This window comes from Streptomyces flavofungini (genome assembly GCF_014650815.1).
GTDB lineage: Bacteria > Actinomycetota > Actinomycetes > Streptomycetales > Streptomycetaceae > Streptomyces > Streptomyces flavofungini.
The window spans coordinates 802,150-917,492 of record NZ_BMVR01000001.1; the positions used below are offsets into that span (position 1 = coordinate 802,150).

General features: G+C 72.6%; 82 protein-coding genes and 1 other RNA gene (2 of these 83 only partly in view). 31 read left to right on the forward strand and 52 right to left on the reverse strand.

Features of this window, described 5'->3' with window-relative positions; all coding sequences use genetic code 11:
- From IE274_RS03415 to IE274_RS03435, 5 genes are all read right to left on the reverse strand, one after another.
- Positions 1–1,123, reverse strand: partial view of a (2Fe-2S)-binding protein gene (locus IE274_RS03415; RefSeq protein WP_190113984.1) — the 5' portion only. Its footprint begins 1,169 nt before the window's first position; only the first 1,123 of its 2,292 coding nucleotides appear in the window; it begins with the start codon at positions 1,121–1,123; its stop codon lies beyond the left edge, outside the window.
- The gene (locus tag IE274_RS03420; RefSeq protein ID WP_190113985.1) at positions 1,120–2,022 is read right to left on the reverse strand and encodes an FAD binding domain-containing protein; all 903 of its coding nucleotides are present in this window, start codon (positions 2,020–2,022) and stop codon (positions 1,120–1,122) included. The genes IE274_RS03415 and IE274_RS03420 overlap by 4 nt, the downstream gene beginning before the upstream one ends.
- 298 nt (positions 2,023–2,320) lie before the next feature.
- Complete coding sequence (locus IE274_RS03425) at positions 2,321–3,946, reverse strand: beta-N-acetylhexosaminidase (protein WP_190113986.1); 1,626 nt, start codon at positions 3,944–3,946, stop codon at positions 2,321–2,323.
- Between the two features lie 120 nt (positions 3,947–4,066).
- Entirely contained in the window at positions 4,067–4,363 is a 297-nt protein-coding gene (locus IE274_RS03430) for a DUF3039 domain-containing protein (RefSeq protein WP_033263869.1), read from the reverse strand.
- Positions 4,350–5,567, reverse strand: coding sequence for an MFS transporter (locus IE274_RS03435; RefSeq protein ID WP_190113987.1), 1,218 nt, complete (start codon positions 5,565–5,567; stop codon positions 4,350–4,352). The genes IE274_RS03430 and IE274_RS03435 overlap by 14 nt, the downstream gene beginning before the upstream one ends.
- Before the next feature lie 127 nt (positions 5,568–5,694).
- Between IE274_RS03435 and IE274_RS03440 the strand changes: the two genes are divergently transcribed.
- The gene (locus IE274_RS03440) at positions 5,695–6,567 is read left to right on the forward strand and encodes a LysR family transcriptional regulator (RefSeq protein WP_190113988.1); all 873 of its coding nucleotides are present in this window, start codon (positions 5,695–5,697) and stop codon (positions 6,565–6,567) included.
- Positions 6,568–6,706: 139 nt separating this feature from the next.
- Here the strand turns inward: IE274_RS03440 and IE274_RS03445 are convergent, their stop codons facing one another.
- Positions 6,707–7,267 (reverse strand): YqgE/AlgH family protein, encoded by a 561-nt coding sequence (locus IE274_RS03445; protein WP_190113989.1) that lies wholly within the window; start codon positions 7,265–7,267, stop codon positions 6,707–6,709.
- 254 nt (positions 7,268–7,521) lie between these two features.
- Here IE274_RS03445 and murA point away from each other — a divergent pair, with 254 nt between their 5' ends.
- The gene (murA, locus tag IE274_RS03450) at positions 7,522–8,871 is read left to right on the forward strand and encodes a UDP-N-acetylglucosamine 1-carboxyvinyltransferase (protein ID WP_190113990.1); all 1,350 of its coding nucleotides are present in this window, start codon (positions 7,522–7,524) and stop codon (positions 8,869–8,871) included.
- 62 nt (positions 8,872–8,933) lie between these two features.
- On the opposite strand, the gene IE274_RS03455 is transcribed toward murA, so the two are convergent.
- The 6 genes from IE274_RS03455 to IE274_RS03480 all read right to left on the reverse strand — a co-directional run bounded on the left by IE274_RS03455 (position 8,934) and on the right by IE274_RS03480 (position 16,236).
- On the reverse strand, positions 8,934–9,215 hold the full coding sequence (locus IE274_RS03455; RefSeq protein ID WP_016645140.1) for an HU family DNA-binding protein: 282 nt from the start codon (positions 9,213–9,215) through the stop codon (positions 8,934–8,936).
- Positions 9,216–9,611: 396 nt separating this feature from the next.
- On the reverse strand, positions 9,612–11,042 hold the full coding sequence (locus IE274_RS03460) for an NAD-dependent malic enzyme (protein WP_190113991.1): 1,431 nt from the start codon (positions 11,040–11,042) through the stop codon (positions 9,612–9,614).
- Between the two features lie 369 nt (positions 11,043–11,411).
- Complete coding sequence (locus IE274_RS03465) at positions 11,412–13,895, reverse strand: HelD family protein (RefSeq protein WP_190113992.1); 2,484 nt, start codon at positions 13,893–13,895, stop codon at positions 11,412–11,414.
- Positions 13,896–14,008: 113 nt separating this feature from the next.
- Positions 14,009–14,857 carry an anti-sigma factor family protein gene (locus IE274_RS03470; RefSeq protein ID WP_229909118.1) on the reverse strand — a complete coding sequence of 283 codons (849 nt, stop codon included), beginning with the start codon at positions 14,855–14,857 and terminating at the stop codon, positions 14,009–14,011.
- Entirely contained in the window at positions 14,854–15,432 is a 579-nt protein-coding gene (locus tag IE274_RS03475) for a sigma-70 family RNA polymerase sigma factor (protein WP_190113993.1), read from the reverse strand. The genes IE274_RS03470 and IE274_RS03475 overlap by 4 nt, the downstream gene beginning before the upstream one ends.
- A 189-nt stretch (positions 15,433–15,621) precedes the next feature.
- Entirely contained in the window at positions 15,622–16,236 is a 615-nt protein-coding gene (locus IE274_RS03480) for a CGNR zinc finger domain-containing protein (protein ID WP_190113994.1), read from the reverse strand.
- A 388-nt stretch (positions 16,237–16,624) separates the two neighbouring features.
- Between IE274_RS03480 and IE274_RS03485 the strand changes: the two genes are divergently transcribed.
- Entirely contained in the window at positions 16,625–17,128 is a 504-nt protein-coding gene (locus tag IE274_RS03485) for an anthrone oxygenase family protein (protein WP_190114136.1), read from the forward strand.
- On the opposite strand, the gene IE274_RS03490 is transcribed toward IE274_RS03485, so the two are convergent.
- From IE274_RS03490 to IE274_RS40295, 3 genes are all read right to left on the reverse strand, one after another.
- The gene (locus IE274_RS03490) at positions 17,080–18,222 is read right to left on the reverse strand and encodes a uroporphyrinogen-III synthase (protein ID WP_190113995.1); all 1,143 of its coding nucleotides are present in this window, start codon (positions 18,220–18,222) and stop codon (positions 17,080–17,082) included. The genes IE274_RS03485 and IE274_RS03490 overlap by 49 nt on opposite strands.
- A 151-nt stretch (positions 18,223–18,373) precedes the next feature.
- Entirely contained in the window at positions 18,374–19,747 is a 1,374-nt protein-coding gene (locus IE274_RS03495) for a nitrate/nitrite transporter (protein ID WP_190113996.1), read from the reverse strand.
- Positions 19,748–19,946: 199 nt separating this feature from the next.
- Positions 19,947–20,882: a hypothetical protein gene (locus IE274_RS40295; protein WP_190113997.1), complete on the reverse strand. Its 936-nt coding sequence runs from the start codon at positions 20,880–20,882 to the stop codon at positions 19,947–19,949.
- A gap of 383 nt (positions 20,883–21,265) precedes the next feature.
- On the opposite strand from IE274_RS40295, the gene IE274_RS03505 reads away from it, so the two are divergent.
- Positions 21,266–22,090: a hypothetical protein gene (locus tag IE274_RS03505; protein ID WP_190113998.1), complete on the forward strand. Its 825-nt coding sequence runs from the start codon at positions 21,266–21,268 to the stop codon at positions 22,088–22,090.
- An 86-nt stretch (positions 22,091–22,176) separates the two neighbouring features.
- Here IE274_RS03505 and IE274_RS03510 read toward each other — a convergent pair whose 3' ends face one another.
- Complete coding sequence (locus tag IE274_RS03510) at positions 22,177–23,610, reverse strand: PE-PGRS family protein (RefSeq protein WP_190113999.1); 1,434 nt, start codon at positions 23,608–23,610, stop codon at positions 22,177–22,179.
- Positions 23,611–23,669: 59 nt separating this feature from the next.
- Entirely contained in the window at positions 23,670–24,161 is a 492-nt protein-coding gene (locus IE274_RS03515; protein WP_190114000.1) for a hypothetical protein, read from the reverse strand.
- 571 nt (positions 24,162–24,732) lie between these two features.
- On the opposite strand from IE274_RS03515, the gene IE274_RS03520 reads away from it, so the two are divergent.
- The gene (locus IE274_RS03520) at positions 24,733–25,353 is read left to right on the forward strand and encodes a DUF1707 SHOCT-like domain-containing protein (RefSeq protein ID WP_190114001.1); all 621 of its coding nucleotides are present in this window, start codon (positions 24,733–24,735) and stop codon (positions 25,351–25,353) included.
- A gap of 320 nt (positions 25,354–25,673) precedes the next feature.
- Here IE274_RS03520 and IE274_RS03525 read toward each other — a convergent pair whose 3' ends face one another.
- The 4 genes from IE274_RS03525 to IE274_RS03540 form a co-directional block, all read right to left on the reverse strand.
- On the reverse strand, positions 25,674–26,717 hold the full coding sequence (locus IE274_RS03525; RefSeq protein ID WP_229909123.1) for a hypothetical protein: 1,044 nt from the start codon (positions 26,715–26,717) through the stop codon (positions 25,674–25,676).
- Positions 26,708–27,370, reverse strand: a complete 663-nt coding sequence (locus IE274_RS03530; RefSeq protein ID WP_190114002.1) for a hypothetical protein — start codon at positions 27,368–27,370, stop codon at positions 26,708–26,710. Before IE274_RS03530 ends, IE274_RS03525 begins: the two co-directional genes overlap by 10 nt.
- Before the next feature lie 145 nt (positions 27,371–27,515).
- Positions 27,516–29,666, reverse strand: coding sequence for a bifunctional polysaccharide deacetylase/glycosyltransferase family 2 protein (locus IE274_RS03535; protein WP_190114003.1), 2,151 nt, complete (start codon positions 29,664–29,666; stop codon positions 27,516–27,518).
- Positions 29,667–31,014: 1,348 nt separating this feature from the next.
- The gene (locus tag IE274_RS03540; RefSeq protein WP_229909125.1) at positions 31,015–32,112 is read right to left on the reverse strand and encodes a LysR family transcriptional regulator; all 1,098 of its coding nucleotides are present in this window, start codon (positions 32,110–32,112) and stop codon (positions 31,015–31,017) included.
- An 83-nt stretch (positions 32,113–32,195) separates the two neighbouring features.
- Between IE274_RS03540 and IE274_RS03545 the strand changes: the two genes are divergently transcribed.
- Positions 32,196–33,578, forward strand: a complete 1,383-nt coding sequence (locus IE274_RS03545) for an MFS transporter (RefSeq protein ID WP_190114004.1) — start codon at positions 32,196–32,198, stop codon at positions 33,576–33,578.
- Here the strand turns inward: IE274_RS03545 and dacB are convergent.
- The 6 genes from dacB to ftsE all read right to left on the reverse strand — a co-directional run bounded on the left by dacB (position 33,502) and on the right by ftsE (position 39,279).
- A complete protein-coding gene (dacB, locus tag IE274_RS03550; RefSeq protein ID WP_229909127.1) occupies positions 33,502–35,094 on the reverse strand; it encodes a D-alanyl-D-alanine carboxypeptidase/D-alanyl-D-alanine endopeptidase in 1,593 nt (530 codons plus the stop codon). The two genes, IE274_RS03545 and dacB, sit on opposite strands and share 77 nt — an antisense overlap.
- 119 nt (positions 35,095–35,213) lie before the next feature.
- Positions 35,214–35,584, reverse strand: a transfer-messenger RNA (tmRNA) gene (gene ssrA / locus IE274_RS03555).
- A gap of 149 nt (positions 35,585–35,733) precedes the next feature.
- Entirely contained in the window at positions 35,734–36,255 is a 522-nt protein-coding gene (gene smpB, locus IE274_RS03560; RefSeq protein WP_190114005.1) for an SsrA-binding protein SmpB, read from the reverse strand.
- An 18-nt stretch (positions 36,256–36,273) separates the two neighbouring features.
- Complete coding sequence (locus IE274_RS03565; RefSeq protein WP_190114006.1) at positions 36,274–37,473, reverse strand: S41 family peptidase; 1,200 nt, start codon at positions 37,471–37,473, stop codon at positions 36,274–36,276.
- Positions 37,474–37,573: 100 nt separating this feature from the next.
- Complete coding sequence (ftsX, locus tag IE274_RS03570; RefSeq protein WP_190114007.1) at positions 37,574–38,491, reverse strand: permease-like cell division protein FtsX; 918 nt, start codon at positions 38,489–38,491, stop codon at positions 37,574–37,576.
- A 98-nt stretch (positions 38,492–38,589) separates the two neighbouring features.
- Positions 38,590–39,279 (reverse strand): cell division ATP-binding protein FtsE, encoded by a 690-nt coding sequence (gene ftsE / locus IE274_RS03575; RefSeq protein ID WP_016644946.1) that lies wholly within the window; start codon positions 39,277–39,279, stop codon positions 38,590–38,592.
- 285 nt (positions 39,280–39,564) lie between these two features.
- On the opposite strand from ftsE, the gene IE274_RS03580 reads away from it, so the two are divergent.
- On the forward strand, positions 39,565–39,756 hold the full coding sequence (locus IE274_RS03580; protein ID WP_190114008.1) for a hypothetical protein: 192 nt from the start codon (positions 39,565–39,567) through the stop codon (positions 39,754–39,756).
- 150 nt (positions 39,757–39,906) lie between these two features.
- Here the strand turns inward: IE274_RS03580 and IE274_RS03585 are convergent, their stop codons facing one another.
- The 4 genes from IE274_RS03585 to IE274_RS03600 form a co-directional block, all read right to left on the reverse strand.
- Positions 39,907–40,581 (reverse strand): hypothetical protein, encoded by a 675-nt coding sequence (locus tag IE274_RS03585; RefSeq protein ID WP_190114009.1) that lies wholly within the window; start codon positions 40,579–40,581, stop codon positions 39,907–39,909.
- Positions 40,582–40,907: 326 nt separating this feature from the next.
- Positions 40,908–42,014: a peptide chain release factor 2 gene (gene prfB, locus IE274_RS03590; protein ID WP_190114010.1), complete on the reverse strand. Its 1,107-nt coding sequence runs from the start codon at positions 42,012–42,014 to the stop codon at positions 40,908–40,910.
- Between the two features lie 55 nt (positions 42,015–42,069).
- The gene (locus tag IE274_RS03595) at positions 42,070–43,308 is read right to left on the reverse strand and encodes a serine/threonine-protein kinase (RefSeq protein WP_190114011.1); all 1,239 of its coding nucleotides are present in this window, start codon (positions 43,306–43,308) and stop codon (positions 42,070–42,072) included.
- 138 nt (positions 43,309–43,446) lie between these two features.
- Complete coding sequence (locus IE274_RS03600) at positions 43,447–45,057, reverse strand: serine/threonine-protein kinase (RefSeq protein ID WP_190114012.1); 1,611 nt, start codon at positions 45,055–45,057, stop codon at positions 43,447–43,449.
- Between the two features lie 654 nt (positions 45,058–45,711).
- On the opposite strand from IE274_RS03600, the gene IE274_RS03605 reads away from it, so the two are divergent.
- From IE274_RS03605 to IE274_RS03635, 7 genes are all read left to right on the forward strand, one after another.
- Positions 45,712–49,725: an FHA domain-containing protein gene (locus tag IE274_RS03605; RefSeq protein WP_190114013.1), complete on the forward strand. Its 4,014-nt coding sequence runs from the start codon at positions 45,712–45,714 to the stop codon at positions 49,723–49,725.
- 721 nt (positions 49,726–50,446) lie between these two features.
- Complete coding sequence (locus IE274_RS03610) at positions 50,447–51,859, forward strand: ABC transporter substrate-binding protein (protein WP_229909128.1); 1,413 nt, start codon at positions 50,447–50,449, stop codon at positions 51,857–51,859.
- 7 nt (positions 51,860–51,866) lie between these two features.
- The gene (locus IE274_RS03615; RefSeq protein ID WP_229909129.1) at positions 51,867–53,249 is read left to right on the forward strand and encodes a carbohydrate ABC transporter permease; all 1,383 of its coding nucleotides are present in this window, start codon (positions 51,867–51,869) and stop codon (positions 53,247–53,249) included.
- Entirely contained in the window at positions 53,246–54,151 is a 906-nt protein-coding gene (locus tag IE274_RS03620) for a carbohydrate ABC transporter permease (RefSeq protein WP_190114014.1), read from the forward strand. The genes IE274_RS03615 and IE274_RS03620 overlap by 4 nt, the downstream gene beginning before the upstream one ends.
- A 270-nt stretch (positions 54,152–54,421) precedes the next feature.
- Positions 54,422–55,393 (forward strand): class I SAM-dependent methyltransferase, encoded by a 972-nt coding sequence (locus tag IE274_RS03625; protein WP_190114015.1) that lies wholly within the window; start codon positions 54,422–54,424, stop codon positions 55,391–55,393.
- 254 nt (positions 55,394–55,647) lie between these two features.
- Positions 55,648–56,712, forward strand: coding sequence for a hypothetical protein (locus IE274_RS03630; RefSeq protein ID WP_190114016.1), 1,065 nt, complete (start codon positions 55,648–55,650; stop codon positions 56,710–56,712).
- Positions 56,709–59,645, forward strand: coding sequence for a stealth family protein (locus IE274_RS03635; protein ID WP_190114017.1), 2,937 nt, complete (start codon positions 56,709–56,711; stop codon positions 59,643–59,645). Before IE274_RS03630 ends, IE274_RS03635 begins: the two co-directional genes overlap by 4 nt.
- A 43-nt stretch (positions 59,646–59,688) precedes the next feature.
- Here IE274_RS03635 and IE274_RS03640 read toward each other — a convergent pair whose 3' ends face one another.
- Positions 59,689–61,791, reverse strand: coding sequence for a bifunctional glycosyltransferase/CDP-glycerol:glycerophosphate glycerophosphotransferase (locus tag IE274_RS03640; protein ID WP_190114018.1), 2,103 nt, complete (start codon positions 61,789–61,791; stop codon positions 59,689–59,691).
- Between the two features lie 179 nt (positions 61,792–61,970).
- Between IE274_RS03640 and IE274_RS03645 the strand changes: the two genes are divergently transcribed.
- The 7 genes from IE274_RS03645 (at position 61,971) to IE274_RS03675 (ending at position 74,594) form a co-directional block, all read left to right on the forward strand.
- Positions 61,971–65,504: a bifunctional glycosyltransferase/CDP-glycerol:glycerophosphate glycerophosphotransferase gene (locus tag IE274_RS03645; RefSeq protein ID WP_190114019.1), complete on the forward strand. Its 3,534-nt coding sequence runs from the start codon at positions 61,971–61,973 to the stop codon at positions 65,502–65,504.
- Complete coding sequence (locus tag IE274_RS03650) at positions 65,501–67,216, forward strand: hypothetical protein (protein WP_229909130.1); 1,716 nt, start codon at positions 65,501–65,503, stop codon at positions 67,214–67,216. Before IE274_RS03645 ends, IE274_RS03650 begins: the two co-directional genes overlap by 4 nt.
- 44 nt (positions 67,217–67,260) lie before the next feature.
- Positions 67,261–68,889 carry a glycosyltransferase family 2 protein gene (locus IE274_RS03655; RefSeq protein ID WP_190114142.1) on the forward strand — a complete coding sequence of 543 codons (1,629 nt, stop codon included), beginning with the start codon at positions 67,261–67,263 and terminating at the stop codon, positions 68,887–68,889.
- A gap of 90 nt (positions 68,890–68,979) precedes the next feature.
- Positions 68,980–69,966 carry a UDP-glucose 4-epimerase GalE gene (galE, locus tag IE274_RS03660; RefSeq protein ID WP_190114020.1) on the forward strand — a complete coding sequence of 329 codons (987 nt, stop codon included), beginning with the start codon at positions 68,980–68,982 and terminating at the stop codon, positions 69,964–69,966.
- Between the two features lie 123 nt (positions 69,967–70,089).
- Entirely contained in the window at positions 70,090–70,986 is an 897-nt protein-coding gene (locus tag IE274_RS03665) for an NAD(P)-dependent oxidoreductase (protein WP_190114021.1), read from the forward strand.
- Between the two features lie 114 nt (positions 70,987–71,100).
- A complete protein-coding gene (locus IE274_RS03670) occupies positions 71,101–71,922 on the forward strand; it encodes an ABC transporter ATP-binding protein (protein WP_190114143.1) in 822 nt (273 codons plus the stop codon).
- Complete coding sequence (locus IE274_RS03675) at positions 71,919–74,594, forward strand: ABC transporter permease (protein WP_229909132.1); 2,676 nt, start codon at positions 71,919–71,921, stop codon at positions 74,592–74,594. The genes IE274_RS03670 and IE274_RS03675 overlap by 4 nt, the downstream gene beginning before the upstream one ends.
- Before the next feature lie 105 nt (positions 74,595–74,699).
- Here the strand turns inward: IE274_RS03675 and IE274_RS03680 are convergent, their stop codons facing one another.
- Both IE274_RS03680 and IE274_RS03685 read right to left on the reverse strand, forming a co-directional pair.
- Positions 74,700–75,344 (reverse strand): response regulator transcription factor, encoded by a 645-nt coding sequence (locus tag IE274_RS03680; protein ID WP_190114022.1) that lies wholly within the window; start codon positions 75,342–75,344, stop codon positions 74,700–74,702.
- Positions 75,332–76,531 (reverse strand): sensor histidine kinase, encoded by a 1,200-nt coding sequence (locus IE274_RS03685; protein ID WP_190114023.1) that lies wholly within the window; start codon positions 76,529–76,531, stop codon positions 75,332–75,334. The genes IE274_RS03680 and IE274_RS03685 overlap by 13 nt, the downstream gene beginning before the upstream one ends.
- 204 nt (positions 76,532–76,735) lie before the next feature.
- Here IE274_RS03685 and IE274_RS03690 point away from each other — a divergent pair, with 204 nt between their 5' ends.
- Positions 76,736–76,900, forward strand: a complete 165-nt coding sequence (locus IE274_RS03690) for a hypothetical protein (RefSeq protein WP_190114024.1) — start codon at positions 76,736–76,738, stop codon at positions 76,898–76,900.
- Between the two features lie 39 nt (positions 76,901–76,939).
- Here the strand turns inward: IE274_RS03690 and IE274_RS03695 are convergent, their stop codons facing one another.
- Positions 76,940–77,569 carry a TetR/AcrR family transcriptional regulator gene (locus IE274_RS03695; RefSeq protein WP_190114025.1) on the reverse strand — a complete coding sequence of 210 codons (630 nt, stop codon included), beginning with the start codon at positions 77,567–77,569 and terminating at the stop codon, positions 76,940–76,942.
- A gap of 242 nt (positions 77,570–77,811) precedes the next feature.
- Here IE274_RS03695 and IE274_RS03700 point away from each other — a divergent pair, with 242 nt between their 5' ends.
- Together IE274_RS03700 and IE274_RS03705 are read left to right on the forward strand one after the other, a co-directional pair.
- Positions 77,812–78,711, forward strand: a complete 900-nt coding sequence (locus IE274_RS03700; protein ID WP_190114145.1) for an ABC transporter permease — start codon at positions 77,812–77,814, stop codon at positions 78,709–78,711.
- Positions 78,704–79,528, forward strand: a complete 825-nt coding sequence (locus tag IE274_RS03705; protein WP_229909133.1) for an ABC transporter ATP-binding protein — start codon at positions 78,704–78,706, stop codon at positions 79,526–79,528. Before IE274_RS03700 ends, IE274_RS03705 begins: the two co-directional genes overlap by 8 nt.
- A gap of 36 nt (positions 79,529–79,564) precedes the next feature.
- Here the strand turns inward: IE274_RS03705 and IE274_RS03710 are convergent, their stop codons facing one another.
- Positions 79,565–79,789, reverse strand: a complete 225-nt coding sequence (locus tag IE274_RS03710; protein WP_190114026.1) for a hypothetical protein — start codon at positions 79,787–79,789, stop codon at positions 79,565–79,567.
- Between the two features lie 251 nt (positions 79,790–80,040).
- Here IE274_RS03710 and IE274_RS03715 point away from each other — a divergent pair, with 251 nt between their 5' ends.
- Together IE274_RS03715 and IE274_RS03720 are read left to right on the forward strand one after the other, a co-directional pair.
- Entirely contained in the window at positions 80,041–82,320 is a 2,280-nt protein-coding gene (locus tag IE274_RS03715; RefSeq protein ID WP_190114147.1) for a CDP-glycerol glycerophosphotransferase family protein, read from the forward strand.
- A complete protein-coding gene (locus tag IE274_RS03720; RefSeq protein ID WP_190114027.1) occupies positions 82,317–84,008 on the forward strand; it encodes a glycosyltransferase family 2 protein in 1,692 nt (563 codons plus the stop codon). Before IE274_RS03715 ends, IE274_RS03720 begins: the two co-directional genes overlap by 4 nt.
- A 256-nt stretch (positions 84,009–84,264) precedes the next feature.
- Here IE274_RS03720 and IE274_RS03725 read toward each other — a convergent pair whose 3' ends face one another.
- The 6 genes from IE274_RS03725 to IE274_RS03750 form a co-directional block, all read right to left on the reverse strand.
- Complete coding sequence (locus tag IE274_RS03725) at positions 84,265–85,458, reverse strand: helix-turn-helix domain-containing protein (RefSeq protein WP_190114028.1); 1,194 nt, start codon at positions 85,456–85,458, stop codon at positions 84,265–84,267.
- A gap of 365 nt (positions 85,459–85,823) precedes the next feature.
- Positions 85,824–87,350, reverse strand: coding sequence for a UDP-N-acetylmuramoyl-L-alanyl-D-glutamate--2,6-diaminopimelate ligase (locus tag IE274_RS03730; protein ID WP_190114029.1), 1,527 nt, complete (start codon positions 87,348–87,350; stop codon positions 85,824–85,826).
- 454 nt (positions 87,351–87,804) lie between these two features.
- A complete protein-coding gene (locus IE274_RS03735) occupies positions 87,805–89,337 on the reverse strand; it encodes a putative glycosyltransferase family protein (RefSeq protein ID WP_229909137.1) in 1,533 nt (510 codons plus the stop codon).
- A complete protein-coding gene (locus IE274_RS03740) occupies positions 89,318–89,821 on the reverse strand; it encodes a GtrA family protein (protein ID WP_190114030.1) in 504 nt (167 codons plus the stop codon). Before IE274_RS03740 ends, IE274_RS03735 begins: the two co-directional genes overlap by 20 nt.
- Complete coding sequence (locus IE274_RS03745; RefSeq protein WP_190114031.1) at positions 89,818–90,684, reverse strand: polyprenol monophosphomannose synthase; 867 nt, start codon at positions 90,682–90,684, stop codon at positions 89,818–89,820. Before IE274_RS03745 ends, IE274_RS03740 begins: the two co-directional genes overlap by 4 nt.
- Before the next feature lie 224 nt (positions 90,685–90,908).
- Complete coding sequence (locus IE274_RS03750; protein ID WP_190114032.1) at positions 90,909–95,978, reverse strand: NAD-glutamate dehydrogenase; 5,070 nt, start codon at positions 95,976–95,978, stop codon at positions 90,909–90,911.
- Between the two features lie 701 nt (positions 95,979–96,679).
- Here IE274_RS03750 and IE274_RS03755 point away from each other — a divergent pair.
- Positions 96,680–97,246 (forward strand): DJ-1/PfpI family protein, encoded by a 567-nt coding sequence (locus tag IE274_RS03755; RefSeq protein WP_190114033.1) that lies wholly within the window; start codon positions 96,680–96,682, stop codon positions 97,244–97,246.
- A gap of 188 nt (positions 97,247–97,434) precedes the next feature.
- Here IE274_RS03755 and IE274_RS03760 read toward each other — a convergent pair whose 3' ends face one another.
- Together IE274_RS03760 and IE274_RS03765 are read right to left on the reverse strand one after the other, a co-directional pair.
- Complete coding sequence (locus tag IE274_RS03760; RefSeq protein ID WP_190114034.1) at positions 97,435–98,103, reverse strand: HAD family hydrolase; 669 nt, start codon at positions 98,101–98,103, stop codon at positions 97,435–97,437.
- 104 nt (positions 98,104–98,207) lie between these two features.
- The gene (locus IE274_RS03765) at positions 98,208–98,723 is read right to left on the reverse strand and encodes a DUF6912 family protein (RefSeq protein WP_190114035.1); all 516 of its coding nucleotides are present in this window, start codon (positions 98,721–98,723) and stop codon (positions 98,208–98,210) included.
- A 346-nt stretch (positions 98,724–99,069) separates the two neighbouring features.
- On the opposite strand from IE274_RS03765, the gene IE274_RS39255 reads away from it, so the two are divergent.
- Positions 99,070–99,681 carry an Rv3235 family protein gene (locus tag IE274_RS39255; RefSeq protein ID WP_229909139.1) on the forward strand — a complete coding sequence of 204 codons (612 nt, stop codon included), beginning with the start codon at positions 99,070–99,072 and terminating at the stop codon, positions 99,679–99,681.
- Between the two features lie 124 nt (positions 99,682–99,805).
- On the opposite strand, the gene secA is transcribed toward IE274_RS39255, so the two are convergent.
- Positions 99,806–102,655, reverse strand: a complete 2,850-nt coding sequence (gene secA, locus IE274_RS03775; protein ID WP_190114036.1) for a preprotein translocase subunit SecA — start codon at positions 102,653–102,655, stop codon at positions 99,806–99,808.
- 280 nt (positions 102,656–102,935) lie between these two features.
- Here secA and IE274_RS03780 point away from each other — a divergent pair, with 280 nt between their 5' ends.
- Both IE274_RS03780 and IE274_RS03785 read left to right on the forward strand, forming a co-directional pair.
- The gene (locus IE274_RS03780) at positions 102,936–103,514 is read left to right on the forward strand and encodes a GNAT family N-acetyltransferase (RefSeq protein WP_190114037.1); all 579 of its coding nucleotides are present in this window, start codon (positions 102,936–102,938) and stop codon (positions 103,512–103,514) included.
- Between the two features lie 142 nt (positions 103,515–103,656).
- Positions 103,657–104,850 (forward strand): winged helix-turn-helix domain-containing protein, encoded by a 1,194-nt coding sequence (locus IE274_RS03785; protein ID WP_190114038.1) that lies wholly within the window; start codon positions 103,657–103,659, stop codon positions 104,848–104,850.
- A 42-nt stretch (positions 104,851–104,892) separates the two neighbouring features.
- Here the strand turns inward: IE274_RS03785 and IE274_RS03790 are convergent, their stop codons facing one another.
- The 7 genes from IE274_RS03790 to mtnA form a co-directional block, all read right to left on the reverse strand.
- Complete coding sequence (locus IE274_RS03790; protein ID WP_016645733.1) at positions 104,893–105,636, reverse strand: response regulator; 744 nt, start codon at positions 105,634–105,636, stop codon at positions 104,893–104,895.
- A gap of 198 nt (positions 105,637–105,834) precedes the next feature.
- Positions 105,835–106,524, reverse strand: a complete 690-nt coding sequence (gene hpf, locus IE274_RS03795; RefSeq protein WP_372447251.1) for a ribosome hibernation-promoting factor, HPF/YfiA family — start codon at positions 106,522–106,524, stop codon at positions 105,835–105,837.
- 315 nt (positions 106,525–106,839) lie between these two features.
- Positions 106,840–107,862 (reverse strand): ComF family protein, encoded by a 1,023-nt coding sequence (locus IE274_RS03800; protein WP_190114040.1) that lies wholly within the window; start codon positions 107,860–107,862, stop codon positions 106,840–106,842.
- A 380-nt stretch (positions 107,863–108,242) separates the two neighbouring features.
- Positions 108,243–110,108, reverse strand: a complete 1,866-nt coding sequence (locus IE274_RS03805) for an LpqB family beta-propeller domain-containing protein (protein ID WP_372447252.1) — start codon at positions 110,106–110,108, stop codon at positions 108,243–108,245.
- Entirely contained in the window at positions 110,098–112,521 is a 2,424-nt protein-coding gene (gene mtrB, locus IE274_RS03810; RefSeq protein ID WP_229909141.1) for an MtrAB system histidine kinase MtrB, read from the reverse strand. Before mtrB ends, IE274_RS03805 begins: the two co-directional genes overlap by 11 nt.
- Before the next feature lies 1 nt (position 112,522).
- Positions 112,523–113,212 (reverse strand): two-component system response regulator MtrA, encoded by a 690-nt coding sequence (gene mtrA, locus IE274_RS03815; protein ID WP_189176211.1) that lies wholly within the window; start codon positions 113,210–113,212, stop codon positions 112,523–112,525.
- Between the two features lie 335 nt (positions 113,213–113,547).
- On the reverse strand, positions 113,548–114,729 hold the full coding sequence (gene mtnA / locus IE274_RS03820) for an S-methyl-5-thioribose-1-phosphate isomerase (protein WP_190114042.1): 1,182 nt from the start codon (positions 114,727–114,729) through the stop codon (positions 113,548–113,550).
- Positions 114,730–114,896: 167 nt separating this feature from the next.
- Between mtnA and IE274_RS03825 the strand changes: the two genes are divergently transcribed.
- Positions 114,897–115,343, forward strand: partial view of a DUF7847 domain-containing protein gene (locus IE274_RS03825; RefSeq protein ID WP_190114043.1) — the 5' portion only. Its footprint extends 879 nt past the window's final position; 447 of the gene's 1,326 nt are visible here — the first part of the coding sequence; it begins with the start codon at positions 114,897–114,899; its stop codon lies beyond the right edge, outside the window.

The following is a 115,343-nucleotide window of genomic DNA, read 5'->3' on the forward strand; positions in this document are numbered from 1 at the left end:
CCGGTGCGAGGTGCGGGGCGTGCTCGGCGGGCGGGGCGTGCTCGGCGTCGGGGCCGAAGTCGCCCTCAGGGGCGGCCGGATCGAGCAAACCAGCCGGGATGACCGTTTCGCCCGACGCATCCGATGTATTCGATACGCCTGACACCTCTGGTGCAGCCGATGTGCCTGATGTGCCTGATGTGCCTGATGCGTCCGGCGCAACCGGAGCTTCCGGCACACCCGGTACGCCCGGTGCGTGGTCCGAAGGCCCGCCGGGCCCGAGGGAGCCGTCCGGGCGCTGCTTGACCACGAACAGCTTGGCGGTCCGCTCGAAGGGGGTCTCCTCGGCGGCACGGGCGGGCCGCACGGGCGCCGCCTCCGGGGCCATGGGCGGCCCGACCGGCGCCTGCTCCACGAAGGCCTGGGCGGCCGGGTACTGGGGCGCCTGCGGGGCGTGGGGCGCCTCGGGGGCGTGCGGGGCCTGGAGCGCCTCGGGGGCGAGCGGGGCGTGCGGCGGCTGAGGCGCTTCCGGGGCCTGCGTCGGCCACGACGTGGCCCACGGCGCGGGCGCACCGCCGGGCAGCGTCGCGGGCGGCGGTGCGCCCCCCCACTGCGCGGCGAGCGACGACGCCGAGTACTCCCCGGACTCCTCCGGCAGGTCGCCGTCCGCCACCGGGATGGACCACTGGCCGGTCACGTCGTGCGGGGCGGGCGCGTGCCCGTTCTGGGCACCCGGCTGCTCCGGGGGCGTGGCGGCGTCCGGGAACGTCCACTGGCCGGTGGCCCGCGGATCGTACGCGTCCGGGGCCGCGGGCGCGGCCGGGAACTGCTGGTCGGGGTGGGTGCCGACGTGCGTGCCGGGGTCGGGCCAGCTCACGGCCTGCGTCCCGGCGGCGGGCAGGACGCCGGTCACCTCGGGCGGCAGCACCCAGGCGCCGGTGGCGGCCGGGTCGGTCGCGTCGGGGGCCGTCGGCGTGACCGTTATCTGCGGCGGCACATAGCCGTGCCCGGGGGCGGCGAGCGGCGTGCTCACGGCGTCGGCCGCGCCCTCGGGGAGCTGCACGAACGCGGTGGCGTCCGCGTCGTACTCGCCCTGCGGGTGCGGCTGCCAGCCGCCCGCGCCATTCCTCTGGCCGTCGGTCACGACAGCGCCCTCCCCAGTGCTCGTCGGGCCAGCGCGGCGACGGTGCGCCGCAGATGCAGTACGGCGGGCGGCAGCGGCTGTGCGGTGCCGTCCTCGGCGGGCGGGTGGTCGGGGATGCACGCCGCGGCGACGTACTCGCCGAAGCCCGTCAGGGCCTCCGGCACCAGACCGCGCTCGCCGTCCCAGTCGATGAGTCCGGCCACCCACTGCTCGGCCTCCAGGGGCCGCAGCGGCATGGGCGCGATGGCGCCGACGGCGCATCGCACGCCTCTGCGCGCCGGGTCGAGCACCAGGGCGACCGACGCGGTCGCGCGGCCGGGGCCGGTGCGTCCGGTCGCCTTCAGGAAGACCTGCGGGGCGTGCAGCAGCGGCACCCGGACAAAGCCGATCAATTCGCCGGGCGCCAGCATCTCCATGCCCGCGAGCAGGTGCGAGACCGGGATCTCGCGGCGGGTGCCACCCGGGCCCGCGATGATCAACACGGCTTCCAGTGCGGCGAGTACGGGCAGCGAGTCACCGGCGGGCGCGGCCGACGCGATGTTGCCGCCGAGGGTGCCCGCGTTGCGGATCTGCGGCGGTCCGGCGGCGCGCGCGGCGGCGGCGAGCGCCGGGATGAGCGCCGCGAAGTCAGGGCGCCCCATCCGGGCGTGCGTCAGTCCGGCGCCGAGGAGCGCGTGCCCGTCCTGGTACTGCCAGCCGCGGATCTCGCTGATGCGGCCGAGGCCGACGAGGGCCGCGGGGCGGAGCTGGCCTGCGTTGACCGACGACATCAGGTCCGTGCCGCCCGCGACGGGCACGGCGGCGGGCACGGCGGCGAGCGCCGCGACGGCCTCGTCGAGCGTGACAGGCAGCGACACAGACTGCGCCCCCTGCGCCGCCCGCGGTGCGTGCGTGGTCAAAACCGGCTGCCCCTTCCCGATGGCCCGGCGGCTTGCGCGCCGTTCTCACCGTTACGCCTGTTCCGCCGTACGGTACGTGCTCACAACCCGGACGTGGCAACTCTGGCACATCTTCACCGGGCCCCGGCGCGGGGGTCCGCTAGGAGACGTTCGTCCGCAGACCTGGGGGATATGCCGTTTTCGCACTCCCTCGCCGGTCAGCGGGAATTGCCACCCTTCGGTGATCCTTGTACGGCTTTCCCCAGGTGGCCCACGGTCGCACCGCGGGCCACCAGGAGCACACGCTCAGGGCGTCACCTCACACGTTTGGGGGCGCCCCCTCGATCGGGCGTCCGAGCACTCCGGGACGTTTCTGCCAGGGCAACGGGCCGCCCGGCGGACGGTAGTCGACACCGAGGGCGTCAAGTCGGGCGTAGTGGGCGGTCATTCGCCGTTCGAAATCGGCGAAATCCCGCTCGGCGGGCGCGGGGAGCTCGCGCCAGGCGACCTCCGCGAGGGCCGCGAGCCGAGGGAAGACCTGGTAGTCCACGCGGCCGTGGTACTCCATCACCTCGGTCCACACATTGGCCTGCGTGCCGAGCACGTGCCGCGCCTCCTCCTCGGTCAGCTCGCCCGGCACCGGCTCGAAGCGGTAGACGTCCTCCAGGGTGCGGACGAAGCCGATCGGCACCGGCTCGTCGGCCCCGCCGTGCTGCCGGTGGTCCAGGTACACGTGCTGCTCCGGGCACATCACCACGTCGTGGCCCGCCTGCGCCGCGGCGATGCCGCCGCCGTACCCGCGCCAGGACGACACGGCCGCGCCCTCCGCGAGCCCGCCCTCCAGGATCTCGTCCCAGCCGATGAGCCGACGCCCGCGCGCGGACAGCCACTTGTCGAAGTGCCGGATGAACCAGCTCTGCAACTCGTCCTCGTTGCTGAGCCCCAGCTCCTCGATGCGCTCCTGGACGGCCGCCGAGTCCTTCCACTGCTCCTTGGGGCACTCGTCACCGCCGACGTGGATGAAGGTCGACGGGAACAGCTCAAGGACTTCCTCGAACACGCCCTCGTAGAAACGGAGGGTGGTGTCGCTCGGCGCGAGCACATTGGGCGTGACGCCCCACGAGTCCCACACCCCGAGCGCGGCCGTGTCGATGACATCGGTGTTGCCCAGCTCCGGATAGGCGGCGATGGCCGCCTGCGAATGGCCCGGAACGTCGATCTCCGGGACGACGGTGATGTGCAGGGAGCCGGCGTACGCGACGATTTCGCGGATGTCGTCCTGGGTGTAGAACCCGCCGTGCGGCTTCTCGTCCCACAACTCCGAGGCGCGGTGGCCCCACTTGGTGCGCGACCGCCAGGAGGCGACCTCGGTGAGCTTCGGGTAGCGCTTGATCTCGACGCGCCAGCCCTGGTCGTCCGTCAGATGGAAGTGGAAGACGTTCAGCTTGTGCGCGGCGAGCAGGTCCAGATACCGCAGCACGCCTTCCTTCGGCATGAAGTGCCGGGCCACGTCGAGCATCATGCCGCGCCAGCCGAAGCGGGGGGCGTCCTCGACGACGCCCGGCGGCACGGTGCGCTCCTGCCCGGGCCTGACGGCCGCCCGCCGGAAGGCGTCCGCCCCGAGCAGTTGACGGAACGTCTGCGCGCCCCAGAACACGCCCGCGGCGCTGCCGCCCCGGATCTCCACCCCGTCCGCCGCGACGGTCAGCCGGTACGCCTCGGCCGCCAGCTCCCCGTCGACGCGCAGCGAGACACTCCCCGGCGCACCTTCCGCCCCGGGCGCCAACGGCAATTGCAGCGCACCCCCCAGAGTGCTCCGCAACCACCGCTCCGTGCCCTCGGTTCCGGCCCCCGCCCAGAGCGTGGTCGCCCCGTCGAGAACGAATCCGCCACCACTGTGTCCCTCGGCGCGTGCGGGCGCCGGGATCAGTTGCTCAAAGGTCATGGCCAGAGGCTGCCACGCGATTGCACGCGACAAAAGGGCCGTTGCGGGGCATGCAACGACACAGAGAACGCCGGACGGGCCGCGTACGGACCGCCCGGCGTTCCCAGAAGGAGGCGCGGACTACTTCTTGCCGTCCTTGCCACCCTTGTCCTTGTCGCCGCCTGCGCCCATGGACTCGTAGATCTCCTTGCACATGGGACAGACGGGATACTTCTTCGGGTCGCGGCCGGGGACCCACACCTTGCCGCACAGCGCCACGACGGGCGTGCCGTCGAGCGCGCTCGCCATGATCTTGTCCTTCTGGACGTAGTGCGCGTAGCGCTCGTGGTCGCCGTCACCGTGCGACACCTGTGGCGTCGGCTCTACGAGGGTCCCCGTACCTGCCCCGCGCTCGGGCTCGGGCTCAAGAGTGCTCATAAGTGCCAAGGGTACTCACGCCGGGCGCGTCCTGGCAGCGGCTGCCGTCCGAGCCGTGCCGGTGCGGCCCCGTGCGCCGCGCACGCGCCGCCACGCCGTGCAGCGCGAGCCCAAGGGCGGCCACCCCGGCCGCCACCCACGGCAGCGCGTCCGCCCCGAGGCCGGCCGACAGGGCGAGGCCCGCGGCGCCGGAGCCGACGGCGCTGCCGAGGTAGAGCGCGGAGTTGTTCAGCGCGAGCGCCACCGTGCCGCGCTCGGCGGACAGCGCCAACAGCCGGTGCTGCTGAGGCACTTGCAGGGCCCAGCCGACCGCACCCCAGAGCACCAGCGCCGGGAAGGCCGCCGCCCCGAGCACCGGCAGCGCGAGCTCGGCCACCACCAGGGCCGCCATCAGTCCCGCGACCAGGGCGTACAGTCTCCCCCACCGGTCCACGAGCGGCCCCGCGAGCACACTGCCGAGCACCCCGCCGATCCCCCACGCCCAGAGGTACGGCGCCACGTCGCCCTCGCCGACACCGCCCGCGGCCGCCAGGACCGGCGCGAGGTACGTGTACAGGCCGAGGCTCGACACCGCGCCCAGGAAGGAGACGCCGACGACCGGCAGGACGGCCCGGTCGGCGAGCGCCCCGAGCCGCGCCCGCACCGGCACCGGCGGCGCGGACGGCACCTCCGGCAGCCCGCCGGCGAGCCCCACGAGGGCCGCCGCGCCGAGCCCGGTGACCAGCCACATGGTCGAACGCCACGAGGTGTGGTCGGCGAGCAGCACCCCGAGCGGCACCCCGAGGACCGTGCCGGAGCTCATGCCGCCCATGATCAGCGCGAGCGCCCGCCCGCGCCGCTCGGGCCCGGCGAGGGCCGCGGCGGCGGCCGTGGACAGGGCCGAGTAGACCCCGGCACCCGCCCCGGCCACGGCGCGCGCGAGGAGCAGCACGGCGAGGCCCGGCGCGAGCGCGGTCGCGGCGTTGCCGAGGGTGAAGACGGCGAGCGCGGCGATGATCAGCACGCGGGGGCGGACGCCCGCCAGGAGGCCCGCGACGAGCGGCGCGCTCACCGCGTACGCGAGTGTGAAGACCGTGACCATCTGTCCGGCGAGGGACACGGTCGTGCCCAGGTCGTCCGCGACCACGGGCAGCAGCCCCGCCATCACGTAGGCGTCGAGCCCCAATGTGAAGGCCCCCAGCATCAGCAGCCATATTCGCCGCACCGCACCCAGCTCCCTTCGTCCGCGTGGCGGCACGGGTCGCGTGCCGCCGAGAAGAAACGCCAGAAACGTAGGCAGTCTCCGGTTCGGCGGGGAAATGCCCACCGAGGTGCATTTATGCTCCGTAGGCATGGATGCATCGCCCCCCGAGAGCGCCCCCGACGGAGTCGAGCTGCGCCACCTGCGCGCCTTCCTCGCCGTCGCCGACGAGCTGAGCTTCACGCACGCCGCCGCCGTCCTGCGCATCGGCCAGCCCGCCCTGACGCGTACGGTGCGGGCCCTGGAGACCGCCCTCGGCGCCCGGCTCCTGGACCGCACGACCCGCAGCGTCGAACTCACCGACGCGGGGCGTCGCCTGCGCGACGAACTGGGGCCGCTGCTGTCCCGCCTCGACGCGACCCTCGGCGCCGCCCGGGGCGGGCCGCCGCTCCTCCGGCTCGGCTTCACCTCGCTGCTGCCGGAGGCCTGCGGGCCGCTCACCGTCGCCTTCAAGGCGGCCACCGGCGCGGGGGTGCGGCTGGTGCGGCGGGCCGAGCCGCTGGCCGGGCTCGCGGCGGGGGTGTGCGACATCGCTGTCGTACGCGGGGAGATTCCGCCGGGGATGGCGGTGCGTGACCGGGTGCTGCTGCACGAGCCGCGCATCGCCGTGGTGGCCCGGGGGTCGGGCGATCTGGCGCATCGGCGGGTCGTGGACTGGGCGGAGCTGGCGGATGTGCCGTTGGTCGTGAACACCGTCACCGGGACCACCCGGCCCGATCTCTGGCCGGTGGGGCGGCGGCCTCGGCTCGCCTGCACCGCCGACAACTTCGACGAGTGGCTGGAGGCCGTGGTGGCGGGGCACGGGGTGGGGGTCGCGCCGGAGCCGGTCGCCCGGCGGCATACGCATCCGGGGCTGCGGTACGTGCGGCTCAAGAACGCGCCGCCGGTCGCCGTGCGGCTTGCCGTGCCCGCTCGGGACGCGCATCCGCTGGCTGAGCGGTATTTGCAGGTGCGGGTGGGGTAGCCCGGCCGGGGGCTCTCCCCCGTCCCGCCCCTTCCCGAAACTGGGGCTCCGCCCCAGACGCCGCTCCTCAAACGCCGGAGGGGCTGAGACTTACCCGCACATCAAGGCGCCGTCGGAGGGGCTGAAACCCAGCGGTACGTCAATTCAGCGACGGGTCGTCCGGATACGTCGCCACCATCGCCAGTTCGCTGCGCTGGCGGCGCAGCACCGCTCGCCACAGGCGTTCCGGGTCCGGGGACGACACGTCGCCCGGCTCGGACTCGACGACGTACCAGGCGCCCTCCACCAGTTCGTCTTCGAGCTGGCCGGGGCCCCAGCCCGCGTAACCGGCGAAGATGCGGAGGCTGCCCAGGGCGGAGGCGAGGAGTTCGGGTGGGGCCTCCAGGTCCACGAGGCCGATCGCGCCGTGCACGCGGCGCCAGCCGAGGGGGCCCTCCTCGCCGGGGATGACGGCGACGCCGAGAGCCGAGTCGAGGGAGACCGGGCCGCCCTGGAAGACGACGCCGGGGGCGCCCGCGAGGTCGCCCCAGCCGTCCAGGATGTCCGCGACGTCCACCGGGGTCGGGCGGTTGAGGACGACGCCCAGGGAGCCCTCCTCGTCGTGGTCGAGGAGCAGCACCACCGCGCGGTCGAAATTGGGGTCCGACAGGGCCGGCGTGGCCACGAGCAGCCGCCCTGTGAGCGAGGACACCTCGGTCATGCCAGACATGATCCCGCATCCCGGGCGCCCGTGGGGAGCCAATCGACCGACGCGCGGGAACGCAGCTCAGCGGGTGCCGGGGCCGGTGGAGCGGGCGATTGCCCCCGTGACCGTGAGCGTCCGGTTCCGCACGGTTCGTGTTGTAGCGGACTCATGACGCGTCTGAGGCCTCCTCGGGCTTACTTAAGGGGGGTACGGGGCCATTACGCTTGGCCCTTTGGTCCCCCCGTCCACCTCATCGGAACGCGAGATTCATGACCGTCACCGGCACCCAAGACGTACTGCTTGTCCATGGCGGAACCCCGCTGGAGGGTGAGATCCGCGTCCGCGGCGCGAAGAACCTCGTGCCCAAGGCCATGGTCGCCGCCCTGCTCGGAAGCGCTCCGAGCCGGCTGCGCAATGTCCCGGACATCCGCGACGTACGCGTCGTACGCGGCCTGCTGCAACTGCACGGTGTGACGGTCCGCCCCGGTGAGGAGCCGGGTGAGCTGCTGCTCGACCCCTCGCACGTGGAGAGCGCGAACGTCGCCGACATCGACGCGCACGCGGGCTCCTCCCGCATTCCGATCCTGTTCTGCGGACCGCTCCTGCACCGTCTCGGGCACGCCTTCATCCCGGGCCTCGGCGGCTGCGACATCGGCGGCCGGCCGATCGACTTCCACTTCGAGGTGCTCCGCCAGTTCGGCGCGACCATCGAGAAGCGCGAGGGCGGCCAGTACCTGGAGGCCCCGCAGCGGCTGCGCGGCACGAAGATCAAGCTGCCGTACCCCTCCGTGGGCGCCACCGAGCAGGTCCTGCTCACCGCCGTCCTCGCCGAGGGCGTGACGGAGCTCTCCAACGCCGCGGTGGAGCCGGAGATCGAGGACCTGATCTGCGTCCTGCAGAAAATGGGCGCGATCATCGCCATGGACACCGACCGGACCATCCGGATCACCGGTGTCGACAAGCTCGGCGGCTACAACCACGCGGCCCTGCCGGACCGCCTGGAGGCCGCCTCCTGGGCGTCCGCGGCCCTGGCGACCGAAGGCAACATCTACATCCGCGGCGCCCAGCAGCGCTCGATGATGACGTTCCTGAACACCTTCCGGAAGGTGGGCGGTGCCTTCGAGATCGACGACGAGGGCATCCGCTTCTGGCACCCGGGCGGCCAGCTCAAGTCCATCGCCCTGGAGACGGACGTCCACCCCGGTTTCCAGACCGACTGGCAGCAGCCCCTGGTCGTCGCCCTGACGCAGGCCACGGGCCTGTCCATCGTCCACGAGACGGTGTACGAGTCCCGGCTCGGCTTCACCTCCGCGCTGAACCAGATGGGCGCCCACATCCAGCTCTACCGCGAGTGCCTGGGCGGTTCCGACTGCCGCTTCGGCCAGCGCAACTTCCTGCACTCCGCGGTGGTCAGCGGACCCACCAAGCTGCAGGGCGCCGACCTGGTCATTCCCGACCTGCGCGGCGGCTTCTCGTACCTGATCGCCGCCCTCGCGGCGCAGGGCACCTCCCGTGTCCACGGCATCGACCTGATCAACCGCGGCTACGAGAACTTCATGGACAAGCTCACGGAACTCGGCGCGAAGGTCGAGCTCCCGGGCAAGCCCGCGCTGGGCTAGCCCGCAGCACGCGAAGAGGGCGGCCACCCCACCGGGTGGCCGCCCTCTTTCGCTGCTCGGGGCTACTTGCCCTTTGCCGCTTCCTTCAGCTTGGAACCGGCCGAAACCTTGACGCTGTAGCCGGCCGGGATGTTGATCGGCTCGCCGGTCTGCGGGTTGCGGGCGGTGCGAGCGGCACGGTGGGTGCGCTCGAAGGTCAGGAAGCCGGGGATGGTGACCTTCTCGTCGCCCTTGGCAACGATCTCGCCGACGGTCTCGGCGAACGCGGCCAGCACGGCGTCGGCGTCCTTACGGGTCACCTCGGCGCGGTCGGCCAGCGCGGCCACCAGCTCACTGCGGTTCATGTTTGTACTCCCGTGTTCTTCTTGCTGTTGAGGCGTGCCTCGCGGCGGAGCCGCATATCGGGCACAGCGAAGCCGATGCTGCCAGGGTCCTCAGGCGGCCCCGGACCCGGGTCCGTCGTCAGACCCTCGCGCCCAGAGACGCATCCTGCCCCCACCTGCGGCGGGAAAGCCAATCCGGCACCCGTGGGAGTCACACGAAAAGCACTGTTTCTCGGCAGTTGCCTCGAAATGGTGACGCTCCGTCCGCTCCCGGTGCCGGACCGCATGCCCTGACGGACCGGCGGGGGCCGGCGCAGGGCCCCTCGGGGGCCGGTCGGGCCGCGCGGGCCCTGCGGCCCGCGTCCCGCCACCCTAGAGGGCCGTTGTCGGCGCCGCGTTCCGCGACGCGCCGTGCTGTCAGGCCGTGGCGCCCGTCACAGCCGCCCCGGCGGCCTTGGCGGCGGTGCGCACCGCACCGGCGACCGCGCCCGCGACCTTGTCGTTGAAGACGCTGGGGATGATGTAGTTCGGGTTCAGCTCGTCCTCGGTGACCACGTCGGCCAGGGCGGTGGCCGCGGCCAGCATCATCTCCGTGTTGACCGTGCGCGACTGGGCGTCGAGCAGGCCGCGGAAGACGCCGGGGAACACCAGGACGTTGTTGATCTGGTTGGGGAAGTCCGACCGTCCGGTGGCCACAACTGCCGCCGTCTGGCGGGCGATTGCGGGGTCGACCTCGGGATCCGGATTCGCGAGCGCGAACACGATGGCGTCGTCCGCCATGGCCGCCACGTCGTCCGCGCCGAGCACGTTCGGGGCCGATACCCCGATGAACACATCGGCGCCGACGACGGCCTCCTTGAGGGTGCCGGTGACGCCCTCCGGGTTGGTGTTGTCGGCGATCCAGCGCAGCGGCGAACCGGCCGCGGCGTCCACCAGGTCCTCGCGGCCCGCGTGCACGACGCCGTGGATGTCGGCGACGACGGCGTGCTTGACGCCCGCGGCGAGCAGCAGCTTCAGGATGGCCGTACCGGCCGCCCCGGCGCCGGACATGACCACGCGCACGTCGCCGATCCCCTTGCCCACCACGCGCAGCGCGTTGGTCAGGGCGGCGAGCACGACGATCGCGGTGCCGTGCTGGTCGTCGTGGAAGACGGGGATGTCCAGGGCCTCGCGGAGGCGGGCCTCGATCTCGAAGCAGCGGGGCGCGGAGATGTCCTCCAGATTGATGCCCGCGAAGCCGGGGGCGATCGCCTTGACGATCTCGACGATCGCGTCGGTGTCCTGGGTGTCCAGGCACAGCGGCCAGGCGTCGATGCCCGCGAAGCGCTTGAAGAGGGCCGCCTTGCCCTCCATGACGGGCAGCGCGGCCTTCGGCCCGATGTTCCCCAGGCCCAGCACGGCGGAGCCGTCCGTCACGACCGCAACGGAGTTGCGCTTGATGGTGAGGCGGCGCGCGTCCTCGGGGTTCTCGGCGATCGCCATGCACACGCGGGCGACGCCCGGGGTGTAGATCATGGAGAGGTCGTCGCGGTTGCGGATGGGGTGCTTCGACTGCATCTCGATCTTGCCGCCGAGGTGCATCAGGAACGTACGGTCGGAGACCTTGCCGAGGGTGACGCCCTCGATGCCGCGCAGCTCCTCGACGATCTCGTCGGCGTGCGCGGTGGAGGTCGCGGCGATCGTGACGTCGATACGGAGCTTCTCGTGGCCGGACGCCGTGACGTCGAGGCCGGTGACCGAGCCGCCGGAGGACTCCACGGCCGTGGTGAGCTGGGAGACCGCGGTTCCGCTCGCGGGCACCTCCAGCCTGACCGTCATCGAGTAGGAGACGCTGGGCGCCGTTGCCATGGCGGACTTCCTCTGCTTTCACCTTGTAGCTGTTGCCGTCCGATCGTCGCACCTACCCCTGAGTACGCGGTAGCCGCATCGGATTACGAACGTTTTGTTCACGCATATTTCGGAAAGTGGTTTCCACCATACGAGAACTTCAGGGAAACGAGAAGAGGTCCACGTCATCAGTGACGTGGACCTCTTCCGTACGTTCAGTGACACCGACCCGCCATGCTCGCCTCGCGGCAAGTGGTCGCTCGTAGCGACGAAGGTTGGGCCCGGGGGCTTGGATCGGGCCGGTGCCACATCAACGGTAACAAACGATCCCCGTAAGGCAATTCCCGTCCCGCACAATCTCCCCGGGCCCACGGCGCGCCGTCGTGACGTTCACTCCCGCAGCAGATCCGGTACGCCCTCCCCGTCCGGCTCGTCGCGCTCCCCCGACAGGACCGTGAGCTGTTGGGTGGCGCGGGTCAGCGCCACGTACAGGACGCGCAGGCCCGCCGGGGACTCGTCGGCGATCTCCGCGGGCGACACCACGAGCGTCGCGTCGTACTCCAGGCCCTTGGCCTCCAGGCTGCCGAGCGCCACCACCCTCCCCCAGTCCCGGCTTCGCTCGCCCGGGGGGACCCCCATGCCGTGCCCGGCGAGCCAGCGGGCGGCCTGCTCGCGGCGGCCCATGGCCACCACGACGCCGACGGTGCCCTCGACCCGGTCGAGCAGCCGCGCCGCCTCCTCGCGCACGGACCTGCCCAGGTCCCGGTCCCGTACGACGGCGAAGCGCGGCTCGATGCCGGTCGAGCGGACCGCCGACGGCGACGTCGAGCCCGGCATCGCGAGCGCCAGGACCTTCGCCGCCAGGTCGGCGATCTCGGCCGGGTTGCGGTAGTTGACGGTCAGGGTGAAGCGGCGGCGCGGGCGGGTGCCGAGGGCCTCGTCGCGGGCCGCCGCCGCCTCGTCCGGGTCGGACCAGGAGGACTGCGCCGGGTCGCCGACGACCGTCCAGGTGGCGTGGCGGCCCCGGCGGCCCACCATGCGCCACTGCATCGGCGTCAGGTCCTGCGCCTCGTCGACGATGACGTGCGCGTACTCGGTGCGTTCCGCCGCCAGGCGCTCGGCGCGCTCCCACTGGGACTCCTCGCGCGTCGGCATCAGCTCGTCCAGGCCCGTCAGCAGGTCGAGCGGGTCCAGCTCCTTCTTCTTGCGGGGGCGGTGCGGGGTGCCCAGGATCGACTGGAGCTCGTCGAGGAGCGCCACGTCGTGCACGGACAGCGCGGCGCGCCTCAGGGAGCGGGCCACCTTGCGGACCTCGCCCGGGTTCAGGATGCGGCGGGCCCAGCGGTTCAGGGCGCGCTCGTCGCTCATCGCGGTGAGGACGCCGCGCGGGGTGAGCTCGGGCCACCAGGCGTCCAGGAAGGTGAGGAAGTCGTCCTCGGACGTGATGTCCTCGTCGAAGGACGAGCGGAGTTCGGCGGCCAGTTCCGGGTCGCTGTGCCGTCCGGCCGCGCCGGACTGGTCCCAGAGGGCGTCCAGGAGGAGCTTTCTCGCCCGGGGGCGGAGCAGGTTGACCGGGGCCGTTCCGCTCAGGGCCGTCTGGCGGATCCGGGAGAGGTGGTCCGCGTCCAGCTCCAGGCGGCGGCCGAACGCCACCACTCTGAGGCGGGTGGGGGTGGTCCTCTTCGCCTCGCCTCCGGCTTCGGGGCCTTCCTCGCCGAAGGCGAGTTGGTGTGCGTTCGCCATCGGCGCCTGCGGGTCCGCTGCGCCCGCCCGTTCCGCCCCCTGGGCGGACCGGCCGCCCGCAGTGGAGGCAGCAGAGCCGCCGCTCGCGGCGGAGGCGGTGGCATCCCGTTCCAGCGCACCCCGTGCGGCCCGCCGCAGCACCTTCAGCATCCGCGACGAACCCTTGACACGAGCCACTGCCGGGCTGTCGTAGACCGTGGCTTCGGTGCCGTCCACCAGGGAGCCGACCGCGCGGATGGCCACCTGGCCCTCCTCGCCGAGGGAGGGCAGGACACCCTCGGTGTAGGCGACCAGGAGCGGGGTCGGGGAGACGATGAGGATGCCGCCGGCGTAGCGGCGGCGGTCCTGGTAGAGGAGGTACGCGGCGCGGTGCAGGGCGACGGCCGTCTTGCCGGTGCCGGGGCCGCCCTCCACGTACGTCACCGACGCGGCGGGCGCCCGGATCACCAGGTCCTGCTCGGCCTGGATGGACGCCACGATGTCCCGCATGGAGTGGCTGCGGGCCTGCCCGAGCGCGGCCATCAGGGCGCCGTCGCCGATGACGGGCAGCTCCTCGCCGTCGAGGAACGCCGTCAGCTCCGGGCGCATCAGGTCGTCCTCGACACCGAGGACCTTGCGGCCCTTGGAGCGGATGACGCGGCGGCGCACCACGCGGCCCGGGTCGACCGGGGTCGAGCGGTAGAACGGCGCGGCGGCGGGCGCGCGCCAGTCGATGACCAGCGGCGAGTAGTCCGCGTCGAGGACGCCGATGCGGCCGATGTGGAGGGTCTCGGCGATGTCGGCGAACTGCCGCCCGTCCCCGCCCTCGGGGTCCGCGCGCACCGCGCCCTCGGCCGGTTCGACGGCGGTGTACGCGCCGTCCGGCCCCTTCTTGCCGTCCTTGCCGAGCAACAGGTCGATACGGCCGAAGAGGAAGTCCTCGAACTCGTTGTTCAGCCGGTTGAGATGGACACCCGCGCGGAAGACCTGCGCGTCCCGCTCGGCGAGCGCGCCCGGCGTGCCCACCTGGGACCGCTTGGCCGCGTCGTTCATCAGGAACTCGGCCTCGTGGATCTTCTCTTCGAGGCGGCGGTAGACCTGGTCGAGGTGTTCCTGTTCGACACTGATCTCGCGCTCGCGTACGTCGGCCACCGGGGCCCCTTTCCTGACGTGCTGCTGCCCGTATTGAGCAGCCGTCCACCGTACGCGAAAGGGGCCCCTGTTGTGCAGTCGTCGGGCCGTGTGCGCCGCCGTTCCCGCGGAGGTCAGGCGTCCACCTCCACCAGCCGCTCGCCGTCGAACGTACGCACCTCGAAGTGGTCGATGTCGTTGCGGTCGAACGCGGCGCCGCCGTGCACGTACAGCGGGTTGCGGGACGCCTCGTGCGGGCTGTCCTTGATGCCGTAGCCCCACTGGGGCACCGACCAGGTCGTCACGGTCTCCTTCTTGCCGTCCTTGCCGACCGCGATCAGCGAGCACTTCAGGGGGCCCTTGACGTTCTTCAGCTCCAGGACGGTGTGGGTGCCCCAGGCCTTCTTCTCGGTGCCGACGGTCGCGGTGACCTTGGTCCTGGGGTCGGTGGCGGCGATCTTGTCGTCCATGTGGTTGAAGAAGGCGTCCTCGGCGGGCGAGGTGGGGTGCGGGTCGCCGCCCGCCACCTCCTTCGTGCCGCCGCCGTCGTCGTCGTTGACCGCGAGGACCGCCAGCGGGCCGCCGATGACCAGCGCGGCCGCCGCCGCGACCAGGTACATCCCGCGCCTGCGCCGCTGGGCGCGCTTGGCCGCGACCTCGTCCACGAGGCGGTCCGCGAGCCGCGGGCTCGGCCGGGTGGCGAGCTGGGCGCCGATGTCGGGCGTGCCGCGCGGACCGGGAAGACCGGCCGCGGGCAGGTCGGCGAGGGCGGCGAGCACCGGCGGCATGCCGGCGAACTCCTCCAGTTGGTGCGCGCAGAAGTCGCAGCCCGCGAGGTGCGCCTCGAACTCGGTGGCCTCCGCGTCGTCGAGGATGCCGAGCGCGTAGGCGCCCACGGTCTCGTGCACGTCGCCAGGACCGGAGCCGCCGTCGAAGCCGGGGCCCCACGGCCCCTGGCCGTGTGCGTCGTACGGCGTGCTCATGCCGTCACCCCCCGCTCCTCGAGCGCCAGCTTCATCGAACGCAACGCGTAGAAGACCCGCGAGCGCACTGTCCCGCTCGGTATGCCCAGTGTCTCGGCCGCCTCATTGACCGTACGCCCTTTGAAGTAGGTCTCGACAAGTACCTCCCGGTGCGCGGGAGTCAGGTCCTCCAGCGCGTCCGAGAGTGTCATCAGCCACAGCGCCTTATCGATCTCGTCCTCCGCGGGGATGACCTCCAGCGGCGACGGGTCGACCTCCTGCGGCCGGGCCTGCCGACTGCGGTGGCCGTCGATGACGATGCGACGCGCGACCGTCACCAGCCAGGGGCGTACCGAACCGGTAGCTCGGTTGAGCTGACCGGCGTTCTTCCAGGCACGGATGAGCGTTTCCTGTACGACATCTTCGGCGCGCTGCCGGTCGCCCGCCACCAGGCGGAGCACATAGGCGAGAAGTGGACCGGCGTGCTCGCGGTAGAGCGCGCGCATGAGTTCCTCGTCCGGCTCCGGCGCGGGAGTCGGCGTCAGTCGATGTCGTCGGTGCGGGCGTTCATCGGCCACGGCGGAATCCTTGCGCACGTCTGCCTCCGCTGTCCGCTGTTCGTCTCGGCTGACCGTCCCGGCCGCACTGTCGGTGTGGCCGACGTCGTCGGGCCTGCTGGCTGGTCACCCTGGACGTACGGACCGGGACCGGCATCTGTTCAACGCGGGGCGCGGAATTCCGGCCGCGGGCACGGGATGTCCGGGTGTGCGGCGGAACGTGCCCGGTCAGGCCCGCGCGAGCGCCGCGCGCCGCCGGTGCCTGGCCACGCGTTCCCGGTTGCCGCACACCTCGCTGGAGCACCAGCGGCGACGGCGTCCGCGTGAGGTGTCGAGGTAGACGATGGCGCAGTTGTCGCCCGCGCACTGGCGGAGGAGCGACCGGGCCACCGGGTCGGTGAGCAGTTCCACGGCGTCCCTGGCGACGGCGGCGAGCAGCGCCGTACGGCCGGGGGCGCCGTGCAGGGCGCGGGTGAGGGTGCCGTCGGGGTGCCGGACGGCGCGGGGGGCGGGCGGAGCCGCGGCGGCGAGGGCGTTGACGCGGGCGAGGGCGGCGTCCGCGGGGCGGCCCGCCAGCTCGGCGCGGACGAGCTGGGCGATATGACCGCGCAGCTCGCGGAACGCGGCGAGCCAGGTCACGTCGGCCCCGGGCAGCGGCGTGCCCTGCGGGACCAGGCCCGCCCCGGCCAGCCAGGCCCGCAGCCGCCGGACGTCGCCGAGGCGCTCCACGGGGTGGGCGGTGGCGACGAGGTCGAGGCAGGGCCGGCCGGCGTCGAAGCGGAGTTCGTGGAACGCGGGATGGTACGCAGCAGGGGTCGCGGCCTTGGACGTGCCCAACACCATGCGCCTGTCACCGCCTTGGGGTGTGCCGGTGAGTGCCGTACCCCTACAGTGCCCGCCCGCGGGCGCCACCGGAACCCCTGCCACCGGCCAGGGCATGTGCCGATCTCGCGCAGCGGCCCGGACCGTCCCGAGCGGACGCCCCCGGTCCGCGCGCAGACGCCCGCGTATGTCCCCGCGCTTCTGAACCATGGCCGGTGCGCGCGCCCCGCGCTTGACTCGGATCACGAGCTGAAACGGCAGCTCGGCAAGGCGGAACGCGATGACGAAAACGGGGCGGCACACCATGACTGCACAGAACACCGCGACTGCACACAGCACCGCGACCGCACGGACCACCGCACGGGACAACGGGCGCGCCGGAGTGGTCCTCGGCGCCGCCACCGTGGCCATGGGCCTGATCGCCGGAGCCTTCTACACCTTCTCCTGCGGCGTGATGCCGGGCCTGGCCCGCAGCTCGGACCGCGCGTACATCGAGGCCACGCAGCACATCAACGACGCGATCCTGAACCCGGTGTTCTTCGCGAGCCTCTTCGGCGCGCTGCTGCTCACGGGGGCCGCGGCCTGGATGCTGCGCCGCACCCCCGCGAACTGGTGGGTGCTCGCGGCGCTGCTCGCGTACGTCGCGGCGTTCGCCGTCACCGTCGTGGTGAACGTCCCCCTGAACGAGCAGCTCGCGGACGCGGGTGACCCCGCGAAGATCGCCGATCCGGCGGCGGTGCGCGCCGACTTCGAGGACGCGTGGGTGGTGTGGAACGCGGTGCGGGCCGTGCTCAGCACCGTCGCCGTCGCGTTCCTGGCCCGGGCCCTGGTGCTGTTCGGCAGGGCGCGCCGGGAGAGCGCGGCTCAGTCCGCGTACTTGGACCCCGCCGCCGGGTCCAGCGCCAGCCGGTAACCGCGCTTGACGACCGTCTGGATGAGCTTGGGCGCTCCGAGTGCCGTCCGCAGCCGGGCCATCGCCGTCTCGACGGCGTGCTCGTCGCGGCCCGCACCCGGCAGCGCCCGCAGCAGTTCGGCGCGCGCCACGACCCAGCCGGGCCGCCGCACCAGGGCCCGCAGGAGTGCCATCCCGGCGGGCGGCACGGCCCGCAGCTCCCCGTCGACGAGCACCGCGTGCCCCCGGATCTCCACCCGGCGCCCGGCGACGGGCAGCGACCTGGCCCGCCCGGGCAGCTCCTGGCACAGCAGTTGTACGAGGGGTCCAAGGCGGAAGCGTTCGGGCTGCACGGTGTCCAGGCCCCGGGTCTGCAGCGGCAGCGCGGTGACCGGGCCGACGCAGGCGGGCAGCACGTCGTGGCGGAGCGCGGCGGTCAGCTCGGCCGTCATCCCGCGCTCCTCGGCCCGCGCGAACAGCGAGGCCGCGGCGGGCGCGGAGGTGAAGGTCACGGCGTCCAGGCCGCGGCTCACGGCGGCGTCGAGGAGCCGGTCGACCGGGGTGAGGTCGGCGGGCGGGAGCCACCGGTAGACGGGGACGAGGACGACGTCGGCGCCGCCCGCCCGCAGCGCCTCGACGAAGCCGGGCAGCGGCTCCCCGTGCAGTTGCAGGGCGATGCGCCGCCCGTCGACGCCTTCGCCGAGGAGCCGGTCGAGGACCTCGGCCATGGACTCCGACGACGGCGACCAGTGCTCGGTGAGCCCCGCGGCCCGTACGGCGCCCTTCACCTTCGGCCCCCGGGCGAGCAGTTCGACGCCCCGCAGCCGGTCGAGCAGGTCCTCGCCGTGCCCCCACCCGTCGGCGGCCTCGACCCAGCCCCGGAACCCGATGGCGGTGGTGGCGACCACCACGTCCGGGGCGAGGTCGATCAGCTCCTTGGTGGCGGCGAGGAGTTCGCTGTCGTCCGCGAGCGGCACGATGCGCAGGGCGGGGGCGTGCAGGACGGTGGCGCCGCGCCGCTGGAGCAGCGCGCCCAGCTCGTCGGCGCGGCGCGCGGCGGTGACGCCGACGGTGAACCCGGAGAGGGGTCCGTGCTGCTGCTGGCCGCCGTCCATGGCTCCCCTCCTGTCCTGTTCCGGTTCCGGCTGGTCCGGAACCCCGAGCCTGCCAACGCCGGGTGACGGTCCCGGATCACGCCGATGTCCGCCGTGTTACGTCGCTTTCCGGCGCACGTGACCTGCGACTCGTCGGCACCGGGTGGACGAGTCACACCTGCGCGTACACCCGCTGCGGCTCGCTCCCCGCCGTGGCCGCGGCCTCGGCGGCCGGGGCGGCCGGGCGGCGAAGGTATACGGCCCAGGTGACCGCGAAGCAGGCGGCGTAGCAGACGAGGAAGGCGACGAAGGCGCCCGTGCCCGTGCCCGCCGTCTGGAAGGACTGCCGGAAGGCGAGGTTGATCCCCAGGCCGCCGAGCGCGCCGACGGCCCCGATGAGCCCCATGGAGGCCCCGGAGAGCCGCCGTCCGTAGCGCGCGGCCTCCTCCCCCACGAGCCCCGCGCGGACCGCCTTGGCGTGGAAGATCCCCGGGATCATCTTGTACGTGGCCCCGTTGCCGAGCCCGCTGAGCACGAACAGCACCACGAACGCGCCGGTGAACAGCGCGAGCGACTCCCGCACCGAGGCGAGCACCACGACTCCGGTGGCCGCCGCCATCCCGACGAAGTTCCACAGCGTGATGCGGGCCCCGCCGAACCGGTCGGCGAGCCGTCCCCCGACGGGGCGGATCAGCGACCCCAGCAGCGGCCCCAGGAAGGTGATCTGGGCGGCTTCGAGCGGCGTACGGCCGAACTGCGTCTGGAGTACGAGCCCGAAGGCGAAGCTGTACCCGATGAACGACCCGAACGTCCCCACGTACAGCAGGGACATGATCCAGGTGTGCGGGTCGCGCAGGGCCTCACGCGCGGCCCCCGTGTCGTTCTTCACGGCGGCGATGTTGTCCATGAACAGCGCGGCGCACACGGCGGAGACCACGACGAGCGGGATGTAGATCCCCAGCAGCACGCGCGGACCGCCGCTGGCGCCGATGACGGCGAGGGCCATGAGCTGCATGACGGGGACGCCGATGTTGCCGCCCCCGGCGTTGAGGCCGAGCGCCCAGCCCTTCTTCCGCAGCGGGAAGAAGGAGTTGATGTTGGTCATGGAGGACGCGAAGTTGCCGCCGCCGACGCCGGTGAGCAGCGCGCACACCATGAAGGTGGCGTACGAGGTCCCCGGCTCCATCACGACGAAGGCCGCGACGGTGGGCAACAGGAGCATCGACGCGGCGACGATGGTCCAGTTCCGCCCGCCGAAGCGGGCGACGGCGAAGGTGTACGGGACCCGGACGACGGCCCCCACCAGGGTGGCCATCGACACCAGGAAGAACTTCCCGGCCGGGTCGATCCCGTACTCCGGCCCCATGAACAGCACCATGACCGACCACAGGGTCCAGACGGAGAACCCGATGTGCTCGGACAGGATCGAGAAGACGAGGTTGCGCCGGGCGACGCGGGCCCCTTCCCGCTCCCAGAACTCGTCGTCCTCGGGATCCCACCGCGAGATCCACGTACCTGTCGTACCCCTCGTACCTGTCCTCGTCATCCCAAGCTCCCCGGCCGGCGGCTGATGATCCCGAAGGTAGGGATGGCTCATTTCAGCGCTGTGCCGGTGGATGACCGCCGGGGAACTTCGGACTCACGGCGGGGCGGGGCGGGGGGTGAGGCGCTGGCCTTGGATCAGTCCCCTGAGTCAGCCCCCTGGGACAGCCCCTGGAACAACCCCCGGAACGATCCCCCCTGGATCAATCCAGACCCCCGGCCCACTTGAGGGTGTCGGAGCCGCCCTTGTCCCAGTCCATGACGACGGAGTCGCCGGAGCGGGACAGATCGGCGCCGATGAACTTCTCGTTGGTGCCGCTGCCGCACTTGAGGGCGAGCCGGAACTTGCCCCCGGCGCGGTCCTGCCCGAGGCCGGTGCACATGCCGTCACCACCGGGGTCGAGGTAGGAGACGATGTGCTTGCCCGCGGCCTGGCCGACGGTCTGCTTGTCGGCGATGGTGAGGGTCTTGAGCTTCTCGTTCTGCCACTGCCCCTTGTACCCGGTGGCGGGCGCGGGCCCGTCGTCGTCATCGCCGCCGATGCCGCCGCCGCCCGGGGTGCTGGGTATCCCGGTGGTGGGTTCGGTGGACGGCAGGGAGGGGGTCTCGCTGGCGTCGCCGGAGGGCTCGGCGGGCGCACCGGGCGTCACCTTGTCGGCCGCGCTCTTGTCGGCCTGGGGCTTCTTGTCCTTGTCGTCCTTGTCGTCACCATCGCTGACAAGGAAGAAGACACCGCCACCGATGACCAGGACGGCGGCCACGGCGACCGCGATGATCATGTTCCGCTTCTTCGCGTCACCGCCGCCCGGGGGCGGCGGCGGGTAGGCGCCGAACTGGGGCTGCCCGTAAGGGGGCTGCTGCCCGTACGGGGGCATGGCCTGGGTCTGCCCCTGGGCGTGCCCGTACGGGTCCTGGCCCTGGGGCTGGCCGTACGGATCCTGCGGCTGGCCGTACGGCCCCGGAGGCGGGGCTCCGTGCGGGGCCGGGGGCTGCTGCGGATAGCCGTAGCCGGGCTGCGGCCCGGGGGGCGGCGGCGGGGCGGCCGGCGGCTGGCCGGGGAAGGGCGGCTGGGGCTGGTTCGGCTGGGGCTGCGGGGCGCCGAATCCATCCTGGGGCGGCTGGCCGGGAGGCTGCGTCATAGCGCGTGAGCCTAATCGCCGGGGGGCGACGACCACATCAGCAATACGAACGACTGCGTCACACCGGGGGTGGCCCTGAGGACGGGGGTACGCCGCTGGACGCCGCCGCGACCTCCCTGCCCAGACCGTCAGCACTCCTCCTGGCGAGCCGCCCGGTCAGCATCTGGCGCTTGCCCCCGAACGCCTCCACGCGAAAGATCTGGACAGCCTGTTCGTGCAGCTGCGGGCGCGGCACATTCGTGCCATACGGTGGCATCGGTGCCGCGTATCGCGGTGCCGGGGCCGACAGGCCAGTCGACGCCATGAGCGCCCCCGGACGGAGCGCGCGCCGTCGGCGGAGTCACGACAACCCTCGCCACGCGAAACTGAGGTACCTGCCTGCTATGCCTTCCTACGACAGCTCCCGGGCACGATTCCGGCTGGCCGACCGCCACATAGCGGTGTTCGCCCATCTCCTGGACGGCGAGACTCCGCCCGATGAGCTCTGGCCCTCACTGAGCGAACTCATGCAGATCGGCCTGGTCGGCGAGGAGGGCGAACTGGCTCCGCTCCTCAGGGGACTTCTCGGTGCTTTGGCCGCCCCGCTGGTCCTGGCGACCGTCGAAGTCACGGGTGAGCACGGGACGATCAACCACGGGCTCATCATCGGCCAGGAGGCCGTGATCGCGCACGAGGGCTGGCCCGGCGAGGAGGAGTCCGAGTACACGCCCATCGCCCCGCACAGCCTGGTCTGGGAGCTGGCCCGCATGGTCAACCTCCAGGCCGACGGCACCGCGACCAGTGAGGTCTCCCGTATCGAGACGACCATGGGTGCCCTCGACGCCGCCCTCTCAGCTCTCGACGAGGGGGCGGGCGACGAGGCCGCGACCAGGGACCTCATCCGCAAGGCGCTGACCGAGGCCGGCAGCCCCAAGGAGCCGGAGCTGTCCGAGCTCACCGAACTCGTCATGGCGATGAACGCGATGTGGCGCATCAGCACCGCCTGGGACGGAAAGCACGAGGGCGAACGGGCCGCAATGGTCCGGGGGCTGGCGGTGTGGGACTGCGGGCCGCGCGGCTACTGGGTCAGGGAGAAGCCCGAGGAGCCCATTGTCGAGGGGCAGGTCGGGCCGGACAGCGAGCTGTGCCTGGTGCGGACGAGGAACGGCAAGATCTGGGAGAAGATCACGGACCTGCTTCCGGACAAGGAAGACATGATCGACGCCTGAGCCGTCGACAGCGGACGACAGCGGACGACAGCGGACGACAGCGCGAACGGGCGCCCCCTACGGGGACGGCGCCAGGTCCCGCTCCTCTACCACCAGTTCTTCGGATTGAGCTTGCGGCCGATCTTCTTCCCGGTCCCGACGGGATCCCGCACGGCTTCCCTGGCTCTGTCGCCAACCTCGTCGACGGCCTTCCCCGCCCCCTTCTTGATGCCGTCCCAGTGCTCGACGACCTTGGCGCCCACATAGACACCGCCGAACACGACGGTGGCGCCAATGGTGAAAGGGTTCGGCGCTACGGTGGCCGCCGTGAGCGAAGCGTGGAAACCGACCTCGGCGACGTTGGCGACATACGCCGCACCCTTCTGGCGGGTGCTGAAATTCCCGTTATGCCATGGCAGGCCCCGGTGATAGAGCTCGTTGCCAGCGAGGGCCGTCGAAAAGACTCCGCCAACGACCCCGAGGCCGCGCAGCGCTCCCGAGACCTTTCCGGCTCCGGCCAGCCCCTTGGCCAGCGCCAGCCCTCGCCCCCAACCCACGGCACGACCGCGGGTGAAGATGTGGGAAGCCACCTTGATGAGGTTGGCGTTGGCGGCACGGGCTACCGGCTGACCGGAGTGGGTAAGCCCGCCGAAGCGCGCGGCGAGCGTGTCATTGCCGACGAGACCGTTGATGAAGCTGTTCACCGATAAGCCGCGCCAGATGGGAGACCTCATGAACGACGCGCCTCGGGCCGCGTCGTAGGCACTGCCTATTCCGACGCGCCCGTTGGTGAAGGGAACGCTCCCCGAGGTCCCCGCCCAAGTGGCAAGTCTGCTCGGCAACCAACTCCCCGGCGCCTGCAGCGACTTGATGGGCGGCTTCCACCTGATGACACCATTGCCGAGATCCTGGAGTCGTCCGTTGGCGGAGCCTCGCAGAGCCACCCCCACCCGGGTCTTCCAAGTCCGCAGTGCACCTCGTGCGAACGTGTTGTGAACGAGCACTTTGGTCAACGCTGCACCCTGGATGGTAACCGTGGTGGCAGCCCCGGCGCCGCTCTTCCAATCGCCGTAGAGACCGACGAAACTCTGGATGGTCGCTTCGTGCGGCTGCAGGCCGGGGATTTTCGCCAGCGCATGGGCCTTGAGACGGTCGATCCAGTCGGTCACCGCCTCGTCGTCCCGGCGTGCGAGGCTCTTCTTGCCGGGGTCGTCACTGGCGGCAACGGAGTTGGCGAGCAGCAGAACATCGGGCGTGAGCCCTTTGCCCTCGTATTTCTTCAGATCCTCCGAGGTGAAACCGGCCCAACGCAGCCCAGCTTCCGGGTCACCGCCGTCAAGCCGCACGAGCGCCGCGCGCCTGCGAAGGTCCGGTCCCTGCTCCGTGGACCAGGCGGCAAGCGGCTTGAGAGTCGACAGCTTGGAGGCCACATCAAGGGTGGACGCCCGGGTGAAAGCTTCCTTGAGCTTGTCACCTAATCCACCCCTGCCATCGATGAGCTTGGAGAGCTGTTCCAGATCCTCTGGATTGACGTTACGCACCTAAGCCCTCCGCCGGTAAGCGTTCCCCTGTGGACGGCCAACCGACCCAGCTCACTCGGTCAAATGTCCCCAAGTACGGCGAACGCAAAGGCGAGGCGACGGTCCAGCCAATCCGCCTTGATCCCGATCTGCTTGATGCTCTCGGAAACCATGACCAACTCATCGCCTGACCGCCATTCCAGCCTTCGGCTCTTCTTTCCAGGTTCTTCACTGCCGTCGTATCCCATGCTGGCCGCGACGCTGACCATCTCCGAGAGAACCCTTCCGGCTCCCCTCTCGGCGATCCGCATGGCGTCGCCGCTCGCCCACTGATTACGTCCGACGACCTCAGGGTGTCCGGGCTGGTCGATACGCCAAGTATGTTTGAAAGGTTTGCGAGACGGAGGAATGCGCCGGATAGCGCCGACTTTCTCGCCTTGGTCGTCATGCACCCAGAAGTGACGTTCACCCTTCTCTCCCTCTTCGGCTACGAGGTAGCACAGGAGGCGCTGCGCTTCGGGGTCCTCGAAGAGGCATGGCTCCAGGGCGGACGGCGGCGCGGGCGGTGCCACTGGAGCGGTGTAGGCGCAGGGAGCGAAAACCCTTGAGTTTCCCGCCCCCTTGGGGACACGAATGGCCCGCGGGCCACGCACGGGACGGACACGGCTCTTCGTGACCGGACGCTCCACAGTGCCGATGGTGAACTCACGCACCCCAGCCCACTCGACGGCGGGTACGGGGGTCTCATCCCGCGCCCCACCCTTCCCGAACGCCACGTCATCTCCTCACTGCTCGCATCTGTCTCCTACGCCACAACCGTAGCCCGCAGACCGTACGCTGGTGGCGCAACTATGTGTTGATGAGGTGAGGGCGACACAGCCTCACCTGCAAAGGAAAGAATTCAGCCAAACTCCCCGCCCACAAGGTCCGGGTTACCCCGGCCGACCAGGGACGCTTGGCTGTCCAGCCTTCAGCCAAAGCATCTTTGCGGCAGCGCACGAAACACGGCATGAGATCTGCCCTACAACTGATGGTGACAGTGGCAGATCGACACCTCTGACACCCCCGAGGTCCGTCAGGGTTATCACCCATTTCTTCGATCAGCCGTTGCCGCTCCCCCGAGCCCGGCACCACACTGGATCCATGCAAGGCGATCTCTCCAGGACAGACGATTCCGTGCCCCGTCGCCCCGTGGCCGAGCAGCGGGTCTCCCATCGAGACCGGGATCACGCCGTGGAGATTCTGCGGGTCGCGGCCGGTGACGGGCGGCTGACGGGCGAGGAGTTGGACGAGCGCGTCGAAGCGGCCCTCGCGGCACGGACGGCTGCCGACCTCGCGGAGCTGACCGCCGACCTGCCGCTCCACGGGATGCCGCCGCAGGCCCGCGAGGTGGTCCGGATCGACCAGCGCTTCGGCGAGGGCAAGCGCGCGGGGCGCTGGCTGGTGCCGCACCGGATGGAGATCCGGCTGATGTTCACCGACCTCAAGCTCGACTTCACCGAGGCCGTGATCAGCTATGACACCCTGCACATCGCCCTCGACCTGCGCATCGGCGGCAATCTGACCCTGGTGACCGGCCCGGGCATCGTGGTCGACGCAGACGACATCACGTACACCCGTGGCGAGGTCAAGATCCGCCCGGTGACCGGCCCGGAGGTCCCGGTACGCCTACGCGTGGTGCTGACCGGAAAGTCGACCGGCGGCGACATCGTGGCCCGCCCGCCACGCCGGACACCGGGGCAGTGGCTTCGACGCAAGGCGTGAGCACTCGGCTCTCAGCTGTCACCGAGAACGGCGTAGGCGAAGGCGAGACGGCGGTCCAGCCAATTCGCCTTGACCGTAAGTGCGGTGATGCTCTGAGAGACCATCACCAACTCGCCGCCGGACCACCACTCCAGCGTTCGGCTGGGGCCTTTCGGGGGACTCTTGTGAGTGCCCAAGGTGAGTACGGTTTCCACCGTTTCTGTCACGATTTTGATTGCTGCCCGCTCAGCGAGATGCCTGGCGCCCCTCCTTCATCAAGGCGGCCGCCCCGGCACACACGCTGCCGGGGCGGCCTCATCAGGTCACTCATGCCTTAGTGATCAACGGTTGATGGACTGGATCTCCTTGACGACGACGTTCTGGTCGGCGCCGAACTCGCCGTCGGGCAACCGGCCACCGGGCTCGGTCGTGCTCGTCCAGGTGATCTTCCACGTGACGGTCGCGTTGAGCTTGTACGACCCGTCGCCGGACGAGCGTAGATACTTCACGCCGCACGGCGGAGTCTTCTTGGACTTGCCCTTGGCCCACGGCTCACCGATCCGACCGTCCACGATGGGGCACTCGCCGGAGGCCGGATAGGTCGTGGCGTCCTTCGTGCCCGGGTTGATCTTCAGCGAGACCGGCTCGGCGGTCGTCGTGGCTGAGATGTTGGTGTCAGGAAGGCTGGCCGTCACCGAAACCTTCTTGAACCTGGCCTTGTCGAGCCAGATCCAGGTCGGCAGATTGACCTTCGTCTCGCCCTCGGGTGCCATCGTGATCTCGGTCTTCGGAAGCGGGAGTTCATCGTAGGCGTACTCAGCGAGGATCTTGGGAGTTACGGCCTGGGGCTCCTTGGGTGTTTCGGTTTCAGGCACCCAGAACGGCAGCTTGTCGCAGGAGTTGGCTTCCGGATCGTCCTTGCGGTTGGGGTTGACTGCCGCGGCCCAGAACATCCCTTCGCCCTGCTTGTCCAGGTTGTAGTCCTTGTAGGGGTCGCCGTCCTTGTAGTACGCGTCGAAGACGTCGCCCACGAAGTCCCCGATGCCGAAGAACTTCACCTTCCGCCACGCCTTGACCCTGGATTCGATCTCCTTGGGCGAGAAGGCCGGCTCATACCAACAGGCCGGCGGGGTCCAGTCACCATCCACGGATGAGAGCTTCCCGGCCTTGGCCGGACCAGAGCTGCCGTTGACCTTTGTCTGAACTCTCGTCTCGACATTGATCTTGCCGTTCTGCAGGCCGCCCTGCGAACTGGAACTGTCGCGCTGGTTCTTGGGTCCTCCTTCGCCGCCCGCCGCGTAAGCGGTGGCAGGCACAGCTGTAACCACCGCGGCCAACGCGATCGCGGCCAGCTTGGTGGTCCCCCTCGGACGTATCACATGCACTTCTTCGCTCCCGTCTCGGACAGGACATCGACGGACTGCCAGACGCCCTTGGCGTTCTTTTTCAGGCGCTCGTTGAAGAACGTGTAGTCGTTGGCAGAGGCGGGGATGGACTTGTCGACCTTGCCGGTCTTGCGATTCTTGGGATAGGACTTCGTCGCATCGGCGCAATACGTCACGGTCGCCTCACTCGCCCCGTGGAACGTGACCTGCCGGTCGTAGTAGCGAGTGGCTCCGACGTAGCTCTTCCCGTCGTCGTAGTAGCCCTGGATGTAGGAGGCCGTGGCGATGAGAGCCTTGCCGTCGTTGTAGAACTTGAGCGCCTTCTGGGAAGATTTCCCACCCACTGTGATCGCGACGTCGATGGCGTCAAGGTTCCGCGCGTTGTCCTCGAGGACGGCGTCCTTCTTCGCATCCCCGGTCGACCCGCCCTCGAACACATTGCTCACGCCCTTGGGCATGTCGACCTTCGGCCGGTCGGACCGGTCCGCTGCCTCTGACGCCGACGGCGAGGCCTTCTCGCTCGCCGTCGAACCGGCACCCTCGATCTTGTCGTCACCCTTGGAGTCGCCGTCTCCGCCACCGCAGGCGGAGAGCGACAGGGCCGCGGCGGTGGTCAGCGCGGCCACCGCGAGCAAGGCAGGTCGGCGGTTCACAGTCAGCTCCCGATGGGACGTGGGTTCAGTGGGTTCACTTGAGTGAACCCACGCTATCCAGGGGCACTGCGCGAAGCGAGGGTGAGGTTTCCCCAGCACGGGGACAGATGTGGGCATATCGAAGCCCTGTGCGGGACGTTGTTGCCTAACGGTCGCACAACGCCGAGCGATGATTACCGGCCTGTGCCGATTCGGGGTATTGAGTTTCGGGCCCGGCGCCAGGCGCCCCCACCGCTCCCGTACGGCGCAGTTTCTGCCAACGGAGGCGTCCGCCGGTGAGGGCGGTGATCCAGGACTGGAGGAGGACGACGTACATGAGCTGGCGGTAGAGGAGTTGCTGGAGGGGGAGGGATATGAGGTGGGTCGGGGGTTCGCGGTCGAGATGGAAGGCGTACGCCGCGCAGACCGCCTGGACGGTGAGGACGCCCAGCCAGGCGATGACGGTCTGCCGGGTGGGGCCGAAGGCCAGGCCGTAGAGGAGGAAGACGTCGATCAAGGGGGCGAGGAGGGGTGCGACGATCATGAAGAGGGAGACCAGGGGCAGGCCGACGCGTCCGAAGCGGCCGGACGGGCCGCCGTCGACGAGCGCGCGGCGGTGCTTCCAGATGGCCTGCATCGTGCCGTACGACCAGCGGTAGCGCTGGGACCAGAGCTGCCGCACGGTCTCCGGCGCCTCGGTCCACGCGCGCGCCCGCTCCGCGTAGACGACGTGCCAGCCGTCGCGGTGCAGGGCCATCGTGATGTCGGTGTCCTCGGCGAGCGTGTCGTCGCTCATGCCGCCGACGCGCTCCAGGGCGGTGCGGCGGAAGGCGCCCACCGCGCCGGGGATGGTCGGCATGCAGCGCAGTACGTCGTACATGCGGCGGTCGAGGTTGAAGCCCATCACGTACTCGATGTGCTGCCAGGACCCGATGAGGGAGTTCCGATTGCCCACCTTCGCGTTGCCCGCGACGGCGCCCACGCGCGGGTCGGCGAACGGCTGGACCAGTTCGCGGACTGTGGCCGCCTCGAAGACGGTGTCGCCGTCCATCATGACGATCAGGTCGTGCCGGGCGTTGGCCAAGCCCCGGTTCAGGGCGGCGGGCTTGCCCGCGTTGTGCTGTCGTACGACGCGTACGTTCGGCAGGCCGAGGCCTTCGACCGTGCGGGCCGTGCCGTCCGTGGAACCGTCGTCGATGACGATGACCTCGATGGGGTGGTCGCTCGCCGTGAGGGAACGGACGGTGTTCTCGATGCACTTCGCCTCGTTGTAGGCGGGCACCAGGACCGACACCGGCTCCGTCACCACCGCGCCGCCCCAGCGGAAGTCCCGCTTCCGTACCCTCCGGGCGTGCGCCGCCGAAAGCAGCAGCATCAGGCCGAAGCGGGCCATGACCAGGACGCCCACGACCGCAAGGCCGATCACCAGCACGTCGGTGATGTGTTCCGCGGCGCCGACCAGGAGGACCCAGGCCTTGCCCCGCCACAGCTCGAAGCCCTCCACGCGCGCGTGGGCGCCGGTCGCACCGGCCCCCAGAGCTTCGGTGAGGTTGGTGAACTCGTAGCCCCGCTCGGAGAGTTGGGGGATGAGGCGGTCCAGGGCGGTGACCGTCTGGGAGCGGTCGCCGCCCGAGTCGTGCAGCAGGACGACGGCGCCCTTGCCGCCGGTGGGCGTGACGCGGCGGACGATCTCGTCGGCGCCGGGGCGCTTCCAGTCCTCACTGTCGGCGTCGGTGACCACCGTGAGGTACCCGCGGCTGCCGATGTGCTGGGTGACCGGCCACGACCTGTTGTCCATGGCACCGGCGGACGACGAGTACGGCGGCCGGAACAGGGACGTGCGGATGCCGGCCGCGCCCGCGAGTGCCAGCTGGCTCTGGGACAGCTCCCGGTCGACGCGGTCCTTCGACTGGTACGACAGGTCCGGGTGGTTGAAGGTGTGCAGGCCCACCTCGTGCCCCTCGTCGACCATGCGGCGGACCAGGCCGGGGTGGCGCGAGGCCATCGCGCCGGTGACGAAGAAGACGGCGTGCGCGTCGTGTTCGGCGAGCACGTCGAGGACCTTGGGGGTCCACTTCGGGTCCGGGCCGTCGTCGAAGGTCAGCACCAGGCGGTGGTCGGGGACGCTCAGCGACTGCGCCCGCCCGCCGCGCGTGTCGATGACCGGGCCGCCCCGCACGATCTCCTTCGGCACCCGGTCCGTGGCCGCGGGCGGGCGCACCCGGTGGTCGGCCAGGATCTCGCTGTGTACGTAGCCGCGCAGCATCAGCATCGCGAGCAGGGCTACGAGGAGGAGGGAGGGGAGGAGGTAGCGCATCGGGAGGCGAGGGCGCAGCCGGGGGCGCTCGGTGGTACGTCCGCGCCTGCTGTGGCGTGCGGGGCCGCGACCTTCGCCGGGGGCGGTAGCGGAGGCGGTAGCGGTAGCGGTCCGCTCTGCGGGGGCGGTTGCCGTTGCGGAAGCCGGAGTTGGGCCCTCGCCCGCCGACCCCCACCCGCCGGAACGGGAGTTCATGACTCTACGCCCGCCGTGTCCGCGCCCCCCTGGCCCTGCCCGTCGGACACAGCCCGCACCCCGGTCATCGCATCGCCGCCCGTGTCCGCCCCGTCGCCGCCGCCAGCCGCACTGCCATCACCGCCACCGCCACCGCCATCAGCACCATTGCCGTCACCGTCCGGCGTCCGCGTCGGTGGAGCCAAGGGCGGAGCCGTCGCTTCCGTGGGACCCGGGTCCGGAGCCACAGCGGGAGGCGTGGGATCACCGCCGGGCGCGGGCAAGGCGGGCGAGCCACCACCGCTCGGCCGCGATCCGGGCTCACCACCGGACCCACCACCCCCAGGCACCAGAAGCACCCCCGAGGACCCCCCGGCCCGCCCCTCCACACCACCGCCCCGCGACGGCACGGAGCGCCCCGGCCCCCCACTCACCCCTGGCTCCCCACCCCCACCAGCCCGCGCACCGGCACCGGCACCCGCACCCGCACCCGCACCCGCACCCGCAGAAGGCGAAGCAGAAGCAGCAGGCGACGCCGCCCCCGCGCCCCCGGCTCCCGGCGGCGACCCCACAGCCGACTCCGTCGAAACCTCAGGGCTGTCGACCTGACCGGCGGGCTGCTCGTCCTTGGGATCAGGCACCGGCAGCCACGGCGCGCTGGAGTTGCCTGAGACGAGCGTGGCGGCCATGACCACCGCGTACGCCCCGCAGAGGAGGCCGACGGCCGCACCGATCCGCCGATACCTCCTGCCCCGGCGGCCCGTCTCGTCGACGAACACCGGTGTATCAGCCACGCTCCGGGTGTCTGGAATTCCCCGCATGACGCGGGTGCCGCCGTCCGTGGAGCCGCTGCCCTCCCCCATCAGGCGTCGACCGACGCCGTCGATCTGGACGGTGACCTCGTTCGGGTCGTGCGCCGACGCGGGCCGCCCGGCCGACCACTCCGGGAGCCCGTCCGAAGACCCAGAAAGGCCTTCCGCCGACCTCGTCGGCCCGTTCTCTCGCCAATTCTCCATGCGTACGCGAACCCCCCACGGGTCGTCATGCGGGCGCGTGCGACTCGCCGGGCACTCGTCGTCCGAACCGGGTCCCCACCCGACCCAGGCGCCCCCATTTAGCACATCGCACCCGGAATCCGAACGTAGCGCACGCCAGTGACAACCGTGGCTTTACGTCAGTCCTGAATCATCATGATGAGTGCATCGGTGGCCGGAATCCATCCGTCCGCCGGTCGGTTCAGCCAGTCTTCCTCCGCCGCGAGTTGGGCCGCGGCGCGGCGCAACGCGTCGAGGCCGGGGTGCCGCAGGCCGCGGCGCCACACCAGGGACACCGGCGACAGCGGTACGGGGTCGACGAGCGGCCGCAGCACGGAGCCGGGCAGCTCGGGGAAGCCGACGACGGCGAGCACGGGGTTGCGGTGCTTCGCCATGATCCGCGCGAACTCCTCGGGGCCGACGGCGAGCGGGGCGGGCGGCGCGACCTCGATGCCGCGGCCTTCGAAGAGGCGGCGGGCGAGGTCGGTCCACTCCGGGGTGCGGTCGTTGCCCGCGCCCGCGTAGACCTGTTCGCCCGCGAGCCGGTCGAGCGGCACCGCGTCAAGCCCCACCAGCGGGTGGTCGACGGGGAGCAGCACCGCCATCGGCTCGTACCGCACGGGCTGTTGGTCGAGCCCCGCGCGTACGGCCTCGGGCAGCCCCGCGAACCGGCCGAACGACGCGTCCAGCCGCCCCGCCGCGATCTCGGCGGCGGCGCCGGTCAGGCCGCTCTCGAAGCGGGCCATCAGCTCGCACTGCGGCGCCAGTTCACGGGCCCGGTCCAGGATCCGGCCGAAGACCAGGCCGGGGCTGTTGAGGTCGACGAGCAGCGGCCGGAGCTCCGCGGCCGTGCTCCCGCGCGCGAAAGCGGCCGACAGCTCGTCGTGCGCCGCGAGGACCCGCCGCGCGTACGGCAGCAGGCGCTCGCCGTCAGCGGTCAGCGTCACCTGCCGCGTCGACCGCGCGAACAGGTCCACGGCCAGCTCCCGTTCGAGCCGCCGCACATCCCGGCTGAGGGCCTGCTGGGCCACGTACAGGCGGGCGGCGGCACGGGTGAAGTGCAGCTCCTCGGCCACGGCGAGGAAGGCGCGCAGGAGGCGGGGGTCCACGTCACGGGGGACGGCGGGCGGCGGCGCGGGCACGGAGGCAGAGGCGAAGGCGGAGCCAGAGGCAGAGGCGGAGGCAGACGAGGGCTCGGGCACCGGCACGGACGGCACCCCCGACGACGGTTCGGTCATCCCGTGAATTTACAACCCAGGCGCGTGAATCGCCCTCCAGAAGGTGTTGGACCACCCCCACGCGCGGAGGCGAGCCTTGAGCCATGCCCGAGGCCCCCGCCGACTCCCGCACCCCGCAAGCCAGCTCCCGCACCCCGCAAGCCGACTCCCGCACCCCGCGAGCCCACTCCCGTACGCCGCAATCGCCCTCGACCGCCCCCGCGCCCCCGTCGACAGACACCCCCCGCCCCCGCAACCCCTACGCCCGCCTCTTCGCGATACCCGGCGCCACCGCCTTCACCGTCGGCAACCTCATCGCCCGGCTGCCCATGGGCATGTTCAGCGTGAGCGCCGTGATCATGATCGCGGGGGCCCGCGACTCGTACGCTCTCGCGGGCGCCGTCACCGCGACCGGGCTCGCCGCGACCGCCGTCGTGGCGCCCTGGACGGCCCGCATGGTCGACCGGTACGGGCAGGCACGCGTCGCCGTGCCCGCCACGGTCCTGGCCGTGCTCGGCTCGCTGTCGCTGCTGCTGTGCGTGCGCTTCGGGGCACCGGACTGGACGCTGTTCGCCTCGTACGCGGCGACGGCGACCACCCCGAACACCGGAGGCATGTCGCGTGCACGCTGGTCGCATCTGCTGCGGGGCGAGCCGAAGGCGCTGCACACCGCCAACTCCTTCGAGCAGGCGGCGGACGAGCTGTGCTTCATGCTCGGCCCGGTGCTCGCGGCGTTCCTGTGCGGCGCGCTGTTCCCGCAGGCGGGCACGCTCGTGGGCGCCGTGCTGCTGCTGACCGGCGTACTGCTCTTCGCCGCCCAGCGCTCGACGGAACCCCCGCTCCCGCGGCGTACGGACGGGGCACCGAAGCCGAAGTCGCCCCTCCGCACACCCGGAATGCCCGCCCTGCTGATCGTCTTCCTCGCCACGGGGGCGGTCTTCGGCTCCATGGAGGTCGCGACGATCGCCTACGCGGACGAGCAGGGCCACAAGGCGGCCGCGGGCGTCGTCCTGGCCCTGCAGGCCGCGGGCTCATGCGCGGCGGGGCTCGGCTACGGAGCGCTGCGGCCGAGCGGTTCCCCGGACCGGCGGCACGTCCTGTGCGGGGCCGCGATGGCGGTCCTGATGGCTCTGCCGCTCCTTGCCGTGGTGACGACCGGCTCGCTCGTGGTGCTCGCCGGGGCGCTGCTGGTGGCAGGGATGGCGACCGCGCCGACGATGGTCACGGGCATGACGCTGGTGCAACGGTACGCCCCCGAGGGGCAGTTGAACGAGGCCATGACCCTCGCCGTGACCGGCCTCCTCGGGGGCATCGCGTGCGGCGCGGCGGGCGGCGGCTGGACGGCGGAGCACATGAGCCCCGCCGCCGCCTACACCGTGCCGGTCGCCGCGGCGCTGTGCGCGCTCCTGCTCAGCACCGCGCGGGCTTGCGCCACGAGCACTCGAGCGCGCCGTCCTGGTCCGCCGAGCGCTCCGCACGCGGCCTGACCAGGACGGCCTTGTCCTCGTCGGACTTCGCGAGAGTGACGACGATGGCGTCCTCCAGGGCCTTCACCGAGGAGGGCAGGTAGTTGTTCAGGACGATGCTGAAGACCAGCTCGCGGCCGCCCGCGTCGGTCACGTACCCGGAGAGGGCCGACGCGCCGGTCAGCGACCCGGTCTTCGCGTGCGCGTTGAGCGCCGCCGGCGTCCCGCACATGCGCGTGCGCAACGTGCCGCCGCCGAACTTGTCCGGGTCGCACGCCACCGGCAGGGACCGGTACCAGTCGGCGAACCACGGCTCGCCCTTGACCGAGCGGAGCAGCTTGATGAACTGGTCGGCGGCCACGTTGTCCTTGCGGGACAGCCCGGAGCCGTCGACCTGGCGCAGCTTGCCCGGGTCGACCCCGGCGGTCTTCAGGTAGCTGCCGATCGCCGCGACGCCGTCGCCCCAGTTGCCGGGCCGACCGGTCGCCTTGTGGCCCATGGCCTTCGTCAGGGACTCGGCATGCATGTTGTTGGACAGCTTCATGAACGGGATCAGCAGGTCCCTGAGCTGCATGGAGTCGTGCGAGGCCAGCTCGCGCGCGCCCTTGGGGGTGGCGATTCCGGCCCTGGTCGGTCCGCTCACCCGCACGCCGTGGTCGGCGAGCGCGTCCCGGAAGACCGCGGCGGCGTACCGGGTCGGCTCCCAGACGGTGATCCACTCCTTGGTGGTGGACCCGCCGACGGGCACGTTGCCGGTGACGGTGATCGTGTTGTTGCCGTGCTGCCGTTCGACGGCGATGGTGTCGCCGCCGCCCGCGGCGACCGTCCTGGCGCGCAGATCGATGTCTACGTAGTCGGTCTTCGGCGTCACGGTGACGCGCGGCTTGTCCCCGGCGGCGGCTCCCGGCGCCACCTCGACGATGACCGTCCCCGTGTCGTAGTCCGTGTCGGGGGCGACGCTCAGCGCGGAGATCTGCGCGGCGTAGTACGAGGACTCGTCGTCGGCGCCCCAGGTGTCGCCCTGGCGGCGGTCGTCGAAGCGGGTGTCGTCCGCGACGAGCCGCCCCGAGACGCGCTTGACGCCCTTGGCCGCGATGTCCGCGGCCAGCTTGTCGTAGTCCTTGGCGAGCGTCGTCGGGTCGCCGGTGCCGCGCAGGTACAGGTCGCCCTTGAGGACGGGCCCGTGCCGGTCGCCGTCGGTGAGCACGTCGGTGCTGAACCGGTGGTCGGGGCCGAGCAGCTCCAGGGCGGCGGCGGAGGTGAGCATCTTGGTGTTGGAGGCGGGCATCAGGCGTCCGCTGGGCAGGTGCTGGTAGAGGATGTCGCCGGACTCGGCGTCGGCGACCACGACGCTGGCCGCGCCGCCCTCCATGCGGGGGTCCCCGAGGATGGTGTCGATGGCTTCGGGCAGCCCGCTCCGGTCGGAGTCGGCCCCGGCCGGGGAGCCGAAGGAGAAGGTGGCCACGGTGAGGCCGAGCACGGCGGGCCAGATCCAGTGGCGCATGCGGTGGTTGACGCGTCTCACGGGTCTACTCATGACCCTGGAGCATCCCCGAAGTCGGCACGCGGCGACAGACCACCGCACGCGTGTCGTGCCCGGACACGACAAAGGCCCGCCGACCGCTGGGGTCGCCGGGCCTTCGCCTCACATGGGAATTGTGGAGATGGCGGGAATCGAACCCGCGTCCAACGGTGCGGAATCAGGGCTTCTCCGTGTGCAGTTCGCTGCGATTTTCTCGGCCCCGGTGATCTCGCGAACAAGTCTCCGACGGGCCCAGTCACTGTTTGATTTCCTCCTGGACCCCGTGACCGGGTCTAGAAGTTTAGTTCCCTAGCTGATGCCAGGATCCGGGTCGGGAACAGCCCCGGGCTGACACTTCGCAAAGTCGCTACTTAGGCAGCGAGGGCGAAGGAATCGCGCTTGGTGTTGGCGATTATTGGTTGCGACATATGGTTTACGAGATCATTGCCGCTTCCTCGACACGCTTCCCCTGCTTCGACATCCGCTGTCGAAACCGATCATCCCCATGTTGTTTTTTCAAGCCGCTCCGGCGGACCGAAGCGGTGCTCGCCCCTTCAGGAGGGGCATGAGCCATCGTACGTGACCAACGCCGACGGGTGCCAGCCTATTCCTGCGAGCGTGGGACAAGGGCCCCGGACCAGGTCTCCGGCCCGGCTACTCGATGCCCTGCCGCCGCCTGGCCGAGGAGATCGCGCGGTTCGTCTCCCGGGTGTCCTGCTTCTCCCGCAGCGTCTGCCGCTTGTCGTACTCCTTCTTGCCCTTGGCCAGCGCGATCTCGACCTTGACCCGGCTGTCCTTGAAGTACAGGGCGAGGGGCACGATCGTGTGGCCCGTCTCCTGGGACTTCGACTCCAGCTTGTCGATCTCGGTGCGGTGCAGCAGGAGCTTGCGCTTCCGGGTGGCCGAGTGGTTGGTCCAGGTGCCCTGCACGTACTCGGGGACGTGGATGTTGTGCAGCCACGCCTCACCGCCGTCGATGTGCACGAAGCCGTCCACCAGGGAGGCCCGGCCCAGACGCAGCGACTTGACCTCGGTGCCCATCAGCACCAGGCCGCACTCGTACGTGTCCAGGATGTGGTAGTCGTGCCGCGCCTTCTTGTTCTGCGCGATCATCTTGCGGGCGGGTGCCTTCTCGGCGGCCTTCGCGGCCTTGCGCTTTACCTTTTCCTTCGCCATAGTGCGGCCATTTTCGCACTACGAGGGGGGCCCGAGGCCAGTCAATACTTTCTCGGCCCGCTCCTGGGCACCGTCGTCGACCTCCAGGTCAGGCGTGATGCCCCGGCCGTCGACCGTCTTCCCCGAAGGGGTGCGGTAGTGCCCGACCGTCAGCTCGGCGACGGAGCCGTCCGGCAGCCTGCTCGGCATCTGCACCGAGCCCTTGCCGAACGTCCTGGAGCCCACGACGACCGCGCGGCCGCGGTCCTGGAGGGCCCCGGTGAGCAGCTCGGCCGCGCTCATCGTGCCGCCGTCGACGAGCGCGACCACGGGTCTGGTGGTGTTCCCGCCCTGCTGGGCGTGGAGCGCCCGCTGCTTGCCCCGTACGTCGTACGTCGCGACGAGGCCGCCGTCCAGGATCGCGGAGGAGGCCGTGGTGGCCTCGGAGACCAGGCCGCCGGAGTTGCCGCGCAGGTCCAGGAGGATCCCGGCGCCCGCGGGGGCGCGGCGCACCGCGTTCCGCACGGCCTCGCCGGAGCCCTTCGTGAACGCCGCGACCTTGATCAGCACGGCGCCGCCGCGGAGCCGGGTGACGGTCACGGAGTCCGTCGACAGGCGCGCGCGGCGCAGGGTCTCCGTCCACGCGCGCGTGCCGCGCTCCAGGCCGAGGGTGACGGGGGTGTTCGCGCGGTCGCCGCGCAGCAGGGACACGACGTCGGTGACGGGGCGGCCGGTGACGTTCTTGTGGTCGATGGCGGTGAGCTTGTCGCCCGCGCGGATGCCGGCCCGGTCGGCGGGCCCGCCGCGCTGCACCCGGGACACCTCGATCCTGCCGTCGGCCTCGCGCCGGGCCCACAGGCCGACACCGGTGTAGGCGCCGCCGAGGGACTGCTCGAACTCGCGGTACTCCCCCTGGGAGTAGACCGACGACCAGCGGTCGCCGCTGCGGCTGACCACGTCCTCGGCGGCCGCCTTGCCGGACTTGCCGTCGGCCATCGCCTCGGCGGCGGCTTCGGCGGCCTCGTCGGCGGGGTCCGTCTTCCGGTCCCGGGGGTCCTTGGAGTCGCGGCTGGCGGAAACGGAGCGGGTCGACAGAGCCGCCTTGTTCCGGCCTTCCGCAGCGTCCTCGGACCAGGATCCGGTGGCCGCGCCGGTGGCGAGGACGCTCGCGAAGACCAACGTCAGGGCCGCCCCGCGGCGGATGCGGCGGGGCTCGATGTGCCAATCAGGGCCTGACATGTCGGTGAGTCTAGGACAACGAGGGGCGCCGCACGGCAGGTTGACCGCACGGCGCCCGAGGCACTCCTCACACCCGTAGGAGCGGCGAATACCTGCCGTCTCACACCTTCAGGTACTTGCGCAGGGCGAAGAACGCGGCAAGCGCGGGCATCAGCAGACCGATGGCGAGCACCAGCGGCAGCTTGGCGAGCACCGCGTCCCAGCCGATGAAGTTGATCAGGTTGAGCTTCTCGGAGAGCTGCAGGCCGTGGTCGATGATGAAGTACCGGCCGAGGAGCAGGAATCCGCACGCGAGCCCGCCGCCGATCAGGCCGGCGACCGCCGCCTCCAGGATGAACGGCATCTGGATGTAGAAGCTGGACGCGCCGACCAGACGCATGATCCCGGTTTCACGGCGACGGCTGAACGCCGAGACGCGCACGGTGTTGACGATCAGCATCAGCGCCACGACGAGCATCAGCGCCATCACCGCGAGCGCCGCCCAGTTCATGCCGTTGAGCAGCTCGAAGAGGTTGTCCAGGACGCCCTTCTGGTCCTCCACGGACTGCACGCCGTCCCTCCCGGAGAAGGCGGTCGCGACCACCTGGTACTTCTCCGGGTCCTTCAGCTTGATGCGGTACGACTCCTGCATCTGGTCCGGCGTCAGCGAGCTGGACAGCGGGGAGTCGCCGAACTGCTCCTTGTAGTGCTTGTACGCCTGGTCCGCCGTCTCGTGCTGGACCGTGTCGACGACCGGCATCTTCTTCAGATCGGTGAGGATCCGGTCCTTCTGCTCGTTCGTGACGGCGCCCTTGGCGCACTTCGGGTCCTGCTCGGCGTCCGCCTTGTTGCACAGGAAGATCGAGACGTTGACCTTGTCGTACCAGTAGCCCTTCATCGTGCTCACCTGGTCGCGCATGAGCAGCGAGCCACCGAAGAGGGCGAGCGAGAGCGCTACGGAGACGACGACCGCGAAGGTCATCGTGAGATTGCGGCGGAGACCGACGCCGATCTCCGACAGGACGAACTGGGCGCGCATGGCGGCCTTTCAATGGATCAGGGGGAGCGGTGCGGCGGGGGCGGGCGCGGCGGCCGGCCGCGGTCGGCGGCGGCCGGGAGGGCGCGCCGACGACCGGATCAGTGCTGGTAGCCGTAGACGCCGCGGGACTGGTCGCGGACCAGGCGGCCCTTCTCCAGCTCGATGACGCGCTTGCGCATCTGGTCCACGATCTGCTGATCGTGGGTGGCCATCACGACGGTGGTGCCGGTCCGGTTGATGCGGTCGAGGAGCTTCATGATGCCGACCGACGTCTGCGGGTCGAGGTTGCCCGTCGGCTCGTCGGCGATCAGGAGCTTCGGCCGGTTGACGAAGGCCCGCGCGATCGCGACGCGCTGCTGCTCACCGCCGGACAGCTCGCCGGGCATCCGGTCCTCCTTGCCGCCGAGGCCGACGAGGTCGAGGACCTGGGGCACGGACTTGCGGATCTCGCCGCGCGACTTGCCGATGACCTCCTGGGCGAAGGCCACGTTCTCGGCGACGGTCTTGTTCGGCAGCAGGCGGAAGTCCTGGAAGACGGTGCCCAGCTGGCGGCGCATGTGCGGCACCTTCCAGTTGGAGAGCCGGGCCAGGTCCTTGCCCAGGACGTGCACCTGGCCGTGGCTGGTGCGCTCCTCGCGGAGGATCAGCCGCAGGAAGGTCGACTTTCCGGAGCCGGATGACCCCACCAGGAAGACGAACTCGCCCTTCTCGATCTCCAGCGACACATCGCGGAGGGCCGGACGGTTCTGCTTCGGATAGGCCTTGGACACATTGTCGAATCGGATCACGGATGCACCACGGGTAGCCGGGGGTAGGTGAGCGTGACCATACGCGAACCGGAAGGGGCCGCGCAGTCGGCGTCCTGAGTTGCGCGGTTTGTTGCGGATCCGACCCGGAACAAATGGGACGCCCGATGCCGTGGGGGCGGGCTCGGCGGCCGGGGCGGGGCGGGCGTCAACCGGGGGCGGGCGGCGGCCCGCGCCGAATTCCGCGGAAGCTGGCACAGTGGTAGGGGGAACGGTTGAGGTTCCCCGAGCGTTGGGCAGGCTGAGACTGTGCGGGAGGAGAAGCGCATGACCTATGACAGGTTGGTGTGCGCGAACTGCGCGGCGCCTGTGAGCGAGGGCCGCTGCCCCGTGTGCCGGGCCAACCGGGAGCGGATGCAGCACGAGGGCCCCTTCGGCGGCCTCAGCCCCGCGGCCCTGATAGGGCTGCTGGTGGTGCTGATCATGGCAATGGCTCTGCTGGCGCACCAGACCGCGTAGTCGCTGGGCACTGAACACGTGGAAGGGCCCGGAGCCGATGCGGCTCCGGGCCCTTCCACGTGTTCAGCCAGCTCCTGAGGGACGTCCGCTACGGCGCGTACGTCTCCGTACGCGCCGCGTCACGCGTGGTCCCTCCAGGCGCCCCGCCGGTCAGGCCGCGGCGCCGCGGTTGCCGACCAGGCGCGGCAGGAAGCGGAAGCCGACGCCACCGGCGATCATGGTGGCGGCACCGATGATCAGGAAGGTGGTCTCGGCGGCACCCGTCTCGGCCAGCTCGCCGTCGTTCTTGCCGCTGCCGGTGTCGGAGACCCGCTCGACCGGCTTGGTGCCGGTGTCGGTCAGGCTGTCCTTGCCGCCCTGCTCGGCGGGGTTGGAGCCGCCGCCGTCGGGGTCGGTGTCGTTGCCGCCGTTGCCACCCGTGCCGCCGCCGGTGCCGTTGTCACCCGGGTCGGTGGGCCGGGTGGGCGGGTCCGAGGGCTCGGTGGGCGGGTCGGTCGGCTCCGTGGGCGGGTCCGTCGGCTCGGTCGGCGGGTCCGTGGGCTCCGTGGGCGGGTCCGTGGGCTCGGTCGGCGGGTCCGTCGGCTCGGTCGGCTCGTCGGTCGGCTCCGGCGGGTTGGTGGGCTCGTCCGGGTCGTCATCGTCGCCCGGCAGGTCGACGTCGACTCCGATGCCGTTCTCGTCGGCGGAGGCGCTCGCGCCGGTCCCGCCGAGCTCGACGCCGACGTCCAGGGCCGAGGCGGCGCCGGCGGCGGTCAGCGAGGCGCCGGCGGCGATCACCGCGCCGGCGGCTATCCGCGCGATGCGGATCCGCGTCTTCTTCGTCATCTGGCTGCTACCCCCAGTAGCTGAATCGTCAGTGAGGCAGCGTTCCGGACCGCGGTCGCGGGGTGGCTCTCGATCGGCCCCCCGGATCACACGCGTCCCGGAGATACGCATGCCGCCCGCTAGCCTTTCCAGTTTTCGAAGCACCGTCAAGGTCGTTGCGGGCGCGATGCCCGTTATGGGGATAGTTGACCGGCGTACGGACATGTGACTGTGACGTAAAAGGCGCAAGAAGCCCACACGAGGCCCCGGAAGGCCCATAAACAAAGGCAACTGCCGCCCGGGGGGTGGCAGTTGCCTCGCTCAGCTTTGTCGACAAAGCGTCGAAATTACTTCTCCTGCTGCTTGCGCCAGCGAATTCCGGCCTCCAGGAAGCCGTCGATCTCCCCGTTGAAAACGGCCTCGGGGTTGCCGACTTCGAACTCCGTGCGCAGGTCCTTCACCATCTGGTACGGGTGCAGGACGTACGAACGCATCTGGTTGCCCCAGGAGTTGCCGCCGTCGCCCTTGAGGGCGTTCATCTTCGCCTGCTCCTCCTGGCGGCGGCGCTCGAGCAGCTTCGCCTGGAGGACGTTCATCGCGGTCGCCTTGTTCTGGATCTGCGAGCGCTCGTTCTGACAGGAGACGACGATGCCGGTGGGCAGGTGGGTCAGGCGGACCGCGGAGTCGGTCGTGTTCACGCCCTGGCCGCCGGGGCCCGAGGAGCGGTACACGTCGATGCGCAGCTCGCTCTCGTCGATCTCGATGTGGTCGGTCTGCTCGACCACCGGGAGGATCTCGACGCCCGCGAAGGACGTCTGGCGACGGCCCTGGTTGTCGAACGGCGAGATGCGCACCAGACGGTGCGTGCCCTGCTCCACGGAGAGCGTGCCGTACGAGTACGGAGCCTGCACGGCGAAGGTGGTCGACTTGATGCCGGCCTCTTCCGCGTACGACGTCTCGTAGAGCTCGGTCTTGTAGCCGTGGCGCTCCGCCCAGCGCAGGTACATCCGCTGGAGCTTCTCGGCGAAGTCGGAGGCGTCGACGCCGCCGGCCTCCGCGCGGATGGTGACGAGCGCCTCACGGGCGTCGTACTCCCCGGAGAGGAGGGTGCGGACCTCCATCTCGTCCAGCGCCTTCTTGACCGCCGTGAGCTCCGACTCGGCCTCCGCGCGGGTGTCCGGGTCGTCCTCCTCCTCGGCCATCTCGAAGAGCACGCTCAGATCGTCGATACGCCCGCGCAGCGCCTCGGCCTTCCTGACCTCCGCCTGGAGGTGGCTCAGCTTGCTGGTGATCTTCTGCGCCGCGTCCGGGTCGTCCCAGAGGGACGGCGCGGCCGCCTGCTCCTCGAGCACGGCGATGTCTGCCCTCAGCTTGTCGAGGTCCAGGACGGCCTCGATCGACTCCATGGTCGAGGAGAGGGACTTGAGCTCTTCGGATACGTCGACGACTGCCACCACACCAGCGTAACGGCTACGGCAAGCGGTCTTCCCCCGGCGGCGGGCCCGGGACCTACGGGACCGGCGGCGCCGAGTTGCTGTTGTCGGGGGTTCCCGGGTCGCTGTCGTCCCCGGAGGTGGCGTACCAGGCGCCCGCGCCCACCGCCGCGGCGAGCACGGCCCCCGCCACGCCGAGCGTGATCCGGCGGCGCCGGGCCGAGGCGCGGTGGCGGGCCGAGCCGGGCCGTACGGTGCCTGCCGCGCGGGGAGCCCGTGCGGTGCCGCGGGCGCCGCCCGCCAGCTCGTCGGGGGCGGGGACGCGCATGGAGGTGTGGGTGTCGCGGTTGGCGTCGGCGGGGGCCGCGCCGGGGACGAGGGGCACGGCGCCGCGGCGCGGAGGCTTCTCGTGCGGCTCCGGAGAGGTCTCTTCGTAGGGCTCGTCTCCGGAGGGCTCCGCTTCCGGCTCGTCGACGTCCAGCGGCGGCATGCCCGCGAGCAGGGGGAGCTGCTCGCGCAGCCGGGCGCCCAGCTCGGAGGCGCGCAGGCGGGAGGCCGGGGCCTTGGCCAGGCACTGGACCATGAGCTGCCAGAGCTCGTCGGGGATGCCGGGCAGCGGGACCACGGTCTCGGTGACGTGGCGGCGCAGGACGGCCCCGGGGTGCCCGCCGCCGAACGGCGTGAAGCCCGCGAGGAGCTCGTACAGGACGGTGGCGAGGGCGTAGATGTCGACGGCCGCGCGCGGGGGCAGGCCCTCGATGATCTCGGGGGCCAGGTAGTCCGGCGTGCCGATGATCTTCGTGGCGCGGGTGCGGCGGGGCGAGTCGATGAGCTTGGCGACGCCGAAGTCGGTGAGGAGGGCCGGGTGCGCCCCGCCGGGGCCGAGGGGGCCCTGCATGTCCAGGAGCACGTTCTCGGGCTTCACGTCCCGGTGTACGATCCCCGCCGCGTGCGCCGCGGCCAGCGCGTCGGCGACGTCCGCGACGATCGCGACGGCGGCCTCGGGGGCGAGCCTGCGCTCGCGCTCCAGGCGGGTGCGCAGATCCGTCCCTCGTACGAGGTCCATCACGAGCGCCAGGTCGTTGCCGTCGACCACCAGGTCGTGGACGCCCACCACGCGCGCGTGGTCGAGGCTGAGGAGCGCGGTGCGCTCCTGGACGAAGCGGCCGACGAGTTCCTGGTCGGACGCCAGGTCCTCGCGCAGCAGCTTGATGGCGACCGGCCCTTCGGGGCCTTCGCCGAGCCACACCGTGCCGGCGCTGCCCCGTCCCAGAATCTGGTGGGCCGTGTACCGGCTGCCGATCTTCCGTCCCAAGACTGCTCCTACGGATGTGTGTTGGCCCAAAACTACGCGGCCAGGGCGCCAACCATCACATCCACAGGGGAAATCACCCCGCAGGAGTCGACAAATCCACAGAGTCGGCCGGGTTCGGCTCCCGAACCCGGCCCGGACTCAGTTCCCGCCGACCTTGCTCGACCAGTCGGACACCGTGTTGTAGACGTCCTTGATCTGGTCCCAGTAGCTCTTCGTCGTGCCGATCCAGTCCTGCAGCGGGCTCAGCTCCCAGACCAGCCAGCTCGCGATGAACAGGATGACGAGGACGACCAGGCAGCCCTTGAGGCAGCCGAGGCCGGGGATCCGCGTCCGGTTCGGGTTCGGCCCGCGCTGGCGGCGCGGCTCCGGGGGCGCGGGCTGCGGCGGCGCGGGCTGTTGCGGCGGCTGGTACGGCTGCGGCGCGTACGGCTGCGGTTGCGGCTGCATCTGCTGGCGCGGCTGCACCGGCGGCTGGTACGGCTGCGGCTGGTGCTGCGGGGCGTACGGCTGCGGCTGCTGGGGCTGCTGCGGGCGGGCCACCTGGCGCTGCGGGCGGCGGCGCAGCGGGTCCTGGCTCGGGTCCAGGTACTGCACCTGCGTCTGGTCGTTGCGGTCGCGGGCCGCGCGCATCTGGTTCTGCCAGGGGTGCGGCTCGTCGGGGTTGCCGCCCTGGTTGTGGCCGACCGGCGGCATGACGGCCGTCGGGTCGGCGTTCGGACCCTGGGGGCCGGTGTTCGGCATGACGCTGGTGGCGGCGCTCGGGTCGTACGCGCCCGCGTTGGTCGGCAGGACCTGTGTGGGGTCGGCCGCGCCCGGGGTGCCGGGGACCGGCGCGGGCGCCGGGTCGGGCGCGAGCAGCGCGGCGACGCCCTCGGCGGCGGCGATCTGGGCGGCGCTCGCGTGCACCCCGATGCCGTCGGCGACGGCCCGCAGCCCGCGCGCGAGGTTCTCGGCGCTGGGGCGGCAGTCGGGGTCCTTGCTGAGGCAGCGCTCGATGACCGTCCACAGCGGGTCGGGCACGGTCGAGGGGCGGCGCGGCTCGGCGCTCAGGTGCTGGTGCAGCACTTCGAGTGCGGAGCCCCCGGCGAACGGCGGGCGGCCGGTGACCAGCTCGTACAGCAGGATGCCGGCGCCGTAGATGTCGACGGCGCTCGTCTGCGGGCGGCCCTCGGCGGACTCCGGCGCGACGTACGCGGGCGTGCCGACGAACTCCTGGGTGCGGGTCAGGCCCGGGGAGTCGGCGAGGCGGGCGATGCCGAAGTCCGTGAGCATCGGGTGCATGCCGCTCGCGTCCTGCTTGAGCAGCACGTTCGCGGGCTTCAGATCGCGGTGCACGACGCCGTCGGCATGGCTCGCGGCCAGCGCGTCGGCGATCTGGGCGGTCAGCAGGGCCGCCGCGGCCGGGGTGAACGGGCCGCTCTCGCGCAGGTACTTGTGCAGGTCCGGGCCCTCGACGAGGTCCATGACCAGTGCGAGCAGATCGCCCTCGACGACCAGGTCGCGGGTGCGCACGATGTTCGGGTGCGTCAGCCTGAGCAGGACGGAGCGCTCCCTGAGGAAGCGCATCACCACGTCCGGATCGTTGGCCAGCTCCTCCTTGAGGACCTTGATCGCCACGGTCTCGCCCGGCTGACCGGGAACCGCCGCCTCGGCGCCCGCGGTCTCCCGCTGGCTGGCTCGCCAGACGGTGCCCGTGGCGCCGCGCCCGAGCGGCTCCTCGAGCAGGTACTTGCTGCCTACCGGCCGCACGTCATGCGCTCCCTGCTGATCTGGCTGGTCTGTGGTCCCGTGGTGCGGTTCCGCCGCCCCGAGGTGCGGTGGTGCGGTCCCGCTCTCTCGCGGTGCTGGTGTGCTGGTCTGCTCTTCGCGCCGCCCCGTCGTCCGGTACAGCGTTCCGACCCACTGTAGTGCCGCCGAACGGGGCACCGTCCGACGATCTTGCGCCTCTCGGCGGCCGGAATCGGCCGCACGGCGGACCTTTGTTCGGAGGGAAGACGCTGGACCAGCGCGGTTGGTTGCCGAGGGGGCGCCGTCGGCGCCGGAAACGGACTTTGGTCCCGGCCGCGGCCGGACTCGGTCCGGCGCGGCCCGATCCGGTCCGGTGTGGTCCCGTGTGGTCCGGCGTGGTCCCGTGTGGTCCGGTTCGGTCCCGCTTCCGTGCCGGCATGCGGCCGGGCGCTCATGGTCATCACCGCCCACATCGGTCCGAGCAGGCACTTTGCGGGCACGTTTCCGAGCAGAGCCGACCAATCAAGATCAAATGCGGGTGGGGGGCGGGCGTGTTGTCAGTGGCAGGTGCGAGGATGCTTTCCGTACTGGCCGACGTGCCCGTGTGCGGTGGGGGGAATCACAGCGCGAGTCCCCGTGCCGGGCGCCCAGCGCAGGAAGGGACCGCTGACGGCGATGCAGATCCGGCTGACCGTCCTCGGGCCGCGTGGCGGCCAGACCGAGCCGGGGGGACGCCCCGCGGCGACCTGCGACGTGCTGGTCACCGCCCCCGCCGGGACCGCGCTCGCCGCGGTCGCCTCCGGCCTGGCCGCGGCCGTGGCCGCGGGCGACGGACCCACCGTGCTGTACGCCCAGTCGGACCGCCTCGACCTCCAGCGCTGCACGCTCGGCGAGCCGCCCCTGGTCGACGGCGCCGTGCTGTCCGTCGGCGCCCCCGCCGAGCCCGGACCCGACCTCGCCGAGGCCACCGCCCGGCTGCACGTGGTCGCGGGCCCCGACGCGGGCGGCGTGCACCTGCTGCACGGCGGCCAGATCCGCGTCGGCCGCTCCGCACAGGCCGACGTGCCCCTCGACGACCCGGACGTGTCCCGCCTGCACTGCGCGGTCACCCTCGACCCGGACGGCCGCGTCACGGTCACCGACCTCGGCTCGACGAACGGCACGACGGTCGACGGCCGCGCCATCTCCGACCGCCCGGTCCGTCTCGCCTCCGGCTCCCTCCTGCGCGTCGGCGAGTCCGTCCTCCGGCTCACCGCGGGTGGCGGCGTGGAGGCGGCGCTGCCGACCGCCTCGGACGGCGAGGGGCATGTGCGGGTGCGGGTTGCCGGTGTGGAGGGGGCGGTCCTTGCGCAGGGGGCAGGGGTCCCTGTGCAGGGGGCTGTGGGGGGTTCGCGGCGGGGCGGCCCGGTGGGCTCTGGTCATGGGGCGCCGGGTGCGGCTGAGGACGGCAGATCCGGGTCCGGGGACGGGGACGGGGACGGAAGGTCCGCGGGCGCGGGGCCGGGGGGCGCCGGGTCCGGGGACGTACGGCAGGGGGATGTGCGGCCGGGGGCCGCACGACAAGGTGAGGTGCGGCCGGGGGACGCACGCCACGGCGATGGGCGGCCGGAGGGCGGCTCGACGCAGCATGCGTATGGCTCGGCAGGCTGGGGGGCTGCCGAGGGCAGCGAAGGCGGGCACGGGGGTGGGCCCGGGGACGAGGGGCTCGTGAACGGGCCGGAGAGGGCTGGGGCGTTGGGAGCCGCTGGGGCTCCCGGCGGGCCCGGAGCCCCGGGTGCGCCTGGGACCAACAGTGCGCCTGGAGCACCGGGCATGCCTGGGACTCCCGGCAGAGCTGGGACTCCCGGCATGCCGGGGACCGCGGGTACGCCCGGAGCGCCGGGCGCGTCTGGGATCCCGGGGTCGCCGGGTACACCCGCGCCCACCGCGCACCCGGCGCACCCCGCAGCCCCCACGCCCCCGGCGGCACCCGGCACCCCGGGCCCGCCCCCCTCTTCCCCCTACCCCTCGCCCACTTCCTCCCCTTCTTCCTCCCCTTCCTCCCCTTCTCCTTCCTCCCCCTCCCCCGAGACCCCCGTGGTGCCGCAGCAGGGTGGGGTGCCGGAGATGGAGCGGCACCGGGCGGGGACGCCGCCCCGGGGGACGACTGTGCCGCGCGGGGTGCGCAAGCGCGGTGGGCTGTCCGCGTGGGCGCGGCGGCTGGCCGGCGGGCGGGGCGAGGAGGCGGAGCGCGAGCACGCCGCGTACGACGAGACGCATGACGGGCCCCGGAACGCCGGGGCGTACGAGGACGACTGGCCGGACGGGACGGAGTCGGCGGGTGCCGAGGGGGTGTCCGGCGCGGGCGCACGGGTGCCCGAGGCATGGCCCGACGCGGCAGCGCTGCTCCTGACGGCGCTCGGGCCGGGGGCGCGGCTCTGGGAGCGCGGACCCGGGCACCCGGAGGCGCTGGCCGTGCGGCTCGGCACGGTGGACAGGGCCGCTCCGGGTGCGGACGGGCTGCTGCCCGCGGTGCCGGTGACGGTGAGTCTGCGGGAGGCGGGGGCGCTGGGGCTCGCGGGGCCGCGTGAACGGCTCGCGGGCCTGGCGAGGTCGGTGCTCGCGCAGTTGGCGGCGCTGCACTCGCCCGCCGCGCTGGAGATCGTCCTGATCAGCACGGACCGTACGCGTACGCCGCGGCAGCGGGCCGCTGAGTGGGCGTGGCTGGGCTGGCTTCCGCACGTCAGGCCGGGGCACGGGCAGGACTGCCGGTTGCTGCTGGCGTACGACCGGGATCAGGCGGCGGCGCGTACGGACGAGTTGCTGCGACGCCTCGACGAACCGGCGGAGCCGGCGGCGGGGTTCGGGGCGGCATCCGGCCAACCTGGCTTCCCCGTAGGCGCGTTGGACGGCTCGGCCGCGAGTGCGCCCGCGTCCGGGCCGCGCACGGTCGTGGTCGTGGACGGCGATCCGGGCTCGGCCGGGCTGCGGGAGGCGGCCGTGCGGCTCGCGCGTGAGGGGGCGCGGGCCGGGATCCATGTGGTGTGCCTCGCCGAGACGACGGCGGCGTCGCCCACGTCACCGGTGACGGACACGTACGAGGCGGCGTGCGAGGTGTCGCCCGCGTTCCGCGCGTGCGGGGCGGCGGCGCTGCTCAGCGGGGACGTGGCGACGGCGCTGCGGGTACTGCGCACGGCGGACGGGCGGCCCGCGGGGCAGGGCACGGTCGCCGTGGTGGACGCGGTGTCGGCGGCGTGGGCGCAGCGGTTCGCGCGGGCCCTGGCGCCGCTGCGGCCGGACGGGGCGACGGCGGGGGGCGGAGCCCGGGTGGCGGTGCCGCTGCCCCAATCGGCGCGGCTTCTGGACGAGTTGGGGCTGGCCCGGGCCACGCCCGCGTCGCTGATGGCGCGGTGGGCGGCCGCCGCGGACGACGCGCAGGCGCTGGGCGGGCGGGCCTGGGCGGTGCTCGGCGCGGGGGCGCGCGGGCCGGTCGTGGCGGACCTCGTCGCGGACGGGCCGCACCTCCTCATCGAGGGGCCCACGGGCAGCGGACGCACGGAGCTCCTTCGGTCCGTGGCGGCGTCCCTCGCGGCGGCCGAGCGGCCCGACCGGCTCGGCATCGTCCTCATCGACGGCCGGGACGCCGGACCGGGCAGCGGTTCCGGGACGGGCGGCGGGACCGGGGCCGGGGAGCGGCCGGGGGACGGCCTGCGGGCCTGTACGGAGCTGCCCCACGTGACCACGCATCTCGCCGCCAACGACCCGGTCCGGATGCGGGAGTTCGCGCAGTCGCTCACGGCCGAGCTGAAGCGGCGGGCGGAGTTGCTGGGGCGGGTGGGCTTCGCCGAGTGGCATACGCAGCGGGAAGTGTCGGGGCGGATGGTGGCACAGCGGTCCGGTGCGCCCGGGGCGTCGGGGGACGGGGTTGGCGCGGAGCGCGGGGGCGGGCGGGTCGCCGGGGCGTCCGGGGATGGCGTCGGCGCGGGGCGCGGGGGTGGGGCGCACGGTGCCGAGGGGGCCGGCGGTGCGGGTGGCACCGCCGGGACCAGGGGGTCCGGCGTGTCCCGTGGGCCCGACGCGCCCGGCGGACCGGGTGACTCCCGTGGCACAAGTGCCCCTGACGGAGCGGAACTCGACCCGCCGACGAGTGCCACCTTGCGGCTGCGGCCCGTCGGGGTGCGGCGCGCCGAGCCCGGGCCGCCGCTGGCGCGGCTGGTCGTGCTCGTGGACGACTTCGACGCGTTGCTCGCGCCCGCGCTCGGGTCGCCCGGGCGGCCCGCGGCCGGGTCCGTGGTGCGGGCGCTTGAGGCGGTGGCGCGGGACGGGGAGCGGCTCGGGGTCCATCTGGTGGCGGCGGCGCGGGGTGAGCGGGCCGGGGCCTCGGAGGTGGGGCGACGGGCCGGGCTCGTGGTCGCGCTGGACGCGGTGGGGGCCGGGGCGGAAGATCCCACTCCGGGGCGGGGTGTCCTGCGGGGCGTGGACGGGCGCGGGGCTGCCTTCCAGGCCGGGCGGGTCACCGGGAGGATTCCCCGGACCGCGACGCTGCGGCCCACCGTCGTGCCCGTCGAGTGGGAGCGGATGGGCGATCCCCCGACCCGGCGGCCCGTACGGGAGCTCGGCAACGGGCCCACGGATCTGGCCCTGCTGGCCAGTGCGCTGGAGAGGGCGGCGCGATCTGTGTCCGCGGAGCGGGTGCCGTCGCTGCTGTGAGCTTGGGCCGGGGCCACGCGCGGGGTGATCGCCGCCCGCGACGCCCACGTCGCCGGGGTGCCCCGCCAGCGGGCGGGGCGGAAGTCGTCCCTGCCATGGCCCCGGCCACGCCCAGGCCCACGTCCGGTGCGACCGCAGACGGCTGACGCACCATCGGCGTGCGCTGTACCCACCCCGTGCAGAGTGATCGCCGCCCGTGACACCCACGTCGACGGGGGCACACCGCCCACTGACGAGGCGGAGGCCGCCCCCGCGACAGCCCCGACCACGCCCAGACCCGCCCCCGGCCCACCCGCCAACAGCTGACGCACCACCGACGTGAGCCGCACCCACCCTCCCCCGAGCTCTCGGCTTCCCTCGGCCAGGGGATGCCCCTGTCGCCCTCTGGGCGGCCCCAGCCGCCCCCCCCAGCAGGGGGTAGGCGCACCGCCCGGTCGCCCGCGAGGGCAAGGCGCGTCCCACGGTGACGGGTGGGCGGGTGGGGAAAACCATCGCGGAGCGGTGGGGCGGAGGGCGCGGCGGCAGCCGGGGGGCACGGCCGCCCAAAGGGGCACGCAAAGGGGCACCGCCCCTCGTCCGAAAAGGCGCCCACGCCAGATGACGGCACGTCACAACGCCATCACGATCACCGACTTGACGCCGTTGACCATCTTGCCGCCCCTGACCGCGCGGGCGTAGACAGACCGCAACGGGACCAGTCGGGGAAGAGAACGGGGCAGTGATGCGCAGCACTCTTCGTACACGCACACCTCATGCACGTCGCACACGTGGGGCGGCCGCCAAGATAGTCGCCTGCGCCGCCGTCGGCGCCCTCGCGCTGGGGCTCAGCGCCTGCGGGGGCGACGACAAGGACGACGGCAAGGCAGACGGCGACAAGTCGGGCGGTGGCGGCAAGGAGAGCACGGCCGCCGTGCAACTGCCCAAGCTGGACGGCGAGAAGGTGTCGGTGGCCGCCGTGTGGGGCGGCGCCGAGCGGAAGGTGTTCCTCAAGGTCCTGGACGAGTTCGAGAAGCGTACGGGCGCCGAGGTGTCGTTCGTACCGGCTCAGGACCCCATCATCAGCTTCCTGGAGTCGAAGGTGGCGGGCGGGCAGCCGCCGGACGTGGCGATGCTGCCGCAGGTCGGCGCCATCGAGCAGGCGGTGCGGAACAAGTGGGCCAAGCCGGTCGGACCGGAGGCGCAGAAGCAGCTCGACAAGAACTACGCCCAGGGGTGGAAGGACCTCGGGGCGGTGGACGGCAAGCAGTACGGGGTGTACTTCAAGGCCGCCAACAAGTCGCTGATCTGGTACAACACCGAGGTCTTCGCGAACGCGGGCGTCAAGGAGCCCAAGACCTGGGCGGACTTCATGAAGACGGCGCAGACCGTCTACGACTCGGGTGTCACGCCGGTGTCCGTGGCCGGCGCGGAGGCGTGGACCCTCACCGACTGGTTCGAGAACATCTACCTCTCGCAGGCCGGTCCGGAGAAGTACGACCAGCTCGCCCAGCACAAGATCAAGTGGACGGATCCGTCCGTCAAGGACGCCCTGACGACGCTCGGGGGCCTCTTCGGGAAGAAGGGGTTCATCGCGGGCGGGGCGAGCGGCGCGCTGCAGACCGAGTTCCCCGCGTCCGTGAAGCAGACCTTCACCGGCGGCGACCAGCCGAAGGCGGGCATGGTCTTCGAGGGCGACATGGTGTCCCTGGCGATCGCGGAGACCAAGGCCGAGGTGGGCACGGACGCGAAGGTGTTCCCGTTCCCGGCGGTCGGGGACGAGTCGCCCGCCGTCGTCGGCGGTGACGCGGCCGTCGCGCTGAAGAACAGCAAGGGCGCGCAGGCCCTGCTCACGTTCCTGGCCACGCCCGACGCCGCGAAGATCTGGGCCGAGGCGGGCGGCTTCGTGTCGCCGAACAAGAACCTGGACCTGAAGGCGTACCCGAACGACGTGCAGCGCGGCATCGCGGACGCCCTGATCAAGGCGGGCGACGACATCCGCTTCGACATGTCGGACCAGGCCCCGCAGTCGTTCGGCGGCACGCCCGGCAAGGGCGAGTGGAAGGCGTTGCAGGACTTCCTGAAGAACCCGAAGAACGTCGCGGGCACCCAGCGCACGCTGGAGGACGCGGCGGCCAAGGCGTACAAGAAGAACTGACCGGACGATGACGACCCCTGATGCCGGGGGCACCGCGGCGGTGCCCCCGGCCAAGGCGACGCCGCCGCCCGCCACGTCCGGCCCGCACCGGGCCGGTCCCCGCAGGAGCGTCACCGGGACCCGCAAGACGATCGCGGCGCTGTTCCTGCTGCCCGCGCTCGTGCTGCTCGGCGCGCTCGTGCTCTATCCGATCGGCTACTCGGTCGGCCGCAGCTTCTTCGACACGGCGGGCGAATTCACCGGCTTCGACAACTACGAGACGATGTTCTCCGATGACGGGATCCGTACCGCCATCAAGAACAACGCGATCTGGCTGGTGGCCGCCCCCGCCCTGACGACCGCGCTCGGCCTGATCTTCGCGGTGCTCACCGAACGGGTGCGCTGGAGCACGGCGTTCAAGCTCATCATCTTCATGCCGATGGTGATCTCGATGCTGGCGGCGGGCATCATCTTCCGGCTCGTGTACGAGTCGGACCCCGACCGCGGTGTCGCCAACGCCATGCTGGTGGGGGTGCACGACACGTTCGCCGAGTCGTCCGCCTTCCCGCAGGGCCACCCGGGCGCGCGCTCCCCGCTGAAGGGCGCGGGCGGCGGCGCGTTCATCACCAAGGACCCGGTGCGCGCGGGCGAGCCGGTGGCGCTGCCGCTCACCGGTGTGCCGCCGGACCAGATGCCCGGCGACGCCACGTCCGCGAAGCCCGCCGCGGCCGACCCGGGCAAGGTCACCGGCACGGCCTGGCAGGACTTCACCCGCGGCAAGGGCCGGGGCAAGCTGAACGCCCCGGACACCGCCGAGTTCGGCTACCCCGGCATCAAGATCGAGGCGGTCAAGGGCGGCGACGTGGTGGCGTCGACGGAGGCCGCGGCCGACGGGACGTTCAGCCTGCCGAAGGAGGCCGACGGGGCCCAACTGCGCTATCCCGCCTCGAACTTCCGGGAGCCGTACAACGGCGTGGACTGGCTCGGCCCGTCCCTGATCACGCCCGCCATCATCGGCAGCTACATCTGGATGTGGGCCGGGTTCGCGATGGTCCTGATCGCGGCCGGGCTCGCGAGCGTGCCGCGTGAGCTCCTGGAAGCGGCGCGCGTGGACGGCGCCAACGAGTGGCAGGTGTTCCGGCGGGTCACGGTGCCGCTGCTCGCGCCGGTCCTCGCGGTCGTCGTGGTCACGCTGATGATCAACGTGATGAAGATCTTCGACCTGGTCTTCGTGATCCCGCCGGGCTCGTCGAAGGACGAGGCGAACGTCCTCGCGGTGCAGCTCTACAACTCGGCGTTCGGGGACCGCGACGCGGGCGTGGCCAGCGCCATCGCGGTGTTCCTCTTCCTCCTGGTGATTCCAGTGATGCTGTTCAACATGCGGCGGATGCGACGGGAGGGGCGGCGATGAGCACCCAGAGCGAGACCGTGAAAGCGTCCCCGGTGCGGGTGGTCAAGGCCAAGCAGTCCCTCGGCGGCCGGATCGCCGCCGTCGTCAGCGGCAGCGCGCTGCGGGTGTTCCTGGTCGTGGTCGGCCTGTTCTGGCTGGTGCCGACGCTCGGGCTGATGATCGGTTCGCTGCGCACATCCGAGGACATGAGCGAGAGCGGCTGGTGGAAGGTCTTCAGCAAGCCCTCGCAGCTGACCTTCGAGAACTACTCCAACCTGCTCAAGGACGAGACGATCACCGACTCGATCCTGACGAGCCTGGCGATCACGGTGCCGGCGACGCTGCTCGTCGTGGTGATCGGCTCGCTCGCGGGCTACGCGTTCGCGTGGATGGAGTTCCCGGGCCGCGACTGGTGGTTCCTGGGCGTGGTCGGGCTGCTCGTGGTGCCGGTGCAGGTGGCGCTGCTCCCGGTGGCGAAGCTGTTCGGCGAGATCGGGATCTTCGAGTCGACGACGGGCGTGGTGCTCTTCCACACCGCCTTCGGCCTGCCGTTCGCGATCTTCCTGCTGCGGAACTTCTTCGCGGATATCCCCCGCGAACTCCTGGAGGCGGCACGCCTCGACGGGGCCGGGGAGCTGCGGCTCTTCCTGCGCGTGGTGATGCCGCTCGGCGCGCCCGCGATCGCCTCGCTCGGCATCTTCCAGTTCCTGTGGGTGTGGAACGACATGCTGATCGCGTTGATCTTCGCGGACGCGGGCAGCCCGCCGATCACGGTGGCGCTGCAGCAGCAGGTGCGGTTCTTCGGCGACAACGTGCAGATCCTGGCGCCGGGCGCGTTCATCTCCATGGTCATCCCGCTGGCGGTGTTCTTCGCCTTCCAGCGGCAGTTCGTGTCGGGCGTCATGGCGGGGGCGGTCAAGTGAGACATGCGGGTCCGGCGGCGCGGCCGGTGCGGTCGCGTGCCGCGTACGGGTCCGGCGGCGCGGCCGGTGCGGTCGCGTGCCGCGTACGGGTCCGGCGGCACCCGCCCGTGCCGTCAGGTGACGAGCGGGTGACGTAGAGGGGAAAGGGGACCCAAGGAGTCGGGGGCGTGTCGTGCCGCTTCGGCGGCGTGTCGTGCGGGTTGTGGTGTCCGGCGGATTCCGGCCACTACGGTCGATCGCGGCGCACTGCCCCCGACTCCAGGACCTGACATGCCCGAAGCCTCCGCTTCCGTACCGACGTCCGCCCAGGAATTGGATGACCTGCCGCTCCCGACCGACCTCGCCGCGGTGAAGGGTTGGTTCCACCCCGCCGACCAGGTGCTCTTCGACTGGTTCCTGAACCGCCAGCGGACCCGCGACGAACCCGGCGACCTGCTCGAACTCGGCGTCTACCTCGGCAAGAGCGCGATCTTCATGGGCGACTTCCTGCGCCCCGGCGAGACCTTCACGGTCTGCGACCTCTTCGACTCGCCCGCGCCCGACGACGCCAACTCCCAGGAGATGAACCGCTCGTACGCGACACTCACCCGGCGCGCCTTCGAGGCCAACTACCGTTCCTTCCACGACGAGCTGCCCGCCGTCGTCCAGGCCCCCTCGGCCGGCATCACCGCCCACGTCCGCGCGGACAGCTGCCGCTTCGTCCACATCGACGCCTCGCACCTGTACGAGCACGTGCACGCCGACATCGCCGCCGCGCGGCGCCTGCTCCGCCGGGACGGGATCGTCGTCCTGGACGACTTCCGCGCCGAGCACTGCCCCGGCGTCGCCGCCGCCACCTGGGGCGCGGTGGCCACGACCGGCCTCAAGCCGCTGTGCATCACGGCGACCAAGTTCTACGGGACGTGGGGCGCCTACGACGAGGTGCACGGGGAGCTGAAGGCGTTCCTGGAGGGCCGGGACGACATGTGGCACGGGGCCGAGGAGGTCGCGGGGCAGCCGATGATCCGCATCAGCGGCGGGAAGGCGCGGATGCCCGCGCATCCGGTGTCGCGGCACGCCTCGGGGGTGCCGGGGCAGGGGGCGGCTGTCGCGGGGGCGGCTGCCGCCGGGGCGGCGCAGGCCAAGGGCGCGGCGCAGGCCACGGCCGGCCAGCAGGCGCCGGGCAAGCCCGGTCGGCGGAACGGGGACAACCGACGGCCCAAGGGGCGGGGGCTCGTCTCGTTCCTGAGCCGCCGGTCCTGAGCCGCCGTCCTGAGTCACCGGTCCTCAGCCGCCACCCTGAGCCACCGGTCCTCAGCCACCGGCCCTCACGCCGGTCCTGGGCCACCGGCCCTCAGCCGCCGGTCCTGAGTACGAGGCACGCGTCGGGGTGGAGGTCGGGTTCCGGCCGTCCGCCCCGGCGGGTGCCGCTCACCGCGAGCTGTTCGCCGCCCCGGTCAGGCACCGGGCGCGTGCCGTACCGATGAATTCTGGGTGAATAGCGCCAAAGTGGGGCAATGCAACACCATCCCACGACCCCGGCGGCCACACCGGCCCCGACCGCCCCGGCACGCGCCGCCCGCCCCGCAGCCCGAGCCGCCCGCGCGCCCCGCGCCCTCCGCCCCCGCCGCCTCACCGCTCTCGCCCGCACCGCCCGCTTCCGCCTGGAGCGCGCCACCGCCGGGCGCGGCACCGGGCCGGACGCCCTCCTCCCCCCGCCCGCGCACCTCTCCCTGCGCGACAGCCGCACCCTCAACCTCGCGCTCGCCGCGCCCGAGCCGGACCTGCGCGCCGCCGAACTCCTCATCACCCGTGGCCACCGCCGCTTCCGCGTCCCGCTCGCCGTCGAACGGGACACCGACGGCGGCCCGCTCCTGACGGCGACGGCGACCCTGCGCGACGTGCTGGACGGCGCCCACGCGGCACGGGACACGCACCCCGCGCCCGCCCCCGCCCCCCTCCTCAGCGAGGGCGTCTGGCGCCTCACCCTCGCGACGACCGGCGCCGACGGCCGCGTACGCCGTCGCGGACTCGCCCTCGCCGACGGCGCCGCGCCGCCGCCCGGCCCCACCGCCCCGCACGCCCCCAACCCCCGCACGGGCACCCTCATCCGGGTCGTCCGCTGCCGCGGCGGGCGCGCGGCGGTGCAGGTCACGCGGTCGCGGCCGCGGGCCGAGCTGGTGCGGTTCGTGCCGCGCGGGGACGGGATCACGGTGTACGGGCGGGTGGTCGCCGGGCCCCGGGAGCGGGACCGGGTGCGGTGGGCCGCGCGGGCCGTGCGGCGCCGGGACGGCCTCGTCGCGCCCGTCCGACTCGCCTGGGACGGGGACCGGTTCAGCTTCGCGCTGCCGCTCGACGCGATGGCGGGCGCCGGGCCCGGCCAGTGGGTGTGGGACTTCCGCGTGGGCGAGCTCGGCCTCGGGCGCCGCCTGACCGACGTACGCGATCTGCCGTCGGCGTTCCCCACGCCGTTCCGGCTCGTCGCGCTGCCCGGGGGCCGCCTGGTGCGCGCGCACCCGCATCTGACCGCGTCCGGCGCCTTCGCCGTCACCTGCCTGGACATCACGAAGGAGACCTCATGAAGATCACCTATCTGCTCGGCTGGGGCGACGAGATGGGCGGCACCGAGCTGGCCACGTACACCCAGGCGCTGCACCTCGCCGAGCGGCACGACGTCGAGGTCGTCTCCGTCTTCCGCACCCGGCCCGAGCCGTTCTTCCCCGAGGCGCGGCAGGTGCCCGTGCGGTATCTGGTGGACCGTACGGTGACGCCGGAGCGGCCGGTGCGGGAGTCGCGGCTCGACGAGGCGGCGTGCCGGACCCTCGCCGCGCTGCCGAGCGAACTGATCGAGCCCGCCTGGGAGTCGGCGTTCGACCGCCTGTCGGACGTGGAGCTGACGGCGGCCCTCAGCACCCTCGACACGGACGTCCTGGTCACGACGACGCCAGCGCTGCTCGCCGCCGCCGTCGGCCTCGTACCGCCGCGCGTGCTGACCGTGCACCAGGAGCACCGCCCCACCCAGCGCCGGGGCCGCTCCGGCGAGCCGCTGCTGCTGCACGCGCCGCGCCTGGACGCCCTGGTGACGCTGACCGGGCGGACGCGGGACTGGATCGCGGAGTCCCTGGGGGCGACGGCGCCGGAGCTGGCCGTGATCCCGAACGCCGTGCCCGACGGGTTCCGGCCGCGCGCGGACGGCGAGAGCAAGGTCATCGTGATGGCGGCGCGCCTGACCGGCGAGAAGCGCGTCGACCACGCCATCCGGGCGTTCGCGCGGGTCGCGGAGGCGCACCCGGAGTGGACGCTGCGGATCTTCGGTGGCGGGCACCGCGAGCAGAGTCTGCGCCGCCTGGTGGACGCCTTCGGCCTGCAGGACCGCGTCGAACTCCTCGGCCCCTGCCAGGACATGGCCGCCGAGTGGGCGACGGCGGGCCTGTCCCTGATGACGGCGGGCCACAACGAGGCGTTCCCGCTGGTGCTGCTCGAAGCGCTCGCGGCCGGGGTGCCCGTGGTCGCGTACGACGTGCTCACGGGACCGGCGGAGATCGTGCGCCATCGGGTGGACGGGCTGCTCGTGCCGCCCGGCGAGATCGGTGAACTCGCCGCTGCGATGGACGAGTTGATGTCCGACGACGCGCTCAGGCGCGGGTGTGCGCGGGCGGCCAGGGAGGGGGTGTACGAGCGGTTCTCCTCGGCCGGGGTGACGGCGCTGTGGGAGGAGCTGTACACGCGGCTCCTGGCGGGGCGCGACCGGCCGGAGCGGCTGGCCGGGCGGGCGGACCGGGTCGCGCTCGGCGTGGCGTCCGGGGGCTGCGGGTTCCGGCCGACGGCGCCGCACACCTTCAACGCGGACGCGTCCGCCGACGAGCGGGCCCGCGAGGACGAGATCATCGCCGCCGCCCCGGAGGGCCGGGTGATCCGTTCCGTGGGCCGCCTCGCCGAGTGCCGGGACGACGTGCTCGCGCCGCGCATGGCCGAGTGGAACCTCGAAGTCACCGCGGCCGCCCTGGAGTCGCGGCAGATCCCCTACGTCCTGGTGCGCACCGACGGCACGGCCCACACCCTCGCCGTGGACGAGGACGACCGCGACCGCGCCCTCAAGGCCCTCGCGGAGCGGCTGCACGGGGAGCCGGTCTACGCCGAGCTGGTCAATCCGCGGGACGCGGCGCCGGGCGCGGTGTTGGCCGAACGGCTCGACGGGATCGGTGAGTTGGCGGGCGTCAAGGTGTTCCGGCCGGTGACCACGACGACGCTCTCGCTGCGCCACGGGGTGCAGCAGGCGTGCACGGTGGCGTTCTGGCCCCGCGTCCGGGGGCCGGAGGGCACCGCCGCGGCGGACTCCCCCGACTCCCCGGAGTCCGCAGCCGGGCCCGACGCCACCACCGCGCCCCCCGGGCCCCCGGAGCCGTCCCGGCGCCGCGCCCCCTTCGGCAGCACCCTCGCCGGAGCCGAGCTGCCGTCCCTCGCCCCCACCGCCCGCCTGCGCGTCGGCGAGCGCGAGTACCCGACCCTCGACGTCTTCACCCAGCGCCTCATGAACGACGCCGACTTCCCCGTCGACGCCGTCTACACCTGGGTCGACGACTCCGACCCCGACTGGCGCGCCGCCCGCACCGCCGCGCTCGGCGGCACCCCCGGCGCCCCCGGCACCACCGCCGCCGACGCCTCGGCGGACAGCGGCACGGTCCGCTTCCGCAACCGCGACGAACTGCGCTACTCCCTGCGTTCGTTGGCGATGTACGCCCCCTGGGTGCGGCACGTGTACCTCGTCACCGCCGGTCAGGTCCCGGACTGGCTCGACCGCGACCACCCGGGCCTCACGGTGGTCGACCACCGCGAGCTCTTCGCCGACCGCGGCGCCCTGCCGACCTTCAACTCCCACGCCATCGAAACCCAGTTGCACCGCATCGAGGGCCTGGCGGAGCACTTCCTCTACTTCAACGACGACATGTTCCTGGGCCGCCCGACGACCCCGGGCACCTTCTTCCTCGGCTCCGGCCTGCCCAAGTTCTTCTGGTCGTCGGCGTCCGTGCCCGCGCTGCCCGTCGACGAGACGGACGAGGGCTATCTGGCGGCGGCGAAGAACAACCGCGAGCTGCTGCGCCGCGACTTCGGCCGCACCGCGACGCACTGCTTCCTGCACGTGCCGTACGCGCTGCGCCGGAGCGTCCTCGAAGAGCTGGGCGAGCGCTACGCCGGCGAGCTGGCCGCGACGGCCCGCGCCCGCTTCCGCGGCACCACCGACCACTCCCTGGTGTCGTCGCTGCACCAGCACTACGCGTACCTGACGGGCCGCGCCGTGCCGGGCTCCGTGTCGTACGACTTCGTGGACATCGGCAGCCGCGCCGACCACGCCCGGCTCGGGCAGCTCCTGCAGTCGCGGAACAAGACGGCGTTCTGCATCGGGGAGTCGCCCGACAGCGGCATGTCCGACGAGGAGATGGCGCTGGCCGTGCGGTCGTTCCTGACGGCGTACTTCCCGGTGCGCTCGCCCTACGAGCGCGCCGCCTCGGTCTGAGCGCCACCGCTGCCCGGGCCCGCGCCCGGGCAGCGGCACGTCCTCAGGACAGGAACACCCGCCGCACCACCCGCTCCGCGGCGCCCCCGTCGTCGTACGGGCAGAACCGCTCCCGGAACGCCTTCCGCAGCGCCGTCGTCGCCGCCGTGTCCCAGCCGCCGCCCCGGAACAGTCCCGTCAGCTCGTCCTCGGTGGTCGCGAGGGCGCCGGGGGTCTCGCCCGGGTGGCCGGACAGGAGGTCGAAGTAGGTGCCGCGGGCGAGGCGGTAGGCCTGCCAGTCGGGGGCGTAGGTGACGATCGGGCGGTCCAGGCAGGCGTAGTCGAACATCAGCGACGAGTAGTCCGTGATCAGGGCGTCGGCGGCGAGGCACAGGTCCTCCACGCGCGCGTGGCCGGTGACGTCGAGCAGGCCGGGATGTGCGGCGAGGCCCGCGTCGGCGCCGTAGAAGTAGTGCGCCCGGACCAGGACGACCCAGTCGGGGCCGAGTGCCGTCGCGAACCGCTCCAGGTCGAGGCGGGGCAGGAAGCCCTTCTGGTAGTCGCGGTGGGTGGGCGCGTAGAGGAGGGTCCGCCGGCCGGGGCGCACGCCGAGGTCGGCGCGGATGCGGGCGATGTCGTCGGCGCCGGTCGTGAAGTACACGTCGTTGCGCGGATAGCCCGCCTCCAGGGCCTGGTACGCGGCCGGGTACACGCGCTCCCACACCTCCGTGGAGTGCGGGTTGGCGGACAGGCTGTAGTCCCACTGGTCGGTGTGGTCGAGGACCTTCTGGAAGCTGATGCCGTGCGTGCCCGCGGGGTAGCGGCGCTGGTCGAGGCCCATCTTCTTCAGGGGCGTGCCGTGGTGGGTCTGGAGGTAGACCTGGCCGGGGCGCTTGGTGAAGCCGCCGGGGAAGGAGGAGTTGTTGACGAGGTAGGTGGCGCGGGCCATCGCCCGCCAGTAGCGCCGCGAGCCCTCGATGACGTACTCGACGCCGGGCGGCACGCGGTGCTTGTTGCGGCTGGAGACGACCCACACGCCCCGGATGTGGGGGGCGAGTTCGCGGGCCTTGGCGTGGATCGCGGCCGGGTTGCAGCTGACGCCGCGGTTCCAGTAGGCGCCGTAGACGGCGAGGTTCGGGTCGAGGGAGCGGCGCAGGTCGGCGCGGTAGGTGACGCGCATGGCGCGGGCGCGGACGGACTTCTTGCGCCGGGCCAGGACCGAGCGGACGGTCTTCATCCGGCCGCCCGCGCGCGCCAGGCCCCGGTAGGTGGCGTACGAGCCGGAGACGAGGGCCTGTTGACGTTCCGTCAGGGGTGCGTGGGCCGCGGGGCGGTGGGCGCGCAGCATGCCCGCCGCTGCCCGGAAGTACGCGGCGCGGTCGCCCGGCGCGATCCGGCCCGGGTCGTCGAGGACGGCCAGGAGGTGGTCGACGGCGCGCGGGAAGAGCCGGTCCGTCGCCCCGGCGCCGTCCGTGAACAGTTCCTCGTACCGCCCGATCACCGCGAAGTGCTCCCGCCCCGGCGACTTCGCGAAGCTGCCGCCGCGCCGCTCCCGCCAGCGCACGCACACCCGGTCGAGCGCGCCGACCCGGTCGCCGGCGGCCAGCGTCGCCCGGTGCACGGGCACCACGTCCTCGTACGCGCCCCTGGAGAAGGCGAGGCCCCGCGCGGACCAGAAGGACCGCCGGAAGACGCGGTTCCAGGCGGCGACGGTGACGGCGAGGGGGTCGCCCGTGACGTCCTCGCCGGGCGGCCGGCGGACGGTCTCCCACCAGTCGGTGCGGTCGTGCGCGAAGAGGAGCACGTCCAGGCCGCGGGAGCCGTCGGCGCCCTCCTCCGACTGCGCCAGCTTCCGGTCGAGCGCCGCGAGCGCCCCCGGCAGCAGCACGTCGTCGCCGTCCAGGAACAGCAGCCACGCGCCGGTGGCGCGCGCCGCCCCCGCGTCGCGGGCGGGTCCGGTCCCCTGCCGTCGGGTGAGCCGGACGAGTTGCACGCGCGGATCGCGCTGCGCATACTCCGCCGCGATCGCGGCGCAGGCGTCCGGCGAGGCGTCGTCGACGACGAGGAGTTCGAGGTCGGCGCAGGACTGGTCGAGGACGGACTCCAGGCATTCCCGCAGGTACCCCTGGACACGGTGGGCGGGCACGACGACTGAGAAGCGCGGCATGGACACCGACCGTAGTCACGCGTACACGCTCTGTCGAAGACCGCGCCTCACTCGATGGGGTGATCGCGAACCTCGTTGGGGTGAGCGGCGGCAAAGAAGTTGATCGCGACGGGCAAAAGGTGTGAATACGCCCGTACCAGGTCGTAACGTCAGCCGACTTCTACGAAAGGCCGCTCGCCGTGCAGCCCCGACTCAGCGTCGTCGTGCCCATCTACAACGTCGAGGAGTTCCTGGAGGAGTGCCTGGAGTCGATCGCCCGGCAGACCCTGGATGGAGGGGCCGGAGGGGACGCCGGGGGCAGCGGTCCCGGTGGGCTCGAAGTCGTCCTCGTCGACGACGGCTCCACCGACGCCAGCCCCCGCATCGCCCGCGCCTTCGCCGTCCGCGACCCCCGCTTCGTGTACGTCCGCCAGCCCAACGCGGGCCTGAGCGCCGCCCGCAACACCGGCGTGCGGCACGCGAATCCGAACGCCGAGTACCTGACGTTCGTGGACAGCGACGACATCGTCCCGCACGACGCGTACGCCCGCATGATCGCGAGCCTGGACGCCAGCGGCTCCGACTTCGCGAGCGGCAACGTGTGGCGCCTGACCGAGCGCGGCCGGTCACAGGCCTGGCAGTACCAGTGGCTCACCGCGCCGCGCACCCGTACCCACATCTCCCGCGATCTGGCGCTGCTCGCCGACCGGGTCGCCTGGAACAAGGTCTTCCGGCGCACCTTCTGGGACCGGCACGGCTTCCTCTTCCCCGAGGGGCGGCTGTACGAGGACACACCGGTGATGATCCCGGCGCACTTCCTCGCCTCGTCCGTGGACGTCCTCAGCGACCACGTCTACTACTGGCGGGTGCGCGAGGGCTCCATCACACGGCGGCGCACCGACGTCAAGGGCGTGCGCGACCGGATCGCGGCCTGCGCGCACGTCAGCGGCTTCCTCGCCGAGCACGCGCCCGAGCTGAAGGCCACGTACGACGTCTCCTGTCTGCGGGACGACTTCGTGTACTTCCTGGAGGGCCTGCCGATGGGCGGGCCCGAGTACCGGTCGGCGTTCCTCGCGGACACCGCCGAGTTCCTGCGCACCGCCGACCCGGCGATCCTGCGGCGGCTTCCCGTGGACCTGCGCGTGAAGTGGCATCTCGTGCGCGAGCGGCGCACCGGTGAGCTGATCGAGCTGCTCGACCGCGAACGCCGGGGCGGCAAGGGCGCGTTCGCGGTCCGCGGCTCGCTGCGCCGGTACGCGGACTACCCCGGCGTCGACCGGCTCCCCCGCGACCTCACCCGCCTCGACCAGAGCGAACTGCCCGCCGTGGCCAGGCTCGGCGAGGCCACCTGGGACGAGGAGGGGCGGCTGCGGATCCGCGGCCACGCCTATGTGCGCAACCTGGAGGCGGCGCGGCCCGCGCAGTCGGTGAAGGCGGGGCTGCTCAAGTCGGCGCACAGCAGGGGCCGGTTCAAGCGGGTGCCGACGCGGAGCGTGCCCGCGCCGGAGGCCACCGAGCGCTCCGGGCAGCGCCTGCACTGCTACGACCTGTCCGGCTTCGAGATGACCGTCGACCCCGAACAGTTGAAGACCGGCGGCCGGTGGCGGCCCGGGAACTGGCTGCTCGGCGTGGTCGTCGCGGGCCACGGCACCGTGCGGCGGGCCGCCGTGCGCGCGCCGGACGGCGCCCGCACGCAGTCCCTGGTGCGGGACCTCGGGGACGGGCTGCGCCTGGTGCTCGGCTTCAGCAAGGGGCGGCTCGTGCTGCGGGTGCAGGAGTACGCGGCGCGGGTGGACGGCCACCGGGCGGACGGCGGTGACGTGGTGCTCAGCGGGAGGCTCACCGGCGCCCGCACGGGCACCGGCACCGGCGCTCAGCGGTCCGGCCCCCGCCCCGGCCCCGCCCGCCCCAGGTCCCTGCGCCTGACCCACCCCGCCACCGGCACCGCCTTCAGCTACCCGGTCGCCCTCGTCGACGACCGCTTCGAGGCCCGCGTACGCCTCGCCGACCTGGAGGACGTACCGCCCGCCCCGCACCACGCCCCCGCCCAGGTCGAGCCGCCGCACGGCGACCGCTGGGGCGCCGTCCTCGAACTCGCCGACGGCACCACGGTGTCCCCGGCGGCCGCCCTCGACCTGCCCCCCGGCCGCTACGCGACCCGCGCGGGCCGTGAGCTGTGCGCCACCGCCGACGACCGCGGCGCGCTCGTCGTGGAACTCACCCGGCGCCCCGTCGCGGACCGCGTCGCCTGGGCCGACGACGGCGGCCTCACCGTCGAGGGCACCGCGGCGGAGGCGAGCTGGCCGTCGGCCGAGCTGGTCCTGCGGCACAGCGGGCGCGACGACGAGGTGACCGTGCCGGTGGAGCTGTCCGGCGGGCGGTTCCGGGCGCGGGTGGCGCCGGGGGGCGGGGTGCTGCGGGAGGGGCGGTGGTACGCGTTCCTGCGGGAGGTGGGGCACGGCGGGGCGGGGGTGCCGGTGCGGGTGCTCACGTCGGTGGGGGCCGGGATGCCGGACCACCGGGTCGTCCAGGGGCGGGAGTTCAGCGCCGACCGGCGCTTCGGCGACCGGCTCCTGATCGACGCGGGTTCGGTGCTCGCGCCCACCGAGCGCGGCGCGTACCGGCGCCACCGGCTGCGTACGGAGCACTATCCGCGCGAGCGTGCCAAGCGCCTGCGCGACGCCGTCCTGTACTTCGACGGCGACTCGCCGCGCGCCGTCCACGAGGAACTGGTGCGGCGCGGCGCCGATGTCGAGCACCTGTGGGTCACGCACGACCAGCAGACGCGGGTCCCGGCGGGCGCGCGCGGCGTGGCGGAGCACAGCACCGAGTGGTACGGGGCCCTGGCCCGCTGCCGTCGCATCGTCACCGCGGGCCATCTGCCGGACTTCTTCGAGCGCCGCGAGGGCCAGACCGTCGTCCAGACCTGGCACGGCACCCCCCTCAAGCGCCTCGGCACCGACCTCACGGACACCCTGTACGCCGACCACGGCCACCTCGACCGGCTGCCCCGCCTCGCCGCGCAGTGGAACGTCCTGGTCTCCCCCAGTGGCTTCGCCACCCCGCACCTGGGCCGCGCCCTCACCTACGACGGCGAGGTCCTGGAAGCCGGATCGCCCCGCAACGACGTCCTGTTCGCCGACGACCGCCACAAGGTCACCGAACGCGTCCGGCGCGAACTGGGCCTGGCCCCCGGCAAACGGATCGTCCTGTACGCCCCGACCTACCGCGACCACCTCGGCTTCGGCCCCGGCCGCTTCCGCTACGACCCCGCCCTCGACCTGCGTGCCGCCGAGGACGTCCTCGGCGACGACCACGTCCTGCTCGTCCGCAAGCACCCGCTGACCTCCGGCCGACTCCCCGGCGCCCGCGCCCCCTTCGTCCGCGACGTCACCGGCCACCCCCGCACCGCCGAACTCCTCCTGGTCGCCGACGTGTTGATCACCGACTACTCGTCCCTGATGTTCGACTTCGCGCACACCGGCCGCCCGATGCTCTTCCACGCCTACGACCTGGAGCACTACCGCGACACCGTGCGCGGCTTCTACCTCGACTTCGAGACCCGCGCGCCGGGCCCGCTGCTCGCCTCCACCGGCGAGGTCGTCGACGCCCTGCGCGACCTCGACACCGTCTCCGCCCGCCACCGCAAGGCGTACGCGGCGTTCCGCGAGGCGTACTGCGACCTCGACGACGGCCGGGCGGCGGAGCGGGTCGCGGACAGGCTGATGCGATGAGGGCGGCGGGCGCCGCGGGTACGACGACGGCCGCTTCGAGCGCCTCGGGCACGACGGCGGCGCCCGGCCCGGGGGCCGCCGAAGCCGCCGGGGCCGCCTCGGCCACGACGTGGCGGCGGCACCGCGCCCGGCTCGGCGCGACCGCCACCGGGTTCGGCATCCGCTGGCACCCGAGCCCGTACCTCGTCCTCGGCGGGCTCTTCTGGCTGGTGATGTCGCTCGCGTACTGGCGGGTGCCGATCTGCTGCGACTTCGGCCAGCACGCGGCGGTCGTCGAACGCCTCAAGGACGACCTGCTGCACCCCCGGCACCCGATGGCCGACCTGCCGGGCGACGGCAGCGCGTACTACTCGCCGTACGCCGTCGCGCAGGCCCTGCTCGCCAAGGCGACGGGCCTCGCGGGCTGGCAGGTCGTCAAACTGTCGGGCCCGCTGAACCTGCTCGCCCTGCTCACCGGCATCGGCCGCTTCGTCCGCGTCCTCACGCCGCGCCCGTGGGCACCCGTCCTCGCCCTGTTCGCGATGGTCCTGCTGTGGGGCACGCGGATGGCCTGGTGGAGCGGCTACCTGGGCCTGATGTCGATGACGGGCAACCTCGGCTACCCGTCGACGTTCGGCATCGCGCTGATGTTCTGGGCGTGGGCGTGGGCGGGATCGCTGGCGGGGGCGCCGGGGGGCTGGTGGCCGTACGCGGGCCTGGGCGCCCTGTGCGGTCTGATCCTCCTGATCCACCCGATCACCTCGGTGGCGGCGGTGATCGGCGTGGCGGCGTTCGCGCTGCCGCGCTCGCGGTCACCGCTGCGGTGGGCGGTCACCGGGCTCACGGCCCTGGCGGTGGCCACCACCTGGCCGTACTTCAACCCGCTCACCCTGGTCGGAGACCAGTCCGTCGACTGGATCCACCGACAGCTCTACACCGACATGCCCCAGCGCTTCTGGCTGGCCGCCCTGGGCCTCCCGGCCCTGTTCCTGCGCTGGCGGCGCGACCGCAAGGACCCCCTGGTCCTGATGTTCGCCCTGGACTGCGCGGTGGTCGGCTACGGCTGGCTCAGCGGCCACTACACCTACGGCCGCATCCTCGGCCTCACCCTCGTCCCCCTCCAGTTCGCCCTGGCCGTCGAGTTGACGGCCCCCCGCACCTGGGGCAACCGCCGCGCCGCCCTCGCCGGGGCCACCGCGCTCGGCGCGTGCGTCGGCTTCGTCCAGATCCAGGCGGGCGCCGTCGTGCCCCGCACCCTCGATCCGATCGGCTTCGACCAGCCCCCGCGCTGGCCGAGCTACGCGTGGGCGGCAACCCACATGAACCGCGGCGACGTCGTCCTCACCGACGGCTACCGCCCCATGCGCTCGATGCCCGCGTTCGGCGTCAACCTGGTCGCGCCCGCCTGGCCGGACGCGTCCCTGGCGGAGTCCGTACGCAACGAGCGGCTGAGCGAGGTGCGCGCGTACCTCGACCCGGCCACCTCGGCCACGGACCGCGCCGCCGTCGTCCGGCGTTACCACGTGCGCTGGCTCCTGGTCGCCCCGCAGCAGCCGCTGCCGCCGGAGGCGGTGGTGGTGTCGTGGAGCGCGCAGACCGGCGAGATCCTCGCGCGCGTGAGCGGCGGCAAACCTGTCGGCAGGCCCGCCGCCACGCCCTCCGTCACACCCGCCGCCACCGCCACCGGCACCCCGCCCGGCACCCGTCCGGCACTCCGTGACGAAGCCCCCTAATCGGATAATTTTCACTAAGCCCTAAAATTCCCCCTGTGGACCCCATCTCACCTCAAGAGCCCCAGATCACCGTCGTCGTGATCGGCTACGACGACGCCCCGCACATCGCCGACGCGGTGCGCTCCGCGCTCGCGCAGGGCCCCGTGGTGGGCGAGGTGATCGCGGTCGACGACTGCTCGACGGACGACACCCCGGCCGTCCTCGCGGAACTGGCCGCCGCCGACGGGCGGGTGCGGGTCGTCCGGCGCACCGTGAACAGCGGCGGCTGCGGCGCCCCGCGCAACGACGGCGCGGCCGCGGCGACGCTGCCGTACCTGATGTTCCTGGACAGCGACGACGTGCTCGCGCCGGGCGGCGCGCGGGCGCTCCTGGACGCGGCGCTGCGGCACCGCGCGGAGGTCGCGTCGGGCCTGTGCGTGCGGCGCGAGCTGCCGTCGGGGCGCGAGACGCCCTGGCAGCCCGAGCTGTACCGCAAGGCCGCGCTGGTGGCACGCCCGGAGCTGCGCCCGCGCCTCGTGCACGACACGCTGTGCGTCAACAAGCTCTACCGCACGGACTTCCTGCGCGAGCACGGCATCCGCTTCCCCGAAGGCCGCTTCATCTACGAGGACTTCGTCTTCGGCGCCCGGGTCCTGGCCGCCGCGCCGCGCATCGCCCTGGTCCCGGACACCGTGTACGTGTGGCACGTGCGGCGCACCGCGGCCAAGCTGTCGATCTCCCTGGACCGCGCGGGCATCGAGAACTGGCGGGCCCGGATCACCGCGCACCGCCAGGCCGTGGACATCCTGCGCGGCGCCGCCGACGGCGACAAGGTCCTCGCGCGGGCGGCCCGCGCCCAGTTCCTCGACCACGGCCTGCGCATGTACACGCGGGAGCTGCCCCAGCGCGGCGCGGAGTACCAGCGCGCGTGGTGGGCCGTCACCCGCGCCTACCTCGCCGAGTTCGACGAGGCCGACCTGGCCGCCGCCCCCGCCCCCGGCCGCGTCATCGCCCGGGTGGTCCTCGCCGCCGCCGAGCCACGCGACCTGGACCGCCTCAAGCAGGTCGCGGCGCGCCCGGCCCGGCTCGCCCCGCCGTACGCGCGCGCCGCCGACGACACCCCCGTCTGGTCGGCGGACCTGCCCCAGGTCACCCTGGAGCACCTGCTCGCGCGGCCGCTGCGGCTGCTGCCGCTCGCGGTGGACGCCGAACTGCGCCCGCGCGGGGGCGCGAGCGTGCTGCGGCTTCGCCTGCACGAGCTGTACGGGCGGGTCGCGGAGGCGGGCCCGGGTGTGGTCGACGTGGAGCTGACTCACCGGGGCGGCGGGCGGCCCGGGGTGCGGCGGTCGGCGGCGTTCACGGTCGAGGAGCCGGGGCGGACGTGGGCGGCCGAGGTCCGGGTCGACCTCGCGGCGCTCGACGGGGACGTGTGGGACCTGCGCGTCCGGCTCCTGTTCGCGGACGGCACCGCGCGCGAGAGCACGGCGCGCGCGGTGGCCGGGCCCGGCCTGCTGCGCCGCACGGTGGTGCCGGGCGGACGGCACGGCGTGCTGCTCGTCCAGCCGTACGCGACGCAGGCCGGGAACCTGTCGGTGCGGCTCGCGCCGGGGCTGCGCGGGGTGGCGGCGGTGGCGCGGCGACGGCTCGCGCGGCTCGTGCGGAGGCTGCCGGGCGGGCGGGCCGACGGCCCCTGACGCGCCCCGTACCCGCGCTCTGCGACACTGCACGTCCGGGATGTCCGGGGTACATCCACGACGAACACGACACGACAGGACGAGTTGACCATGACCTGGCTGATCACCGGCGGCGCGGGATACATCGGGGGACACGTCGTGCGCGCCATGGCGGAGGCGGGCGAGCGCACGGTGGTCTACGACGACCTGTCGTCGGGCCTCGCCGAGCGCGTGCCGGAGGGTGTGCCCCTCGTCGTCGGCTCGACCCTGGACGCGGACCTGGTCGCGCGCGCCCTGCGGGACCACGCGGTCACAGGTGTCGTCCACCTGGCGGCGAAGAAGCAGGTCGGCGAGTCGGTCGAACAGCCGCTGCGCTACTACCGGGAGAACGTGGAAGGCCTCAGGGTCCTCCTGGAGGCGGTCGCGGACGCGCAGGTGCCGTCCTTCGTCCTCTCGTCGTCGGCAGCCGTGTACGGCATGCCGGATGTGGACCTGGTCACCGAGGACACGCCCTGCGTGCCGATGAGTCCGTACGGCGAGACGAAGCTCGCGGGCGAGTGGCTGACCCGCGCGGTGGGCCGCGCCACGGGCCTGCGCACGGCCTGCCTGCGGTACTTCAACGTGGCGGGCGCGGCGAGCCCCGACCTCGCCGACACCGGCGTGTTCAACCTCGTCCCGATGGTCTTCGAGAAGCTCACCGCGGGCGCCGCCCCCCGGATCTTCGGCGCCGACTATCCGACCCCGGACGGCACCTGCGTACGGGACTACATCCACGTCACGGACCTCGCCGAGGCCCATGTGGCCGCCGCCCGCCGCCTCGCGGGCGCGCCCGAGGCCACCGACCTGACCCTCAACGTCGGCCGCGGCGAGGGGGTTTCGGTGCGCGAGATGGTCGACCTGATCGCGGACGTCACCGGGTACGACATCCCGGCGACGGTCACCGGGCGGCGCGCGGGCGACCCGGCGCGGGTGGTCGCCGCCGCCGACCGCGTCACCGCCGAGCTCGGCTGGTCGGCCAAGCGGGACGTGCGCGAGATGGTGGAGTCGGCCTGGGCGGGGTGGGTGCGCCGACACCCGGAGGCACGCACCGAACGGTAAGTACCCCACTAAATAGTGAGTACTTGAGGAAACCCGCAGCAAGCTCCAGCCTGGGAACGAGGGGGCCGCGCCACCCGGTGCCCCCCCTCAACCCTCCCCGGAATCCCAGGAATTGGAGCACTCATGCCCGAGCACGCCCGCACGCCCGTGACCATCGTGGGACTCGGCGCGATGGGCGCGGCCCTGGCGTCGGCGTACGTCGCGGCCGGGCACCCCACCACCGTGTGGAACCGCAGCCCGGAGAAGGCCGCCCCGCTGGTGGCGCAGGGTGCCGTGCACTTCCTCGACGTCCGCGACGCGATCGCCGCGAGCCCTCTGACCATCGCCTGCCTGACGACGTACGAAGCGACCCTGGCCGCCCTCGAACCGGCCGCCGCCGCGCTCGCCGGACGCACCCTCGTCACCGTCAACTCCGGCATCCCGTCCGGCGCCCGCGCCATGGCCGACTGGGCCACCCGGCACGGCGCCCGCTTCCTGGACGGCGCCATCAAGAACGTCCCCGCGACCGTGGGCGCGGCCGACACCCTGCACTACTACAGCGGCGACCGCGCCCTCTTCGACGAGTACGAGGCCACGCTGCGGGTCATCGGCGGCGACACCGTGCACCTGGGCACCGAACCGGACCTCGCGGCGCTGTACGAGTCGGCCGTCGGCGGCACCCTGCTGCCCGCGCTGCTCGGCTTCTTCCAGGGCGCGGCGCTCGTCACGGCGCGCGGCCTGGAGGCCGGCACGATGGTGCCGTACACGCAGAAGTGGCTGGCCATGATCAGCTCGATGCTGCCGCACTACGCCGCCGAGATCGACCGGGGCGACTTCGGCGAACCCCAGTCGGCCGTCGGCATCTTCCACGCGGGCATGCCCGCCGAGACCCAGGTCGCCGCCGAGGCCGGGCTCGACACGCGCTGGCACGAGCCGATGCACGCGCTCCTGGAGCGGGCGGTGGCGGAGGGCCGCGCGGACCAGAGCATCGCGGCCCTGGTGGAGGTGTTGCGCGCGCCCGCACGGGACGCGGTGGTGTAGCAGGCTGCACCCCCACCTCGGGGGCGTGCCCTCTCGTGGCCGAGGGGCCCGGATTCCTAGCGTTCTCAGTGGTAGGCGGCGGGTGCCGTGACAGTCACCGAGAGGGCGTACGGGATGTTCAGGCGGCGCGGTCCGGCGCGGTTGGCGACGACGGGACGGGCGGGGAGCGGCGGCTCCGCCCTCGCGCCCGGCGGTGGCGCGCTCGCCCTCGACGGGGTCGGTCGTACGTACCGCGGCGGGGCCGTCGTCGCGCTGCACCCGACCGATCTGGCCGTGCCGCGTGGCCGGTTCGTCGCCGTCATGGGGCCCTCGGGGTCCGGCAAGTCGACGCTGCTCCAGTGCGCGGCCGGGCTCGACCGGCCGACGTCCGGGAGCGTCCGCGTGGAGGGCGTCGAGATCGGCTCGCTGAAGGAGGCCGCGCTGACGCGGCTGCGCCGGGAGCGGATCGGCTTCGTCTTCCAGGCGCACAACCTCGTGCCGTCGCTGAGCGTCGCGGAGAACGTGGCGCTGCCCCTGATGCTTGGCGGCGCCGACGGCACCGACGGGGCGACGGCGCGGCGCGCGGCGGTGGCCCTCGCCTCCGTCGGGCTCGGCGACCGCGCCGACGACCGCCCCACCGAACTCTCCGGCGGCCAGCAGCAGCGCGTCGCGATCGCCCGCGCCCTGGTCACCGACCCGGCCGTGGTCTTCGCCGACGAGCCCACCGGCGCCCTGGACCCGGCGACCGCCCACGACGTCCTCGCCCTCCTCCGCCAGGCCGTCGACCAGGACGGCCACACGGTCGTCATGGTGACCCACGACCCGGCCGCGGCGGCGTGGTGCGACGAGGCGGTGTTCCTCGCCCAGGGCCGCGTCGTGGCGGCGCTGCACCGACCGGACGCGGAACGGGTGCACGCGGTGATGCGACGACTGGGGCGCGGGGCGGTGGCGGCGTGACGAAGCCCGCACCGGAGCCCACGCCCTGGCCCGAGCCCACGTCCTGGCCCGAGCCCACGCCCACACCCGAACCCACACCCTGGCCCGAGCCCACGCCCACACCCTGCGCCCCACCCACCCACAGGTCCCAGCCCGCCCCCAAAGTCACCACCCTCCTGGCCACCCGCGCCGCCCGCACCCACCGCAAGGCCTGGGCCGCCGTCTTCGCCGCTCTCGTCCTGACCTCCGCCCTCCTCGGCACCTTCGCCCTCGCGGTGACGTCGGCGGCCCTCGGCCACGCCCCCGTGGAGCGGTACGCCGCGGCCGACCTCGTGGTCGCCGGCGATCAGAACACCCGCTACACGGCCAAGCCCTGGGGCTCCGAACCGGAGACGCAGACCACGGGCCTGACCGAGCGGGTGCGGGTGCCGGAGGCCGCGCTCGGCGTGGTCGAGAGGGTCCCGGGCGTCGAGGCGGCCGTCGCCGACCGGGTGTTCCCGGTGGGGCTCAAGGGCGAGTCGGTCACCGGACGGCCCTGGGACGCGGCCCGGCTCGCGCCGTACGCGCTGCGGGACGGCCGGGCGCCGGGGCGTCCGGGCGAGGTCGTCGTGGGCGCGGGCCGGGCCCGCACCGGCGACCGGGTGACGCTCCGCGTCGGCGGTGCGGACACCGCGTACCGCGTGGTGGGCGTGGCCGACGGGCCCGGCGCGGCCGTGTACTTCACCGCCGGGCGGGCCCGCGACCTGGCCGGACACGCGGGCACGGTCGACACCATCGGCGTCGTGGCCGGGCCCGGCGTGAGCGCGGGCGAGCTGTACGGGCGGGTGCGGGACGCGGTGGACGAGGCGAAGCTGCGGGCCGCCGGTGACCGGGCCGACGGGGACGGCGCCGGGCTGCGGGTGCTGGCCGGGGACGGCAGGGGCGCCGCGGAGCAGCTGGCGGCGGCGCCCGCCCGTACGACCATGATGGAGATCCTCGGCGCGGTCGCCGGGACCGTGGTCATGATCGCCGCCCTGGTGGTGTCGTCGACGGTCGTGCAGGCGCTGCGCCAACGAAGCCACGAGCTGGGCCTGTTGCGGGCCGTGGGCGCGACGCCCCGGCAGCTGCGGGGCGCGGTGGGCCGCGAGGTGGGCCGGGTCGCGGTGGCCGCGTCGGCGGTGGGCGCCGTCCTCGCCGTACCCGCCTACCTGGGCCTGCGCGCACTCCTGGACGCACGCGGAGCCCTGGCGGGCGGCCTCCAGCTCCCGCTGCCGCCCTGGCTGTTGGCGGCGCCGCTGGTGACCGCCGCGGTGACGGTCCTCGTCGCCCGCCTGTCCGCCCTGTTCGCCGTCGGCCGCGCGGCGAAGGTACGTCCGGCGGAGGCGCTGCGCGAGTCACCGCCCGGAACCGCCCGCCGCGTCACCGGACTCGTCCTGCTCGGCGTCGGCGTGACCGCGGCGGGCGCGGCGGCGACGCAGCACGGCCAGGCGGCCGCGGCGGCGTCGAGCACGGCCGCCGTCTCGATGGTCATCGCGTGCGCGGTGCTCGGCCCGTGGATCGCGACGGGCGCGATGCGGGTCCTCGGCGCCCCGATGCGCCGCTTCGGCGGCCCCGGCGGGGGGCTGGCCGCCGCCAACTGCACGGCGGCGGCCGCCCGGCTGGGCGCGGCGATCACCCCGATCGTGCTGGTCACCGCGTTCTCCGTGGTCCAGCTCGCGGCGGGCGCCACGATCACGCACGAGGCGAAGGCGCAGGCGCGGGACATGGCCCGGGCGGATCTGGTGGTGCGGGCGGACGGCGGCCTGCCGCGTGGCGCCCTCGACCGCATCCGGTCCGTGCCCGGCGTGTCCGCGGCGACCGAGGTGGTGCGCAGCACGGTGGTCCTCGCCCGCAAGGAGGCCGGCTCACCCGTGCTCGAACGCGTCCCCGTCCTCGGCGTCACCCCGCAGCGGCTGACCCGCACCCTCGACCCCGACGTCCGCGAGGGCACCCTCTCCGGCCTGCGCCCCGGCACCGTCGCCCTCTCCGCCGACCGCGCCCGCTCCCTCGGCGCGCGGCCCGGCTCGACGGTGGCGCTGCGCTTCGGCGACGGCACGGCGGGGCGCCCGCGGGTGGTCGCGGTGTACGAACGGGGCCTGGGCGCGGGGGACTTCCTGCTCTCGCGGGACGAGGTGCTGCGGCACACGTCCGGTGCCGGGGCGGCCCGGGTGCTCGTGGCGACGGACGGCGGGGCGGGTACGGTACACGCGGTCGGCGCGGCCGTGCCCGGGGCCCGGGTGGACCAAGGCGCCGGGGCGGTGCGGGACGCGGCCCGCGTCGAGCCGGAGGACCGGGCCCTGGGCGAGGTCGTCAACGCGACGGCGGTCGGTGCGATCGGCGCCTTCACGGTCATCGCCGTCCTGAGCACCCTCACCCTGATCTCGATCGGCCGCCGCCCCGAACTCACCCTCCTGCGCCGGGCGGGCGCCGCCCGCGCCCAGCTCCGCCGCATGCTCCGCACGGAGGCCGCCGCGGTCGCCCTGACCGGCGTCGCCGTGGGCCTCGCGGTGGCCCTGATCCCCCTCCTCGCCTTCAGCCTCTCCGTCGCCGGCTCCCTGCCCTACCTCCCGCCGGTCCACCTGGCGTTGATCGTGGGGGTGGTCGGGGTGACGGCGCTCGCGGGGACGCTGCCGCCGGTGTGGCGGGTACTGCGGGGGCGGTATCCGACGGGGTGAGGCACGCGTGCCTCACCGGGGTGGGCCCGCCGAGGGCCCACCCCTTCCCCCGCCTCGGCCCGGGGCCTGTCCGACGGATCGGCGCGGCGTCCCGTCGGACGGGCCCTAGCCCTTGTTCAAGTACGCCAGCACGGCCAGCACCCGCCGATGCCCGCTGTCGCTCGGCGGCAGCCCCAGCTTCAGGAACACGTTCCCGATGTGCTTGCTGACCGCCCGGTCCGAGATGGACATCGTGGCGCCGATGGTCGCGTTGTCGCGCCCCTCGGCCATGAGGTGCAGCGCCTCGCGTTCGCGGGGCGTGAGCGAGTCCAGCGGGTCGTTTCCGCGCCGGGTCAGGAGTTCCGTGACGACCTCGGGGTCGAGGGCGGTGCCGCCCGCGGCGACCCGCTCCAGCGCGTCGAGGAACTCGTCGACGCGGCCGACGCGGTCCTTGAGGAGATAGCCGACGCCGCTCGCCCCGGCGCCGAGGAGCTCGGCCGCGTACGTCTCCTCGACGTACTGGGAGAGGACGAGCACCGGCAGCTCCGGCAGCTGCTTGCGGGCCGCGAGGGCCGCGCGCAGGCCCTCGTCGCGGAAGCCGGGCGGCATCCGCACGTCGAGGACGGCGACGTCCGGGCGGTGTTCGAGGAGCGCGGGCAGCACCTCGGGCCCGGTGGCCGCGACGGCCGCCACCTCATGGCCCACGGACGTGAGGAGCAGCACCATCCCCTCCCGCAGCAGGGCGTTGTCCTCCGCGATCACCACACGCACGGCAGCTCCACTCCGATCAGGGTCGGCCCCCCGGCGGGGCTGACCACCTCCATGGTCCCGTCCAGGGCGGCGACCCGGCGCCGCATGCCGAGCAGCCCGGTGCCACCCGATTCGTCGGCTCCGCCGCGCCCCTCGTCGCGTACGAGAATCCGCAACCCGGTGGCGGCACGGGCCAGTTCGACCTCGGCGCGGCGCGCCCCGCTGTGCTTGGCCGCGTTCGTCAGGGCCTCCGCCATGACGAAGTACGCGGCCGCCTCCACGGCCGCGGGCGCGCGCGGCCCGCCCTCCACGCCGTCGTCGCGGACGGCCACTTCGAGGCCGCTGCTGGCGGCGAGGGCCCGGACGGCGCCGACGAGTCCGCGGTCGGTGAGGATGGGCGGGTGGATGCCGCGCACGACGTGCCGCAGCTCGGTCAGGGCCTCCTCGGCCTGGTCCTGCGCGTCGTCGAGGAGCCTGCGGACGACGTCGGGGTCGGGGGCCTCGGCGCCGGGGGCGGCGGCGACCTGCTTGTCGTACGCCCGCCTGGCCAGGCCGACGCGCATCGAGAGGGAGACGAGGCGTGCCTGGGTGCCGTCGTGCAGGTCCCGTTCGATGCGCCGCAGTTCGGCGCCGTGCGCCGCGACCGCGCCCGCCCGGGTGACCGTCAACTCCTCGACCCGCTCGGCCAGTTCGGCGTTGCGCTCGGCGTCGGGAGACGGCTTGAGGAGCGCCCGCGACCAGCGCGCGTCAAGGGCGGCGAGGCGCACGATCAGCGGCAGGACGACGGCCCGGCGGCGCAGCAGCCCGCACCACACGCCGTCGACCAGCGCGCCGATCACCCACAGCGGCAGAGCCACGTACAGCAGCAACAGGCCGTAGAAGAAGTGCAGGACGAGCCACCGCAGGTCCCGGTACGTGCCGGGGTCCTTGACCGCCTTCCGCACCCGCTCGACGAGGGTCCCGGTCAGCGGCGTGTACGCCTCGGGGATGCGCCGCCCCGACCACTCGCCGACCTGCCGCCGCTTGATCCCGGCCAGCTTGCGCAGCAGCAGGACCGTCTCGGGCAGCATCCCCAGGCCGACCACGATGAGCGACGCGGCGAGGGCGAAGAGGAGGATGCCGACGAAGACGTACGAGACGATCGACAGGCCGGAGGCCATGAGCAGCAGCATGGAGGCGCGGTCCGCCCGGTCGATCGTGTCTCGCATGGACCTCAGGCTATGTGAGCGCGTCCGTGGGCACGGGCGAGCCCGCTCCCGGGGGGAGGGTGTAGCGGGCTGCACCTCTGCTCCGGGGGGACCCTCCCTCGCCATCGGGCGGCGGGACGGGCAGGGTTGATCACGTACGAAACCCCGACGGACCCCCAGCCCTCAGCCCCCTCCCGCTCTTCCGCCCTCCCGAAAGGTCAATCCATGAAGGCCGCCCTCTGGCTCGTGCTCGCCCTCGGCATCATCATCAACGCCTTCGACAGCATCCTGTTCGACGGCGCGTTGGAGATCGTGGTCAGCGTCGTCACGGGTGTCGCCGTCATCGGCTCGATCACGGCGCTGGTGCTGACGCGGGAGCGGCGGGCCTGAGCGGGGGCCGGGCGGGGCGGGCCGGAGCGGGGCCCGGCCCTACAGCGCCCTGAGCGCCGCCGCGGTGGCCCCCACCAAGCTCCCCAAGTACCCCTTGGGCAGCTCCCCCCGCACCACGACCGCCCGCCAGTAGAGCGGCCCCGACATCAGGTCGAGGGCCAGCTCCTGGTCCCCCTCGGCCAGGCCCGCGCGCAGCTCGCCGCGCGCCACCGCCTGGGCGACGATGCCGCTCGCGACGCCGTGCTGGCCCTCGCGGAGCGCCTTCTGCAGGGCCGCCTCGATCTCGGGATTGCGGGCCGCCTCCGCCTGCAGGTCGGGGATGACCTGGGAGGCGACGGGGTGGCGCAGCGCGCGGGACGTCACCTCGTACAGCAGCCGCAGGTCGCCCTCGAGAGAGCCGGTGTCGGGCGTGGGCAGGCCCTGGACGGCGAGGGCCGACACCAGGTCGAGGACGAGGTGCAGCTTGGAGCGCCAGCGCCGGTACACGGCCGTCTTGCCGACGCCCGCGCGGCGGGCGATGCCCTCGATCGACATGCGCGCGTAGCCGACGGCGGCGAGTTCCGCGAAGACGGCGGTGCGGATGGCCTCGGTCACGTCCTCGCGGAGCACGGCGGCCCCGGCGGGCGCCCGGCGGCCGGGCTCGCCCGGCTTCTTCTCGTTCACCGTCATGCCTGCTCCCCGTTCGCCGTCATGCGGACAGCATAGGACGTGACGACGAAACGGTTGCGTTCCGACGTCGGAAGGTTCTACTGTCGACGTCACGACGATACGGTCCCGTCCCGACGTAAGGGCGGGCCGTGCCCCGTCGGCCCCCACGTCCCCGAGCGAAAGCAGCGGCCGTGCGCCAGGTCCTCCTCGACGAACTCCCCGCGACACCTTCGGGCCCGCCCGGCCCGCCCGGCCCTCGCGGCCTGTCCACGCCCGCCGACTCCCGCCCGGCCGCCGAATCGGCCGCCGACCTCGCCGCCCGCCACGGCCTGACCGTCAGCGGCGCCCGCCCGACCCTGCCCGCCTACGTACGTCGGCTCTGGCACCGGCGGCACTTCATCACCGCGTTCGCCACGGCCAAGCTGACCGCGCAGTACAGCCAGGCGAAGCTGGGTCAGCTCTGGCAGATCATGACGCCGCTCCTGAACGCGGCCGTGTACTACGTCATCTTCGGCGTGCTGATGAACACCAAGCGCGGGGTGCCGGACTACGTCCCGTTCCTGGTCACCGGCGTGTTCGTGTTCACGTTCACGCAGCAGTCGGTGATGGCGGGCACGCGGGCGATCTCCGGCAGCCTCGGCCTGGTGCGCGCCCTGCACTTCCCGCGCGCCGCGCTCCCCCTGTCGTACTGCCTGCAACAGCTCCAGCAACTGCTGTTCTCCCTGTGCGCGCTGGTGGCGATCCTGCTCGCCTTCGGCGTGCCACCCACCGCGTCCTGGCTGCTCGCGGTCCCCGCGCTCACGCTCCAATTCACGTTCAACGCCGGGCTGGCGCTCGTCATGGCGCGGCTCGGCGCGCAGACCCCGGACATCGCGCAGCTGATGCCGTTCGTGCTGCGGACGTGGATGTACGCGTCCGGGGTGATGTGGAGCATCGACACGGTTCTGAAGGACCGCCACCTGCCGCACGCGCTGACCGTGCTCCTGGAGGCCAACCCGGCCGCCGTCTACATCGACCTGATGCGCTTCGCCCTCATCGACAGCTTCCACGCGAACCGCCTCCCGGACCACGTGTGGGCGTGGGCGACGGGGTGGGCGCTGCTCGCCGGGGTCGGCGGGTTCATCTACTTCTGGAAGGCAGAGGAGACGTACGGACGTGGCTGACACCCTGACGAGGACCGAGCCGCCCGAGGCGAAGACCGCCCCCGCCCCCACCGTGATCGCCGACGCCGTGGACATCGTCTACCGCGTCCACGGCGCGGGCACCGCCACCGGCCGGGGCGCGGCGACCGCCGCCCTGGGCCGCATCCTGCGCCGCCACCGGGACGGGCAGGAGCGCGGCGTACGCACGGTGCACGCCGTCCGCAACGTCTCCTTCACCGCCCGCAGAGGCGAGGCGATCGGCCTGATCGGCACGAACGGCTCGGGCAAGTCCACCCTGCTCAAGGCGGTCGCCGGACTCCTCCCGGTCGAGCGCGGCCGCATCTACACCGATGGCCAGCCCTCCCTCCTCGGCGTCAACGCGGCCCTGATGAACGACCTCACCGGCGAGCGCAACGTCCACCTGGGCGGCCTGGCGATGGGCATGTCCCGCGCCCAGATCCGTGAGCGCTACCGGCAGATCGTCGACTTCTCCGGGATCGACGACAAGGGCGACTTCATCTCCCTGCCGATGCGCACGTACTCCTCCGGCATGGCGGCCCGCCTCCGCTTCGCCATCGGCTCGGCCAAGGACCACGACGTCCTCCTCATCGACGAGGCCCTGGCCACCGGCGACCGCTCCTTTCAGAAGCGCTCCGAGTCCCGCATCCGGGAACTGCGCGAGCGCGCGGGCACGGTCTTCCTGGTCAGCCACAACAACAAGTCCATCCGCGACACCTGCGACCGCGTCCTGTGGCTGGAGCACGGCGAACTGCGCCTGGACGGCCCGACGGCGGAGGTCATGAGGGAGTACGAGCGGTTCACGGGCGGCCGGGCCTGACGCCCCCTGAAACCCCCGCCCCCCCCACCCGCGCCATCAATCCCCCGCCCCCGAACCCCACTCCTCCGCCCCACCCCCACGCCACTCGATCAACGCCGGATCGTCCAGGTCGACGGCGTCCGGATCGAGGCCCGACCGGCGCAGGAACTCCCTGAGATCCCCGGGCCCCAGCGCAAGGCCCACGATCTGCTCGCGGATCGTCACCCGGCGGCCGCCGCTGGGCGACGGCGGGTGGACTATTACGGGCGGATGTTCGGTCATGCCCCCAGCTTCGTGGGTCCCGGCCGACCACGCACCACCCGCCACGCGAACCGTGCCCGCCAGGAAGCACAAGCGCCGGCAGGTGAGCAGACCAACCATGCCCCTTTTGTCGCATCAATACGCAGATCCTTACACTATGGGAGCGTTTAGCGACACAAACGAAAGAAGACCCGCAGGCCCGCAGGGCCGGCGGAGTTCCGCGACCTGGCGGACGGGCGGGCCGCATGAGCACGGGAGAGGCGGGCAGCGTGGTGCCGGAACTGAGCGTCGTCGTGTACGGCCGCAACGTACAGGGGCATCTGCCCGAGGCCCTGGCGGAGCTGACGGGTGCTGGACCCGCGGGGACCGGCCTCGCCGGGACCGGCCCGGTCGGCACGGCGGGCCCCGCCCCCGGCGAAGCGCCAACCACCCCCGCCCCCGTCGTCGAGGTGATCGTCGCCGCCGTGGGCCCCACCGCCCAGGACGCCGCCGCCCGCCACCCCTCCGTCACCGTCGTCCCGCTCCCCGACGGCACCCCGGACAGCACGGCCCGCGCGGCCGGCGCGGCGCGGGCGACGGGCCGCTGGCTGCAGTTCGCGCACAGCAAGGACGGCGTGACGGCGCTGGCGGCCCGCGGCGCCGCCGAACGCGCGGCGGCCCTCCCGGAGACGGTCGACGTCCTCCTCACCGACCATGTCCGCTCCACCTGGCGGTACGCGCGCACGCCGAGCCCGGACGGCAGGTTCCTGGCCAAGCCGGGCCGCCGTGACGTACCGGTCGGGGACTGCCCGGACCTGCTGAAGGTCACGCCGCTCCTCGGGACGAGGATCGTGCGGGCCGACTTCTGGCGGGCGCACGCCGAGCTGTTCGCCACGGACGACGAGCTGTTCGTGGCGTACGCGGCCCTGCTCGCCGCCGACCGCGTGGCGGCGTACGACCAAGTCGCCCTGGAGGACCGGCAGTTGCGCGCGGAGAGCCTGCCGCCGGTCACGCCGGACGACCGCTTCGCGCTCCTGGAGACGTACGAGCGGCTGCTCCGGCTGGCCGCCGAGCGGGCGGCGGGCCCCGGTCCGACCGCTGTGCTGTACGCGGCGATGGTCACCGCGAGCCTGCGGATCATCGCCCGCGCCAAGCTGCCCGAACCGGCAGCCCGGGACTTCTTCCGCCGGGCCTCGCGCGCGGCGGTCGCCCACCGCCCGCCCGGGTACCGCCGCCCCGGCGGCCTGGAGGGGGTGCGGCGCCGCCTCCTGGAGGAGGACGTGTACGCGAAGTACCGCGCGTTCCAGGCGGCCAACCAGCAGCGCCGCAAGGTGCGTTCGACCATCGGCGCGGGCCGCCAGGCCGTCGGCAGGAAGGTCCGGGACGCTCGCTACCACCAGGACCTGCGGCGCCCCGTCGACCCGGACCTGGCCGTGTTCTCCGCGTACTGGGACCGCGGCGTCGCCTGCAACCCCGCCGCGATCGCCGCGAAGCTCGCCGAACTCGCCCCGCACGTCCACCCGGTGTGGATCGTCGGCGCCGAGAACGTACCGCTGCTCCCGCCCGGCACCGACCACGTCGTCCCCGGCACCCGCCGCTACTGGCGCACCCTGGCGACCGCCAAGTACCTGGTGAACAACGCCAACTTCCCCAACGCCGTCGTCAAGCGCCCCGACGCCGTGCACGTCCAGACCCACCACGGCACCCCCCTCAAGCGCATGGGCCTCGACCAGCTCGACTACCCGGCCGCCGCCAAGGGCCTGAACTTCCACGAGCTGCTCGCGCGCGTGGACCGGTGGGACTACAGCGTCTCCTCCAACAGCCACTCCACCCAGATGTGGCAGCGCGCCTACCAGTCCCGGTACGAGGAGCTGGACCACGGCTACCCGCGCAACGACGTCTACTACACGGCCACCGCCGCCGACGTCCGCGCCGTCCGCGAGCGCCTCGGCATCGCCCCGGGCAGCCGCGCCCTCCTCTACGCCCCCACCCACCGCGACTACGAGGCCACCTGGACCCCCCGCCTGGACCTCGCCGCCCTCGCCGAACGCCTCGGCGAGGAAACGGTGCTGCTGGTCCGCGGCCACTACTTCTACGGCGGCGCGGCCTCGCCCCTGACGGGCCTGCGCCGCGCGGGCCGCGTCATCGACGTCTCGTCGTACGACCCGGTGGAGGACCTCGCCCTCGCGGCGGACGCCCTGATCACGGACTACTCCTCCATCATGTTCGACTACGCCAACCTGGACCGCCCGATCGTCATCTACGCCGACGACTGGGAGACGTACGCGAAGACACGCGGCGTCTACTTCGACCTCCTGGCCGAACCACCGGGCCACGTAGCCCGCACCCAGGAGGAGTTGACCCGCCTGCTCACCTCCCCCGCCTGGCGCGACGAGACGGCGGCGAAGGCGCGCGCGGCCTTCCGGCGGCGCTTCTGCGAGTTCGACGACGGGCGGGCGGCGGAGCGCGTCGTACGCCGCGTCTTCCTCGGTGAGAGCCCGACGGAGCTGCCGCCGATCACGCCCCTGGACGAACGGACCCCGGCGCCGACCCCGGAGGAGGCCACCTCATGACCCCCGACAGCACAGCCACCCCCGACGTCACCATCACCGTCATCGTCTACAACGACGCCGAACGCCTCCCCCGCGCGGTGGCATCCCTCCGCCGCCAGACCCACCCGGACATCGAGATCGTCATCAGCGACGACCACTCGACGGACGCGACCCCGCAGGTGGCACGGGAACTGGCGGCGAGCGACGACCGCATCACCTACCTCCGCCTCCCCCGGAACAGCGGCGGCTGCAGCGCGCCCCGCAACCGGGCGATCGACATCGCGCGCGCCCCGTTCCTGATGTTCCTGGACAGCGACGACGAACTCCCGGAGCGGGCGGTCGAGTTGCTCCTGTCCGCCCATGCCGCCACCGAGGTCGACTTCGTGATGGGGGCGGTGGAGCGGGTCCGCGTGGACACCGGCCGCACGTCGACGTGGATGCCGCATCTCGTCGCGGAGCGCCGCACGGTGGCGGGCATCGAGGCCGAACCGGCCCTGTTCTTCGAGCACTTGTCGACCAGCAAGATGTACCGCAAGGCCTTCCTCGACCGGAACAACCTCCGCTTCCCCGAGGGCATCCACTACGAGGACCAGCTCTTCTCGGCCCAGGCGTACTGCCTGGCCAAGGCGTTCACGGTGATCCCCGAGCCGGTCTACCGCTGGTACATAGAGCCCTACGGCGCCGCCGACGCCGCCTCCATCTCCAACCAGCGCCACAAGCTGTCCAACGTCCGCGACCGCGTCCACGTCCAGGGCCTCATCGACACGTTCCTGACGGAGAGCGGCCACGCGGGGGTGCGCGAGGCCAAGGACTACAAGTTCCTCAAGCACGACTTCCGCATGTACGCGGGCGACTTGCCGTTCCGCGACGAGGAGTGGCTGCGCGGCTTCGCGGACATCGTGAACCCGTATCTGGCGGGCCTTGCGCAGGGGGCGTACGAGCGGCTCCCCCGGGCCGAACGTGTCGTTCTGCAACTGGTACGGGACGGGCGGCTCGCGGAAGCACAGGTGGCCGCACGGGGGCTCGGCCATGGGGTGGCGCCCCGCGAGGTGTGCGTGGACGGGGACGGGCGACTGTACTGGGGCGCCCAGGTCCCGGACACGTCATCCGCGCGAAGGGAGCTGACCCTGACAGAACTTGTCCTGGTTGCGCGTCCTTTTCCCAGTGCGCAGTTCCGGCATGAGATCACGCGTATCGACCGGTCGCCGGAGGGAGCGGGCCTCGCCCTCCGCATCCGGACGTACGACCCCGGTCTTCGCCTCCCCGTGGGCCCCCAGGTGGCGAACCTGGTCGTGGCCCCGGGCCGCCGCCGCATGACAACCCGCTTCCGCCTGGACCCGATCCGCCCGGGCGTCTTCGAGGGCCGGGTCACCCTGGACCTGGCCTCGGCCCCCATCCCCCGGGACGGCTTCGAGGGCGTACGCCACCCGCTGATCCAACTCACGGAGGGCCACCTACGCAACAGCGGCCTGCTCCTGGCCCCCCTGTCCTTCCCCCGCCTGCGGGCACACATCCCGTACCGCTCCGGCACGTCCCCCCACGTGGTGACCGCCGAACCGGAGGGCCGAGGCGCGGGCCGCCTCCAACTCCGCTGGACCCCGGTGGGCGTCACGTCCCACGTGGTCCGACCGCTTACCCGTCGCCTGGTGGGCGGCAGGGGCTCCCGCGTCCGGCGCGCAGCCCGCCTGGTGGCAAGCGTGTTCCACTGAGCGAGCCTCCGCCGAGGCCACGGCTCCGACCCCTGACGCCCGTACGACTCCGCCCGAGCCCGTCCGCATCCCCGCACGCCCACCCGATCACCGCCGTCCCCGCCGCACCGCCTTTGCCCACCCACCACCCTCGCCACCCGGTGAACACAGGCGCCACCGGAGCCGACACGCCGTCGCCCTCGCCGCCCCGCCGAATCCCCCCACCCCCCCGCCGTCGAATGGACGCCACCCCGACCTACGCGGTCGCACGGCCAGGTCACTTCTCCCCGACCCCAGGCCTCAACTCTTCATACGCTTCCCGCAGTTCCGCGGCTTCGGGCAGCCCTCGCCCCTCGACCGCCCTCACGATCTCCAACGCCCGCCAGTGGTTCGCGGGCAGCAGCCGCCCGGACGCGATCGCCCGCCGCGCGACATCGCACGCCTCGTCGAGCCGGTCGCAGGACAGCAGCGTCAGCGCGAGGTCGATGTGGGCGGAAACGGCGCGGCGCGGCCAGGACGTCGCGTCGCCGCCGAGGTGGAACTGTGCGATCACCTCGCGCGCGGGCTGCTCCGCCGCCGGGTCGCCCATCCAGGCCAAGGTCGTGGCGGTGTACGACGTGGCCTTCGCGGGGTCGTACTGGTAGTGGTGCTCCGCCCGCGCGCGCAGCACCATCGTGGTGGCGAGCCGCTGGACGCGCTCGATGGCGTCGTACGCCTCCCGCCGCTGTCCGAGACGGGCGCGTGCCCTGCCTTCCTGGGCGGTCGCCTGCAGCTCCGCGGACCCCCCGCGCGGGGCGACGTACTGGGCCGCCTGCGACAGTTCCACCGCGCGTGGATAGTCGCCGGTGGTGAGCGCCCGCCACGCCTCCGTCTCGTACGTCCACGCGTGGATCTCAGGGTGCTCGGCGTGTTGAGCCAGTGAGGCGGCGGTGGTGAGCCGCGCCGCTGCCGCCCGGCTCTGCCTGAGGTCGACGTGCAAGGTCGCGGCGAGCAGCGAGAGCCAGCCGCCCAGGACGATGAGCCGCCGGTGTTCGCTCAGCGTCTTGCGGTCGTCCAGCAGCTTGGTCACGTACGACAGGTGTCGGCGCACATCACTCAACAGCTCGGGCGGCGGTGCCGTCTGATAGCGGACCGCCAGCTCGTCGAACGCCCCCTCCAGCCGGTCGAGCGTCTCCGCGCCGACATCACTGGCCCGCACGCGCCGCGCCAGCTCGACCGCTTCCAGGTCGTCGCCGGATTCCGCGCCCGCATCGCCCGCTGCCGCCGGCCCGGTGATGCTCGCCGCCAGCAGCGCCCCACCGGCTCCCGTCAGCCGGTCCAGGCCACGCCTCAGGTTTTCGGAGGGCCGCTGCTTCCCCTTCAGGACGCGGGACAGATACGCCACGTCGTAGTTGAGCGTACGCGCGGCCTGGCGCATGGAGATGCCCTGGTCCGCCAGGGCATCGCGGGCACGGGTGGCGAAGTCGGTCACGGGGCACTCCGGACAGTTGTCGACCGTTGACTCTGAGTCTAGTCAACGGCCGGTCCACTGGGCGGGGTTGCGGCCGATGGCGAAGCATCGTCAGCGCAAACCGTCACCCGGTGCCGCCTCCGGCCCGGGGCCCCCGGCCAGACTGGAGCACCGCATGCCCGAACCCGTCCCCGCGCCCGGAACCCCGAGCAACACACCCCCCGCCCCCGGAATGACCCTCCGCGTCTACACCGTGAGCCGCGACGGCACCGTCACCCAAGACACCGGCACCCGCCGCATCACCCCGAACAGCCCTCCCCCGCCCGTGAGTTCACGGCCACCCCTGTGCGTGTGCTCGCGCTGTCTGGGGCGCCCCGCGACCCCGCTCAGGTAGTGGCGGGCTGGGCCGTGGGGCGCCGGGTGGTCGCCTGTTCCAGGGCGAGTTCCCGGGCCACGGACATGTCGCTGAACGGGAGCAGCCGCTCGCGGACGGTCTGGTGCGGCTCACTGCCCTTGCCCGCGATGAGGACCGTGTCCTGAGGGCCCGCCGCCGACAGGGCGAAGGCGATCGCCTCGCGGCGGTCGGCGAGGCGGTCGAAGGGGGTGCCGGTCACGGCGAGGCCGGGCACGATCTGGTCGAGGATGGTCTCCGGGTCCTCGTCGCGAGGGTTGTCGGAGGTGAGGACGCACAGGTCGGAGTGGGTCCCGGCGATCCTGCCCATGTCGGCCCGCTTCGTGGTGTCCCGGTCGCCGCCGCAGCCGAAGACGGTGATCACCCGGCCGCGTGTGTAGCCGCGGATGGTGGTCAGGACCTGGTCCAGGGAGTCGGGGGAATGGGCGTAGTCCACGATCACGGAGGTGCCGTCGGGGGTCTCGAAGCGTTCGAACCGGCCGGGTACGGGCGGCAGGTGGGCGAGTGCGGCGACGAGGGCGTCCAGATCGTGTCCCAGGACGTGGCAGGAGGCCAGCGCGGCAAGGGCGTTGGCCACCGCGTACCGGCCGGGGAACGGTATCGACGCCGGATGCGCGCGCCCACCGTGCCGGAGCGTGAACCGCGTACCGGCGGCGCTCACGACGAGGCCGGTGGCCCGGTAGTCCGCCGGTACGTCGTCGAGTGCGTACGTGGTCACCGCACCCGGCATCATCGCCCCGATCCCCGCGCCCACGGGGTCGTCCGCGTTGACCACCGCGTGCCGGCACAGGCCCTGGAAGAGCCGGAGCTTGGCGTCCCGGTAGTCGGCCATCGTCCCGTGGTCGTCCAGGTGGTCCTGCGTCAGATTGGTGAACACCCCGACGTCGATGAACGTCCGGTCCACCCGGTGGGTCAGCAGAGCCATCGAGGTGGCTTCCAGGACCACGCTGCCGGTCGCACGATCCCGCATGTGTCCCAGCAGGTACTGCAGGTCGGGCGACTCCGGAGTGGTGAGCACCGAGGGCGGCATGGGGATCAGCTCGTCACCGATCCGGCTGCCGGCCGTCCCGATGACTCCGACCTTCGCCCCCGCGGACATCCGCAGGAGGGCTTCGACCATGTACGAGACCGACGTCTTGCCGTTGGTGCCGGTGATCGCCACCATGTCCATCCACCGGCCCGGCTCGCCGACGTACCGCGAGGCCACGACCGCGGCCGCCCGTCGGGTGTCCGGCACCCGCACGGTGCACCTGCCCGCGGACCCCGACGTCTCCGGAAGCGCCGCATCCGCGCCTTCGACGATCACAGCGGCGGCGCCCCGCGCGAACGCGGCCGCCACGGAGCCGGGCCCGCCCTCCCGGTGTCCGGGCACGGCGATGAAGACGGAACCGGGCGTGACCCGGTCGACGTCGAAGGTCGCACCCGCCGTGACCTCGGTCCTGCCCGGGTCACCCTCAAGTACCTGATGTTCCTGTCCGGCCAGCAGCTCGCTCAGCTTCACAGTGATCCCTTCGAGGTGGCCCGGCCCGGTCGTGCGGCGGAGCCAGGTGGCAGTACCGGCGGAGGCCGGCAGGCTGGTGTGGCGGCGTGGAGCGGGAAGGGGGATCGCCCGGCGGGGAGGGGCGAAGCGGCTCTCGGCCACGGGAGATCCCGGAGATCCCCGAGATCCCGGAGATTCCGGGGGTCCCGGGAGGAGGCGCGGCGCGCGGTATTAAGAAGCGGCGCGCCAGTGCGGGGAGCCGGTGCGGCGAACCGGTGCGCGGAGCGCTAACCGTGCCCGTGGAGGGCGCGTGCGATACGCCGGATCTGATGCGTCTCGACGTCCCCGGCGTCGACAACCCGGTCGACGACGACTGGGCGCAGTGCTGAGGCCGCCCTGTGCGGGCACTGCCTCAGAGAACCCGTGCGACCCATGAGCCCGAGTGTACGGCCGTGCCAGGGGACGGCCGCACAGCTCACCCCAGCACGCGGTACAGCACCTGCCCCCGCGGCCCCGTCCCCACCTTCCGCAGCGCGGGGTCGTCCGCCCGCAGCCCCCCGTCCCCGGGGTACGCCACGACCCACCGCACCCGGTACCGCCGCAGCACCTCCACCCGCTCGGCCCGGGGCGTACCCGGCGCAAAGTACCGGCGTACGGCGTCCTCGCGGGCGGCTTCGTCCGGGAGGAAGAAGTCGGGGTAGCCGGGGGCCACGGTGTACGCCCCGTACGCCGGGAGCTGCCGGGCGGGGAACGTCTTCGCCATGACCACGTCCCCATACCGCACCCACGGAGTGATCCACCGGTAACCGGGCCACGGCGCCCGGTACTTCCCGGCGACCGCCGACGGCAGCGCGCCCTGGGGCAGGACGTAGCCGAGCGTCCCGGCCTGCGTCCACGCGCCGACGGCGAGGGCCCCGGCGAGGACCCCGGCGAACACCTGCCGGGCACGGACACGGGCACGGACACGAGCACGGGCCCGGTCCCCGCACGCCACCTCCGCGGCCTCCACAGCGGCGGCGACCTGCGCGGGCAGCAGCGCCGCGGGCAGCACCCTCCCCCACGAGTAGTGGCCGGTCAGGCCGCCCGCCGCGAACACGAGCACGCCCAGCGCGAAGAACAGCACCAGTGGATCCCGCCGGTCCCGCCGGAAGCGCAGGGCCAGCGCGGCCACGCCCACGAGGGCCAGGCCGAAGCGACCCGGCAGGTTCCGGTACAGCGCGCGGTGGATCCGCTCCAGGTCGCCGCCCGCGCCGAAGAGGTCGAAGAAGGAGTAGTACGGCCAGCCGGCGAGGACCACGAGGCCGAGGGCGAAACCCGCGGCCAGCCGCAGCAGCACCGGGCGCGACGGAAACGGCCGTGCGCCGAGCAGCATCGCCGCCGCGCCCAGCGAGGCGACGACACCCGTGAACTGGTGAGTGAGCAGCACGACGGCCCACAGCACCCCGAGACCGGGGAACACCAGCCACCCGGAGCCCGCCCGCAGGGCCTTCCGCAGCCACGCCCACAGGTGGAAGGACAGGCCGAGCGCGAACGTACTCGGGTACGACACCGTCAGGGCAAGGGAGTTGAGCCCGAGGAAGCCGCTCCACTCGAACAGCACCGGGCCCCACAGGAACAGCACGCACAGCACGGCCAGGGGCGGGGCGGCCCGGCGTTCCGTCAGCGTGCGGACGAAGTGCCAGACCCCGGAGAGCAGGAGCGCGAGGCCGATGACGGCCGCGCCGCGCAGCACCCCGAAGGTGCCCGCCCCCGTCGCCTTGGCGAGGCAGCCGAGGAGGACGGTCCACGGCGAGTAGTAGGGGCTGGGTACGTCGGCGTCGACCAGGGGGTCGCCGGGGTGGACCGGGTCGTGGCGGAGGCGTTCGATCGTCGCCGCGTGCATGCCCAGGTCACCGACCCAGGGAAGGCGGACCACGACGGCGAGGAGAAGGGCGGCGACGGCGCCCGTCACCGCCCGGAGCCCCCACGTCCAGCGGGCCTCGCCCCGGCTAGGGCCGCCGGGCGTCATGGTGGGCCCGGTCCTTGAACACCCAGGTCCGGTACACCAGGAAGCGGAACGCGGACGCCAGCACGATGGACTGCGCCTTCGCGATGTTCGAGCCGAGCGGCCCGCTGAGGCCCGCTCCGTGGTACGCGGCGTAGAACAGCAGGCTCTCCATCACGACGCCGATGCCGCTGAAGACGAAGAACAGGGCGATCTGCCGCTTGGTGCGCGAGGCGCGGTCCCGGTACGCGTAGAAGCGGAAGCCGAGGTAGTTGGTGCCCATGGCGACGCAGCTCGCCAGGACCGTGGCGGTCATCGGGGCCCGGCCCAGGCCGTGCAGGAGGAGGTTGAAGACGACGAGGTTGACGGCCACTCCGCTGCCGCCGACGACGCCGAACCGGACGACCTCAAGGAAGAGGCGGCGCAGCCGGGCGAGGGGAACGCGGGGCGCGGCGGGTGCCGGAGCGGCGACGGTCCCGGCCGGCGCCTCGTGCAGCGTGCTGGTCATACGGACGGCCCCGGACCCGACTCGGGCCGATCACCCTGTACGCCACGGGCCCCACGGGCAAGCCGCAGCTTCCACGGCATCACCACCGACTCCAGCTGCACCATCAGGTTCATCTTCGACTCACCGACCGTCCGATCCTCGAAGTGGATCGGCACCTCCATCACGTCGAAGCCGTACCGCACCGCGCGGTACTTCATCTCGACCTGGAAGCTGTAGCCCGCGCTGTCGACGGACCCGAGGTCGACCGCGCGGACCGCGTCGGCCCGCCACAGGTTGAAGCCGCCGGTGATGTCCCGGACGCGGGTGCCGAGGATCGTGCCCGCGTACGCGTTGGCCCAGCGGGACAGCAGCTTGCGGTGGGCGCCCCAGGCGTCGGAGAGCGTGCCGCCCTGGACGTACCGGCTGCCGACCACGACCCCCGCGTCCGTGGCGAGCGCGACGCCGAGCAGTTCGGCGGCCTTCTCCACGGGGTGGCTGCCGTCGGCGTCCATCTGCAGGACGTAGTGCGCGCCGTCCTCGACGGCCTTGGCCATCCCGGCCGCGTAGGCCCGGCCCAGGCCGTCCTTCGCGGTGCGGTGCAGCACGTGCATGCGGCGGCGGCCGTCCGTCTCCGCGTGTCGCCGCGCGCACTTCTCGGCGAGGTCGCCGGTGCCGTCGGGGCTGGAGTCGTCGACGACGAGCAGGCTGAGGCCCGGCAGCGGCAGGGCGAGCAGCGCGTCGGCCATGCCGGGCAGGTTGCCCGCCTCGTTGTACGTCGGCATCACGACGGTCAGCGGTGTGGCGGCCCACTCCTCGGGCAGCCGTCCGGCGCCGAGCACCCGGACCGCGCGCTCCGCCGCGTCCAACGGACTTGCTTCTGTCATCGGCTTACCCTGCTCCCTCCGGGATCCATCCGTCAGACAATCTCATCTACCGTAGCCCAAATGCCGGAATTAACGGCATATGGCATCGCTCGTCACCCGTTCCGCAGACGGCGGGCGCCCACCGTCGCGCCCGAAAGCACCCCGAAGGCACCCCGAGCACCTAGAAAAACGCGACGGGGGCGCCCCGCACCACACGGTGCGGAGCGCCCCCGGCAACGTACGACCTACGAATGCGTGCGCAGCAGCGTCCGCATCGTCCGCATGGCCACCGACAGGTTCGCCAGGTCGAAGGCGTCGGAGCCCTGGATCTCCTCCAGGGTGGTCCGGGCCCGGCCCAGGATCGCCGCGTTCTTCTCCTCCCACGCCTTGAACCGCTGCTCGGGCGTGGCCGTGCCGTTGCCGACGGCCAGGACGTCGGCCGTCAGCGCGGAGTGGGCCGCGTACAGGTCCTCGCGGATGGAGGCGCGCGCCATGGACTGCCAGCGGTCGGCCCGCGGCAGTTCGATGATCCGGTCCATGAGCTGGGTGATCCGGAGCCGGTCGGCGAGGTCGTAGTAGACCTCGGCGACGGCCAGCGGGTCCTTGCCCATGCGGTCGGCGACAGCCACGATGTCGAGCGACGGGAAGGCCGAGGAGAACCCGGCGACCCGCTGCGCCAGCTCGTCGGGGACGCCCGCCCCGGCCAGCTCCTCGCGGATGTTCTCGTACCACTCCAGGTCGGAGCCGCGCATCAGCTTGGGCAGCTCGGTCCACACCTGGTCGACACCGGCCCGGAAGAACTCGACGGTCTCGGCGAGCTGCAGCGGCTGCGGCCGGTTGTTGAGCAGCCAGCGCGTGCCGCGCTCGACGAGGCGGCGGCAGTGCAGCCGCACCCGCGTCTGCACATCGGCGGCGACCTCGTTGTCGAGGGCCTCGACGGCGTCCCAGACCTCGCCGAGCCCGAAGATCTCGCGCGCGCAGAGCTGGGCGCGCACGATCTCCTCGAGCGAAGCGCCGGTCTCCTCGCGGAGGCGGTGCAGGAAGGTCGAGCCACCGCTGTTGACGGTGTCGTTGACCATGACGGTGGTGATGATCTCGCGGCGCAGCGCGTGCGCGTCGACCTGGTCGGCGAACTTCTCGCGCAGCGCCTTCGGGAAGTACGCGTGCAGCAGCCGCCGCAGGTAGTCGTCGTCGGGCAGCGTCGTGTGGATCAGCTCGTCCGCGGCGACGATCTTCGTGTACGCGAGGAGTACGGCGAGCTCGGGCTGCGAGAGGCCGCGGCCGGAGCTGAGCAGCTCCCGGATCTGCCGGTCGGCGGGCAGGAACTCCAGGCCCCGGTCGAGCTGGCCCTCCCGGCCCAGGCGCCGCATGAAGCGCTGGTGGGCGTGGAGCAGCGAGGGCGACTCGAAGACGGAGTTGGCGAGCGCGGTGTTCTGCGCGTAGTTGTTGCGGAGCACCAACTGGCCGACCTCGTCGGTCATTTCGGCGAGCAGCTTGTTGCGCTGCTTGACCGTCATGTCCCCGGCCTGCACCACGGCGTTCAGCAGGATCTTGATGTTCACCTCGTGGTCGGAGGTGTCCACGCCCGCGCTGTTGTCGATGGCGTCGGTGTTGATGCGGCCACCGGCGCGCGCGAACTCGATCCGGCCGAGCTGGGTCAGGCCCAGGTTGCCGCCCTCGCCGACGACCTTCACGCGCAGGTCGGCGCCGTCGACGCGGATCGCGTCGTTGGCCTTGTCGCCGACGTCCGCGTGCGACTCGGTGGACGCCTTCACGTACGTGCCGATGCCGCCGTTCCACAGCAGGTCCACCGGCGCCTTGAGGATGGCCTGCATCAGCTCGGCCGGGGTCATCTTGGCGCCGCCGGTCTCGATGCCGAGGGCCTGGCGGATGTGCGCGTTGAGCTGGATCGCCTTGGCCGAGCGGGGGAAGATCCCGCCGCCCGCGGAGAGCAGCTCCTTGTTGTAGTCGGCCCAGCTGGAGCGGGGCAGTTCGAACAGGCGGCGGCGCTCGGCGTAGGAGGTGGCCGCGTCCGGGTTGGGGTCGATGAAGATGTGCCGGTGGTCGAAGGCGGCGACCAGGCGGATGTGCTCGGAGAGCAGCATGCCGTTGCCGAACACGTCACCGGACATGTCGCCGACGCCGACCGCGGTGAAGTCCTCGGTCTGGGTGTCGTGGCCCAGCTCGCGGAAGTGCCGCTTGACCGACTCCCAGGCGCCGCGGGCGGTGATGCCCATGCCCTTGTGGTCGTAGCCCGCGGAGCCGCCGGAGGCGAAGGCGTCCCCGAGCCAGAAGTTGTACGACTCGGCGACCGCGTTGGCGATGTCGGAGAACGTCGCCGTGCCCTTGTCGGCCGCGACCACCAGGTAGGTGTCGTCCTCGTCGTGCCGGACCACGTCGGCCGGGGGCACGACCTCGCCCGCGACCAGGTTGTCGGTGATGTCGAGCAGCGCCGAGATGAACGTCTTGTAGCAGGCGACGCCCTCCGCCAGCCACGCGTCGCGGTCCACGGACGGGTCGGGGAGCTGCTTGGCGACGAAGCCGCCCTTCGCGCCGACCGGCACGATGACGGTGTTCTTCACCATCTGCGCCTTCACCAGGCCGAGGATCTCCGTACGGAAGTCCTCACGCCGGTCGGACCAGCGCAGACCGCCGCGCGCGACCTTGCCGAAGCGCAGGTGCACGCCCTCGACGCGCGGCGAGTACACCCAGATCTCGTACGCGGGGCGCGGCTCGGGCAGGTCGGGGATGGCCTGCGGGTCCAGCTTCATGGAGACGTACGAGTGCGGCTTGCCGCCGCCCGCCTCCTGACCCCTCTTGTCGCTTCCCTCGCTTGCGCTCTGGAAGAAGTTGGTGCGCAGCGTCGCCTTGATGACGGTGAGGAAGGAGCGCAGGATGCGGTCCTCGTCGAGCGACGCGACCTGGTCGAGCGCGCCGTCGAGCTCTTCGAGCAGGCCGTCGGTCAGCTCGGTGCCCGCGCGCTGGCGGTCCGGGGACATCCGGGCCTCGAAGAGCGAGACGAGCAGCCGGGTGGTGTGGACGTTGTTGAGGAGGGTGTCCTCCATGTAGTCCTGGCTGAACGTGGAGCCCGCCTGGCGCAGGTACTTGGCGTACGCCCGCAGGACCATCGCCTGGCGCCAGTTCAGCCCGGCCCGCAGGACCAGGGAGTTGAAGCCGTCGACCTCGGCCTCGCCGGTCCAGGCGGCGGCGAAGGCCTCCTGGAAGCGGCCCCGGCCGTCGTCGCCCAGGTAGTCGCCGTTGCCGTTCTGCGCCTTCGGCATGCGCAGGCCGAAGTCGTAGATCCAGGCGCTGGTGCGGTCGGAGCAGCGCAGCTCGTACGGCCGCTCGTCGGTGACCTCGACGCCGAGACGCTGCAGCACGGGCAGCACGGCCGACAGCGAGATCTGGGCGCCGGAGCGGTAGATCTTGAAGCGGCGCTCGTCGGGCGCCGCGCCCACCGGCTCGTACAGGCTGAGCGCGAAGTCCTGCTGGCTCTGCTGGGAGAGCCGCTCCAGGTGGACGAGGTCGGCGACGGCGGCGCGCGGGGTGTGGTCGGCCTTGTAGCCCTCGGGGAAGGCGTTGGCGTACCGGCGCAGCAGTTCCGCGGCGCGCTCCTCGCCGAGCTCGGCGGTCAGTGCCTCGCCGAAGCCGTCGGCCCAGGAGCGGGCGGCCTCGACCAGACGCGCCTCGATGCGCTCGACGTCGGCGTCGGAGAGGTCGGGCACCTCGCCGCCCTTGGGCACGCGGACGACGAAGTGGATGCGGGAGAGGATCGACTCGGTGTTCCAGGCCGTGAAGTCGACGCTGGCGCCGTTCAGCTCTTCCTTGAGGATGTCGATGATCCGCAGCCGCACCCCGGTGGTGTAGCGGTCGCGGGGCAGGTAGACGAGCGCGGAGTAGTAACGGCCGTACTCGTCCTTGCGCAGGTACAGGCGCAGGCGGCGGCGCTCCTGGAGGTACAGCACGGACGTGACGATGGCCCGCAGCTCGTCGGCCGGGGTCTGGAACAGCTCGTCGCGCGGGTACGTCTCCAGGATCTGCAGCAGGTCCCGGCCGTCGTGGCTGTTGGGCGTGAAGCCCGCGCCCTTGAGGACCTCCTCGACCTTGCGGCGGATGACCGGCACGCGGCGCACCGACTCGGTGTACGCGGCCGAGGAGAACAGGCCGAGGAAGCGGCGCTCGCCGACGACGTTGCCGTGCTCGTCGAACTTCTTCACGCCGACGTAGTCGAGGTAGCTGGGCCGGTGCACCGTGGAGCGGCTGTTGGCCTTCGTCAGGACCAGGAGCTTGTGCTCGCGGGCCTTGGCGCGGGCGTCGGCCGGCAGGCGGTTGAAGGACGGGCTGACCGGGTGGTGGTCGTCGTCCTCGCTGTGGTGCGGGTCGGCGCGCAGGATGCCGAGGCCGGTGCCGGGGACGGCGGCGAGGGAGTCCTCGTCCGTCAGGTCGTACTCGCGGTAGCCGAGGAACGTGAAGTGGTCGGCGGACAGCCAGCGCAGCAGCTCGCGGGCCTCCTCGACCTCCTGGTCGCGCACGTCGTCGGCGGTCGGCTCGGTCGGCAGCTCGTCGGCGATGCGCAGCGCGGCGTCCCGCATCTTGTCCCAGTCCTCGACCGTCTCGCGGACGTCGGACAGGATGCGCAGCAGATCGGCGGTGATCTGCTTCAGGTCGGCTCGGTCGGTCTCACGGTCGATCTCGACGTGGATCCAGGACTCGGTGACGGCGTCGTGCGGGCGCTCGGCGCCGACGTTCTGGCCCTCGGGGAGTACTTCGAGGAGCTTGCCGGTGAGGTCGCGGCGGACCACCACCTGCGGGTGGATGACGACGTGGATGCCGCGTCCCTGCCGGGACAGCTCGTTGGTGACGGAGTCCACCAGGAACGGCATGTCGTCGGTCACGACCTCGACGACGGAGTGGCTGCAGGTCCAGCCGTTCTCCTCGACGGTCGGGGTGTGCACCCGGACGTTGGCGGTGCCCTGGGGGCGGGTCTCGGCCAGTCGGTAATGGGAGTAGGCGGCGCCGAAGACGTCGACCGGGTCGCGGTCGCTCAGGTCCTCGGGAGCGGTGTGCAGGTAGTAGCGCTGGAGGAACGCGAGCACCTTCGAGGGGTCCGCCGGGTCGGCCTGGTCCGCCGCGGCGGCCTTGCCGGTCTTGCCGCCCTTGCGGGCGCCCGGGGCGGACCCGCCGGTGTCGGGGCTCCCGCCCGTGGACCCGGTCGGTGCTCCCGTTGGCAGGCGCCCCCCGACCGGGCTGTTCTCAGCTACCCGGGCGGCCCGCGCGAGCAGCTCGGCCTTGGCTTCGTCCAGCTTGGTCTGCATTGTCCTCTGACTCCTGTCGCGCGCCGTTGCGTGACGTAGAAGGAAGTGATGTGACATGACGCCGCGACACGGGGTCTCCGGTCGAGGTCGACGTTATGCCGCGATGAGCGCTGAGCGAGCGGAAATCCGCCATTTCTGGCGAAGTCATTGGCCGGCCCAGGTGTCTGCGATGTCCGCGACGTCCGCTCTGGGAAGAGTCGTCAGCGAGGCGCCCGGCACGGTTCGTGTACACCGTGGTCTCCGGGCGCGGGGCGGAGGCGCCGTCGCCTCCGCGGGATATCGCGCTGATCACGGGACAAGGCTATCGCCCCGCACCCGGAAGTCGTCATGAGCCGTATGTGTACAAAACCAGGGGGTCAACTTTGACAGTCTGCACAGTCGCATCTCGCGCATCGTGTGCCGAACCGGCCACGGGGGCGGGGCGGACGCGTGGTGGACGTGCGGCAGGCGGGCGGGGACGGGCGGTCGGACACGGTCGGCACCCGCCGGGCAAGGGGTCGGCACGCGCCGGGCACGCGGTCGGCACGCGCCGGGCGCGCTGCGGGCCGGTCGGGGGCGCGCCCGCGCCAATCCGGGCGCCCTCTTGGCAAACGCGGCGAAGCGATGCACGTTGAGCGTGACGGACCACACAGCGAGCCCGACGGACCATACAGCGCGCGACCTGACCCTGGCGACACCAGCGACCCCGGGAGCGAACAGCGATGGCAGCCAAGATCCTCATAGTCACCGGTGACGCGGCTGAGTCACTGGAGGTCCTCTACCCCTACCAGCGGCTGCGCGAGGAGGGCTACGACGTCCACATCGCGGCCCCCGCCCGCAAGAAGCTCCAGTTCGTGGTGCACGACTTCGAGCCGGGCTTCGACACGTACACGGAGAAGCCGGGCTACACCTGGCCCGCCGACCTGGCCTTCGCCGAGGTCGACCCCGGTCAGTACGTCGCCCTGGTCATCCCCGGCGGCCGCGCCCCCGAGTACCTCCGCGGCGACCCCGAGCTGCGCAAGATCCTCAAGTCCTTCTTCGACGCGGACAAGCCCGTCGCCCAGATCTGCCACGGCCCTCTCCTCACCGCGGCCGTGGGCGCCCTGGCGGGCCGCCGCGTCACGGCCTACCCGGCCCTGGAAATCGACATGCAGACGGCCGGCGCGACATACCAGGACGCGGAGGCGGTGGTGGACGGCACGCTGGTCTCATCGAGGGCTTGGCCGGACCACTCACGCTGGATGCGAGAGTTCCTCACGGTGCTGAGGGCCAAGGCTCCGGTGACCTAGCCACCCCTCCCCTCCGGCCGCCCCGCCCGCCGGTCTCCGCTGCGGGCAGCCGGGGGCGCCGTGCCTGCCGGTCCCCCCGGCGGGCAGCTGGGCCGCCAGGGGCGGCACGGGTGGGCACAGCCCGGGTCCGGCGCCAGCTGTCACGACCGCGGCTCCCCGGCCGACCCAGGGCGCCGAGCCGCCCACCCTCAGGCGACCAGCCGCTCCGCGGTCTCCACCGCCTCATCAAGGCTGTCGACAACGGGCACCCCAGCCACCTCAAGGCTGGCCCGACTGTGCGACCCCCCGGTGTACAGCACGGCCCGCGCCCCCACATGCAGCGCGGCAACGGCGTCGTCCACGGCGTCCCCGATCACGACGACCCGCCCGGCCTCGACCTCCCCCAACTCCCCCAGATGCCGAACCATCCGCTCGGCCTTCCCGGCATGGGAGGAATCCGTACGCCCATCGATCCGCACGAACCGCTCAGCGATCCCGTGCCGCCGCACCAACGGCACCAAGTGCTCATGCGGAGCAAGCGACAACAACGACTGCGTACGCCCAGAGGCCTGCCGCGAGGCGAGCAACTCGGCTGCCCCCTCGGCCAGCCCGCAGGCGTCCACCCGGGCCCCGTAGTGCTTGTGGAACACCGCGTCCATCACAAGCCACTCGTCCTCGCTGGGCAGCCGCCCCATGAGCCGCTTGTAGAACAGCGGCACCGGCACGCAGTACAGCTCCCGATACCGCTCCAGCGTGATCGGCTCGAGCCCGATCTCCAGGAACGACGCGTTCGTCGCGCCGATCACGGCATCGATGTCGTACAGAAGGGTCCCGTTCCAGTCCCAAACGATGTGCGCCCCGCGCTGTAGCTTCCCCATGCCAAAAACCGTACCCGCCCCCACCGACAGCCCGACCGGCCCGAGCCCCGCCCGGGGCGCGACACCTGGGCGCGGCGCCGTCCACGCGGGCCGCCCACCTCGGGCTACGCCTCCGGCCGCACCAGATTCGGGATCTCCTGCGTGGCGAACCAGAGCAGCTCATGGTCCTCGGCCCCGTCGACGACGAACTGCGCGTCATCGTCCCCCTGGTCCGCGGCGCCCAACGCGTCCGCAGCGGCGACGACGTCGGCCTCGGCGTCCCCGCCGTCCACATGCACCGCGGCCGCCTTGGCCAACGGCAGCGCGGCCGTGATCCGCACCTCGCCGAGCGCACCCCGGTCGAGCCCGCGGTCGGGGTCGACGACCGCCGCGCCGTCCGGCACGTCCGCCGCGAGGACGACCCGCCGCCGCGCGGTCCCCGGCTCCCCGGCGAGCAGCCGCAGGGAGTGCAGCGCCGCCCGGTTCAGGGCCGCGTACTCCAGCTCCTCAAGGTCGTCCGAGACGTACCACTCGCGCAGCGCGGGCGTCACGGCGTACGCGGTCAGCGGCCCGGGACCCAGCTCACCGGCCTCGTGCGCCTGCGCGAGACGGGGCAGTGTCAGGGGAACGTACACGCGCATGGCTGGCCGCTTTCGTAGTCGCGAAGGCTCCCGGGAGGGGCCTCCAGGACTCCCGGGACGGGCCCCCAGGATACGTGCGGGCGTCCCCCTTCGAGCTGCCGCCCGACCCCCCGGCCGCGTCCACCCTGAGCCACGCCCTCACCCGCCCGGCCCCGGCGAACACGGGCTCCGCACCACCCCCGCTCACCCAGATGAGTGAACCACTCCGGGCCCCGCGGACCCCCTCGCCGACCGTTGCGGCACCCGCCCCGGCCCCCGTACAAGATCCCCAGCACAAGTTACCCCCCGGTACTCACCGGCGGACCCACCGAACACCCCACCCCGAGCCCCGGACGGAGCCCGCACCATGCCCGAGCCCGCAACCACCTCCCCCGCCCGCCCCGCCCCCGCCCCCGCTCCCGGCCCCCGAACAGCCACCCGGCCCCACACGCCCCCGGCCCCCATGCCCAAGGTCATGACGAGGCCCCGCCGCCGCCCGGGCGGCCCACGCCCACCGGGCACCCGCCCCCCGGCCACCCGCCCGCCGGGCAGCCGCCCACCCGGCACCCACCCGCCGGGCCGTCACGACACCCGCGTCCCCGAGCCGCGCCGCCCGCGCCAGCCGCTCACGCCGGTCCAGCCGCCCCCGCACCCCACGGAGCTGTTCACCGAGCGCCTCATGCTGGTCCTCAGCGGTCAGCGCCCCCTGCACTGGGTGGCCCGTCACATCGCCCACACCGCGTACGACGACCTGGCCCGCCTCGCCGAACGCCGCCCCCTGGGCACGGTCGGCGGTCACCGCCCGGCCGTGCACCGGGTCGGGCACTACGAGGTGCGCCCCGGGGTCTTCGAGGTCTTCGCGCGCGTGGGCGCGGGCACGGCGTTACGCGCCCTCGCGTTCCGCCTGCACCGGGGCGACGACCAGCGCTGGCGCTGCACGGCGGTGGAGGTGGCCGGACCGCCCCTCCACCGCGGCTGACCACCAGCAGACTGATCGCCGACGGGCTGATCGCCGACAGGCCGACCGCCGACAACGCGAAGGGCCGGACACCACCCGGTGTCCGGCCCTCGCACAAACCCTGCCTACGCCCTGCGCGGCAGCGCTACTTCTTGCGGCGCCGTCCGCCCTTCTGGGCCTTGCGGCGCTCCGCGCGGGTCAGGCCGTCGCCGGACGCCGTCGTGCTGCCGGACGGCTGGTCGGAGGTCGCGAAGTCGCCCTCGTCGACACCGCCCTCGGCGTTCGGCGCCTGGAAGTGCAGGCGGTCGGGGCGCTGCGGGGCGTCGAGGCCCTTGGCGCGGATCTCCGGGCGGGCACCGGCCGGGACCGCGTCCTGGGCGCCGTCCTTGGAGAGCGACGGCGTGGCGTCCGACACCGGGACCTCCTCGACCTGCTGCTCGACCTGGACCTCCAGGTTGAACAGATAGCCGACGGACTCCTCCTTGATGCCGTCCATCATGGCGTTGAACATGTCGAAGCCCTCGCGCTGGTACTCGACCAGGGGGTCCTTCTGCGCCATGGCGCGCAGGCCGATGCCCTCCTGGAGGTAGTCCATCTCGTAGAGGTGCTCGCGCCACTTGCGGTCCAGGACGGACAGCACGACGCGGCGCTCCAGCTCGCGCATGATGTCGGAGCCGAGCTGCGCCTCACGGGACTCGTACTGCGCGTGGACGTCGTCCTTGATGGCCTCGGAGATGAACTCGGCGGTCAGACCGGCACGGTCGCCGACCTCGTCCTCCAGCTCCTCGACGGTGACCTTCACCGGGTAGAGCTGCTTGAAGGCGCTCCACAGGCGGTCGAGGTCCCACTCCTCGGCGAAGCCCTCGGCGGCCTCCGCGGTGACGTAGGCGTCGATGGTGTCGTCCATGAAGTGCACGATCTGCTCGTGCAGGTCCTCGCCCTTCAGGACCCGACGGCGCTCTCCGTAGATGACCTCGCGCTGGCGGTTGAGGACCTCGTCGTACTTGAGGACGTTCTTGCGGGTCTCGAAGTTCTGCTGCTCGACCTGGGACTGCGCGGAGGCGATGGCGCGGGTGACCATCTTGTTCTCGATCGGCACGTCGTCGGGGACGTTGGCCATCGACATCACGCGCTCGACCATCTGGGCCTTGAACAGGCGCATCAGGTCGTCACCGAGGGACAGGTAGAAGCGGGACTCGCCGGGGTCGCCCTGACGGCCGGAGCGGCCGCGCAGCTGGTTGTCGATGCGGCGCGACTCGTGCCGCTCGGTGCCGAGGACGTACAGCCCGCCGAGGTCCTTGACCTCTTGGAACTCGGCCTGCACGGAGCGCTCGGCCTTCTCCAGGGCGGCGGGCAGCGCCGCGGCCCACTCCTCGACGTGCTCGACCGGGTCGAGGCCGCGCTGGCGCAGCTCCGCCTCGGCGAGGTCGTCGGGGTTGCCGCCGAGCTTGATGTCGGTGCCTCGTCCGGCCATGTTCGTGGCGACGGTGACGGCGCCCTTGCGGCCGGCCTGGGCGACGATCGTCGCCTCCCGGTCGTGCTGCTTGGCGTTCAGGACCTCGTGCTGGACGCCGCGCTTGGAGAGCTGCTGCGAGAGGTACTCCGACTTCTCGACGGAGGTGGTGCCGACCAGGATCGGCTGGCCCTTCTCGTGCTTCTCCGCGATGTCGTCGACGACGGCGGCGAACTTGGCGACCTCGGTGCGGTAGATCAGGTCGGACTGGTCGGCGCGGACCATGGGCCGGTTCGTCGGGATCGGCACGACGCCCAGCTTGTAGATCTGGTGGAACTCGGCGGCCTCGGTCATGGCCGTACCGGTCATGCCGCAGAGGCCGGGGGTTTCCTTGCCCTCGTGGTCGTGGCGCTTGTAGAGGCGGAAGAAGTTCTGCAGGGTGATGGTCGCCAGGGTCTGGTTCTCATCCTTGATGTCCACCCCTTCCTTCGCCTCGATCGCCTGGTGCATGCCCTCGTTGTAGCGGCGGCCGGCGAGGATACGGCCGGTGTGCTCGTCGACGATCATGACTTCGCCGTCGATGACGACGTAGTCCTTGTCGTTCTTGAAGAGTTCCTTGGCCTTGATGGCGTTGTTCAGGTAACCCACGAGCGGGGTGTTCACCGACTCGTAGAGGTTGTCGATGCCGAGCCAGTCCTCGACCTTGGCGACGCCGGACTCGTGGATGCCGACGGTGCGCTTCTTCTCGTCGACCTCGTAGTCCCCGGTCTCCTCGATGCCCTTGAGGGGCTCGCCGGGCTTGCCCTTGGTGAGGCGGGTGACCAGCTTGGCGAAGTCGCCGTACCACTTGGTGGCCTGGTCGGCGGGGCCGGAGATGATCAGCGGCGTACGCGCCTCGTCGACGAGGATCGAGTCGACCTCGTCCACGATCGCGAAGTTGTGGCCGCGCTGGACCAGTTCCTCCTGGGACCACGCCATGTTGTCGCGGAGGTAGTCGAAGCCGAACTCGTTGTTCGTGCCGTACGTGATGTCGCAGTTGTACATCTCGCGGCGCTCGGCGGGCGGCATGTTCGCGAGGATGCAGCCGACGCTCAGGCCGAGGAACTTGTGGACGCGACCCATCATCTCGGAGTCGCGCTCGGCCAAGTAGTCATTGACCGTGATCAGGTGCACGCCCTTGCCCGAGAGTGCGTTCAGATACGCGGGCAGGGTGCCGACCAGCGTCTTGCCCTCACCGGTCTTCATCTCCGCGACATAGCCGAGGTGCAGGGCCGCGCCGCCCATCATCTGCACGTCGTAGTGCCGCTGGCCGAGGACGCGCTTGGCGGCCTCGCGGACCGTGGCGAAGGCTTCCGGCAGGAGGTCGTCGAGGGTTTCGCCGTCGGCGTACCGCTCCTTGTACTCCGCGGTCAACGCGCGCAGCTCGGCGTCGGAGAGGGCGGTGAAGTCCTCTTCGATGGAGTTGACCTGGTCCGCGATGCGGTGCAGCTTGCGCAGGATCTTGCCTTCGCCTGCACGCATGATCTTCGAGAGGACGGACACGGGGGTTGGTCTCCTTGCCGGTCGGGCGCTGGCACGGTCGGTTTTACTCGTCGGGCAACGGCCATCGTATGCGAGGACCCGGCCGTGCCGGGAGGTCTGCCATGACGTCAACGGCCGGGCACCCGCGAAGGTGCCGCTCCCGACCCCCGAATCCTCCCTCACCCCACCCCCGACTCCTCCCCCACGGCACCTCCGGTACACCCCCGCCCCCTATCGGCGAGGAGACCGCCCCCGTACAAACCGCTGGCGTCACCCGCTCCGCCACAAGCAGAATCAGCCGATGGAGCCCGTCACCCTCACCACCGAGCGCCTGCTGCTGCGCACCTTCACGCCGGACGACATCGACGAGGTGTACGCGGCCTGCCAGGATCCCGAGATCCAGCGCTGGACCACGGTCCCGTCGCCCTACGCGCGCGTGGACGCCGAGGGCTTCGTCGGCCGCATGGTCCCGGACGGCTGGCGCTACGACATGGAGTACACCTGGGCCGTACGCCCGCGCGGCGGCGGCCCCCTCGTCGCCGCCGCCAGCCTGCACCACCCGCGCTCGGGCGCCTGGGAGATCGGCTTCTGGACCGCCGCCGAACACCGCGGCCAGGGCTACATGACCGAGGTCGCCCAGGCCGTCGCCCACTGGTCCTTCGAACGCCTCGGCTGCACCCGCCTCGAATGGCGCGCGGAAGTCGGCAACCACGGCTCCCGCGCGGTAGCCGAAAAAGCCGGCTTCACCATCGAAGGCACCCTCCGCGCCGCCCTCCTCAACAAGGGCACCCTCCGCGACTGCTGGGTAGGTGCCCTGCTCCCCTCGGACATCGCCCTCCCGTCCCTCCAGCCGTACCTGCCCAGCCCGTCCGGCGCTTGAGGACGAGCGCGCAGCGCGATCGGCGCGGGCTGCCCCACCCGCACGGCACGGCGAGCGAACAGCTGAGGCCCAGGGGGTGCGGGGCCCCGCGAGGCCCCGCACCCCACCCCCGCTGTCAGACCCTCCCCCTATCGTTCCGCCCATGACGACGAGCATGCCGCGCCCCCACCTCACCCTCTCCGCCGACGAGGCCCGCCGCATCGCCCTACGAGCCCAGGGCTTCCTCGGCGCCCCCGACCGAAGGTCAGGCGTCCGCGGCGTGCTCCGCCACCTCGGCGCGGTCCAGCTGGACACGATCTCGGTCCTGGCCCGCTCCCACGAACTGATCCCGTACGCCCGCCTGGGCGCGGTGGGCCGCAAGCAGGTCGAGTCGTCGTACTGGACGGCCACACCCCCCGGTACGACCCCGGCACGACCCCACGCCTTCGAGTACTGGTCCCACGCGGCCTGCATCCTCCCCATCGAGGAGTGGCCCCACTTCGCCTTCCGCCGCCGCGCCTACCGCGCCCGCCCGCACTGGCACCACGACCTCCCGGACGGCGCGTACGACCAGGTCATCAAGCAGCTCCGCGCCGAAGGCCCGCTCACGGCGACGGAGTTGGGCGGCGCGAAGAACAAGGGCGAGTGGTGGGACTGGTCCGACTCCAAGATCGCCGTGGAGCGCGCGCTGATGTACGGCGAGGTGGTGTGCACGGAGCGCCGCTCCTGGAAGCGGGTGTACGACCTGGCGGAGCGCGCCGTCCCGGACGAGCTGCTGCACGACGACCTGGACGACAAGGAGTGCGTACGCCGCCTGGTGGCCCTGGCGGGCCGGTCCCTGGGCGTGGGCACGCGCGCGGACATCGCGGACTACCACCGCCTGAAGGGCGAGGAGTTCGACGCGGTGGTGGCGGACTCGGGCCTGGTCCCGGTGGCCGTGGCGGGCTGGGACAAGCCGGCCTGGGCGGACCCGCAAGCGCTGGCGACACCCCCGCGCGGCCGCCACCGCACCACGCTCCTGTCGCCGTTCGACTCCCTGATCTGGGAGCGGGCCCGCACCGAGCGGATCTTCGGCTTCACGCACCGCCTGGAGGCGTACGTCCCCAAGCCGAAGCGGGTGTACGGCTACTTCGCGATGCCTGTCCTCGCGGGCGGCCGTCTGGTCGGCCGCGTGGACCCCGCGCGCGAGGGCTCCACGCTGGTGGCCAAGCAGGTGTCCCTGGAGGGCCCGAAGGCGGTACCCGCGGTGGCGCAGGCGCTGCTCGAGGCGGCGCGGTGGGTGGACTGCGACTCCGTACGCATCGAGCGCGTCGACCGTCCGGAGCTGACCGCGGACCTGGTCCGAGCGGTCAGCTGACCTCGGCTCCGCCCGGCCCCCGACCGGGGCCGCCGCCGGGGATCAGCGGATCTCGAGGATCTTCTCCCGCATCGCGTAGACCACGGCCTCCATCCTGGAGTGCAGCTGCAGCTTCTCCAGGATGTTGCGCACGTGGTTCTTCACGGTGTTCTCGGAGATGAACAGCTCCTTGGCGATGTCCCGGTTGTTCATCCCCGTGGCGACGAGCTTGAGGACCTCCAGCTCCCGGTCGGTCAGCCGGGGGGCGGGCACGAGCCGCCGCTCGTCGGTGCGCTGGATCATCGACTTGAACTCGGTGAGCAGCTTCGAGGCCATCGAGGGGCTGATCTGCGACTGCCCGTCGGCCACCGCGCGGATGGCCGTGGCGACCTCGTCGGTGGAGATCTCCTTCAGGAGATAGCCGGTCGCGCCCGCCTTGATGGCGTCGTAGAGATCCGCTTCCTCGTCGCTGATCGTCAGCATGATGATCTTGGCGCTGGGCGCCACCTCCTTGATGGAGGTGCACGCCTCGATGCCGCCGCGCTTCGGCATCCGTACGTCCATGAGCACGATGTCCGGCAGCAGGTCAGCGGCCTTGTCCACCGCCTCGGCGCCGTCGCCGGCCTCCCCGACCACCTGGATGTCCTCCTCGGCGGCGAGGACGATCTCCAGGCCGCGACGGAAGAGCGCGTGGTCGTCCACGACCAGGACCCTGATGGGCTCCTTGCGCGGGGCGCCCGCGTCCGTGCCGATGCCGATGCCGTCACCGGCATCTTCGCTCCGCATCGGTCCGAAGCTGTCCGCCATCGTTCCTCCCCCTGAAGGCCAGGGCCAGTCTCTTGCCTTGGCTGCGCCAACCCTAGGCAGAGTCAAGCGGGTTGGGCCGTCGGGCCCATGATTCCATGCCCGACCCCCCGGTCGTGCGCCCAGTGGTCGCACGGGGGTGCCCCTGGGGGCGCACCAGCGCTCCAGGGGCACCCTTCCGTGCGCTCCGCGAAGGGAGTGTCAGCCGCCGAGGACCCCGCTCCCGCCGGCCTGCGGGTGCGTGACCATGGGGTCGGTGTTGAGGCGGATGACGCCGTAGTCGTAGGCGTGCCGCCGGTAGACGACGCTGGGTTCCTTGGTCTCGGAGTCGACGTACAGGTAGAAGTCGTGTCCGACCAGTTCCATCTCGTAGAGCGCCTGGTCGAGGGACATGGGCGCCGCGACGTGCGTCTTCTCGCGGACCACGAGGGGGCCTTCGCCCTGGATCTCCAGGGAGCCGATCCTGGTGGTGGGCACGCCCTCGGGCTCTTCGTCACGGACCAGGCTGCCGTCTCCGTTGAGAAGCGCCGCGTCCGGGACCTGGGTGGCGACTTCAGCGGCGGTGAGCCTGCCGTTGCCGCGCCTGTTGTGCCGCTTCTCGTGCTGCTTGCGCAGTCGTGCCTCGAGCTTGGCGGTGGCCAGGTCGAGCGCCGCGTACTGATCCGACGCCGAGGCTTCCGCACGGATCACGGGTCCACGTCCACGGACGGTGATCTCCACGCGGTCGGAACGGTCGGCCTGACGCGGGTTGGTTTCCTTGGACACCTCGACGTCGAGGCTGATCACCTTGCCGTCGAGCTTCTGGATCTTGTCCAGCTTCAGCTTCTCGGCCACGTGCTTGCGGAACCGCTCGGGCACCTCGGTCTTGCGGCCCTTGACGACGATGTCCACGCAGAACTCCGTTCCCGGATAGCTCCGCTGCTTCGGCGGAGCTTCTCCCTTTTGCACCAGGCCCCGGAAACTCCCGGAGCCTCGGACTCGGTGACTTCCACCTCCTCCTCCCCCGTGGACAAGATCTCCACCCCACCGGCCCCGGGTGATTACGGAGAACCCAGAGACCAGCATTCCGATATGCGAGGGGCGCAGTCCGCCGTTCCTCACAACCGAACATATCTCGCCCGGACGGATGTCGTCACCCTCTACTGACACGTACCTCCATTCGGGTGGATAGGCCCTCTCACTACCTGCAACGATGAAAGTTCTCGGTCAGTTCCGGTTTATTTCGAAAGAAGTCGCGGAAGTGGCGACAACTGCTGCCTGGATGATGTTTAAGCGCGCCATTCCGCTGGCCGGACGCCCTTTCCCGGCCCTCCCCACGACGCCGTCCCGGCCGCTCCAGCTTGGCCGGAACCCGACCTGGCGCTCCGCCGCCACCTGTGTCCTCCGTCCGATCCTGTCGCTCCCTCTGCCCTCGCCGGTCACCCCTGCCGCCACCTCCTCCTGACCCCGCTGGCCCACCCGGCCCTCGGCACCCTCCGCGCCCTCCGCACTCTCGCCGTCCCCCTCGCCCCCTGCCCTGTCGCCTACCCCGTGTACGCCACATACGCCTCCCAACGCCCGCGCCGCCTCGGTCAGCGAGGCACCCGTCGTCATGAGGTCGTCCACGACGACGATCCGCCCCGCACCCCGCAGCAGCCGCCCGGCACCGGCCGCCACCTCCAGCGCGCCCGACAGGTTCGCCTGCCGCTGCCGGGAGTTGAGCCCCGCCTGATCCGCGACCACGCGCCGCTGCCGCAACACGGACAGCACGCTCACCGGCATCCCGGCCCGCCGCAGCTCCCCCGCCGCCGCCAACGCGATCCGGCGCACCGGGTCGTGCCCGCGCGCCCGCACCGACCGCCGCGCGGACGGCACCGGAACCAACAGCACAGGCCCTACAGGGACTTGGCCCACGGCCCCGTCCGCCGCCACGCTCTCCGCCCCGTCCACCTCCGCGGCCCGGAGCCCCGCCAACACCGCCCCCGCGAGGGCCTCGCCCAACACCCCCGCCAGCGGCAGCGCGCCCCGTTCCTTGTGCGCGAGCAGCACCGCCCGCACCGCTTCCCCGTACGGCGCGGCCGCGTGCACCACCGGCAGCCCACGCGGCTCCGGGTCCGGTCGCACCCCGCGCGGCGCCGCCCCGCACAGCGCGGCCCGGCACCCGGCGCACAGCGCCACGCGCGGCCGCCCGCAGCCCGCGCAGTCAGCCGGCAGCACCAGATCCGTGAGGTCCTGCCACCACCCCCGCATGTCCCCACTGTGCCAACCCGCACGCCGCCCGGCCACCCCTGTGGACAACCACCTGTGGATAACTCGGCGCACCCCGATTGACCTGGGACGAAGCGCTGTTGGAGGTGGGAGGGACCACGCGCTGAAGGAACGCGAGGCCCGACGGCGAGGGCACGGGGAGTGCGCGGGTGCGGATGAGGACGAGGAGCGGAACCGCCCCCGTCCGACCGGGTCCGGCGCACCCGGGCCAGCCCGGCCAGGTCCGGCTCACCTCGGCCAGCATCGGCACACCCGGGCCAGCCCGACCAGCACCGACTCACGCAGACCAGCCTGGCCAGCCCGACCACCACCGACTCACTCACCCGGACCGGAGGGAAGCCCTCCAGACCAAGAGGAACCCCTCACCCGGGGTAGATCGGCGCCGTCCCCTCCTTGACCACGGTCTGCCACTGCGCCCCGGACGGCAGCCGCACGATCCCGTCGTCCGAGTGCGCCACCAGCGGCTGCCGCTCGTCCTCCGACGCGGCGATCTCCTTCGCGCCGGTGAGGCCGGGCAGCGTCGCCCCCGTCCGCGCGGACCCGTCGCACTGGACGTACCGCATCTGCTGCACACCGCCGGACTCACGGCCGACCACCACGAGGCGGCTGACGCCAGCCCAGGACATGGCGGTGACCTCCTCCATCTGCGGTGCCGCCTCAAGCAGTTCGACGACGGAGATGTCGGGCTGTCCGCCCTTGCCGTCCGTCCACTCGACGCGGCCGATCTGCAGCTTGGTCTCGCCGTTCTTCGTCACCAGGAGCGCGACCCGCACCCCGTCGGCCGCGACCCGCACCGCCTCGATGCGCCCGTTCAGGTCGGGGACGCGGACCTGGACCGGCTCGCCGGTGCCCTCCGAGAGCCACAGCAGCCGCGGCCGCTTCCGGTCCCGGTCGGCCACCCACAGGTTGCCCCGCCCGTCCCAACTGGGCGTCGAGAGGCCGTCCTTCTCCGACTTGGCGTGGGAGCGCAGCTCCGGCCCGCCGAGCGTGGACTTGGACACCACCGACGTCGTGTAGAGCCGCCGCCCGTCGGGGGACACCCCGGCCGCGTGCTCCTCGTCGCGGGACACCGCCGCCGAGCGCAGCGGCTGCTCCTCGTCGCCGAACGGCCCGGTCACCGGCTCGGGCGCGGCGTTGCTGCCCGCGTTCCCGGGCATCCGGACCAGGCGCTTCTTCTCGTCGATGAAGTACTGGTACGCCGGGAGGTCCGCCGTGCGGTGCGGCGCGACGGTCTCGGCGCGGTCCTTGCTGAGGACACACAGCTGCGAGCCGTTTCTGCGCTGCAGTTCCACCTGTTCCACGCCGGAGGCCGTCAGGTCCTGGAGCGTGAAGAGCAGTTGGGCGGCCACCTGCGTGCACTGATCGTGCCCGAGCGTGTCGGCACGGTCGTTCAGCGGCACGACCAGCTTGTTCTTGTCGTCGGGCGTCAGCGACTTGGTGCCGGAGGCGAGCCGCGCACCTATCGGGACCGCCGAACGCACCACCGGCGCGAGCCAGTTGCTGGGGCCGTCGAGCAGCGCCCGCACCGTCTCGGTCAGCGGGTCGATGCGCTGGCGTACGTAGATGGGGTCCGCGACGAGCCCCTGCTGCCCGCCGGGCCTGTCACGGGTTTTCACGTTCCCCGGAGGCAACGCGAAGTAGTACTTGTTGACGGCCTGGTAGTTCCGCTCGAAGTCGGACTCGCCGATCACGACGCCCGAGGGCGGGACGTCGATGCGCCACACCGGGCCGTTCGGGCCGCTCTGCTGGGTGAGGTGCACGGCCTGCCGGTACTGCTTCGCGTCGGGCTTGTACGCGCGCTGCGCGTTGACCGTGGCGAGCCTGCGGCCGGTCAGCGAGTACGTGCGCTCGCCCTCGCTGTTGTTGCCCACGTTGTCCGCGACCGTGTTCGGGCCGTCGGCGAGCACCGTGGTGGAGCGCTCCGGGTGCCAGTTCTGGGACGCCTTCTTCGTGAGGTACTTCCGCGCGATCGCGAAGTCCGGGTCGTCGCTGGTCAGCGCCTCAAGGAAGCCCTGGACGATGTCGACGGCACCCGCGTCCTCGGGCGGCGGCATCGCGTACACCCGCACCTGGGACTGCGAGTCGGGCCGCTGCGAGGCGTCGACCTTCTTCATGTTGCCCTCGTCGGGCATGGCGGCACATCCGGCGACCAGCACGCCGCACGCGGCGAGCACCACTCCGGTGCGCAGCGGGCGTATGCGCCCCCGCAGTTGACCCTCAGCGCCCACGCGAGGCCTCCTCTTCCCTGCCCGCGACGGCGTCCGCGCCGGTGGGGACGTCACTGTCCGCCGACGCATCCGTGCTGATGGGGGTGTCACTGTCCGCGCCTGCGTTCGCGCCGGAGGCGTCGCCGTCCACGACAGCGTTCCCGCCGGTCGAGGCATCACTGTCCACGACGACGTCAGCACCCGCTGGGACGTCCCTGTCCGCCGGGGCACCTCCGTCTACGGAGCCGTCGCCGACGGTGTCCGCATCGGCCTCCGCGGCCGCTGCGGCACCCGTATGCGAATCGCTCTCTCCGTAGAGGCCGATTTCCACGTCCGCGCCGAACCTTCCGCCCGCTACGGACGCGTCGTCCACGCCGGACTCGAATCCGTCCCTGACCGCCAGGCTCGCAGCGGACTCCCCGCCCACTCCGGAGGCCGCCCCCGACTCCTCCCAGGCCTGTCGCGGTACGACCCGCGCCCCGCTGCCCGGCAGCGCCGTCGGATCCACGTCCAGGGCGGCCGACGCGGCCAGCCGGGGCGCGATGGGCGCCTTGGCGGGCACGGGCGGCGGCACCCGGTCCGGGGGCGCCTGATGGGGCACTGTGGCCCGCTTCGTACCGCCCCCGAGGGGCAGCCCGGCGCCGTTGAGGCCGCGGTGGCGGCGGGAGTCGTCGGGCTCCAGCGGTATCGGTGAGCCCCGCAGCGGCTCGTCGGCCGTGCGCGGCAGCGTGAGCCGGAACTGCGACCCGCCGCCCGGCTCGCCCCAGGCCTGCAGCCATCCGCCGTGCAGGCGCGCGTCCTCCAGGGCGATGGAGAGCCCGAGGCCCGTCCCGCCGGTGGTACGCGCGCGTGCCGGGTCGGCCCGCCAGAAGCGGCTGAACACGCGCGTGGCCTCGCCGGGCTTGAGCCCGACCCCGTAGTCCCGCACCGCTACGGCGACGGCGCCGCCCGCGGCCGCGAGGCGGACCACCACATCCTTGCCGTCGCCGTGCTCCACGGCGTTGACGACGAGGTTGCGAAGCACCCGCTCGACCCGCCGTGCGTCCGCCTCGGCGACGACGGGCTGCTGGTCGCCGACGACCCGTATGTGGATGCCCTTGCGCTCCGCCAACGGCTCGGCGCCGCCCACGACCCGGCGTACCACCTCACGCAGATCTATCGGCTCGGCCTCCAGGGCCGCCGCGCCCGCGTCGAACCGGCTGATCTCAAGCAGGTCGGCGAGCAGTGACTCGAAGCGGTCCAGCTGGTCGGCGAGCAGCTCCGCGGAGCGGGCCGTCACCGGGTCGAAGTCCACGCGTGCCTCATGGATGACGTCGGCGGCCATCCGCACGGTCGTCAGCGGCGTACGCAGCTCGTGCGACACGTCGGAGACGAACCGCCGCTGCATCCGGGACAGCTCCTCGAGCTGCTGGATCTTGAGCTGGAGATTCGACGCCATCTTGTTGAAGGCCTCACCGAGGCGCGCGATGTCGTCCTCCCCGGTGACCTTCATCCGTTCCTGAAGGCGCCCCGCGGACAGCCGCTCGGCGATCCCGGCCGCCATCCGCACGGGCGTGACGACCTGACGCACCACCAGCCAGGCGATGGCCCCGAGGAGCACCACCACGAACAGACCGGCCGTGGCGAGCGTGCCGCGCACCAGGTTCATCGACTCCTCTTCCTGCGTCAGCGGGAAGAGGTAGTAGAGCTGGTACGAGTCGCCGTTGAGGTCGCTGAGCTGCTTGCCGATGACCAGGCCGGGCTGGGACTCGCGGTGGTCGATGAAGTCGATGCGCGTATTGCTCTGGTACGCGAGCGAGCCGCCGTCGACCCGGTCGCGCAGGTCCACGGGGACGCTCTCGATCGGGTCCACGCCGCCGGAGGCCCGCGGCCCGCGCACGCTGCCGCTGTCGCTCGCGCTGGAGCTGAGCGTGACTACGTAGAAGGCGTTCTGGCCGCCGCTGGCGAGCTGTTCAGCCAGCTCGGACAGCCATACGGCGGCGTTCTGTGCGGTGGGACCGTCCGCGGCGTCACCGCCCTGGCCGGTGGGCTGGTGAGCGGTGTTGGCCTGCTCCTGGGCGGCCCGGAAACCGCCGTCGGCCTGGCTCTGCGCCGCGTTCACCTTGGCCTTGAGCAGGCCGTTGCTCACCGAGCTCATGACGACGAAGCCGAGTAGCAGCACCACACCGAGCGACATCAGAAGCGTCGTGACGACGACTTTCAGCTGGATGTTGCGCCGCCACAGCCGCATCATCGGCAGCAGCGGGCGGCGCACCCAGCGCGTGAAGAGCCGCAGCAGCGGGCTGCTGCCCTGCACGCCGCCCTGCAGCATCAGACCGCTGTCGACCAGCGCCCCGAACCGCGGACCGCGCCGCGGCGGGCTCGACGGCCGCACAGCCCGCCCCGGCCGCGTTCCCGGTTCGCCGGGCGCCGGAGAGGAACTGTCCCGGGACACGTCAGCTCGGTCCGGCCTTGTAACCGACGCCACGGACGGTCACGACGATCTCCGGACGCTCCGGGTCGCGCTCGACCTTGGAGCGCAGCCGCTGCACATGCACATTCACCAGGCGGGTGTCCGCCGCGTGCCGGTAGCCCCAGACCTGCTCCAGGAGCACCTCGCGCGTGAACACCTGCCACGGCTTGCGGGCCAGCGCCACCAGCAGGTCGAACTCCAGCGGCGTCAGCGCGATCGACTGCCCGTCCCGCTTCACGGAGTGCCCCGCCACGTCGATGACCAGGTCACCGATGGCCAGCTGCTCCGGCGCGGGCTCCTCGGAACGGCGCAGCCGCGCACGGATGCGGGCCACCAGCTCCTTGGGCTTGAACGGCTTGACGATGTAGTCGTCGGCCCCCGACTCCAGACCGACCACCACATCCACGGTGTCGCTCTTGGCCGTGAGCATGACGATGGGCACCCCGGACTCCGCCCTGATCAGGCGGCACACCTCGATGCCGTCCCGGCCGGGCAGCATCAGGTCGAGGAGCACCAGATCGGGCTTGGCCTCCCGGAAAGCGGCCAGCGCCTTGTCGCCATCAGCTACGAACGACGGCTCAAAACCTTCACCACGCAGCACAATCCCGAGCATCTCGGCCAGTGCGGTGTCGTCGTCGACGACAAGGACTCGTCCCTTCATGCCTGACATCATCCCATTCTCATAACGGCAGCGAACACGGTGGTGAGATAGGTCACTGACCAGCGACGTTAACCGCGTGTGCCCGCTGGTGTCTGCCCGTGTTCGCGACCGTTGATGTCAGTAACGGATGCCGGGCCCGGATCACCTTGCCCGCACGGCCGGCGAAGATACGCCGAGCTATCCGCTGAGAGCTTCCACGAGGTTGACGAAGAAGTCCATGCCGAGCACGGCGACGACCGCCAGTCCGATGACCGTCAGCGAACAGAGCAAAGCGATCACGACCATGACCGCCGGGCACTGTACAGAGCCACGGAGAGGGGACGTCACCGCCTCACGACGTCCCTCTACTAGCTGATCGTCACCTGGCGCGACCTGGCGCACAGCTCGGCGAGACCCTCCGCCGTCACGGGTGAGACGGCACCCTCCTCCGTGACGATCGCCGTCACCAACTCGGGCGGCGTGACATCGAACGCCGGGTTGTACGCCTGCGTCCCCAGCGGCGCCACCGCGATCCCCCCGCCCGCCTCCGCCCCGGTCCCCGCCACCGGCACGAAGGGCACTGTGACCTCCGTCACCTCATGGCCGGCCCGCTGCTCCACCTCGATGGCGGCCCCGTCCGGGGTCTCCGGGTCCACGGTCGTCACCGGCGCCACCACGATGAACGGCACGTGGTGATAACGGGCGAGCACCGCGAGCGGATAGCTCCCCACCTTGTTGGCCACCGACCCGTCGGCCGCGATCCGGTCGGCGCCGATCAGCACGGCGTCCACCTCACCGGCCGCGAACAGCGAACCCGCGGCGTTGTCGGTCAGCAGCGTGTACGGCATGCCGTTGCGCGCCGCCTCGTACGCCGTCAGCCGGGCGCCCTGGAGCAGCGGCCGGGTCTCGTCGACCCACAGCCTGCGCAGCCGCCCCTCTCGGTGCGCGGCGAGCGCCACCGCGAACGCCGTGCCCTCGCCTCCGGAGACCAGCGCCCCCGTGTTGCAGTGCGTGAGGACGCGGTGGCCGCCGCCGGGCATCAGCTCGTCGAGCAGCGCCAGGCCGTGCACCGCCATCCGCCCGCTGGCCTCGGCGTCCTCCGCGTGCACCGCCCGCGCCGCGGCGAGGACCGCCCCCGCCGCCCTCCGCTCGTCCGCGCCACCGGCCAGCGCCTCGCGGTACGCCGTCTGGGCCCTGCGCGCGCCGTACGCCAGGTTGACCGCGGTGGGCCGCGCACCCGCGAGGGCGTCGGCGGCCTCGTCCACGTCGAAGCCGCGGGCCGCGGCCAGCGCGACGCCGTACGCACCCGCGATGCCGAGCAGCGGGGCCCCGCGCACCGCGAGCGTCCGGATGGCCTGCACCAGGGCGGGTGGGTCGGTGCACACCAGCTCGCTCTCCTCACCCGGCAGCCGGGTCTGGTCGAGGAGGACGAGGACGGGCCCCTCCGGTGGCTCGTCCCAGCGGATCGCGGGAATCGCGGGGATCGCGGGGATCTCAGGGATCTCGGACGGCCGCACGGCCTCGCCGGATTGCGCGTACTGATCAGCCATCCGCCCAGTCTGCCCGCTACCCGCCGGACAATAGAAGGTGTGCAGCCCATACAGCGCCAGCGCTCGGCCTCCGCGGCACCGCGCCTGGCCCCGGGGCAACCGCCCCGTGGCACGATGGCTGCCAACCTGCCGCCGCGACGGCGGACGGGCACTGTGAAGGAGCGACGATGAACGACACTCCGGGCTGGGCCTCGCCCGGATCTGCCCCCTCCGACGGCCACGACCCCGGCAAGAAGGGGTCCGACGAGCCCGCGGACCAGCCGAGCGGCCCGGGCTCGAAGTGGTCCAAGGAGCAGCCGCCGCCCGCCCAGTGGTCCGCGCCCAGCCCGCCGGCCCCCGGCCAGAACCCACCACCGCCCGCGCCTCCCGGCCAGGGCTGGGGCGGAGGTCCCGGCGGCCCGGGCGGTCCCGGTGGCTCCGGAGGGCCCGGCTGGGGCAGCGGTCCCGGTGGCCCCGGTGGCCCGTACCGCGGCTGGGGCGCCTGGCAGGGCCCGCCGGCCGCCGCCAAGCCCGGCGTCATCCCGCTGCGCCCGCTGGCCGTCGGCGAGATCCTGGACGGCGCGGTCTCCACGATGCGTACGTACTGGCGCACGGTCCTCGGCATCTCGCTGACC

Excerpts from the sequence above, each read along its gene's own strand:
- IE274_RS03440 (WP_190113988.1), top strand. The coding sequence starts at position 5,695 with ATGGATGCATCGCCCCCCGAGAGCGCCCCCGACGGAGTCGAGCTGCGC.
- IE274_RS03620 (WP_190114014.1), top strand. The coding sequence starts at position 53,246 with ATGAGCACCCAGAGCGAGACCGTGAAAGCGTCCCCGGTGCGGGTGGTC.
- mtrA (WP_189176211.1), bottom strand. The coding sequence starts at position 113,212 with ATGATGTCAGGCATGAAGGGACGAGTCCTTGTCGTCGACGACGACACC.
- IE274_RS40295 (WP_190113997.1), bottom strand. The coding sequence starts at position 20,882 with ATGACGCAGCCTCCCGGCCAGCCGCCCCAGGATGGATTCGGCGCCCCG.
- IE274_RS03755 (WP_190114033.1), top strand. The coding sequence starts at position 96,680 with ATGGCAGCCAAGATCCTCATAGTCACCGGTGACGCGGCTGAGTCACTG.
- IE274_RS03425 (WP_190113986.1), bottom strand. The coding sequence starts at position 3,946 with ATGACCTTTGAGCAACTGATCCCGGCGCCCGCACGCGCCGAGGGACAC.
- IE274_RS39255 (WP_229909139.1), top strand. The coding sequence starts at position 99,070 with ATGCCCGAGCCCGCAACCACCTCCCCCGCCCGCCCCGCCCCCGCCCCC.
- IE274_RS03790 (WP_016645733.1), bottom strand. The coding sequence starts at position 105,636 with ATGGCGGACAGCTTCGGACCGATGCGGAGCGAAGATGCCGGTGACGGC.
- IE274_RS03710 (WP_190114026.1), bottom strand. The coding sequence starts at position 79,789 with ATGACCGAACATCCGCCCGTAATAGTCCACCCGCCGTCGCCCAGCGGC.
- IE274_RS03650 (WP_229909130.1), top strand. The coding sequence starts at position 65,501 with ATGAGGGCGGCGGGCGCCGCGGGTACGACGACGGCCGCTTCGAGCGCC.
- IE274_RS03695 (WP_190114025.1), bottom strand. The coding sequence starts at position 77,569 with ATGACGGTGAACGAGAAGAAGCCGGGCGAGCCCGGCCGCCGGGCGCCC.
- IE274_RS03565 (WP_190114006.1), bottom strand. The coding sequence starts at position 37,473 with ATGTCAGGCCCTGATTGGCACATCGAGCCCCGCCGCATCCGCCGCGGG.
- IE274_RS03535 (WP_190114003.1), bottom strand. The coding sequence starts at position 29,666 with ATGCGCTACCTCCTCCCCTCCCTCCTCCTCGTAGCCCTGCTCGCGATG.
- IE274_RS03520 (WP_190114001.1), top strand. The coding sequence starts at position 24,733 with ATGCAAGGCGATCTCTCCAGGACAGACGATTCCGTGCCCCGTCGCCCC.
- IE274_RS03785 (WP_190114038.1), top strand. The coding sequence starts at position 103,657 with ATGACGACGAGCATGCCGCGCCCCCACCTCACCCTCTCCGCCGACGAG.
- IE274_RS03690 (WP_190114024.1), top strand. The coding sequence starts at position 76,736 with ATGAAGGCCGCCCTCTGGCTCGTGCTCGCCCTCGGCATCATCATCAAC.
- IE274_RS03735 (WP_229909137.1), bottom strand. The coding sequence starts at position 89,337 with ATGACGCCCGGCGGCCCTAGCCGGGGCGAGGCCCGCTGGACGTGGGGG.
- IE274_RS03750 (WP_190114032.1), bottom strand. The coding sequence starts at position 95,978 with ATGCAGACCAAGCTGGACGAAGCCAAGGCCGAGCTGCTCGCGCGGGCC.
- IE274_RS03430 (WP_033263869.1), bottom strand. The coding sequence starts at position 4,363 with ATGAGCACTCTTGAGCCCGAGCCCGAGCGCGGGGCAGGTACGGGGACC.
- IE274_RS03780 (WP_190114037.1), top strand. The coding sequence starts at position 102,936 with ATGGAGCCCGTCACCCTCACCACCGAGCGCCTGCTGCTGCGCACCTTC.
- IE274_RS03670 (WP_190114143.1), top strand. The coding sequence starts at position 71,101 with ATGTTCAGGCGGCGCGGTCCGGCGCGGTTGGCGACGACGGGACGGGCG.
- IE274_RS03640 (WP_190114018.1), bottom strand. The coding sequence starts at position 61,791 with ATGCCGCGCTTCTCAGTCGTCGTGCCCGCCCACCGTGTCCAGGGGTAC.
- dacB (WP_229909127.1), bottom strand. The coding sequence starts at position 35,094 with ATGAGTAGACCCGTGAGACGCGTCAACCACCGCATGCGCCACTGGATC.
- galE (WP_190114020.1), top strand. The coding sequence starts at position 68,980 with ATGACCTGGCTGATCACCGGCGGCGCGGGATACATCGGGGGACACGTC.
- IE274_RS03490 (WP_190113995.1), bottom strand. The coding sequence starts at position 18,222 with ATGGACGGCGGCCAGCAGCAGCACGGACCCCTCTCCGGGTTCACCGTC.
- IE274_RS03545 (WP_190114004.1), top strand. The coding sequence starts at position 32,196 with ATGCCCGAGGCCCCCGCCGACTCCCGCACCCCGCAAGCCAGCTCCCGC.
- IE274_RS03480 (WP_190113994.1), bottom strand. The coding sequence starts at position 16,236 with ATGGTGTTGGGCACGTCCAAGGCCGCGACCCCTGCTGCGTACCATCCC.
- IE274_RS03460 (WP_190113991.1), bottom strand. The coding sequence starts at position 11,042 with ATGGCAACGGCGCCCAGCGTCTCCTACTCGATGACGGTCAGGCTGGAG.
- ftsX (WP_190114007.1), bottom strand. The coding sequence starts at position 38,491 with ATGCGCGCCCAGTTCGTCCTGTCGGAGATCGGCGTCGGTCTCCGCCGC.
- IE274_RS03740 (WP_190114030.1), bottom strand. The coding sequence starts at position 89,821 with ATGACCAGCACGCTGCACGAGGCGCCGGCCGGGACCGTCGCCGCTCCG.
- IE274_RS03605 (WP_190114013.1), top strand. The coding sequence starts at position 45,712 with ATGCAGATCCGGCTGACCGTCCTCGGGCCGCGTGGCGGCCAGACCGAG.
- IE274_RS03470 (WP_229909118.1), bottom strand. The coding sequence starts at position 14,857 with ATGAGCACGCCGTACGACGCACACGGCCAGGGGCCGTGGGGCCCCGGC.
- IE274_RS03745 (WP_190114031.1), bottom strand. The coding sequence starts at position 90,684 with ATGACAGAAGCAAGTCCGTTGGACGCGGCGGAGCGCGCGGTCCGGGTG.
- IE274_RS03685 (WP_190114023.1), bottom strand. The coding sequence starts at position 76,531 with ATGCGAGACACGATCGACCGGGCGGACCGCGCCTCCATGCTGCTGCTC.
- IE274_RS03580 (WP_190114008.1), top strand. The coding sequence starts at position 39,565 with ATGACCTATGACAGGTTGGTGTGCGCGAACTGCGCGGCGCCTGTGAGC.
- IE274_RS03505 (WP_190113998.1), top strand. The coding sequence starts at position 21,266 with ATGCCTTCCTACGACAGCTCCCGGGCACGATTCCGGCTGGCCGACCGC.
- IE274_RS03800 (WP_190114040.1), bottom strand. The coding sequence starts at position 107,862 with ATGCGGGGGTGGTGGCAGGACCTCACGGATCTGGTGCTGCCGGCTGAC.
- IE274_RS03615 (WP_229909129.1), top strand. The coding sequence starts at position 51,867 with ATGACGACCCCTGATGCCGGGGGCACCGCGGCGGTGCCCCCGGCCAAG.
- IE274_RS03455 (WP_016645140.1), bottom strand. The coding sequence starts at position 9,215 with ATGAACCGCAGTGAGCTGGTGGCCGCGCTGGCCGACCGCGCCGAGGTG.
- IE274_RS03445 (WP_190113989.1), bottom strand. The coding sequence starts at position 7,267 with ATGACCGAGGTGTCCTCGCTCACAGGGCGGCTGCTCGTGGCCACGCCG.
- IE274_RS03625 (WP_190114015.1), top strand. The coding sequence starts at position 54,422 with ATGCCCGAAGCCTCCGCTTCCGTACCGACGTCCGCCCAGGAATTGGAT.
- IE274_RS03630 (WP_190114016.1), top strand. The coding sequence starts at position 55,648 with ATGCAACACCATCCCACGACCCCGGCGGCCACACCGGCCCCGACCGCC.
- IE274_RS03485 (WP_190114136.1), top strand. The coding sequence starts at position 16,625 with ATGGGCCTGATCGCCGGAGCCTTCTACACCTTCTCCTGCGGCGTGATG.
- IE274_RS03720 (WP_190114027.1), top strand. The coding sequence starts at position 82,317 with ATGACCCCCGACAGCACAGCCACCCCCGACGTCACCATCACCGTCATC.
- IE274_RS03540 (WP_229909125.1), bottom strand. The coding sequence starts at position 32,112 with ATGACCGAACCGTCGTCGGGGGTGCCGTCCGTGCCGGTGCCCGAGCCC.
- IE274_RS03765 (WP_190114035.1), bottom strand. The coding sequence starts at position 98,723 with ATGCGCGTGTACGTTCCCCTGACACTGCCCCGTCTCGCGCAGGCGCAC.
- IE274_RS03610 (WP_229909128.1), top strand. The coding sequence starts at position 50,447 with ATGCGCAGCACTCTTCGTACACGCACACCTCATGCACGTCGCACACGT.
- murA (WP_190113990.1), top strand. The coding sequence starts at position 7,522 with ATGACCGTCACCGGCACCCAAGACGTACTGCTTGTCCATGGCGGAACC.
- IE274_RS03665 (WP_190114021.1), top strand. The coding sequence starts at position 70,090 with ATGCCCGAGCACGCCCGCACGCCCGTGACCATCGTGGGACTCGGCGCG.
- IE274_RS03585 (WP_190114009.1), bottom strand. The coding sequence starts at position 40,581 with ATGACGAAGAAGACGCGGATCCGCATCGCGCGGATAGCCGCCGGCGCG.
- mtnA (WP_190114042.1), bottom strand. The coding sequence starts at position 114,729 with ATGGCTGATCAGTACGCGCAATCCGGCGAGGCCGTGCGGCCGTCCGAG.
- smpB (WP_190114005.1), bottom strand. The coding sequence starts at position 36,255 with ATGGCGAAGGAAAAGGTAAAGCGCAAGGCCGCGAAGGCCGCCGAGAAG.
- IE274_RS03760 (WP_190114034.1), bottom strand. The coding sequence starts at position 98,103 with ATGGGGAAGCTACAGCGCGGGGCGCACATCGTTTGGGACTGGAACGGG.
- IE274_RS03635 (WP_190114017.1), top strand. The coding sequence starts at position 56,709 with ATGAAGATCACCTATCTGCTCGGCTGGGGCGACGAGATGGGCGGCACC.
- IE274_RS03495 (WP_190113996.1), bottom strand. The coding sequence starts at position 19,747 with ATGACGAGGACAGGTACGAGGGGTACGACAGGTACGTGGATCTCGCGG.